123 protein-coding genes and 1 tRNA gene (2 of these 124 cut by a window edge) are annotated in these 110,409 nt (G+C 69.2%); 106 read left to right on the top strand and 18 right to left on the bottom strand.

Annotation, left to right across the window (positions count from 1 at the left end; translation table 11 throughout):
- The 3 genes in view from ACIGJI_RS10760 to ACIGJI_RS10770 are tightly spaced (at most 60 nt apart) and all read left to right on the top strand, a layout consistent with a single transcriptional unit that may run on beyond the window.
- A protein-coding gene (locus ACIGJI_RS10760; RefSeq protein ID WP_363446714.1) for an FAD-dependent oxidoreductase crosses the window boundary here: on the top strand, positions 1–335 show its 3' end. It extends 1,039 nt beyond the left edge of the window; 335 of the gene's 1,374 nt are visible here — the last part of the coding sequence; its start codon lies off the left edge, out of view; the stop codon is at positions 333–335.
- Positions 336–395: 60 nt separating this feature from the next.
- Entirely contained in the window at positions 396–1,427 is a 1,032-nt protein-coding gene (locus ACIGJI_RS10765; RefSeq protein ID WP_363446716.1) for a hypothetical protein, read from the top strand.
- 36 nt (positions 1,428–1,463) lie between these two features.
- Entirely contained in the window at positions 1,464–2,474 is a 1,011-nt protein-coding gene (locus tag ACIGJI_RS10770; protein WP_363446718.1) for an alpha/beta hydrolase, read from the top strand.
- Here the strand turns inward: ACIGJI_RS10770 and ACIGJI_RS10775 are convergent.
- The 4 genes from ACIGJI_RS10775 to ACIGJI_RS10790 all read right to left on the bottom strand — a co-directional run bounded on the left by ACIGJI_RS10775 (position 2,465) and on the right by ACIGJI_RS10790 (position 5,490).
- Positions 2,465–3,097, bottom strand: coding sequence for a GntR family transcriptional regulator (locus ACIGJI_RS10775; RefSeq protein ID WP_363446720.1), 633 nt, complete (start codon positions 3,095–3,097; stop codon positions 2,465–2,467). The two genes, ACIGJI_RS10770 and ACIGJI_RS10775, sit on opposite strands and share 10 nt — an antisense overlap.
- 414 nt (positions 3,098–3,511) lie before the next feature.
- The gene (locus ACIGJI_RS10780) at positions 3,512–4,000 is read right to left on the bottom strand and encodes a YajQ family cyclic di-GMP-binding protein (protein ID WP_187662263.1); all 489 of its coding nucleotides are present in this window, start codon (positions 3,998–4,000) and stop codon (positions 3,512–3,514) included.
- 31 nt (positions 4,001–4,031) lie between these two features.
- Entirely contained in the window at positions 4,032–4,868 is an 837-nt protein-coding gene (locus ACIGJI_RS10785; protein ID WP_187662262.1) for an esterase family protein, read from the bottom strand.
- A gap of 199 nt (positions 4,869–5,067) precedes the next feature.
- Entirely contained in the window at positions 5,068–5,490 is a 423-nt protein-coding gene (locus ACIGJI_RS10790; RefSeq protein WP_280564581.1) for a hypothetical protein, read from the bottom strand.
- 234 nt (positions 5,491–5,724) lie between these two features.
- Between ACIGJI_RS10790 and ACIGJI_RS10795 the strand changes: the two genes are divergently transcribed.
- The 44 genes from ACIGJI_RS10795 (at position 5,725) to rplQ (ending at position 35,575) form a co-directional block, all read left to right on the top strand.
- Positions 5,725–6,936, top strand: a complete 1,212-nt coding sequence (locus ACIGJI_RS10795; protein ID WP_363446723.1) for an extracellular solute-binding protein — start codon at positions 5,725–5,727, stop codon at positions 6,934–6,936.
- A 72-nt stretch (positions 6,937–7,008) separates the two neighbouring features.
- Entirely contained in the window at positions 7,009–8,613 is a 1,605-nt protein-coding gene (gene malF, locus ACIGJI_RS10800; protein ID WP_187662259.1) for a maltose ABC transporter permease MalF, read from the top strand.
- A gap of 2 nt (positions 8,614–8,615) precedes the next feature.
- Complete coding sequence (locus tag ACIGJI_RS10805; protein ID WP_187662258.1) at positions 8,616–9,524, top strand: sugar ABC transporter permease; 909 nt, start codon at positions 8,616–8,618, stop codon at positions 9,522–9,524.
- A 48-nt stretch (positions 9,525–9,572) separates the two neighbouring features.
- On the top strand, positions 9,573–9,899 hold the full coding sequence (locus tag ACIGJI_RS10810) for a PadR family transcriptional regulator (protein ID WP_187662257.1): 327 nt from the start codon (positions 9,573–9,575) through the stop codon (positions 9,897–9,899).
- 2 nt (positions 9,900–9,901) lie between these two features.
- The gene (locus ACIGJI_RS10815; RefSeq protein ID WP_187662256.1) at positions 9,902–10,552 is read left to right on the top strand and encodes an HAAS signaling domain-containing protein; all 651 of its coding nucleotides are present in this window, start codon (positions 9,902–9,904) and stop codon (positions 10,550–10,552) included.
- A gap of 64 nt (positions 10,553–10,616) precedes the next feature.
- Positions 10,617–10,769 carry a hypothetical protein gene (locus tag ACIGJI_RS10820; protein ID WP_177173821.1) on the top strand — a complete coding sequence of 51 codons (153 nt, stop codon included), beginning with the start codon at positions 10,617–10,619 and terminating at the stop codon, positions 10,767–10,769.
- Between the two features lie 113 nt (positions 10,770–10,882).
- Positions 10,883–11,998, top strand: coding sequence for an ABC transporter (locus tag ACIGJI_RS10825; RefSeq protein WP_363446727.1), 1,116 nt, complete (start codon positions 10,883–10,885; stop codon positions 11,996–11,998).
- A gap of 71 nt (positions 11,999–12,069) precedes the next feature.
- The gene (locus ACIGJI_RS10830; protein WP_232089088.1) at positions 12,070–12,498 is read left to right on the top strand and encodes a hypothetical protein; all 429 of its coding nucleotides are present in this window, start codon (positions 12,070–12,072) and stop codon (positions 12,496–12,498) included.
- Between the two features lie 49 nt (positions 12,499–12,547).
- Positions 12,548–13,195, top strand: a complete 648-nt coding sequence (locus ACIGJI_RS10835; RefSeq protein ID WP_062765222.1) for a hypothetical protein — start codon at positions 12,548–12,550, stop codon at positions 13,193–13,195.
- A gap of 227 nt (positions 13,196–13,422) precedes the next feature.
- Positions 13,423–13,791, top strand: coding sequence for a 30S ribosomal protein S12 (gene rpsL, locus ACIGJI_RS10840; protein WP_018187369.1), 369 nt, complete (start codon positions 13,423–13,425; stop codon positions 13,789–13,791).
- Positions 13,792–13,796: 5 nt separating this feature from the next.
- Positions 13,797–14,267 carry a 30S ribosomal protein S7 gene (gene rpsG, locus ACIGJI_RS10845; RefSeq protein ID WP_017201608.1) on the top strand — a complete coding sequence of 157 codons (471 nt, stop codon included), beginning with the start codon at positions 13,797–13,799 and terminating at the stop codon, positions 14,265–14,267.
- Positions 14,268–14,363: 96 nt separating this feature from the next.
- On the top strand, positions 14,364–16,478 hold the full coding sequence (fusA, locus tag ACIGJI_RS10850; RefSeq protein WP_025102411.1) for an elongation factor G: 2,115 nt from the start codon (positions 14,364–14,366) through the stop codon (positions 16,476–16,478).
- 164 nt (positions 16,479–16,642) lie between these two features.
- A complete protein-coding gene (gene tuf / locus ACIGJI_RS10855) occupies positions 16,643–17,836 on the top strand; it encodes an elongation factor Tu (RefSeq protein ID WP_025102410.1) in 1,194 nt (397 codons plus the stop codon).
- A gap of 148 nt (positions 17,837–17,984) precedes the next feature.
- The gene (locus ACIGJI_RS10860; RefSeq protein WP_062632875.1) at positions 17,985–18,197 is read left to right on the top strand and encodes a hypothetical protein; all 213 of its coding nucleotides are present in this window, start codon (positions 17,985–17,987) and stop codon (positions 18,195–18,197) included.
- Positions 18,198–19,058: 861 nt separating this feature from the next.
- Positions 19,059–19,367 (top strand): 30S ribosomal protein S10, encoded by a 309-nt coding sequence (gene rpsJ / locus ACIGJI_RS10865; protein WP_017201594.1) that lies wholly within the window; start codon positions 19,059–19,061, stop codon positions 19,365–19,367.
- 8 nt (positions 19,368–19,375) lie between these two features.
- On the top strand, positions 19,376–20,035 hold the full coding sequence (gene rplC / locus ACIGJI_RS10870; protein WP_025102408.1) for a 50S ribosomal protein L3: 660 nt from the start codon (positions 19,376–19,378) through the stop codon (positions 20,033–20,035).
- 2 nt (positions 20,036–20,037) lie between these two features.
- The gene (gene rplD, locus ACIGJI_RS10875) at positions 20,038–20,700 is read left to right on the top strand and encodes a 50S ribosomal protein L4 (protein ID WP_187662253.1); all 663 of its coding nucleotides are present in this window, start codon (positions 20,038–20,040) and stop codon (positions 20,698–20,700) included.
- Entirely contained in the window at positions 20,697–21,020 is a 324-nt protein-coding gene (gene rplW / locus ACIGJI_RS10880; RefSeq protein ID WP_025102406.1) for a 50S ribosomal protein L23, read from the top strand. The genes rplD and rplW overlap by 4 nt, the downstream gene beginning before the upstream one ends.
- 21 nt (positions 21,021–21,041) lie before the next feature.
- Positions 21,042–21,881: a 50S ribosomal protein L2 gene (gene rplB, locus ACIGJI_RS10885; protein WP_025102405.1), complete on the top strand. Its 840-nt coding sequence runs from the start codon at positions 21,042–21,044 to the stop codon at positions 21,879–21,881.
- Positions 21,882–21,893: 12 nt separating this feature from the next.
- Positions 21,894–22,175 (top strand): 30S ribosomal protein S19, encoded by a 282-nt coding sequence (gene rpsS / locus ACIGJI_RS10890; protein WP_017201589.1) that lies wholly within the window; start codon positions 21,894–21,896, stop codon positions 22,173–22,175.
- A gap of 25 nt (positions 22,176–22,200) precedes the next feature.
- Positions 22,201–22,599: a 50S ribosomal protein L22 gene (gene rplV / locus ACIGJI_RS10895; protein ID WP_060927232.1), complete on the top strand. Its 399-nt coding sequence runs from the start codon at positions 22,201–22,203 to the stop codon at positions 22,597–22,599.
- The gene (gene rpsC, locus ACIGJI_RS10900; RefSeq protein WP_025102403.1) at positions 22,599–23,351 is read left to right on the top strand and encodes a 30S ribosomal protein S3; all 753 of its coding nucleotides are present in this window, start codon (positions 22,599–22,601) and stop codon (positions 23,349–23,351) included. The genes rplV and rpsC overlap by 1 nt, the downstream gene beginning before the upstream one ends.
- Entirely contained in the window at positions 23,351–23,770 is a 420-nt protein-coding gene (gene rplP, locus ACIGJI_RS10905; RefSeq protein ID WP_187662252.1) for a 50S ribosomal protein L16, read from the top strand. Before rpsC ends, rplP begins: the two co-directional genes overlap by 1 nt.
- The gene (gene rpmC, locus ACIGJI_RS10910; RefSeq protein ID WP_025102401.1) at positions 23,770–24,087 is read left to right on the top strand and encodes a 50S ribosomal protein L29; all 318 of its coding nucleotides are present in this window, start codon (positions 23,770–23,772) and stop codon (positions 24,085–24,087) included. Before rplP ends, rpmC begins: the two co-directional genes overlap by 1 nt.
- Complete coding sequence (gene rpsQ, locus ACIGJI_RS10915) at positions 24,087–24,404, top strand: 30S ribosomal protein S17 (protein ID WP_025102400.1); 318 nt, start codon at positions 24,087–24,089, stop codon at positions 24,402–24,404. The genes rpmC and rpsQ overlap by 1 nt, the downstream gene beginning before the upstream one ends.
- Complete coding sequence (rplN, locus tag ACIGJI_RS10920; protein ID WP_025102399.1) at positions 24,401–24,769, top strand: 50S ribosomal protein L14; 369 nt, start codon at positions 24,401–24,403, stop codon at positions 24,767–24,769. Before rpsQ ends, rplN begins: the two co-directional genes overlap by 4 nt.
- A gap of 2 nt (positions 24,770–24,771) precedes the next feature.
- On the top strand, positions 24,772–25,131 hold the full coding sequence (gene rplX, locus ACIGJI_RS10925) for a 50S ribosomal protein L24 (protein WP_187662251.1): 360 nt from the start codon (positions 24,772–24,774) through the stop codon (positions 25,129–25,131).
- Entirely contained in the window at positions 25,131–25,721 is a 591-nt protein-coding gene (gene rplE, locus ACIGJI_RS10930) for a 50S ribosomal protein L5 (protein ID WP_187662250.1), read from the top strand. Before rplX ends, rplE begins: the two co-directional genes overlap by 1 nt.
- 133 nt (positions 25,722–25,854) lie before the next feature.
- On the top strand, positions 25,855–26,253 hold the full coding sequence (gene rpsH, locus ACIGJI_RS10935) for a 30S ribosomal protein S8 (RefSeq protein ID WP_025102396.1): 399 nt from the start codon (positions 25,855–25,857) through the stop codon (positions 26,251–26,253).
- Between the two features lie 6 nt (positions 26,254–26,259).
- Positions 26,260–26,796, top strand: a complete 537-nt coding sequence (rplF, locus tag ACIGJI_RS10940) for a 50S ribosomal protein L6 (protein WP_187662249.1) — start codon at positions 26,260–26,262, stop codon at positions 26,794–26,796.
- 2 nt (positions 26,797–26,798) lie between these two features.
- Complete coding sequence (gene rplR, locus ACIGJI_RS10945; RefSeq protein WP_187662248.1) at positions 26,799–27,158, top strand: 50S ribosomal protein L18; 360 nt, start codon at positions 26,799–26,801, stop codon at positions 27,156–27,158.
- Positions 27,159–27,178: 20 nt separating this feature from the next.
- A complete protein-coding gene (gene rpsE, locus ACIGJI_RS10950) occupies positions 27,179–27,853 on the top strand; it encodes a 30S ribosomal protein S5 (protein ID WP_269474805.1) in 675 nt (224 codons plus the stop codon).
- Positions 27,853–28,038 carry a 50S ribosomal protein L30 gene (rpmD, locus tag ACIGJI_RS10955; protein WP_017201575.1) on the top strand — a complete coding sequence of 62 codons (186 nt, stop codon included), beginning with the start codon at positions 27,853–27,855 and terminating at the stop codon, positions 28,036–28,038. Before rpsE ends, rpmD begins: the two co-directional genes overlap by 1 nt.
- Entirely contained in the window at positions 28,038–28,655 is a 618-nt protein-coding gene (gene rplO, locus ACIGJI_RS10960) for a 50S ribosomal protein L15 (RefSeq protein ID WP_259954467.1), read from the top strand. Before rpmD ends, rplO begins: the two co-directional genes overlap by 1 nt.
- Positions 28,656–28,808: 153 nt before the next feature.
- Entirely contained in the window at positions 28,809–30,131 is a 1,323-nt protein-coding gene (secY, locus tag ACIGJI_RS10965; protein WP_187662246.1) for a preprotein translocase subunit SecY, read from the top strand.
- Positions 30,128–30,751, top strand: coding sequence for an adenylate kinase (locus ACIGJI_RS10970; RefSeq protein WP_363446731.1), 624 nt, complete (start codon positions 30,128–30,130; stop codon positions 30,749–30,751). Before secY ends, ACIGJI_RS10970 begins: the two co-directional genes overlap by 4 nt.
- A gap of 1 nt (position 30,752) precedes the next feature.
- Entirely contained in the window at positions 30,753–31,604 is an 852-nt protein-coding gene (gene map / locus ACIGJI_RS10975) for a type I methionyl aminopeptidase (RefSeq protein ID WP_187662244.1), read from the top strand.
- Complete coding sequence (locus ACIGJI_RS10980) at positions 31,604–32,275, top strand: thioredoxin domain-containing protein (protein WP_187662243.1); 672 nt, start codon at positions 31,604–31,606, stop codon at positions 32,273–32,275. The genes map and ACIGJI_RS10980 overlap by 1 nt, the downstream gene beginning before the upstream one ends.
- Before the next feature lie 173 nt (positions 32,276–32,448).
- Positions 32,449–32,670 carry a translation initiation factor IF-1 gene (gene infA, locus ACIGJI_RS10985; RefSeq protein ID WP_017201569.1) on the top strand — a complete coding sequence of 74 codons (222 nt, stop codon included), beginning with the start codon at positions 32,449–32,451 and terminating at the stop codon, positions 32,668–32,670.
- A 64-nt stretch (positions 32,671–32,734) separates the two neighbouring features.
- Positions 32,735–32,851, top strand: a complete 117-nt coding sequence (gene rpmJ, locus ACIGJI_RS10990) for a 50S ribosomal protein L36 (RefSeq protein WP_005050492.1) — start codon at positions 32,735–32,737, stop codon at positions 32,849–32,851.
- 193 nt (positions 32,852–33,044) lie between these two features.
- Positions 33,045–33,419, top strand: a complete 375-nt coding sequence (rpsM, locus tag ACIGJI_RS10995) for a 30S ribosomal protein S13 (RefSeq protein ID WP_187662242.1) — start codon at positions 33,045–33,047, stop codon at positions 33,417–33,419.
- 30 nt (positions 33,420–33,449) lie between these two features.
- Positions 33,450–33,848: a 30S ribosomal protein S11 gene (gene rpsK / locus ACIGJI_RS11000; RefSeq protein WP_017829189.1), complete on the top strand. Its 399-nt coding sequence runs from the start codon at positions 33,450–33,452 to the stop codon at positions 33,846–33,848.
- Positions 33,849–33,978: 130 nt separating this feature from the next.
- On the top strand, positions 33,979–34,968 hold the full coding sequence (locus tag ACIGJI_RS11005) for a DNA-directed RNA polymerase subunit alpha (RefSeq protein WP_025102386.1): 990 nt from the start codon (positions 33,979–33,981) through the stop codon (positions 34,966–34,968).
- A 34-nt stretch (positions 34,969–35,002) separates the two neighbouring features.
- Positions 35,003–35,575, top strand: coding sequence for a 50S ribosomal protein L17 (gene rplQ / locus ACIGJI_RS11010; RefSeq protein ID WP_187662241.1), 573 nt, complete (start codon positions 35,003–35,005; stop codon positions 35,573–35,575).
- A 55-nt stretch (positions 35,576–35,630) separates the two neighbouring features.
- Here rplQ and ACIGJI_RS11015 read toward each other — a convergent pair whose 3' ends face one another.
- Positions 35,631–36,851: a PAS domain-containing protein gene (locus ACIGJI_RS11015; RefSeq protein ID WP_366244072.1), complete on the bottom strand. Its 1,221-nt coding sequence runs from the start codon at positions 36,849–36,851 to the stop codon at positions 35,631–35,633.
- Between the two features lie 160 nt (positions 36,852–37,011).
- Between ACIGJI_RS11015 and ACIGJI_RS11020 the strand changes: the two genes are divergently transcribed.
- From ACIGJI_RS11020 to ACIGJI_RS11105, 18 genes are all read left to right on the top strand, one after another.
- Positions 37,012–38,031 carry a tripartite tricarboxylate transporter substrate-binding protein gene (locus tag ACIGJI_RS11020; RefSeq protein WP_363446733.1) on the top strand — a complete coding sequence of 340 codons (1,020 nt, stop codon included), beginning with the start codon at positions 37,012–37,014 and terminating at the stop codon, positions 38,029–38,031.
- 1 nt (position 38,032) lies between these two features.
- Positions 38,033–38,593, top strand: coding sequence for a tripartite tricarboxylate transporter TctB family protein (locus ACIGJI_RS11025; RefSeq protein WP_280564622.1), 561 nt, complete (start codon positions 38,033–38,035; stop codon positions 38,591–38,593).
- Positions 38,593–40,140, top strand: a complete 1,548-nt coding sequence (locus ACIGJI_RS11030; protein ID WP_259954434.1) for a tripartite tricarboxylate transporter permease — start codon at positions 38,593–38,595, stop codon at positions 40,138–40,140. Before ACIGJI_RS11025 ends, ACIGJI_RS11030 begins: the two co-directional genes overlap by 1 nt.
- Before the next feature lie 46 nt (positions 40,141–40,186).
- The gene (locus ACIGJI_RS11035; protein ID WP_259954433.1) at positions 40,187–40,984 is read left to right on the top strand and encodes a sulfite exporter TauE/SafE family protein; all 798 of its coding nucleotides are present in this window, start codon (positions 40,187–40,189) and stop codon (positions 40,982–40,984) included.
- A gap of 190 nt (positions 40,985–41,174) precedes the next feature.
- Positions 41,175–42,179 (top strand): SIS domain-containing protein, encoded by a 1,005-nt coding sequence (locus ACIGJI_RS11040; RefSeq protein WP_280564626.1) that lies wholly within the window; start codon positions 41,175–41,177, stop codon positions 42,177–42,179.
- A gap of 19 nt (positions 42,180–42,198) precedes the next feature.
- On the top strand, positions 42,199–43,482 hold the full coding sequence (locus ACIGJI_RS11045; protein ID WP_187662234.1) for an extracellular solute-binding protein: 1,284 nt from the start codon (positions 42,199–42,201) through the stop codon (positions 43,480–43,482).
- 64 nt (positions 43,483–43,546) lie between these two features.
- Positions 43,547–44,428 carry a carbohydrate ABC transporter permease gene (locus ACIGJI_RS11050; protein ID WP_259954431.1) on the top strand — a complete coding sequence of 294 codons (882 nt, stop codon included), beginning with the start codon at positions 43,547–43,549 and terminating at the stop codon, positions 44,426–44,428.
- A 1-nt stretch (position 44,429) separates the two neighbouring features.
- The gene (locus tag ACIGJI_RS11055) at positions 44,430–45,272 is read left to right on the top strand and encodes a carbohydrate ABC transporter permease (protein ID WP_187662232.1); all 843 of its coding nucleotides are present in this window, start codon (positions 44,430–44,432) and stop codon (positions 45,270–45,272) included.
- Positions 45,269–46,183: a PfkB family carbohydrate kinase gene (locus tag ACIGJI_RS11060; RefSeq protein ID WP_363446736.1), complete on the top strand. Its 915-nt coding sequence runs from the start codon at positions 45,269–45,271 to the stop codon at positions 46,181–46,183. The genes ACIGJI_RS11055 and ACIGJI_RS11060 overlap by 4 nt, the downstream gene beginning before the upstream one ends.
- A gap of 14 nt (positions 46,184–46,197) precedes the next feature.
- Positions 46,198–46,935, top strand: a complete 738-nt coding sequence (locus ACIGJI_RS11065; RefSeq protein WP_025102374.1) for a GntR family transcriptional regulator — start codon at positions 46,198–46,200, stop codon at positions 46,933–46,935.
- Between the two features lie 91 nt (positions 46,936–47,026).
- Positions 47,027–47,482, top strand: a complete 456-nt coding sequence (locus tag ACIGJI_RS11070) for a MaoC family dehydratase N-terminal domain-containing protein (RefSeq protein WP_187662230.1) — start codon at positions 47,027–47,029, stop codon at positions 47,480–47,482.
- Entirely contained in the window at positions 47,479–47,883 is a 405-nt protein-coding gene (locus ACIGJI_RS11075) for a MaoC/PaaZ C-terminal domain-containing protein (RefSeq protein WP_363446738.1), read from the top strand. The genes ACIGJI_RS11070 and ACIGJI_RS11075 overlap by 4 nt, the downstream gene beginning before the upstream one ends.
- On the top strand, positions 47,880–49,010 hold the full coding sequence (locus ACIGJI_RS11080) for a UDP-N-acetylmuramate dehydrogenase (RefSeq protein ID WP_366244066.1): 1,131 nt from the start codon (positions 47,880–47,882) through the stop codon (positions 49,008–49,010). The genes ACIGJI_RS11075 and ACIGJI_RS11080 overlap by 4 nt, the downstream gene beginning before the upstream one ends.
- The gene (locus ACIGJI_RS11085; RefSeq protein ID WP_363446742.1) at positions 49,007–49,717 is read left to right on the top strand and encodes a FadR/GntR family transcriptional regulator; all 711 of its coding nucleotides are present in this window, start codon (positions 49,007–49,009) and stop codon (positions 49,715–49,717) included. Before ACIGJI_RS11080 ends, ACIGJI_RS11085 begins: the two co-directional genes overlap by 4 nt.
- Positions 49,718–49,853: 136 nt before the next feature.
- The gene (locus ACIGJI_RS11090; protein ID WP_366244064.1) at positions 49,854–51,281 is read left to right on the top strand and encodes a four-carbon acid sugar kinase family protein; all 1,428 of its coding nucleotides are present in this window, start codon (positions 49,854–49,856) and stop codon (positions 51,279–51,281) included.
- Positions 51,278–52,168, top strand: a complete 891-nt coding sequence (locus ACIGJI_RS11095; protein WP_268776667.1) for an NAD(P)-dependent oxidoreductase — start codon at positions 51,278–51,280, stop codon at positions 52,166–52,168. The genes ACIGJI_RS11090 and ACIGJI_RS11095 overlap by 4 nt, the downstream gene beginning before the upstream one ends.
- A gap of 39 nt (positions 52,169–52,207) precedes the next feature.
- A complete protein-coding gene (locus ACIGJI_RS11100; RefSeq protein ID WP_363446747.1) occupies positions 52,208–53,629 on the top strand; it encodes a GntP family transporter in 1,422 nt (473 codons plus the stop codon).
- A 95-nt stretch (positions 53,630–53,724) separates the two neighbouring features.
- Positions 53,725–54,126 (top strand): VOC family protein, encoded by a 402-nt coding sequence (locus ACIGJI_RS11105; protein WP_363446749.1) that lies wholly within the window; start codon positions 53,725–53,727, stop codon positions 54,124–54,126.
- Between the two features lie 83 nt (positions 54,127–54,209).
- Here the strand turns inward: ACIGJI_RS11105 and ACIGJI_RS11110 are convergent, their stop codons facing one another.
- Together ACIGJI_RS11110 and ald are read right to left on the bottom strand one after the other, a co-directional pair.
- Positions 54,210–55,439, bottom strand: coding sequence for a pyridoxal phosphate-dependent aminotransferase (locus ACIGJI_RS11110; protein WP_259954421.1), 1,230 nt, complete (start codon positions 55,437–55,439; stop codon positions 54,210–54,212).
- Positions 55,440–55,520: 81 nt separating this feature from the next.
- The gene (gene ald, locus ACIGJI_RS11115; protein WP_363446753.1) at positions 55,521–56,615 is read right to left on the bottom strand and encodes an alanine dehydrogenase; all 1,095 of its coding nucleotides are present in this window, start codon (positions 56,613–56,615) and stop codon (positions 55,521–55,523) included.
- A gap of 106 nt (positions 56,616–56,721) precedes the next feature.
- Here ald and ACIGJI_RS11120 point away from each other — a divergent pair, with 106 nt between their 5' ends.
- A complete protein-coding gene (locus tag ACIGJI_RS11120; protein WP_363446755.1) occupies positions 56,722–57,240 on the top strand; it encodes an Lrp/AsnC family transcriptional regulator in 519 nt (172 codons plus the stop codon).
- Between the two features lie 16 nt (positions 57,241–57,256).
- Here ACIGJI_RS11120 and ACIGJI_RS11125 read toward each other — a convergent pair whose 3' ends face one another.
- The 3 genes from ACIGJI_RS11125 to aceA form a co-directional block, all read right to left on the bottom strand.
- On the bottom strand, positions 57,257–57,688 hold the full coding sequence (locus tag ACIGJI_RS11125) for a hypothetical protein (RefSeq protein ID WP_187662220.1): 432 nt from the start codon (positions 57,686–57,688) through the stop codon (positions 57,257–57,259).
- An 89-nt stretch (positions 57,689–57,777) separates the two neighbouring features.
- On the bottom strand, positions 57,778–59,412 hold the full coding sequence (aceB, locus tag ACIGJI_RS11130) for a malate synthase A (RefSeq protein WP_187662219.1): 1,635 nt from the start codon (positions 59,410–59,412) through the stop codon (positions 57,778–57,780).
- 124 nt (positions 59,413–59,536) lie between these two features.
- Entirely contained in the window at positions 59,537–60,862 is a 1,326-nt protein-coding gene (aceA, locus tag ACIGJI_RS11135; RefSeq protein ID WP_363446757.1) for an isocitrate lyase, read from the bottom strand.
- 246 nt (positions 60,863–61,108) lie between these two features.
- Here aceA and ACIGJI_RS11140 point away from each other — a divergent pair, with 246 nt between their 5' ends.
- The 7 genes from ACIGJI_RS11140 (at position 61,109) to ACIGJI_RS11170 (ending at position 69,033) form a co-directional block, all read left to right on the top strand.
- Positions 61,109–62,554, top strand: coding sequence for a helix-turn-helix domain-containing protein (locus ACIGJI_RS11140; protein ID WP_363446759.1), 1,446 nt, complete (start codon positions 61,109–61,111; stop codon positions 62,552–62,554).
- 22 nt (positions 62,555–62,576) lie between these two features.
- Positions 62,577–63,704, top strand: coding sequence for a DUF6226 family protein (locus tag ACIGJI_RS11145; RefSeq protein WP_363446761.1), 1,128 nt, complete (start codon positions 62,577–62,579; stop codon positions 63,702–63,704).
- Between the two features lie 223 nt (positions 63,705–63,927).
- The gene (locus ACIGJI_RS11150; RefSeq protein WP_363446763.1) at positions 63,928–65,031 is read left to right on the top strand and encodes an ABC transporter substrate-binding protein; all 1,104 of its coding nucleotides are present in this window, start codon (positions 63,928–63,930) and stop codon (positions 65,029–65,031) included.
- Positions 65,031–65,828 (top strand): ABC transporter ATP-binding protein, encoded by a 798-nt coding sequence (locus tag ACIGJI_RS11155; RefSeq protein ID WP_187662214.1) that lies wholly within the window; start codon positions 65,031–65,033, stop codon positions 65,826–65,828. Before ACIGJI_RS11150 ends, ACIGJI_RS11155 begins: the two co-directional genes overlap by 1 nt.
- A complete protein-coding gene (locus ACIGJI_RS11160) occupies positions 65,821–66,669 on the top strand; it encodes an ABC transporter permease (protein ID WP_187662213.1) in 849 nt (282 codons plus the stop codon). Before ACIGJI_RS11155 ends, ACIGJI_RS11160 begins: the two co-directional genes overlap by 8 nt.
- Positions 66,670–66,776: 107 nt before the next feature.
- Positions 66,777–68,156: an NtaA/DmoA family FMN-dependent monooxygenase gene (locus tag ACIGJI_RS11165; RefSeq protein ID WP_363446766.1), complete on the top strand. Its 1,380-nt coding sequence runs from the start codon at positions 66,777–66,779 to the stop codon at positions 68,154–68,156.
- Positions 68,149–69,033, top strand: a complete 885-nt coding sequence (locus ACIGJI_RS11170; RefSeq protein ID WP_363446768.1) for a ribokinase — start codon at positions 68,149–68,151, stop codon at positions 69,031–69,033. The genes ACIGJI_RS11165 and ACIGJI_RS11170 overlap by 8 nt, the downstream gene beginning before the upstream one ends.
- Positions 69,034–69,055: 22 nt before the next feature.
- Here ACIGJI_RS11170 and ACIGJI_RS11175 read toward each other — a convergent pair whose 3' ends face one another.
- Positions 69,056–69,643, bottom strand: a complete 588-nt coding sequence (locus ACIGJI_RS11175; protein ID WP_187662210.1) for a PadR family transcriptional regulator — start codon at positions 69,641–69,643, stop codon at positions 69,056–69,058.
- 103 nt (positions 69,644–69,746) lie between these two features.
- On the opposite strand from ACIGJI_RS11175, the gene ACIGJI_RS11180 reads away from it, so the two are divergent.
- On the top strand, positions 69,747–70,256 hold the full coding sequence (locus ACIGJI_RS11180) for a flavin reductase family protein (RefSeq protein WP_187662209.1): 510 nt from the start codon (positions 69,747–69,749) through the stop codon (positions 70,254–70,256).
- A complete protein-coding gene (locus ACIGJI_RS11185; RefSeq protein ID WP_363446770.1) occupies positions 70,253–70,666 on the top strand; it encodes a riboflavin kinase in 414 nt (137 codons plus the stop codon). Before ACIGJI_RS11180 ends, ACIGJI_RS11185 begins: the two co-directional genes overlap by 4 nt.
- Here the strand turns inward: ACIGJI_RS11185 and ACIGJI_RS11190 are convergent, their stop codons facing one another.
- Positions 70,667–71,317, bottom strand: coding sequence for an amino acid deaminase (locus tag ACIGJI_RS11190; RefSeq protein ID WP_363446772.1), 651 nt, complete (start codon positions 71,315–71,317; stop codon positions 70,667–70,669).
- A 118-nt stretch (positions 71,318–71,435) separates the two neighbouring features.
- Here ACIGJI_RS11190 and ACIGJI_RS11195 point away from each other — a divergent pair, with 118 nt between their 5' ends.
- The 6 genes from ACIGJI_RS11195 to ACIGJI_RS11220 are packed head-to-tail and all read left to right on the top strand — an operon-like array spanning position 71,436 to position 76,420.
- A complete protein-coding gene (locus ACIGJI_RS11195; RefSeq protein WP_187662206.1) occupies positions 71,436–72,128 on the top strand; it encodes an HAD family hydrolase in 693 nt (230 codons plus the stop codon).
- 2 nt (positions 72,129–72,130) lie between these two features.
- The gene (gene phnD, locus ACIGJI_RS11200; RefSeq protein WP_268776681.1) at positions 72,131–73,120 is read left to right on the top strand and encodes a phosphate/phosphite/phosphonate ABC transporter substrate-binding protein; all 990 of its coding nucleotides are present in this window, start codon (positions 72,131–72,133) and stop codon (positions 73,118–73,120) included.
- A gap of 1 nt (position 73,121) precedes the next feature.
- Positions 73,122–73,946, top strand: coding sequence for a phosphonate ABC transporter ATP-binding protein (gene phnC / locus ACIGJI_RS11205; protein ID WP_363446774.1), 825 nt, complete (start codon positions 73,122–73,124; stop codon positions 73,944–73,946).
- A 26-nt stretch (positions 73,947–73,972) separates the two neighbouring features.
- Positions 73,973–74,767, top strand: coding sequence for a phosphonate ABC transporter, permease protein PhnE (gene phnE / locus ACIGJI_RS11210; protein WP_396667031.1), 795 nt, complete (start codon positions 73,973–73,975; stop codon positions 74,765–74,767).
- A complete protein-coding gene (phnE, locus tag ACIGJI_RS11215) occupies positions 74,764–75,579 on the top strand; it encodes a phosphonate ABC transporter, permease protein PhnE (protein WP_268776683.1) in 816 nt (271 codons plus the stop codon). Before phnE (ACIGJI_RS11210) ends, phnE (ACIGJI_RS11215) begins: the two co-directional genes overlap by 4 nt.
- Positions 75,566–76,420, top strand: a complete 855-nt coding sequence (locus ACIGJI_RS11220) for a MurR/RpiR family transcriptional regulator (RefSeq protein ID WP_363446779.1) — start codon at positions 75,566–75,568, stop codon at positions 76,418–76,420. Before phnE (ACIGJI_RS11215) ends, ACIGJI_RS11220 begins: the two co-directional genes overlap by 14 nt.
- 123 nt (positions 76,421–76,543) lie before the next feature.
- On the opposite strand, the gene ACIGJI_RS11225 is transcribed toward ACIGJI_RS11220, so the two are convergent.
- Complete coding sequence (locus tag ACIGJI_RS11225) at positions 76,544–78,052, bottom strand: PucR family transcriptional regulator ligand-binding domain-containing protein (RefSeq protein WP_363446781.1); 1,509 nt, start codon at positions 78,050–78,052, stop codon at positions 76,544–76,546.
- A gap of 93 nt (positions 78,053–78,145) precedes the next feature.
- Between ACIGJI_RS11225 and gabT the strand changes: the two genes are divergently transcribed.
- The 8 genes from gabT (at position 78,146) to poxB (ending at position 88,618) form a co-directional block, all read left to right on the top strand.
- On the top strand, positions 78,146–79,507 hold the full coding sequence (gene gabT / locus ACIGJI_RS11230) for a 4-aminobutyrate--2-oxoglutarate transaminase (protein WP_268776686.1): 1,362 nt from the start codon (positions 78,146–78,148) through the stop codon (positions 79,505–79,507).
- A 91-nt stretch (positions 79,508–79,598) separates the two neighbouring features.
- Positions 79,599–80,981 (top strand): NAD(P)/FAD-dependent oxidoreductase, encoded by a 1,383-nt coding sequence (locus tag ACIGJI_RS11235; protein ID WP_101848465.1) that lies wholly within the window; start codon positions 79,599–79,601, stop codon positions 80,979–80,981.
- On the top strand, positions 80,981–81,865 hold the full coding sequence (locus ACIGJI_RS11240; RefSeq protein WP_259951351.1) for a universal stress protein: 885 nt from the start codon (positions 80,981–80,983) through the stop codon (positions 81,863–81,865). Before ACIGJI_RS11235 ends, ACIGJI_RS11240 begins: the two co-directional genes overlap by 1 nt.
- Positions 81,865–83,421, top strand: a complete 1,557-nt coding sequence (locus tag ACIGJI_RS11245; RefSeq protein ID WP_025102346.1) for an APC family permease — start codon at positions 81,865–81,867, stop codon at positions 83,419–83,421. Before ACIGJI_RS11240 ends, ACIGJI_RS11245 begins: the two co-directional genes overlap by 1 nt.
- 14 nt (positions 83,422–83,435) lie before the next feature.
- The gene (locus tag ACIGJI_RS11250; RefSeq protein WP_187662198.1) at positions 83,436–84,902 is read left to right on the top strand and encodes an NAD-dependent succinate-semialdehyde dehydrogenase; all 1,467 of its coding nucleotides are present in this window, start codon (positions 83,436–83,438) and stop codon (positions 84,900–84,902) included.
- Between the two features lie 25 nt (positions 84,903–84,927).
- Complete coding sequence (locus tag ACIGJI_RS11255) at positions 84,928–86,292, top strand: NAD-dependent succinate-semialdehyde dehydrogenase (protein ID WP_363446784.1); 1,365 nt, start codon at positions 84,928–84,930, stop codon at positions 86,290–86,292.
- A 123-nt stretch (positions 86,293–86,415) separates the two neighbouring features.
- Positions 86,416–86,853: a pyridoxamine 5'-phosphate oxidase family protein gene (locus ACIGJI_RS11260; RefSeq protein WP_187662196.1), complete on the top strand. Its 438-nt coding sequence runs from the start codon at positions 86,416–86,418 to the stop codon at positions 86,851–86,853.
- 40 nt (positions 86,854–86,893) lie between these two features.
- Positions 86,894–88,618, top strand: a complete 1,725-nt coding sequence (gene poxB, locus ACIGJI_RS11265; protein ID WP_363446787.1) for a ubiquinone-dependent pyruvate dehydrogenase — start codon at positions 86,894–86,896, stop codon at positions 88,616–88,618.
- 63 nt (positions 88,619–88,681) lie between these two features.
- Here poxB and ACIGJI_RS11270 read toward each other — a convergent pair whose 3' ends face one another.
- Together ACIGJI_RS11270 and ACIGJI_RS11275 are read right to left on the bottom strand one after the other, a co-directional pair.
- Positions 88,682–91,474, bottom strand: coding sequence for a hypothetical protein (locus ACIGJI_RS11270; protein ID WP_363446789.1), 2,793 nt, complete (start codon positions 91,472–91,474; stop codon positions 88,682–88,684).
- Positions 91,475–91,502: 28 nt separating this feature from the next.
- Complete coding sequence (locus ACIGJI_RS11275) at positions 91,503–93,323, bottom strand: HSP90 family protein (RefSeq protein WP_268776692.1); 1,821 nt, start codon at positions 93,321–93,323, stop codon at positions 91,503–91,505.
- Between the two features lie 192 nt (positions 93,324–93,515).
- Here ACIGJI_RS11275 and ACIGJI_RS11280 point away from each other — a divergent pair.
- The 9 genes from ACIGJI_RS11280 to ACIGJI_RS11320 all read left to right on the top strand — a co-directional run bounded on the left by ACIGJI_RS11280 (position 93,516) and on the right by ACIGJI_RS11320 (position 99,277).
- Positions 93,516–93,588: transfer RNA gene (locus ACIGJI_RS11280), tRNA-Trp, on the top strand.
- A gap of 39 nt (positions 93,589–93,627) precedes the next feature.
- Positions 93,628–93,900: a preprotein translocase subunit SecE gene (secE, locus tag ACIGJI_RS11285; protein WP_025102339.1), complete on the top strand. Its 273-nt coding sequence runs from the start codon at positions 93,628–93,630 to the stop codon at positions 93,898–93,900.
- A gap of 42 nt (positions 93,901–93,942) precedes the next feature.
- A complete protein-coding gene (gene nusG, locus ACIGJI_RS11290) occupies positions 93,943–94,977 on the top strand; it encodes a transcription termination/antitermination protein NusG (protein WP_025102338.1) in 1,035 nt (344 codons plus the stop codon).
- A gap of 305 nt (positions 94,978–95,282) precedes the next feature.
- Positions 95,283–95,714, top strand: a complete 432-nt coding sequence (gene rplK, locus ACIGJI_RS11295; protein ID WP_025102337.1) for a 50S ribosomal protein L11 — start codon at positions 95,283–95,285, stop codon at positions 95,712–95,714.
- A gap of 11 nt (positions 95,715–95,725) precedes the next feature.
- Positions 95,726–96,415 carry a 50S ribosomal protein L1 gene (gene rplA / locus ACIGJI_RS11300; protein WP_025102336.1) on the top strand — a complete coding sequence of 230 codons (690 nt, stop codon included), beginning with the start codon at positions 95,726–95,728 and terminating at the stop codon, positions 96,413–96,415.
- Between the two features lie 190 nt (positions 96,416–96,605).
- Positions 96,606–97,421 carry an amino acid ABC transporter substrate-binding protein gene (locus ACIGJI_RS11305; RefSeq protein WP_187662192.1) on the top strand — a complete coding sequence of 272 codons (816 nt, stop codon included), beginning with the start codon at positions 96,606–96,608 and terminating at the stop codon, positions 97,419–97,421.
- A 3-nt stretch (positions 97,422–97,424) separates the two neighbouring features.
- Positions 97,425–98,090, top strand: coding sequence for an amino acid ABC transporter permease (locus tag ACIGJI_RS11310; protein ID WP_187662191.1), 666 nt, complete (start codon positions 97,425–97,427; stop codon positions 98,088–98,090).
- Complete coding sequence (locus tag ACIGJI_RS11315) at positions 98,077–98,880, top strand: amino acid ABC transporter ATP-binding protein (protein ID WP_269474804.1); 804 nt, start codon at positions 98,077–98,079, stop codon at positions 98,878–98,880. The genes ACIGJI_RS11310 and ACIGJI_RS11315 overlap by 14 nt, the downstream gene beginning before the upstream one ends.
- A 31-nt stretch (positions 98,881–98,911) precedes the next feature.
- Positions 98,912–99,277, top strand: coding sequence for a DUF1801 domain-containing protein (locus tag ACIGJI_RS11320; RefSeq protein ID WP_327036718.1), 366 nt, complete (start codon positions 98,912–98,914; stop codon positions 99,275–99,277).
- Positions 99,278–99,281: 4 nt separating this feature from the next.
- On the opposite strand, the gene ACIGJI_RS11325 is transcribed toward ACIGJI_RS11320, so the two are convergent.
- Positions 99,282–99,935, bottom strand: a complete 654-nt coding sequence (locus ACIGJI_RS11325; RefSeq protein WP_363446793.1) for a LysE/ArgO family amino acid transporter — start codon at positions 99,933–99,935, stop codon at positions 99,282–99,284.
- A 69-nt stretch (positions 99,936–100,004) separates the two neighbouring features.
- Here ACIGJI_RS11325 and ACIGJI_RS11330 point away from each other — a divergent pair, with 69 nt between their 5' ends.
- The gene (locus ACIGJI_RS11330; protein ID WP_363446795.1) at positions 100,005–100,886 is read left to right on the top strand and encodes a LysR family transcriptional regulator ArgP; all 882 of its coding nucleotides are present in this window, start codon (positions 100,005–100,007) and stop codon (positions 100,884–100,886) included.
- 34 nt (positions 100,887–100,920) lie between these two features.
- Here the strand turns inward: ACIGJI_RS11330 and ACIGJI_RS11335 are convergent, their stop codons facing one another.
- Complete coding sequence (locus ACIGJI_RS11335) at positions 100,921–101,601, bottom strand: YqaJ viral recombinase family protein (RefSeq protein WP_187662188.1); 681 nt, start codon at positions 101,599–101,601, stop codon at positions 100,921–100,923.
- A gap of 396 nt (positions 101,602–101,997) precedes the next feature.
- On the opposite strand from ACIGJI_RS11335, the gene rplJ reads away from it, so the two are divergent.
- Together rplJ and rplL are read left to right on the top strand one after the other, a co-directional pair.
- The gene (gene rplJ / locus ACIGJI_RS11340; RefSeq protein ID WP_025104226.1) at positions 101,998–102,486 is read left to right on the top strand and encodes a 50S ribosomal protein L10; all 489 of its coding nucleotides are present in this window, start codon (positions 101,998–102,000) and stop codon (positions 102,484–102,486) included.
- A gap of 48 nt (positions 102,487–102,534) precedes the next feature.
- The gene (gene rplL, locus ACIGJI_RS11345) at positions 102,535–102,918 is read left to right on the top strand and encodes a 50S ribosomal protein L7/L12 (RefSeq protein WP_025104227.1); all 384 of its coding nucleotides are present in this window, start codon (positions 102,535–102,537) and stop codon (positions 102,916–102,918) included.
- Positions 102,919–102,985: 67 nt separating this feature from the next.
- On the opposite strand, the gene ACIGJI_RS11350 is transcribed toward rplL, so the two are convergent.
- A complete protein-coding gene (locus ACIGJI_RS11350) occupies positions 102,986–103,990 on the bottom strand; it encodes a LacI family DNA-binding transcriptional regulator (RefSeq protein WP_259951361.1) in 1,005 nt (334 codons plus the stop codon).
- A gap of 283 nt (positions 103,991–104,273) precedes the next feature.
- Between ACIGJI_RS11350 and ACIGJI_RS11355 the strand changes: the two genes are divergently transcribed.
- The 5 genes from ACIGJI_RS11355 to ACIGJI_RS11375 form a co-directional block, all read left to right on the top strand.
- Complete coding sequence (locus ACIGJI_RS11355; protein WP_187662185.1) at positions 104,274–105,596, top strand: ABC transporter substrate-binding protein; 1,323 nt, start codon at positions 104,274–104,276, stop codon at positions 105,594–105,596.
- Positions 105,597–105,706: 110 nt separating this feature from the next.
- A complete protein-coding gene (locus tag ACIGJI_RS11360) occupies positions 105,707–107,044 on the top strand; it encodes a carbohydrate ABC transporter permease (protein WP_187662184.1) in 1,338 nt (445 codons plus the stop codon).
- Complete coding sequence (locus tag ACIGJI_RS11365) at positions 107,044–108,012, top strand: carbohydrate ABC transporter permease (RefSeq protein WP_187662183.1); 969 nt, start codon at positions 107,044–107,046, stop codon at positions 108,010–108,012. Before ACIGJI_RS11360 ends, ACIGJI_RS11365 begins: the two co-directional genes overlap by 1 nt.
- A 122-nt stretch (positions 108,013–108,134) precedes the next feature.
- A complete protein-coding gene (locus tag ACIGJI_RS11370) occupies positions 108,135–109,505 on the top strand; it encodes a cystathionine beta-synthase (RefSeq protein WP_363446798.1) in 1,371 nt (456 codons plus the stop codon).
- Between the two features lie 54 nt (positions 109,506–109,559).
- On the top strand, positions 109,560–110,409 hold the 5' portion of the coding sequence (locus tag ACIGJI_RS11375; RefSeq protein ID WP_363446801.1) for a cystathionine gamma-synthase. The gene runs 311 nt beyond the window's last position; 850 of the gene's 1,161 nt are visible here — the first part of the coding sequence; its start codon is at positions 109,560–109,562; its stop codon lies off the right edge, out of view.

Here is a 110,409-nt window from a genome sequence, read left to right on the forward strand (position 1 = left end):
AGGTGCTCGCGAAGGACTCCAACGATCGCGTGCCCGGCGTGTACGCGACCGGCTGGATCAAGCGCGGCCCGGTCGGCCTCATCGGCCACACGAAGTCCGACGCCATGGAGACCGTCCGTCACCTCATCAACGACCAGGGCTCGTGGTGGCACCCGGAGGACCCGTCCGAGGAGGCCATCCCGGCACTGCTCGCCGAGCGCGGCGTCGCCTGGACCGATCTGAACGGCTGGCACCGCCTCGACGAGCACGAGATCGGCCTCGGCGCGCCCCAGGAGCGGGCGCGTGTGAAGGTCGTCCCGCGCGACGAGATGGTGCGCGTCTCCCGCGGCGAGTGAGTCGTCTCGGCGCCGGGGCGTGCTCCCGGCGCCGGGTCCCCGCAGCCCTAGGCTGAGGCCATGCGACCTCGTGCACTCCTGGCCCTCGGCGCCGTGGCCGTGCTCCTGCTGTCCGGCTGTGCGCCCGAACCCGAGGTGAAGCCGACCGGGACGCCGTCGGCCGCGATCACGCCCGCCCCGACGGACGCGGCGGCGCAGGCGCCCACCCCGGCTTTCGATGTGGACTGCGCCGATGTCGAGGCGGCGATGTCGGCCGCCGGCGGCGATGTCGGCGGTGAGGTGGCCGAGGTGCTCGGCGTGTGGTCGTCGCCGAGCTGGTACCCCGGTCCGGCGCAGCACATGTTCCAGCGGGCGGGCGGGATCGCCTGCTCGGCGGGAACGGCGGAGCACAACTGGGAGGTCACGATCCTCCCCGGGGCCGAGGAAACGGTGGCGGGGGCGGAGTCGCGCGGCGGCTACTACGGTGAGGAATCCCGCTGCGAGACCGGCGGGTACTGCTTCTTCCAGCTCCTCGACGGCGAGGTGCTCGTGTCGGCGACCGTCGTGGACCCGGAGAAGGGGCCGGACGACACCGCGGCGTTCGAGGAGGCCCTGCGCGCGCTCGGCGCCGCGGCCATGGCGTCGCTGCGGGAGGTGGATGTGCCGGAGAGCCCGGTGGAGGGTGTGGACTGCACGCGGTTCCTCACCGCGACGGAGCTCGCGGAGCAGGTCGACGCCGAGGTGTACGTGGTCGACGCGTTCGGCGGGTGGTCCATCCCGGCCGAGGTCTACCAGGAGCGCAACGGTGCGCGGATCTGTTACTACGCCTCCGGGGACGACGAATACGCCGCGCAGGGGTACATCATGCTCACCACGCTGCCCGGTGGCGCGTGGGCGTTCGACGAGCTCGAGGGCGAGGAGGAGATCGAGGTCGAGGGAGCGGATGCCGCCCGCGCCGGCGTCGACGAACTCCGCCGTCCGGTGCTCGATCTTCGCGTGGGTGCGGACTGGCTGCGTCTCACGACCTTCGACGGGTCGGGGATCGACGACCTCGCGCCGATCGCGGCCACCATCGCGGACGACTTCGCCGTCGCCCGTCCCGGCGGCGAGTGACGCCGTGGGCTAGCCTGGGCGCGAGGGGGAGGACGCATGGCCGAGTGGGTTCCGGATGTTCTCGGCGATGAGTTCGCCCAGCTCACCCTCGACCTCGGCAGCGACGAGCAGGGTCCGGTGGTCGCCACCCTCGTGCGGGCTCTGCCGGCTCCGGTTCCGTGGTGGGAGCGCGCCCGGCGCCGTCGTCCGTTGCTCGAGGGCGTGGACGTGCTCTACATCCATGGGTGGTCGGACTACTTCTTCCAGAAGCGGTTGGCCCGATTCTGGACGGCTCGCGGTGCCCGCTTCTTCGCCCTCGACCTGCGCAAGTACGGGCGCAGCCTGCGCGAGGGCCAGACCCCGGGCTACATCACCGACCTGTCCACCTACGACGAGGACATCGCCGCGGCCCTGGACGCGATGGGGCGCGGCGAGGACGGCGAGGAGAGCGGGCGACGCCTGATCCTGTTCGGACACTCGACCGGCGGCCTGACGCTGAGCCTGTGGGCGTCGCGGCATCCCGGTGCGGCCGACGCCCTCATCCTGAACAGTCCCTGGCTCGAGTTCCAGTTCGCTCCCGTGCGGGCCGCGATCGCCCCGATGGTCGAGTTCCAGGCACGGATCCGGCCGCTCGACGTCGCGCCGCAGGTCGACCTCGGCTACTACACGCGGGCGCAGCAGGAGGTGGCCGACCCCGATGACCCGATGGAGGTCGACACCGCCTGGCGTCCCGTGCAGACGATGGCCGTGTACGCCGGGTGGCTCAACGCGATCCTCACCGGGCACAAGGCCGTCGCCGCGGGCCTCGACATCGCGGCGCCGGTCTGCGTCCTGCTGTCGAAGCGGTTCGTGCCGCCGACCCGATGGTCGGAGGAGCTGACCTCCGCCGACTCCGTGCTCGTCGTCGACGACATCGCCCGCGCCGCCCTGCGGCTGGGTTCCACGGTGACCGTCGAACGGATCGACGGCGCCCTGCACGACGTGTTCCTGTCCCGACATGAAGCCCGGGAGGACGCGTACCGCCGCCTGCACCGCTGGGTCGTCGGCTGGCGCGCCGCTCAGACGTAGTACATGGCGCGCGCGAGACGCTCCGCCTCATCGCCGTCGCCGGTGCGCACCGCGTCGGCGAACTCCGCATAGACCTGTCGCATCCGCTCGCGATCGCCGGGACGCACCACCCACCCGCGTAGGTTCCGGGTCACGGCGACGGCGACATCGTCGATGAGCATCCGGTGCTGGCGGTTTCCGCTGTGGTCGGCGAGGTAGGCGAAGACGGCCCACCGCGCCCGCGCCGTCGACGCCCCGTCGGTGAGCGATTCCTGCATCCGTGCGATGAGATCCTGCACGCGCTCGCGGTGGACGGCGCTCAGTCTCGGCACCGCCATCCGCGCCGTGATGCCGCCCTGGTAGCCGGCGAACTCCAGCGATTCGGCCACCACCTGCGGCGTGACCATCGTCACCTCTGTGTACCGGCTCGGGTACATCGTCACCAGTCCCAGTCGCTCCAAGCGCTGGAGCGCTTCGCGCACGGGCGTCCGCGAGACGTGGAGCTCGTCCGCCACGTCGACGTCCCGGATCCGGTCGCCTTCGGCGAACTCTCCCTCCGTGATCAGCCGCCCGATGTGGTGGAACACCTCATCCGCCAGCAGCTGCTTGTTCTCTCCGATGCTCTTCGACTCGATCTGCCCCATGGCCCAGCCCCCGGTCGTTCTTGGTCTGCCACCGGCGTCCACTCCCGGGCGGTGAGGGGAGCGACGGTCGCAGGATTGCCGTCATGCCTCCACGGGGGGCCGATCCGCGTGGGGGCGCGCAGCGGGCGGGGAGGCTTGTCATGAACCCGGGACCGGTCGACGTGCGACGCCGGCAGACCCCAGGCCGACGCGAGCTTCGGGGGCCCGCGCCGCTCCCTCCCCTGAGTCGGCGTGGCATCCTCGAAGCGCATCCACCGCGGCGATCGGGTGTCGGACGGGGATGGCGTCGGAGTCGTGACGAGTCACGACCGCTTCCAGTCTCGACGAAGAACACCGATATCCCGGTATGCGTTGACCGGGGAAAAGAAGGGGCTCGGGATGACTCCCGAGCCCCGATCGCCGACGCGTGTGACGTCAGCGGTAGTTGATGAACTGCAGATCGATGTCGAGGTCGCTGCCCTTGAGGAGCGCGATCACGGACTGAAGGTCGTCGCGGCTCTTGGACTGCACGCGCAGCTCGTCGCCCTGGATCTGGCTCTTCACGCCCTTGGGGCCCTCGTCGCGGATGATCTTGCCGATCTTCTTCGCGTTCTCGGACGAGATGCCGTCCTTCAGGCTCGACAGGATGCGGAACTCCTTGCCGCTGGCGAAGGGCTCGCCCGAGTCGAGGCTCTTCAGCGAGATGCCGCGCTTGATGAGCTTGGACTGGAAAACGTCGAGGACGGCGTTCGCGCGCTCCTCCGTGTTCGCGGTGATGAGGATCTGCTCGCCGCTCCAGGCGATCGAAGCGCCGGTCCCCTTGAAGTCGTAGCGCTGCTCCACCTCTTTGCGCGCCTGGTTCAGGGCGTTCTCGGCCTCCTGGCGATCCACTTTCGAGACGATGTCAAAGGAACTGTCAGCCATTGGGCCAGTCTATGACGGGTCGGCCCGCTGGTCAGGCCCATAGCCATCGCAAGGCATCGGGGAGCAGAACGCCGCCATGATTTGGGCTGTGGCCGCCATCGCCGACGACCAGGCGGAAGTCGTACCCCGCGCGGGCCAACGCCGCGCCGGTCTCAAGGCCCTCCGCGAACCAGTTGTCTGTCGTCGAGTTCCAGTTGAGGTCGCGATGAGCAGCGTGGAGAAAGACTCGTGTCGCGCGAGCCTCGAATTGGGTGAGCAAGTGCGGGTACGGGTTCCCGCCCGGCATCTGTGCGAAGCTCGGGTTGAACGCGATCACCCGGCCGATGGCGTCCGACCGAGTCCACGCCGCGGTCATCGCGGCATTGCCTCCGCTGCTTCCGCCGCATATTCCGCGTGCCATGGGGTCAGTCGAGATCACTGCGCGTGTCGCTACGAGTGGGAGTATCTCGTCGATCAGCATCGTCGCGTAGCGATCGTCGAACGCGTCGTACTCGACGTTGCGGTTCTTGATCGGCCCTCCTTCGGAGGCGACGACACCTGGGTCTACGAACACTCCGATCAGTTGGGGTATCGCTTTGGCCGCTGCGAGATTGTCCAAGACGATCGCGGCGCGAACGCTCAGCTCCGGGTCGAGATACCACCAGCCGTCGTTGAAGAACATGACGGCGCTCGCACGCGATGGGTCATGGCCGGCTGCGCGGTGGATCCAGATCTTCCGGGTGGTCCCCGGGAAGACGACGCTTTCATGGGTGATCTCTTCGACACGGCCAGCGGCCACGCCGGCGCGCAGCTCGGAGTCCGGCCCGTACTCGTAGGTCACATCGGTCTGGGAGGCGGGCAAGGCGGCGAAAGGGAGTTCGTAACCCATGCCCCGAACGTAGACCGTATCCGCGGGTGTGCGGAAAGTCCCGTGGGCGAGGCACGACTTCCTCCTTCTGCCCGGCGTCACCGCCGTCATCCGCGACGGCGAGCAGTTCCTGCTGGCCTGGCACGCGCACTCCGGCGCGTGGAGTCTGTTCGGGGCCGGCGCGCGCTGGCCCTCTGGCTCCCGCCCGGGCCGGGGCCCGCTAGCTTCCGGTCGTCGTGTAGACGTTGTCCGACACCCGAGTCATCCCGTCTGGAGCAGGCGCGTCGTCGGGGACCACGGTGAACGTGCCCGTGACGCCTCCGATCGAGAAAGGGGCCCCGTTCCCACCGCACCCGATCACCCACGTGTCAGCGTCGACGTAGGCGAGGAGACACGCTGCGGCATCGTCACGAGCGCGAGCGAGCCACAGGGACGTCCCGTCGCCTTCTCCGACGAACCGGGCTGTCGCCTGGTCCACGTCGTCCCACGCGTAGCCGGGCAGATCGGCAGGAACCTCGTCCCGTGCCTCGGCTTCGCGATCGAGCACGGAGTATGCGCCTCCCGCAGCCGTGCACCCGCTGAGTGCGACCGCGGACAGGATGACGGCGAGGGCGGCGGCAGACGGTCGAACGTGGAATCCCATCCGGCGATGCTCTCGCAGATGAGCCCCATGCGGAACCCTGCAGACTCTGCCGCGGAGCCTCGAGAGGTCTGACCTCCGGCCGATATGGAAGCGTTTTCATAACGCGTGCCTCGCGTCGGGCCGATCACAGGTTGATATCAGCGCGTTCGCGGATTGTGATCGCCTCTCGAAACGATGCATACTGTAAGCGCTTGCAGTCTTGCAGGCGCTCAGCACTGAGAGAGGCACACACCAATGAAGGTGAACAAGAGGGGCATGGTCGCCGCGGGCGCCATCGCCATCGTTTCGGCTCTGACGCTCGCCGGCTGCTCGACCGGCTCCGGCGGCGACGACTCTTCCTCCGGTGGAGACAGCGGCGGCACGCTGACCGTCTGGGTCGACGCCGAGCGGGTCGACGCGCTGCAGGGCGCGGCGGACGCGTACCAGGAGAAGACCGGTGTCACGGTCAAGCTGGTGGGGAAGTCCGTCGACGACATGAAGGACGACTTCATCCAGCAGGTCCCGACCGGCAAGGGCCCCGACGTGGTCATGGGCGCTCACGACTGGCTCGGCGAGCTCTCGACCAACGGTGTCGTCGCGCCGATCGAGCTCGGCGACAGCTCGGAGGACTACCTCCCCGTCGCCCTCCAGGCGGCGACCTACGAGGGCACCGTCTACATGCTTCCGTACGCCGTCGAGAACATCGCCGTGCTGCGCAACGCCGACCTCGTCCCCGAGGCCGCGACGAGCTTCGACGACATGGTCTCGAAGGGCACGTTCGTCGTGGAGCAGGGCGCCGAGGGCAACCCGTACCACCTGTACCCGTTCCAGACCGCCTTCGATGCACCGGTCTTCGGCACCGACGACAGCGGCAGCTACGACCCCACCGACCTGCAGCTCGGCAGCGAGGGCGGCTTCGCCTTCGCCGACTGGCTGGGTGCGCAGGGCGCCGCAGGCACGCTGAACACCGACATCGACGGCGAGATCGCCAAGCAGCAGTTCCTCGACGGCACCGCCGCCTTCTGGCTGACCGGTCCGTGGAACGTGGGCGCGGCCACCGATGCGGGCATCAACGTCGAGATCGACCCGATCCCGAGCCCGACGGGCGAGACGGCCTCGCCGTTCGCCGGCGTCAAGGGCTTCTTCGTGAGCGCCGAGTCGAAGAACAAGGTCGCCGCGAACGACTTCCTCGTCAACTACCTCGGCACGGAGGACGTGCAGCTGGAGCTGTTCACGGCCGGCAACGTCCTCCCGGCCCTGACAGCGGCCGCGGACACCGCGGCGTCCGACCCGATCATCGCCGGCTTCCAGGCCGTCGGTGCCGACGCGGTCCCCATGCCGGCGATCCCCGCCATGGGTGCGGTCTGGCAGTTCTGGGGTGTGGCCGAGGCCGCCATCATCAACGGCGAGGACCCGCAGGCGACGTGGCAGAAGCTCGTCGACGACGTGACCGCCGCGATCGAGTAACGGCCGACCAGATGACGACCCTGCCGGGGCGGGCCGCCCAGCCCGCCCCGGCAGGACCATGACGAGGACGACATGACAGACACCGAAGAGCGCACCGCGCCCCCCACGCCTCGGCAGCGCCAGGCGGCGAAGATCGCCGAGGCGGCCTCCCGACCGATCGGGTGGATGCTGCTCAAGATCCTGTTGCTGGCCATCGTGGACGCGATCGCCGTCTACGCCGTGTTCGTGCTGCTCGTGCAGCGGGAGTGGCTCGTGCTCGGCCTCGTCGTCGCGGTGACGGTCGTCGTCAACTACATCTACTTCTCCCGCAAGCGCATCGCGGCGAAGTACCTCACCCCCGGCATCATCTTCCTGGTCCTGTTCCAGGTCTTCACGCTCCTCTACACGGGCTACATCGGCTTCACGAACTACGGCACCGGCCACAACGGGAGCAAGGAGCAGGCGATCTCGTCGCTGCTCGCCTCCGCGCAGGAGCGCGTCGAGGACTCTCCGACGTATCCCGTCACCGTGGTGGAGCAGTTCGGAACCTACGGCCTCCTCGTCACGGATCCCGAGGACGGCGACGCCCTCCTCGGCACCGCGGAGCAGCCCCTCGCCGAGGTCGACGCGCAGTTCGAAGGTGGCAAGGCCGTCGCCGTCGACGGGTGGACCACGCTTCCGCTCGCCACCGTCTTCACGCTGTCGGAGGAGCTGGAGCAGCTCTCCGTCCCGTTCAGCGACGATCCCAATGAGGGCAGCCTCCGCGCCCCTGACGGGCAGAACGGCTACCTCTACGTCTCGACGCTGGCGTACGACGCCGATGCCGACACGATCACGGACACCGCGACCGGCACCGTCTACAGCGACACCGGCGACGGCGCGTTCACCGCCGAGGACGGCGAGCAGCTGCTGCCCGGCTGGCAGACGACGGTCGGCGTCGACAACTTCGTCCGCGCGGTGACCGACGAGTCCATCCGCGGCCCGCTCATCTCCGTCACCGTCTGGACCTTCGTCTTCGCGCTGGTGTCCGTCGCGACGACCTTCTTCCTCGGCCTGCTGCTCGCGCTGGTCTTCAACAACACCCGGATGCGCTTTCGCAACGGCTACCGCATCATCCTCATCCTTCCGTACGCCTTCCCCGCGTTCCTCTCCGCGCTCGTCTGGGCCGGGATGATGAACGAGAGCTTCGGGTTCATCAACCAGGTGCTGTTCGGCGGCGCGGCCATCCCGTGGCTCACCGACCCGGTGCTGGCGAAGGTGTCCGTGCTGCTGGTGAACCTCTGGCTCGGCTTCCCCTACATGTTCCTCGTCTGCATGGGGGCGCTGCAGGGCATCCCGGAGGACGTCAACGAGGCCGCCGTGATGGACGGCGCGAACCCGTGGCAGGTCTTCCGCCGGATCAAGCTGCCGCTGCTGCTCGTGACCGTCGCGCCGCTGCTGATCTCGTCGTTCGCGTTCAACTTCAACAACTTCAACCTGATCTACATGCTCACCAAGGGAGGCCCGCGCTTCAGCGATGTGTCGATCCCCGTGGGCCACACCGACATCCTGATCTCGATGGTCTACAAGGTGGCGTTCACCGGACAGACCCGCGATTACGGCCTCGCCTCCGCCTTCACGATCCTGATCTTCGTCGTGGTCGCGACGATCTCGATCATCAGCTTCCGCAAGACCAAGGCCCTCGAGGAGCTGAACTGACAATGAGCACCGTCCGCAGCACCGCCACAGCCCGCCGCACCGCCCCGCCGCGTCGCTCGTTCGGCGCCTGGTTCGCCGACACCGGATGGCGCCACCTCGTCGCCATCGTGGTGAGCGCCTTCGCCCTCTTCCCGCTCCTGTACGTCGTGTCGGCGTCGCTCAACCCGCAGGGCACGCTCACCGGGTCGAACCAGCTCTTCTCGGCCATCGGGATCGACAGCTACGTGCGTATCCTCAGCGACCCGCAGAACCCGTATGGAACGTGGTTCCTGAACACCCTGCTCATCGCGGTCGTGACGGGCGCGGTCACCGTCTTCATCGGAGCCTGTGCGGCATATGCGTTCTCCCGCATGCGCTTCGCCGGGCGCCGCGTGGGACTGGTCACCATCGTCGTGGTGCAGATGTTCCCGCAGCTGCTCGCGGTCGTCGCGATCTTCCTGCTGATGTCGACGCTGGGGGACTGGTTCCCGGCGATCGGCCTGAACACGCATACGGGGCTGATCCTGGTGTACCTCGGCGGCGCGCTGGGCGTGAACACGTACCTCATGTACGGGTTCTTCAACACGATCCCGAAGGAGATCGACGAGGCCGCCCGCATTGACGGCGCGGGGCACGCGCGGATCTTCTTCACGATCATCCTGCGCCTGGTCGCCCCGATCCTCGCGGTCGTCGGTCTGCTCTCCTTCATCGGCACGGTGAACGAGTACGTGATCGCCAGCGTCATGCTGGTCGACGTGGATCAGCAGACCCTCGTCGTCGGTCTGACCAAGCTGGTGGCGAACCCCCGCTACGCCGACTGGTCGGCCTTCTCCGCCGGTGCGGTCATGGCGGCGATACCGGTGATGGTGCTCTTCCTCTTCCTGCAGAAGTACATCGTGGGCGGTCTGACCGCGGGGGCGACCAAGGGCTGATCTCGCACCGTTCGGTGCTAGCGTGCGTCACATGCTACCTTGTGAGGCATGACAGCTGACGTCGGGGCGCAGATGCGCAAAGGAGTGGTCGAGTACTGCGTGCTCGGCTTGCTCTCGCGTGAGCCCATGTACGGCTGGCAGCTGTCGGAGGCACTCACCGGAGCCGGGCTGATCGCCAGCATCGGCACGCTCTACCCGTTGCTCGGGCGCTTGCGGGACAACGGCTGGGTGACGACGTTCGACCGGCCGTCCGGAAGCGGTCCGGCGCGCAAGTACTACCGGCTCACGGATGCCGGTATCGATCAGCTCGCGCGCTTCCGGGCGCAGTGGGCGCCGTTCGCCCGTGCCGTCACGGGCATGGTGGGGGAAGGATGACCATGACCGAGAAGACCGCAGCCGAGTTGCGTGACGACTACCTGGCCCGGCTCGACGAGGCGATGCGCGGACTTCCGCACGGTGTCGCATCCGACATCCGTGGCGGGATCGCGGAGGAGCTCGACGGGCTCGACGCGGCAGCGACCGCGGAGCGGATCGACCGCCTGGGAGATCCGAGGGGGATCGCCCGCGAGGCGGAGGACGAGGTGCCGACCGCGCCGCCCCTCGTGCTCCCCGCGCCCGCCCCCGCGCCCTCGGCTCCGCGCACGCCGACGACCGCGACGCGGGGTTTCGCGATCGCGGCGGCGCTCACCCTGAGCTTCGGCGGAATCGTGGTGCCGGTCGTCGGCTGGTTCGTGGGCGCGGTGCTCGTGAGCCTCAGCCCGCTGTGGCGCACGTGGGAGAAGGCCGTCGCGATCCTGGTGCCCTTCGTTGCCACCGGGCTGTCCTTCCTGATCGCCTCGACGATGACCGGATTCTCCACCGGATCGGCGTCCGGCAGCTCGAGCGACGGCGACGTGATGTCGGAGGTGGTGAACCCGCTCGTCCCCGCTTTCGGCGAATGGCACCTCCTCCTCCTGCTGGGCGGACTGCTGGTACCGATCTCGGGACTCTGGCTGCTGTGGCGGATGCGCGGCCGCGGCACCCGCTGAGCGACACCACCTCGACGCGGCGTTGCTCCGCACCCGCGCGGGGGCTGGGGCCTACGGTGGGACCATGGCGCGAGTGGGGGGACGAAACCTCGGGATGAGCTGGTTCGCCGGCATCGTGTGCGCAGGGATCGTCGCCGGACTCGTCTGGCTCTCACTGCCGATGGTGCCGATCCTCGCGCAGTTCGCCGGGGACGCCCTCCGCAACACCTTCCCGTGAATCGCGCAGAGCCGCGGAAGCACGCGTATGGCGACACGTCGGCACGCCTAAGGAAGCGTCGGGAGCCGCGGCGGTAATCTCGCACTGCACATCCCCGATGAGAGGCGCATCCCATGAGTGATCCCGAGGCTCGTCAGCCCGAGAAGTCGAACGACGTCGACGACGTCGTCGGCAGCGCGAACGCCGGTCTCGACGCCGCGGCGGCGGCCCGCGGAGATGTCCCCGGCCACGTCGACGACGCACGTGCGGATGACTCCCGCGCCGCAGACACCACCGCGGCCTCCTCCGAGCCTGCGGCCGACCAGGCCGCGACGCGTCAGGAGCCCGCCGTCGACCCCGATCTCGCCGCGTTCGAGGCCGCCGAGCGCGACCACCCCAGTACTTTCAGCTCCGCCGCCCCGGCGCCCTCGCGCACCGACGGCGACCGCTTCGACGCCGATGGCCGTGAGGCGGGCCTCCGCGACGCCGACCGCCGCGATGCGACCCCGGAGACCTCGCTGTACGCGACGCCGGAGACCTCGCTGTACTCCACGCCGAGCACTCCCGCGCACGAGGAGTCGGCCATGGCCGGCGCAGCCTACGCGTCGCACGCTGACGACACCGACACCAGGATCGTGCCGTCCGAGCCGCTCACGAACGGCGCGGCCGCCGCACCGCAGCAGCCGCAGCCGATCTTCGTGCAGGCACCGGAGCCGCCGCGCGAGCGCGGCAACCGGGGCACCGCCGGCGCGATCGGCCTGCTCGCCACCGTCGCCTTCGCGCTGCTCTACCTCGCCACCACGCTCGGCCTCGTCGCCCTCGCCGGCGACGTGAACGGGGAGAACATCGGCGAAGCGCTCGTCGCCCCGCTGCTCACCTGGGGGTTCTGGACCCCGGTGGTCGTGTTCTTCCTCGGCTTCTGGCTCCTCGGAGCCATCATCAACCGCGGCCGCTGGGGCCTGTGGGTGGTGTTCGGCATCGTCGTCGGGCTCATCGCCTACGCCGGGCACATCCTGGGTCAGCTCTTCGAGGCGCCCTTCTGGAAGCTCACCGCATCGCAGGGTCTCGAAGTCGCGGGGGAGCAGCTGTTGGCCCCGCTCGCCATCGCGGCCTTCGTCTTCGCCCGCGAGCTCACCATCTGGTTCGGCGCCTGGGTGGCCCGCAGCGGTGCCCGCAAGACCGAGCTGAACGAGGAGGCGCAGCGCGAGTACGAGCGCACCCTCGAGGCCGGTCCCACCCTGTCGAGGTAATCACGAACACCACCACACCGAACCCCCGCGGGCCCGAGTCCGCGGGGGTTTCGGCTGTCCTCGCGGCGGTGATGGCCACCATCGCCTTCTTCGCCCTCGCCGTCTTCGGTCTCGGTGCGCTGAGCGTCGCCACCGACCGGGACATCATCGGCGTTCCAGGTCTTGGCCAGGTGCCCGGAGTGTCGGGCATGGTCGCGGCCGTGGTGGTCTTCGCGCTCGTCCTCTGGGCGACGGTGCGACGAGGGCATGCCTCCTTCGGCTCTGCTCCGGTGATCGCCCTGCTCACGGCGCTGGTGCACCTGATCACCGTCTGGATCGCCGTGCTCGTCGCGACGAGCGATGTGGTCGTGGCCACGGCCGTCGCCGGCGACCTCGTCCGCGGTGGCGCGAGCATCGTGCTCCTCGCCGCGGCGGCGGTGGCGGCGTGGGGCGGCATCGCCCTCCGCCGGACGAGGTCGGCGCAGCCGCGATGGCCGTGGGAGCGCGACGAGGAGGGGTGACACCCCGCAAATCCGCACGGTGAGCGGCGACGCGCCGTACGCTGGTGGGGTGGAGCGCTCATTGGAGACGCAGGTCGACCAGGCCGTCGAGGCCTGGTTGCGCTGGGTGCCGCGCTGGGAGCCGGCGACGCACCGCGGCCGCACCGCGCCGTGCCGGCGCTGCCTCGGCTCGCCCATCCTCGCCGCCGCAGGCATCGCGGGCACCACGCCGCATGGCGTCCAGCACGGCCTGTCGACGCGCATCAAGACGATCGTGGACCACGCGGTCGCGGAGTACACCGCGCGCAACCTGCCGACCCTGCAGCGTGAACTCGATCAGCAGGCCGCGCGCAACCGGGCTCGCAGCTACCGGCCGACGGAGGACCTCGATCCCGAGTTCGAGGGCATGCCGCTGGATCCGGAGCCGGTGCCGGGCGCCCCCTTCCTCTTCACGATCGCCGGTCTCGCCGACGATTCGGCCGCCGAGTTGCCGCCCCTGCCCCCGCTGTCGGACGAGGCCAAGACCGCTCTGCGACAGGAAGTCGCCTTGGCGGACGAGTACGCGAACCTCGTCGGGCGCGAGATCTGCGGGATCCTGCTCCGACACCGGATCACGATCCAGGCGGCGGTGTCGCGACACGTCGAGCCGCAGATCGAAGCGCTCCTGGCCGAGCTCACGGAGTCGCTGGACTCGCCGTTCGACCCCGACATCCCCTGACTTCGGGCGGCGCCGCGGAGCGCGACCGTCATTTGACCGTCAGGTTACGCGGCATTACACTTGATCAGGTGTGTGCACGTCCTGACGTGCGCGCTGGGCGTCGGCACCTCGCCGGTCCGCCCCCACGGCATACCCACCACACCAAAAGCTCGTCGGTTCCGGCGTGCCGGTGGGTCATGATGTGAAACCCATCACGCTGTCACCGTGCAGCACTATGAGGAGAGAACGTGCCAACCATTCAGCAGTTGGTTCGCAAGGGTCGCTCGCCCAAGGTCACGAAGACCAAGGCACCCGCGCTCAAGGCGAACCCGCAGCAGGCCGGGGTCTGCACCCGCGTCTACACCACCACCCCGAAGAAGCCGAACTCGGCGATGCGCAAGGTCGCTCGTGTGAAGCTCCGCAACGGGACCGAGGTCACCGCGTACATCCCCGGTGAGGGCCACAACCTGCAGGAGCACTCCCTGGTGCTCGTCCGCGGCGGTCGTGTGAAGGACCTCCCCGGTGTGCGTTACAAGATCGTCCGTGGTGCCCTGGACACCCAGGCCGTCAAGAACCGTAAGCAGGCTCGTTCCCGCTACGGCGCGAAGAAGGGTTGAGTTAGATGCCTCGTAAGGGTCCCGCCCCCAAGCGCCCCGTCGTCAACGACCCGGTCTACGGCGCACCGATCGTCACCTCGCTGGTGAACAAGATCCTCGTCGACGGCAAGAAGTCGCTGGCCGAGTCGATCGTCTACGGCGCCCTCCGCGGCGTCGAGGCGAAGAACGGCCAGGACGCCGTCGCCACCCTGAAGAAGGCGCTCGACAACGTGCGCCCCACGCTCGAGGTCCGCAGCCGCCGTGTCGGTGGCTCGACCTACCAGGTTCCGGTCGAGGTCAAGCCGCACCGTGCGAACACCCTCGCGCTGCGCTGGCTCGTGAGCTACGCCAAGGGTCGTCGTGAGAAGACGATGACCGAGCGTCTCCAGAACGAGATCCTCGACGCGTCGAACGGCCTGGGTGCCGCGGTCAAGCGCCGTGAGGACACCCACAAGATGGCCGAGTCGAACCGCGCGTTCGCTCACTACCGCTGGTAACCCCTTCGACGGGCTCAGGGACCCTTCCGCGTTCCTGGGCCCGTCGCACCCCCTCTTCGCAGTACACCTGCTGCTCCAATAGATAAGGACACTCCTGTGGCACAAGACGTGCTCACGGACCTGAGCAAGGTCCGCAACATCGGCATCATGGCGCACATCGATGCCGGCAAGACCACGACGACCGAGCGCATCCTGTTCTACACGGGCGTCAACCACAAGCTCGGCGAGACGCACGACGGCGCGTCGACCACCGACTGGATGGAGCAGGAGAAGGAGCGCGGCATCACGATCACGTCTGCCGCCGTGACCTGCTTCTGGAACAAGAACCAGATCAACATCATCGACACCCCCGGTCACGTGGACTTCACGGTCGAGGTGGAGCGCTCGCTCCGCGTCCTCGACGGCGCGGTCGCCGTGTTCGACGGCAAGGAGGGCGTCGAGCCCCAGTCCGAGACCGTGTGGCGTCAGGCCGACAAGTACAACGTCCCCCGCATCTGCTTCGTCAACAAGATGGACAAGCTCGGCGCGGACTTCTACTTCACGGTCGACACGATCATCAACCGCCTCGGCGCGAAGCCGCTGGTGCTGCAGCTCCCGATCGGTGCCGAGAACGACTTCGTCGGCGTCATCGACCTCGTCGAGATGCGTGCTCTGGTCTGGCCCGGCGACGCCAAGGGTGACGTGACCATGGGCGCCTCCTACGAGGTGCAGGAGATCCCGGCCGACCTCAAGGACAAGGCCGAGGACTACCGCCAGCAGCTGCTGGAGACGGTCGCCGAGACCGACGAGGAGCTTCTCGAGAAGTTCTTCGGCGGCGAGGAGCTCACCGTCGCGGAGATCAAGGGCGCCATCCGCAAGATGGTCGTCGCCAGCGAGATCTACCCGGTCCTCTGCGGCTCCGCCTTCAAGAACCGCGGTGTGCAGCCGATGCTGGACGCCGTCGTCGACTACCTCCCGTCCCCGCTGGACGTGCCCGCCATCGAGGCGCACGACCCGAAGGACGAGGAGAAGATCATCGAGCGTCACCCCGACGCGAAGGACCCGTTCGCGGCCCTGGCCTTCAAGGTCGCCGTGCACCCGTTCTTCGGTCGTCTGACGTACGTGCGCGTCTACTCGGGCGAGCTCGAGTCGGGTGCCCAGGTCATCAACTCGACCAAGGGCAAGAAGGAGCGCATCGGGAAGATCTTCCAGATGCACGCCAACAAGGAGAACCCGGTCGACAAGCTGACCGCCGGCAACATCTACGCCGTCATCGGCCTGAAGGACACCACCACCGGTGACACCCTCGCCGACATCGCGCAGCCGGTCGTCCTCGAGTCGATGACGTTCCCGGAGCCGGTGATCGAGGTCGCCATCGAGCCGAAGACCAAGGCCGACCAGGAGAAGCTGGGTCTCGCGATCCAGAAGCTCGCTGAGGAGGACCCGACCTTCCGCACGGAGCTCAACCCCGAGACCGGTCAGACGACCATCAAGGGTATGGGCGAGCTGCACCTCGACATCCTCGTGGACCGCATGAAGCGCGAGTTCCGCGTCGAGGCGAACGTCGGCAAGCCGCAGGTCGCGTACCGCGAGACGATCCGCAAGGCCGTCGAGAAGCACGACTACACGCACAAGAAGCAGACCGGTGGATCGGGCCAGTTCGCCAAGATCCAGTTCAACATCGAGCCGCTCGAGCTCGACGGCGAGAAGACGTACGAGTTCGTGAACGCGGTCACCGGTGGCCGTATCCCGCGCGAGTACATCGGCTCGATCGACGCCGGTTTCCAGGACGCCATGAACGTCGGTGTCCTCGCGGGCTACCCGATGGTGGGCGTCAAGGCGACCATCGTCGACGGTGCGGCGCACGACGTCGACTCCTCGGAGATGGCGTTCAAGATCGCGGGCTCCATGGGCTTCAAGGAGGCCGCTCGCCGTGCCAACCCCGTGCTGCTCGAGCCGCTGATGGCCGTCGAGGTCCGTACTCCGGAGGAGTACATGGGCGACGTCATCGGCGACCTGAACTCGCGTCGTGGCCAGATCCAGTCGATGGAGGACGCCGCCGGCGTCAAGGTCGTGCGCGCCGCGGTGCCGCTGTCCGAGATGTTCGGCTACATCGGCGACCTGCGCTCGAAGACCTCGGGCCGTGCCGTCTACTCCATGGAGTTCGACAGCTACGCCGAGGTCCCGCGCGCGGTGGCCGACGAGATCGTCCAGAAGGCCAAGGGCGAGTAATTCTTCTGGGAGCCCTGGGTCGCTGAGCCTGTCGACGCACCCGGGGTTCCCAGGTCACCTACAACTTCACATTCCCTCTCTACTAAACTGAGAACCTAACCCGTAGAGAACCGGTCGCAAACCAGTGCCCGGCACCTCTACAACGACGTCCTGAGGAGGACCCAGTGGCTAAGGCCAAGTTCGAGCGGACCAAGCCGCACGTCAACATCGGAACGATCGGTCACGTCGACCACGGCAAGACCACGCTCTCCGCAGCGATCTCGAAGGTGCTTGCCGACAAGTACCCGTCCGACACGAACGTGCAGCGCGACTTCGCTTCCATCGACTCGGCGCCGGAAGAGCGCCAGCGCGGTATCACGATCAACATCTCGCACATCGAGTACGAGACCCCGAAGCGCCACTACGCACACGTTGACGCCCCCGGCCACGCCGACTACGTCAAGAACATGATCACGGGTGCGGCGCAGATGGACGGCGCGATCCTCGTCGTCGCGGCCACCGACGGCCCGATGGCGCAGACGCGCGAGCACGTTCTGCTCGCCAAGCAGGTCGGCGTCCCCTACCTGCTCGTCGCGCTGAACAAGTCCGACGCGGTCGACGACGAGGAGATCCTGGAGCTCGTCGAGCTCGAGGTCCGCGAGCTGCTCTCGAGCCAGGGCTTCGACGGCGACAACGCTCCCGTCGTCCGTGTCTCCGCTCTCAAGGCCCTCGAGGGCGACGAGAAGTGGGTCGACGCGATCCTCGAGCTCATGCAGGCTGTCGACGACAGCGTTCCGGACCCGGAGCGTGACCGCGACAAGCCGTTCCTCATGCCCGTCGAGGACGTCTTCACGATCACCGGTCGTGGCACCGTCGTCACGGGTCGCGCCGAGCGTGGCACCCTGGCCATCAACTCCGAGGTCGAGATCGTGGGTCTGCGCCCGACGCAGAAGACGACCGTCACCGGTATCGAGATGTTCCACAAGCAGCTCGACGAGGCATGGGCCGGCGAGAACTGTGGTCTGCTCCTCCGCGGCACCAAGCGCGAGGACGTGGAGCGCGGTCAGGTCATCGTGAAGCCGGGTTCGGTCACGCCGCACACCAACTTCGAGGGCACGGCCTACATCCTGTCCAAGGACGAGGGTGGCCGCCACAACCCCTTCTACACGAACTACCGTCCGCAGTTCTACTTCCGCACCACGGACGTCACCGGCGTCATCTCGCTGCCCGAGGGCACCGAGATGGTCATGCCCGGCGACACCACCGACATGACGGTCGAGCTGATCCAGCCGATCGCCATGGAGGAGGGCCTCGGCTTCGCCATCCGTGAGGGTGGTCGTACGGTCGGCGCCGGTACGGTGACGAAGATCATCAAGTAAGCATCCGCTTCCTCGCAGAGGGGTCGAGCCTTCGGGCTCGGCCCCTCTGTCGTTTTCCGCATCGAGGGTTCCGTCGCTCGGCTCTGCCCTGCACAATGAGGTGGTCCGGCGGGATCGCCGGACGCACACACCTCCGAAGGGGATTCACATGGGTATCGAGGACGCCGTCAACAAGGGCAAGGACCTGTACGAGCAGAACAAGGACAAGCTCGCCGAAGCGGTCAAGAGCGAGCAGGCCGAGGACATCAGCGACAAGGTCCTCGACGGCGTCGCCGACTTCGCGAAGAAGATCGCACCCGGCGCCGCCGACAAGATCGACGAGATCCGCGAGAGCGCTGACAAGAGCATCGGCAACGAGTAGAGCCGGACGTCTCCGCGAAGAGCGGCGGTCCCCGCACCCGGGACCGCCGCTCTTCCGCGTCGGGGAGAAGCGCGGCGCCCTCGGATGTGGCGGATTCTCCGAGGGATCGAGTAGGATCGTCTCGACCGCCTGGGGATCTTGCGGTCGGGGCGCCGAAGGGGTTCGGCTCCCGAATCACGCGGGTCATCCGCGTTCACACTGGGGAAAGCGATCTTGGGGATCATCGTGCGACGCGCGCACTCCGTGCGCCTGAGCGTCTCCCCGCCTGCGCGGCGGGTCTTCCGCCGTGCCCTCGGTCGAGGCGTCCGGCGTCCCTTCACGCCGGATTCCTCGCGTTCGGTGTGCCCCCTCGCACCGGACGCCCTCCCCAAGCGGGGCGAGGCATGGGGATGCCTCGCCCCGCGCTCCTCTGCGCGCTGAGCTCCCGCGGCGACGAGGTTCGCTGGGAGTCCGGTGAGCGCGACACGCCCGGGTTTGCAGAAGTGAAATCCGCCGTGGCAGAATAGACAGGTTCGATATTCCGTCGCCGCTGTGCGTGCGCCGGATCACTGCCAGGGCAGTGCATAGACGGCGCCTCCTCCGGGAGGCTGCAGGGTTCTAGGCCGCGGGTAGCAGAACACAATCCCGACACCTTCATCATCGAGGGCACTGCCGTGCGCGGCGGGGGTCGGGCATCCGTTCACCTTCGGGTGGGCGGCTGACAGCAGAACAGTGGTGCAGCCTCTTCGACAGGCTCCCGGGCCGCGAGGTCGAGGAGTCCGAGAAGACGAGTGCCGAGGCGCGAACAGCGCCGACGTGCGTCCAATGCCCCAGGGCCACCCGGTCCAGGACGGTAAGACGCTGAAAGAGAGAGAGCAGACAATGGCGGGACAGAAGATCCGCATTCGCCTGAAGTCGTATGACCACGAGGTCATCGACACGTCCGCACGCAAGATCGTCGACACCGTGACCCGTGCGGGCGCGACCGTCGTCGGCCCCGTGCCCCTTCCGACCGAGAAGAACGTCGTGTGCGTCATCCGGTCGCCCCACAAGTACAAGGACAGCCGCGAGCACTTCGAGATGCGCACCCACAAGCGTCTGATCGACATCGTCGACCCGACGCCGAAGGCCGTCGACTCGCTGATGCGTCTCGACCTGCCGGCTGACGTCAACATCGAGATCAAGCTCTGAGGTCCGCCATGGTTGACATCAACTCCAAGGTTTCCAAGGGCATGCTCGGCACCAAGCTCGGCATGACCCAGGTCTGGAACGAGAACGGCAAGCTCGTTCCCGTCACCGTCATCGAGCTCGCCCCGAACGTGGTCACCCAGATCCGTACCCCCGAGAAGGACGGCTACAACGCCGTGCAGATCGCGTACGGCCAGATCGACCCCCGCAAGGTGAACAAGCCCCTCTCGGCTCACTTCGAGGCTGCCGGCGTCACGCCGCGTCGCCACGTGACCGAGGTCCGCACGGCCGACGCCGCCGACTACACCCTGGGCCAGGAGCTCACGGTGGACGGCACGTTCGAGGCCGGCCAGCTCGTCGACGTCGTCGGCACGAGCAAGGGCAAGGGCACCGCCGGTGTCATGAAGCGCCACAACTTCAAGGGCGTCTCGGCATCGCACGGTGCACACCGCAACCACCGCAAGCCCGGCTCCATCGGCGCATCGTCGACCCCGAGCCGCGTCTTCAAGGGCATGCGCATGGCCGGCCGTATGGGTGGCGAGCGCGTGACCGTCCTCAACCTCACGGTGCACGCCATCGACATCGAGAAGGGACTCATGCTCGTCAAGGGCGCCGTCCCCGGTGCTCGCGGCCGCATCGTCTACGTCCGCAACGCAGTGAAGGGTGCCTGATCATGGCTGACTCCACTCTCGCGCTCGACGTCCTCAAGGCAGACGGCAAGAAGGCAGGCTCCGTCGAGCTTCCCGCCGCTCTGTTCGACGTCAAGACGAACATCCCGCTCATCCACCAGGTCGTCGTCGCGCAGCTCGCGGCGGCTCGCCAGGGCACGCACTCGACCAAGCGTCGTGGTGAGGTCTCCGGTGCCGGCCGCAAGCCCTTCAAGCAGAAGGGCACGGGTAACGCCCGTCAGGGCTCGATCCGCGCGCCGCACATGACCGGCGGTGGCATCGTGCACGGCCCGAAGCCGCGCGACTACTCGCAGCGCACCCCCAAGAAGATGATCGCGGCCGCCCTGCTGGGCGCGCTCAGCGACCGCTTCCGCGGCGACCGCCTGCACGCGATCGACACGTTCGGCACCGACGGCGCGCCGTCGACCAAGGCTGCTGCGGGCTTCCTCGCCCAGGTCGCCACGTCGAAGAACGTCCTCGTGGTCATCGAGCGCGGCGACGAGCTCGCGCTCAAGAGCCTGCGCAACCTCGGCAACGTGCACCTGCTGTCGTACGACCAGCTCAACGCCTACGACGTGCTCGTCTCCGACGACATCGTCTTCACCCAGGCCGCGCTCGAGGGCTTCATCGCCTCCAAGTCCGGCGCCAACCAGGAGGTCTCCGCATGAGCGAGCAGGCATCTGTTCTCCAGACGGCCCTGAACAAGGACCCGCGCGACATCATCCTGAAGCCGGTCGTGTCCGAGAAGAGCTACGGCCTGATCGACGAGGGCAAGTACACCTTCCTCGTCGACCCGCGCGCTTCGAAGACCGAGATCAAGCTCGCCATCGAGAAGATCTTCGGCGTCAAGGTCGCGTCCGTCAACACGATCAACCGCGTCGGCAAGGCCCGTCGCACCCGCTTCGGCACCGGTAAGCGCAAGGACACCAAGCGCGCCATCGTGAGCCTGAAGTCGGGCACCATCGACATCTTCACGGCAATCGGCTGATCCGGGGGATAAAGGACAATCATGGCTATTCGCAAGTACAAGCCCACGACCCCGGGCCGTCGCGGCTCGTCGGTGGCTGACTTCGCCGAGATCACCCGATCGACGCCGGAGAAGTCGCTGCTGCGCCCGATCTCGAAGACCGGTGGTCGCAACAACCAGGGCCGCATCACGACCCGTCACATCGGTGGTGGCCACAAGCGCCAGTACCGCGTCATCGACTTCCGTCGCAATGACAAGGACGGCGTGAACGCCAAGGTCGCTCACATCGAGTACGACCCCAACCGCACCGCGCGCATCGCGCTGCTGCACTACTTCGACGGCGAGAAGCGCTACATCCTCGCGCCGGCGAAGCTGAAGCAGGGCGACATCGTCGAGTCGGGCCCCGCGGCGGACATCAAGCCGGGAAACAACCTCCCGCTGAAGAACATCCCCACGGGTACCGTCATCCACGCCATCGAGCTCCGCCCCGGCGGCGGCGCGAAGATGGCGCGCTCGGCCGGTGCATCGGTCCGCCTCGTCGCCAAGGACGGCCCCTACGCCCAGCTGCGTCTGCCCTCCGGAGAGATCCGCAACGTCGATGCGCGCTGCCGCGCGACCATCGGCGAGGTCGGCAACGCCGAGCAGTCGAACATCAACTGGGGCAAGGCCGGCCGCATGCGCTGGAAGGGCGTCCGCCCGACCGTCCGCGGTGTCGCGATGAACCCGGTCGACCACCCGCACGGTGGTGGTGAGGGCAAGACGTCCGGTGGACGTCACCCCGTCTCCCCGTGGGGTCAGGCCGAGGGCCGCACCCGCCACGCCAACAAGGAAAGCGACAAGTACATCGTGCGTCGTCGCAACGCCGGCAAGAAGCGCAAGTAGGAGTAAGAGAAGATGCCTCGCAGTCTCAAGAAGGGCCCCTTCGTCGACGAGCACCTGCTTCGCAAGGTGGTCGTGCAGAACGAAGCCGGCACGAAGAACGTCATCAAGACCTGGTCCCGCCGGTCCATGATCATCCCGGCCATGCTGGGTCACACGATCGCGGTCCACGACGGTCGCAAGCACATCCCCGTGTTTGTCTCCGAGACCATGGTCGGTCACAAGCTGGGCGAGTTCGCGCCCACCCGCACCTTCCGCGGCCACGAGAAGGACGACAAGAAGGGCCGCCGCCGCTGACGCGGTGGCGATAGAGGAGAGAGAAATGGTGGAGTCCATCGCACGCGTGCGACACATCCGCGTGACCCCTCAGAAGGCTCGTCGTGTCGTCGCGCTCATCAAGGGCAAGCAGGCCCAGGAGGCTCTGGCGATCCTGAAGTTCGCTCAGCAGTCCGCCAGTGAGCCGATCTACAAGCTTGTCGCGTCGGCCATGGCCAACGCGCAGGTCAAGGCGGATCGTGACGGCGAGTACCTCGACGAGCAGGACCTGTACGTGGCTAACGCCTACGTCGACGAGGGCACGACGCTCAAGCGTTTCCAGCCCCGTGCACAGGGTCGCGCTTTCCAGATCAAGAAGCGCACGAGCCACATCACGGTCGTGCTCTCGACGCCGGAGGCGGCTCCTGCCGCGGCCGGCGACAGCAACAAGAAGGCGAGCAAGTAATGGGACAGAAGGTCAACCCGTACGGCTTCCGCCTCGGCATCACCACGGACCACGTGTCGCGCTGGTTCTCCGACTCGACGAAGCCGGGTCAGCGTTACGCCGACTACGTGGCCGAGGACATCAAGATCCGTCGCCTGCTGCAGACGCAGCTCGACCGTGCCGGCGTCTCGAACATCGAGATCGAGCGCACCCGTGACCGCGTCCGCGTCGACATCCACACCGCCCGTCCGGGCATCGTGATCGGTCGTCGTGGTGCCGAGGCCGAGCGCATCCGCGGCGACCTCGAGAAGCTCACGGGCAAGCAGATCCAGCTGAACATCCTCGAGGTCAAGAACCCCGAGGCCGACGCTCAGCTGGTCGCCCAGGGCATCGCCGAGCAGCTCTCGGCTCGTGTGGCGTTCCGCCGCGCGATGCGCAAGGGTCTGCAGGGCGCGCAGCGCGCCGGCGCCAAGGGCATCCGCATCCAGGTCTCGGGCCGTCTCGGCGGCGCCGAGATGAGCCGGTCGGAGTTCTACCGCGAGGGTCGTGTGCCGCTGCACACGCTGCGCGCGAACATCGACTACGGCTTCTACGAGGCCAAGACCACCTTCGGCCGCATCGGCGTGAAGGTGTGGATCTACAAGGGCGACCTCACCGCCAAGGAGCTCGCGCGCGAGCAGGCCAACGCGCCGAAGTCGCGCCGTGACGACCGTGGTGACCGCCGCCGTGCCCCGCGCAACGAGGCACCTGTTGCAGAAGGAGCGTCGGCATAATGCTCATCCCCCGTAAGGTCAAGTACCGCAAGCAGCACCACCCGGGGCGCTCGGGTCAGGCCACCGGCGGCACGAAGGTCTCCTTCGGCGAGTACGGTATCCAGGCCCTCACCCCCGCGTACGTGACGAACCGTCAGATCGAGTCCGCTCGTATCGCGATGACCCGTCACATCAAGCGTGGCGGCAAGGTGTGGATCAACATCTACCCGGACCGTCCGCTCACGAAGAAGCCTGCCGAGACCCGCATGGGTTCCGGTAAGGGTTCCCCCGAGTGGTGGGTCGCCAACGTCAAGCCGGGCCGCGTCCTCTTCGAGGTCGCGGGTGTCGACGAGCAGCTCGCTCGCGAGGCACTGACCCGTGCAATCCACAAGCTGCCGCTCAAGGCACGCATCATCAAGCGCGAGGAGGGCGACGCGTAATGGCGATCGGCACCAAGGAGCTCGCTCCGGCAGAGCTCGACACGTTCGAAGACCAGCGCCTCGTTGAGGAGCTGCGCAAGGCCAAGGAGGAGCTGTTCAACCTCCGTTTCCAGTCGGCCACCGGCCAGCTGGAGAGCCACGGCCGCATCCGCGCCGTCAAGCGCGACATCGCGCGCCTCTACACGGTGATCCGCGAGCGCGAGCTGGGCATCCGTGCGACGCCCGCTCCGGTCGAGGCTCCCGCGAAGAAGGCGACCAAGTCGAAGGCGAAGAAGGCGGACGCCGCCGAGGACGCCCCGAAGGAAGAGGCTGAGTGATGGCCACCAAGAAGGAAGCCGCCGTCGAGGCTGAGCACGCCGCTCACGACGTGCGCGACGCCGACGCCCGCGGGTACCGCAAGGCCCGTCGTGGCTATGTCGTCAGCGACAAGATGGACAAGACGATCGTCGTCGAGGTCGAGGACCGCGTGAAGCACCCGCTTTACGGCAAGGTCATCCGCCGCACGTCGAAGGTCAAGGCGCACGATGAGGCGAACTCCGCCGGCATCGGCGACCTGGTCCTGATCAACGAGACCCGCCCGCTGAGCGCCACCAAGCGCTGGCGTCTGGTGGAGATTCTGGAGAAGGCCAAGTGATTCAGCAGGAGTCCCGTCTCAAGGTCGCCGACAACACCGGCGCCAAGGAGCTGCTCACGATCCGCGTCCTCGGTGGCTCGCGCCGCCGGTACGCCGGTCTGGGCGACACCATCGTCGCGACCGTCAAGGACGCGATCCCCGGTGGCAACGTCAAGAAGGGCGACGTCGTCAAGGCGGTCATCGTCCGCACCAAGAAGGAGACCCGTCGTCCCGACGGCTCCTACATCAAGTTCGACGAGAACGCCGCCGTCATCCTGAAGAACGACGGGGAGCCCCGCGGCACCCGTATCTTCGGGCCGGTCGGCCGTGAGCTTCGCGACAAGAAGTTCATGAAGATCGTCTCGCTGGCACCGGAGGTCATCTGATCATGGCGAAGATCAAGAAGGGCGACCTGGTTCAGGTCATCTCGGGCGCCAAGCCCGAGCGTGGTGGCGACCGCGGCAAGCAGGGCAAGGTCCTCGACGTCCTCGTCGGGCAGAACCGTGTCGTCGTCGAAGGCGTCAACTACGTCACCAAGCACACGCGCGTCGGTCAGACGCAGCGTGGCACCAAGACGGGTGGCCTCGAGACCGTCGAGGCGCCCATCCACATCTCGAACGTCGCACTCGTCGACCCCTCGACCAAGAAGCCGACCAAGGTCGGCCACCGGGTCGAGGAGCAGACCAAGGACGGCGTGAAGCGCACCGTCCGCGTGCGCTTCGCGAAGAAGAGCGGTAAGGACCTCTGATGGCAACGACCGACGCTGCGGTGGCTGGCAAGATCCAGCCCCGCCTGAAGGCGAAGTACAACGCCGAGATCAAGAAGGCTCTGCAGGACGAGTTCGGCTACGAGAACGTCATGCAGATCCCCGGCCTGGTCAAGGTCGTCGTGAACACCGGTGTCGGCGAGGCTGCTCGCGACAGCAAGGTGATCGATGGGGCGGTCGACGACCTCACCAAGATCACCGGCCAGAAGCCGATCGTCACCAAGGCCCGCAAGTCCATCGCGCAGTTCAAGCTGCGTGAGGGCCAGGCCATCGGCGCGCACGTCACCCTCCGTGGCGACCGTGCGTGGGAGTTCGTGGACCGCCTGGTGTCGCTCGCGCTGCCCCGCATCCGCGACTTCCGCGGTCTGTCGGGCAAGCAGTTCGACGGCAACGGCAACTACACCTTCGGTCTCCAGGAGCAGAGCGTGTTCCACGAGATCGATCAGGACAAGATTGACCGCGTCCGTGGTTTTGACATCACCGTCGTGACCTCGGCGAAGACGGACGACGAGGGACGCGCGCTGCTGCGTCACCTCGGCTTCCCGTTCCGCGCGGACGACGCCCAGGCGTGACCCTTCGACGGGCTCAGTGGTCTCCGTGTCACTGAGCCCGTCGATGTGCACGTACAATTGAAGATTGCGTGCTCATCGCAGGCCGTCTGTCGTGTAACGGCAGCCGGAACCTCATGATCGAAAGTAGACAACAATGACAATGACAGACCCGGTCGCAGACATGCTGACCCGTCTGCGCAACGCGAACTCGGCGCACCACGACACCGTGACGCTGCCGTCGAGCAAGCTCAAGACGCACATCGCAGAGATCCTCCAGCAGGAGGGCTACATCGCCGGTTGGGAGACCTCCGACGCTCGCGTGGGCAAGAACCTCACGCTGACGCTGAAGTACGGTCCGAACCGCGAGCGCTCGATCGCGGGCATCAAGCGCGTGTCGAAGCCCGGCCTGCGCGTGTACGCGAAGTCGACCGAGATCCCCACGGTCCTCGGCGGCCTCGGCGTGGCCATCCTGTCCACCTCCTCCGGTCTCCTCACGGACCGCCAGGCTGAGCAGAAGGGCGTGGGCGGAGAAGTTCTCGCCTACGTGTGGTAATCCGAAATGTCGCGTATTGGACGACTTCCCATCGACGTTCCCGCGGGCGTGACCGTTTCGGTCGACGGCCGCGAGGTCGCGGTGAAGGGCCCCAAGGGTGAGCTCACCCTCACGGTGGCCAGCCCCATCGAGGTGTCGGTCGAGGAGAACCAGGTTCTCGTCACCCGCCCCGACGACGAGCGCGAGTCCCGGTCTCTCCACGGCCTGACCCGCACGCTCATCAACAACAACATCATCGGCGTGACCCAGGGCTACACCAAGGGTCTCGAGGTCGTCGGCACCGGTTACCGCGTGCAGCAGAAGGGGAACTCGGTCGAGTTCGCCCTCGGCTTCTCGCACCCGGTCCTGATCGACCCGCCCGCCGGCATCACGCTCACGGTCGAGGGCACGAACAAGCTCACCGTCAGCGGGATCGACAAGCAGGCCGTCGGTGAGGCGGCTGCGAACATCCGCAAGATCCGCAAGCCCGAACCGTACAAGGGCAAGGGTGTGCGCTACGCCGGCGAGAACGTGCGTCGCAAGGCCGGAAAGAGTGGTAAGTAACCATGGCTCTCAAGTCAAAGTCTGACGCCCGCGCGCGTCGTCACGCCCGTCTTCGCAAGAAGATCGTGGGCACCGAGGTGCGTCCGCGCCTCGTCGTCAACCGTTCGGCGCGTCACGTCTTCGTGCAGCTCGTCGACGACAGCAAGGGCCACACGGTCGCCTCGGCCTCGACGCTCGAGACCGACCTGCGTTCGCTGGATGGCGACAAGACCGCCAAGGCTCGCAAGGTCGGCGAGCTCCTCGCCGAGCGCGCGAAGGCCGCAGGCGTTTCCGAGGCAGTGTTCGACCGTGGCGGCAACCGCTACGCGGGTCGTGTCGCCGCCATCGCCGACGGCGCCCGTGAAGGGGGTCTGGCACTGTGAGTGACAACAAGGAGAACGAAGTGACCGAAGCGGCTGCTGCCACTTCCGAGACGGCCGCCGGCACCACGCAGGCTGAGCCCTCTCGCGACCAGCGGGACGGCCGCCGCGGCGGACGTGACCGTAACCAGGGCGGCCGCGACCGCAACTCGCGCGACCGCGGCGACAACCAGTTCCTGGAGCGCGTCGTCACCATCAACCGCGTCTCGAAGGTCGTGAAGGGTGGTCGTCGCTTCAGCTTCACCGCTCTCGTGGTCGTCGGTGACGGCAACGGTCTGGTGGGCGTCGGCTACGGCAAGGCCCGTGAGGTCCCCCTGGCGATCTCGAAGGGTGTCGAAGAGGCCAAGCGCAACTTCTTCCGCGTCCCGCGCGTCGGCAGCACCATCCCGCACCCCGTGCAGGGTGAGTCGGCCGCCGGTGTGGTGCTCCTGCGCCCCGCCGCCGCCGGTACCGGTGTCATCGCCGGTGGTCCGGTCCGCGCCGTGCTCGAGTGCGCCGGCATCCACGACGTGCTGTCCAAGTCGCTCGGCTCGTCGAACACGATCAACATCGTGCACGCGACGGTCACCGCCCTGAAGGAGCTCGAGGAGCCCCGCGCCGTCGCCGCACGCCGTGGTCTCGAGTTCGACCAGGTCGCCCCGGCCCGGCTCGTCCGCGCCGAGGCCGAGGCCATCGCCGCACAGAAGGTAGGTGCCTGATGGCCGCGCGACTCAAGGTCACGCAGATCAAGTCCAAGGTGAGCGAGAAGCAGAACCAGCGCGACACGCTGCGCAGCCTCGGTCTCAAGCGGATCGGTGACACCACCGTCCGCCCCGACGACGCGCAGACGCGCGGCTACGTCAAGACCGTCGCCCACCTCGTCAAGGTTGAGGAGATCGACTAATGGCTGAGAAGAACGAGGCCGTCGAGGCCGAGAAGGCCACCAAGAAGGCGGCGGCTCCCAAGGCCGACGCTGCCAAGAAGCCCGCCGCGAAGAAGGCACCGGCCAAGACCAGTGCCGCCGACGCCAAGGCTGACGGCTCCGCGAAGGCTGCGCCGAAGAAGGACGCCCCGGCGTCCCGCCCCGGTGTGCTGAAGGTCCACCACCTGCGTCCCGTCCCCGGGTCCAACACCGCGAAGACCCGTGTCGGTCGCGGTGAGGGCTCGAAGGGCAAGACGGCCGGTCGCGGCACGAAGGGCACCAAGGCCCGCAACACCGTGCGCGTCGGCTTCGAGGGTGGCCAGATGCCGCTGCACATGCGCACGCCGAAGCTGCGTGGCTTCAAGAACCCGTTCCGCGTCGAGTACCAGGTCGTGAACCTGGAGAAGCTCGCGGAGCTCTACCCCCAGGGTGGCGACGTCACCGTCAGCGACCTGGTCGCCAAGGGTGCGGTTCGCAAGAACGAGAAGGTCAAGGTTCTCGGCAACGGCGACATCGCCGTGAAGCTCACCGTCGCGGTCGACAAGGTCTCGGGTTCTGCCGAGCAGAAGATCGTGGCTGCGGGCGGATCCGTCAAGTAACCACTGCGGAAGAGGGGTCGGAGATTCTCCGGCCCCTCTTCTGGTTCGGCGGGGGAGAAGCCGACCGCACGCATTCCCCCGGCCTCGGAGTGGGTTACCCTGGTGTTTCAGCCGCCCCTCGGGGGTTCGGCCACCTTTTCAGGAGGAACGTTCTTGTTTAGCGCCATCGCGCGGATCTTCCGCACGCCCGACCTGCGTCGGAAGATCGGTTTCACTCTCGCGATCATCGCGATCTACCGCCTCGGCTCGAACGTCCCCGCGCCGTTCGTCAACTTCCCGAACGTCGAGCAGTGTCTCGCGGCCAACGCCGGCACCGAGGGTCTGCTCGGACTCGTCAACCTCTTCTCCGGAGGCGCGCTGCTGCAGCTGTCGATCTTCGCGCTCGGCGTCATGCCGTACATCACCGCGACGATCATCACCCAGCTCCTGCGCGTCGTCATCCCGCACTTCGAGGCGCTGCACAAGGAAGGCCAGGCCGGGCAGGCCAAGCTGACCCAGTACACGCGGTACCTCACGATCGCCCTCGCGCTCCTGCAGTCCACGACGCTCGTCACCGTGGCCCGCACCGGCCAGCTCTTCGGTACGACCGACATCGGCGCGTGTACCCAGCTCCTCACGAACGACGTCTGGTGGGCGCAGGTGCTCATCATCATGGCGATGACGGCCGGTACCGGTCTGATCATGTGGTTCGCCGAACTCGTCACCGAGCGCGGCATCGGCAACGGCATGTCGCTGCTGATCTTCACCTCGATCGCCGCGACGTTCCCCGGCGCGATGTCGATCATCTGGCAGACCCGGGGCTTCGAGGTCTTCCTCCTCGTGCTGCTCGTCGGCATCATCGTGATGGGACTCGTGGTGTTCGTCGAGCAGTCGCAGCGGCGCATCCCCGTGCAGTACGCGAAGCGCATGGTGGGCCGTCGCACCTACGGCGGCACGAACACGTACATCCCGATCAAGGTGAACATGGCCGGTGTGATCCCCGTCATCTTCGCCTCGTCGCTGCTGTACATCCCCGCGCTCATCGCCCAGTTCAACACCCCGCAGGACGGCTCCACCCCGCCCGCGTGGGTCAGCTGGGTCAGCGCGAACTTCACCACCGGCAACAGCCCGATCTACATGGCGGCATACTTCCTGCTGATCATCGGGTTCACCTACTTCTACGTCGCGATCACGTTCAACCCGGTCGAGGTCGCCGACAACATGAAGAAGTACGGCGGCTTCATCCCCGGGATCCGGGCCGGCCGTCCGACCGCGGAGTACCTGGACTACGTGCTCACCCGCATCACGCTCCCCGGTTCCCTCTACCTGGGCCTGATCGCCCTGATCCCGCTCATCGCGCTCGCGACGGTCGGTGCCAACCAGAACTTCCCGTTCGGTGGCGCGTCGATCCTCATCATCGTCGGCGTGGGTCTCGAGACGGTCAAGCAGATCGACGCCCAGCTGCAGCAGCGACACTACGAAGGACTTCTCCGATGACGGTTCGACAGGCTCAACGACCCACTGCCCGTTTGCTCATCGTCGGCCCCCAGGGTTCCGGCAAGGGCACCCAGGGTGTGCGCATCGCCGAGTCCTACGGCATCCCCGTCGTCTCGACCGGCGACATCTTCCGCGCGAACATCAAGGAGGGGACGCCGCTCGGCCAGCAGGTCACCGCGATCCTCGACAAGGGCGACCTGGTGCCGGACGAGCTGACCAGCGAGATCGTGCGCGACCGGCTGAGCCAGGAGGACGCGGAGAACGGCTTCCTCCTCGACGGCTACCCCCGCAACACCGCGCAGGTGGCGCACCTCGATGCGTTCCTCGAAGGACGCGGCGAGGCGCTGGACGCGGTGATCCTCCTCGACGTCCCGCGGGAGGAGAGCATCGCCCGCCTCGCCCGTCGCGCTGCGGAGCAGGGGCGTTCCGACGACACCGACGAGGCCATCGCGCACCGACTCGACATCTACGAGAAGGAGACGGCGCCGATCATCGAGGTCTACAGCAGCCGCGGCATCGTCGACCGCATCGACGGTGTGGGCTCGCTCGAGGAGATCACGGAGCGCATCGCCGCCGCTCTGACCGCTCGCGGGCTGCGTTCCCCCGCCTCCGCCGCCTGAGATGTTCCGCCGCTCGATCTACAAGACCCCGGCTCAGCTACGAGCCATGGTCGAACCCGGCCTCATCACCGCCGAGGCCCTGGACGCCGTCCGCGCCCTCATCAAGCCGGGGGTGAAGACGATCGAGCTCGACGCCGCCGCGAACCGCGCCATCCTGCAGCGGGGTGCGGAGTCGAACTTCCAGCTCGTCAAGGGCTATCACCACACGATCTGCGTCTCGGTCAACGAGCAGGTCGTGCACGGCATCCCGGGGGAGCGGGTCCTCCAGCCCGGCGACATCGTCTCGGTCGACTGCGGAGCCCAGTTCGAGGGCTGGAACGGCGACAGCGCGATCACCGTCGTCGTCCCGGACCCCGAACACCCTGAGCTCGTGGCCCGCCGTGAGGAGCTCTCGCGTGTGACGGAGGGGTCGATGTGGGCGGGGATCGCCGCGATGGCCTCGGCGTCCTCGATCGACGAGATCGGCGCCGCGATCCAGGACTACATCGAGGCGCAGGGGCCGTCCGCCGTGAGCGGCGAGCCCTACGGCATCCTCCGCGAGTACGTCGGTCACGGCATCGGTCGGAAGATGCACGAGGCCCCCAGCGTCTTCAACTACCGGACACCGGACCGCGGCGCGGACGTGAAGCCCGGACTCGTGCTCGCCATCGAGCCGATGGTCACCGCCGGGGGTGAGGCGACGTTCGTGGAGGACGACGACTGGACGGTCACCACGGTCGACGGCACCGACGGCTCACATTGGGAACATAGCGTCGCCCTGCATGATGGGGGCATCTGGGTGCTCACCGCGCCCGATGGTGGAAGAGCCGGACTCGCCCCGTTCGGGGTCGAGCCTCGAGAGATCGGAAAGTAATGGCAGCGGCGAAGAGCAACACCAACTGGTTCGCGATCGGCGTCTCCATCGCCGTCGTCGTGGTCCTGGTGGCCCTCGGCGGACTCGTGGTGTTCCTCAACAACCAGGCGACGTCTCCCGGCGCCACCCCGTCCGCCAGCGACAACTTCGACGCCGAGGCCGGCTCCGTCTCCATGGGCGACGGCGACACGACCGTGTCGGTCTTCCTCGACTTCCAGTGCCCGGTCTGCAAGTCCTTCGAGGACCAGTTCGGTGCGGCGCTCGAGGCGAAGGCCCAGAGCGGGGAGATCACGCTCGAGCAGCACCCCATCGCGATCCTCGACCGCTTCTCGCAGGGCACCGAGTTCTCCTCCCGTTCGGCCGGCGCGGCGTTCTGCGTCGCCGAGTCGGACTCCGACCTGTACTTCGACTACGCCAAGGTCCTGTTCGAGAACCAGCCGGCGGAGAACACCCCCGGCCTGACGAACGAACAGCTCGCCGAGTTCGCCACCCAGGTCGGCGCGGGCGACGACGTCGTGTCCTGCATCACGGACGAGACGTACCGCAAGTTCGGCGCCGCACAGGCCAAGAGCAACGACATCCAGGGCACGCCGACCGTCGAGATCGACGGAGAGCGCCTCGACCTGCAGAACCAGGAAGACATGAAGCGGTTCACCGACCTGCTCGGCTGACACCCGCCCATCCGCTCGACGCCCCGTCCGGCCAAGTTGCCGGATGGGGCGTCGTCGGATAACATAGATCTTTGGTGCCTTGTGCCATGCGTTCGGCGTGTCCGATCCGGCCCGGTACCGCACACCACCCACCCACCGCAGATCGACCGATCTGCAGAAGCGTCAGCGAGGCTATGGCTAAGAAAGACGGTGTCATCGAGATCGAGGGCGTGATCTCCGAGGCTCTCCCCAACGCGATGTTCCGCGTTGAGCTCAGCAACGGACACAAGGTCCTGGCAACGATCTCCGGAAAGATGCGGCAGAACTACATCCGCATCATCCCCGAGGACCGTGTGGTCGTGGAGCTCAGCCCCTACGACCTGACCCGCGGCCGCATCGTCTACCGCTACCGCTGATCGGTCGAGAAGTAACACCCCAGGCTTCGCGCCTGCCCGGTGAAGACAGCGAACAGGAAACATCATGAAGGTCAACCCCAGCGTCAAGCCGATCTGCGACCACTGCAAGGTGATCCGCCGCCACGGCCGCGTCATGGTGATCTGCAAGAGCAACCCGCGTCACAAGCAGCGCCAGGGCTGAGCGCCCCCGCTGCGTGAGCGCCGCTCTCGCAATCTCATAACTCAATACGAAACGGCAGGATCAGACGCTTCGATCCTTCGACAGGCTCAGGAACCCAGGTTCCCGCCTGTCGGACGACGCGGAGCTGACACCTCGGGGCGGAGGCCCGGGCACCGATCCTGCTCCACACCTCCACAACACCCAGGAGAACCGCATGGCACGTCTTGCCGGCGTTGACATCCCGCGCGACAAGCGCGTGGTGATCGCCCTTACCTACATCTACGGCGTCGGCCGTACCCGCTCCGTCGAGATCCTCAAGGCGACCGACATCGACGAGAGTATCCGCGTGAAGGACCTCAGCGACGACCAGCTCGTCGCCCTCCGCGACTACATCGAAGGCAACTACAAGGTGGAGGGTGACCTGCGCCGCGAGGTCGCCGCAGACATCCGCCGCAAGGTCGAGATCGGCTCCTACGAGGGCATCCGCCACCGTCGTGGTCTCCCGGTCCGCGGTCAGCGCACCAAGACCAACGCCCGTACCCGCAAGGGCCCGAAGCGCACCGTCGCCGGCAAGAAGAAGGCCCGCTAAGCAGCGGCCAGGGACTAGGAGAACACTTTCATGGCTGCACCCAAGGCCGCCGCGCGCAAGCCGCGCCGCAAGGAAAAGAAGAACATCGCGCTGGGCCAGGCCCACATCAAGTCGACGTTCAACAACACCATCGTTTCGATCACCGACCCGTCCGGCGCCGTCATCGCCTGGGCCTCGTCGGGTGGCGTGGGCTTCAAGGGCTCCCGCAAGTCGACCCCGTACGCCGCCGGCATGGCAGCGGAGTCCGCTGCCCGCCAGGCTGCAGAGCACGGCGTGAAGAAGGTCGACGTCCTCGTGAAGGGTCCGGGCTCCGGCCGCGAGACCGCGATCCGCTCGCTGCAGGCCGCCGGCCTCGAGGTGGGTTCGATCCAGGACGTCACCCCGCAGGCGCACAACGGCTGCCGTCCGCCGAAGCGCCGCCGCGTCTGATGCGTGTGCCGAGCCGCTCGTCCTTCGGGTCGAGCGGCTCGGCGCCCCGCGTGGGGCATCGACTTCCACAACTCAAGACCTCACCCCACCACATGTCATATAGCGGGCATGTGATCGAAAGGAACACAGAGTGCTTATTGCACAGCGTCCCACACTGACCGAGGAAAAGATCGTCGAGAACCGGAGCCGGTTCATCATCGAGCCTCTGGAGCCCGGCTTCGGCTACACGATCGGCAACGCGCTGCGCCGCAGCCTGCTGTCGTCGATCCCCGGTGCCGCTGTCACCAGCGTCCGCATCGACGGTGTGCTGCACGAGTTCAGCACGATCCCCGGCGTGAAGGAGGATGTCACCGAGATCATCCTCAACATCAAGCAGCTGGTCGTCTCCAGCGAGCGCGACGAGCCCATCACCGCGTACCTCCGCAAGACCGGTGCCGGTGAAGTGACCGCCGCCGACATCTCGGCTCCGGCCGGTGTCGAGGTGCACAACCCCGAGCTCGTCATCGCGACGCTCAACGACACCGCCAAGTTCGAGCTCGAGCTCACCATCGAGCGCGGCCGTGGCTACGTCTCCGCGACGCAGAACCGCAACGAGTACGCCGAGGCCGGTCAGATCCCGATCGACTCGATCTACTCGCCCGTGCTCAAGGTCAGCTACCGCGTCGACGCCACCCGTGCCGGTGAGCGCACCGACTTCGACAAGCTCATCCTCGACGTCGAGACCAAGTCGGCGATCAGCCCGCGCGACGCCGTCGCCTCGGCTGCCAAGACGCTCACCGAGCTGTTCGGTCTCGCCCGCGAGCTGAACGTCGAGGCCGAGGGCATCGAGATCGGCCCGGCGCCGGTGGAGGCTGTGAACTCCAGCGAGCTGTCGATGCCGATCGAGGACCTCGACCTGTCGGTCCGCTCGTACAACTGCCTGAAGCGTGAGGGCATCAACACCGTTTCTGAGCTCGTCGCCCTGTCGGAGACGCAGCTCATGAACATCCGCAATTTCGGCCAGAAGTCGGTCGACGAGGTGCGCGACAAGCTCATCTCGCTCGGTCTGTCGCTCAAGGATTCGGTGCCCGGTTTCGACGGCGCCCACTTCTACGGCGGCAGCGAAGACGAGTCCTTCTGATACCCGACCCTTTCTGACCAGGAGTTAGACGATTATGCCCAAGCCCACCAAGGGTCCCCGCCTCGGAGGCGGCCCCGCCCACGAGCGCCTGCTGCTTGCCAACCTCGCCGCTGCGCTGTACACCCACAAGTCGATCAAGACGACCGAGACGAAGGCCAAGCGCCTGCGTCCGCTCGCCGAGCGCCTCATCACCTTCGCCAAGCGCGGCGACCTGCACGCCCGCCGTCGCGTGCTGTCGGTCATCGGTGACAAGGAAGTCGTGCACGTCCTGTTCAACGAGATCGCTCCGCTCGTCGCGGACCGCGAGGGTGGCTACACGCGCATCACCAAGGTCGGCAACCGCAAGGGCGACAACGCTCCCATGGCCGTGATCGAGCTCGTCCTCGAGCCCGTCACCCCGAAGGCGAAGTCGACCAAGAAGGCCGCCGCGGCTCCGAAGGACGAGAAGCCCGCCGCCGAGGAGGCTCCCGCCGAGGAGACCGTCGAGGCTCCCGCGGACGAGACCCCTGCCGACGACACGGCTGCCGAGGCCGGCGCCGAGTCGCAGGCCGAGGGCGAGGCCGCTGAGGCCGCCGCCGAGGACGCTGTCGAGAAGAAGTCCGAGTAAGGACCTCTCTCCCCACGAAGCCCGCCGCCCCTTCCGGGGTGGCGGGCTTCGTCGTTCATCGAGGGGCGGTGATCCGGTAGCGTGCCCCCGGCCGTCCCTTCGTGGAGTAGTCCAGCGAGCGCACCGCCTGTCCGGTCGCCGCGAGGTGCTCCAGGTAGCGGCGGGCACTGACGCGGGAGATGGCCAGGTCGTCGCCGATCTCGGTCGCCGAGGCGTCGGGCCGGGCCGCGAGGGCCGCTGAGACCCGCTCCAGCGTCTCCGCGCTCAGACCCTTCGGGAGGTCGTAGCGCTCCCGGAAGGCGATGATGGCGTCGGCCGCCTCGACCCGGCGAACGACGTCGTGCAGCTCGGTGTGGTCGCGGAGCAGGAGCGTCGCCCCCACATCGGCGGAGCCGTTCCCGGACGCCGTGCTCCGGGCGACGAGCACATGCGAGCCGACGATCACGGGGCGTCCCGCGGCCTCGCCCTCGCGGAGCACCGTGGCGAGCTCGGTGCCGAGGACCTCGTCCGCGGCAGCGCCGTCGAGGTCGGCGGCATCGCGACCGAGGAATCGTGCGGCCGCGTCGTTGACCAGGGTGATCCGCCCGGCCCCGTCCACCGTCACGACGCCTTCGCTCAGCCCGTGCAGGGTCGTCTCCTGGTTCTTGACGAGCGCCGCGATCTGGTGCGGCTCGAGACGGTAGATGCGGCGACGGATGAACGACGTCACCCACGCGGCGCCGAAGACCCCGAGCACCGCCGCAGCGAGCATGGCGGAGATGAGTCCCACGAGGTTGCTGGTGAACTCCTCGTTCAGCTCCGACTCCAGGATGCCGACCGAGGCCGTGCCGATCACCGCGCCGTCCTCGTCGCGGATGGGCACCTTCACCCGCCACGACGTCCCGAGCGTGCCGGTCTGCGTGCCCACGAAGATCTCCCCGCCCAGCGGGATCGACGGGTCGGTGGACACCCGCTCCCCGATGCGGTCGGTGTTCGGATGCGAGTATCGGATGCCCTCGTCGTTGGCGACCACCACGTAGGCGAGGTCGGAGGCCTCGCGGATGACCTCGGCGACCGGCTGGATGGCGGCGGCCGGATCCTCGTCGTCGAAGGCGTCGAGGACGACGGGGAGCGCGGCGACGGACTGGGCGACCGCCTGCATGCGGTCCTTGTAGGCCTCGCGGAGCGCGTTCTCCTGGAACGCTCCGGCGGCGATGCCGGTGCCGAGGGTCACCAGGAACACGATCAGCGCCTGCAGCGCGAGCAGCTGCACGCGGAGCGTCATCTTCGAGGCCACGGTCCCATTCTCCCGGCTGGGTTCCCGGGCCGCGAGCCGCCGGCAGAGGTGTTCGCGACCAATAGTTACGGAACGCGACCAATGGTTTCCGAAGGTTGAGCGTGCGCATCTGCGCCTCGACAGTGGACGGATTGCATCCGAACGCTCAAGGAGGAGCGCCATGAATCATGCCCGCATCGGGACTCTCGCCGCGGCCGTCGCCGCGACCGCCCTCGTCCTCACCTCGTGCTCGGCGACCGACGGCGGAGCCGCCGGCTCGGACGGCGGCGATGAGGCGGTCGCCATCACCGACGTGAACATCGTCGTCCCCGCCGACCCGGGCGGAGGGTGGGACCAGACGGGCCGGGCCCTGTCGCAGCTGCTCACGCAGGAGGACATCGTCGGCTCGGCGCCCGTCACCAACGTCGGCGGCGCGGGCGGCACGGTCGGCCTCGCACAGCTCGCCAACGAGAAGGACCCGGCCACGCTCATGGTCATGGGCCTCGTGATGGTGGGAGCGGTGGAGACCAACGCCTCCGCCGTGCGCATCGAGGACATGACACCGATCGCCCGGCTCACGGATGAACCGCTCGTCGTGGTCGTGCCCGCCGACTCGGAGTACGACACTCTGGAAGACCTCGTCGAGGATGTCGTGGACAAGGGCCAGGAGGTCACGATCACCGGCGGTTCCGCGGGAGGAGCCGATCACATCCTCGCCGGGCTGCTGCTCGAGGAGGCAGGGCTCGACGGCGCGGAGATCGCCGAGAAGCTGAACTACACGCCCAACTCGGGCGGCGGCGAGGCGACGTCGCTGATCCTCGGCGGCAAGGTCTCGGCGGGCATCTCCGGTGTCGGCGAGTTCCTGCAGCACATCGAGGCCGGGACCATGAAGGCCCTCGCCGTCTCGTCGGAGGAGCCGGTCACACAGCTGCCGGACGTCGACACGATCACCGACTCCGGATACGACGTCGTGCTCACCAACTGGCGCGGTGTGATCGCCCCGGGCGGGATCAGCGACGCCGAGCGCGCGGAGCTCGAGCGCCTCGTCACCGAGCTGGAGGCGTCCGACGCGTGGAAGGACGAGCTGGAGACGCGGGGGTGGGCGGACGCGTTCCTCACGGGCGCGGAGTTCGACGAGTTCCTGGACGGCAACATCGCCGAGGTCACCACGACGCTGCAGAACATCGGGCTGGTCGGCTGAGATGACGACCGGGTCTTCCGGACCCGGCGAGGAGGTGCGGACCGACGCCCGTCGGTCCGCACGCCTCGTCGCGTCCCTCCCGCGGGGGGAGCTCGTCTTCGCCCTGCTCATGGTGGCCCTCGGCGTGTTCGCGTTCGCCGGGGTCTTCACCATCCATGTGCCCGCAGGCGGCCAGGTGGGGCCCACGGTCTTCCCGCTGTTCGTCTCCGTGCTGCTGCTCGGTTCGTCGCTCGCCGTCGTCGTGAGCATCTTCCGCGGACACCGCGGTGTGCCGGAGGATGGAGAGGACGTCGATCAGAGCCTCCCGACCGACTGGCTGACGCTCGTGAAGATCGTGGCGCTGGTGGTCGCGCACCTGCTCCTCATCGAACCGCTCGGCTGGGCACCCGCCGCGGCCCTGCTGTTCGGCGGCGTCGCCTGGGCGCTCGGCGCGCGGCGCTGGTGGATGGCGCTCCTCATCGGCGCGATCATCGCGCTGGTCGTGCAGGTCGTGTTCGGCGGTCTGCTCGGGCTGTCGCTCCCGTGGGGACCGGCGCTCGGCTGGCTGGGAAGGATGTTCTGATGGACAGCTGGAGTCTGCTCCTCGAGGGGTTCGCGACCGCGCTGCAGCCCCAATACCTCGTCTTCGCCTTCTTCGGCGTGCTGATCGGCACCGCCGTGGGCGTCCTCCCGGGCATCGGGCCGGCGATGACCGTCGCCCTGCTCCTGCCGCTCACCTACACGCTGGAACCGGCCGCCGCCCTGATCACCTTCGCCGGGATCTACTACGGCGGAATGTACGGCGGGTCGACCACGAGCATCCTCCTGAACACGCCGGGGGAGTCGTCGTCGATCGTGACGGCGATCGAGGGCAACAAGATGGCCAAGCTCGGTCGCGGTGCGGCAGCCCTCGCCACCGCCGCGCTCGGGTCGTTCGTCGCGGGCACCCTGGCGACCGTCGGCCTGACGCTGCTCGCCCCGGTACTCGCGCAGTTCGCCGTGAACCTCGGGCCGGCCGACTACGTCGCCCTCATCGTCGTGGCCTTCGTCACGGTCGGTGCGCTCATGGGGTCCTCCGTGTCGCGTGGCCTGCTGTCGCTCGGCGTCGGTCTGTTCCTCGGCCTGGTCGGCACCGATTGGCTCTCGGGGCAGCAGCGCTACACGCTCGGCCTGCTCCCGTTGGCGGACGGCATCGACGTGGTGCTCGTGGCGGTCGGGCTCTTCGCCGTCGGCGAGACGCTCTACGTCGCGGCCCGGCTGCGTCACGGCGCGATCGACGTGATCCCCGTCTCCCGTGGGTGGCGCAGCTGGATGACGAAGGACGACTGGCGTCGGTCGTGGAAGCCCTGGCTCCGCGGCACCGCCATCGGCTTCCCGATCGGCACGATCCCGGCCGGCGGGGCCGACGTGGCGACCTTCCTGTCCTACGCCGCCGAGCGCAAGCTCTCGCGCCGCAAGGACGAGTTCGGCCGCGGGGCCATCGAGGGTGTCGCGGGCCCGGAGTCGGCGAACAACGCGGCTGCCGCGGGCGTGCTCGTGCCGCTGCTGACGCTGGGCCTGCCGACGACGGCGACGGCGGCGATCATCCTCACCGCGTTCCAGACCTACGGCCTGCAGCCCGGGCCGCAGCTGTTCACCGGACAGGCGGACCTCGTCTGGGCGCTGGTGGCGAGCCTCTACATCGGCAACGTGATCCTGCTCGTGCTGAATCTGCCCCTGGTGGGCATGTGGGTGAAGCTCCTGCAGATCCCGCGGCCGTACCTGTACGCCGGCATCCTCCTGTTCGCCGCCTTCGGGGCGTACGCGCTGAACTTCGCGGTCGTGGACATCCTCATCCTGCTCATCATCGGCGTCCTGGGCTACTTCCTGCGGCGGTACGGATTCCCGGTGGCGCCGCTGGTGGTGGGCATGATCCTGGGGCCGATGGGGGAGGAGCAGCTCCGTCGTGCGCTGCAGCTCAGCCAGGGCGACCTGACGACGCTCATCGCGCAGCCGTTCTCCGCGGTCGCCTACGTCATCCTCGCGCTGCTCATCGCCGGCGGGCTGTGGCTGCGGCGCCGGCAGCGACGCTACGAGCAGGCGCTCACGGAGTCCATCGCGGTGCCCGTCACAGCGGACTCGGAGGTCTGACCCGGCACGATTCGAGCGGGGGAGAGGCCGGGAGTAGGCTGATCCGGTGAACGATGCGACGGTCCTGAAACGCGGGCCTCGCGCCTACGCGGCATTCATCGGCATCGGCCTCCTCGCGGGCCTCCTCTCCGGTCTCTTCGGCGTCGGCGGCGGCACGGTCATCGTCCCGCTGCTGGTGCTCCTGCTCGCGTTCGACCAGCGGCTGGCAGCCGGAACCTCGCTGGCGGCGATCGTCCCGACGGCGACCGTCGGCGTCATCTCCTACGCCGCATCGGGCTCCGTCGCCTGGATCCCGGCGCTGATCCTCGCCGCCGGGGCCGTGGTCGGCGCGCAGATCGGCACCCGCCTGCTCCCGCGGATCTCGCAGACCGCCCTCCGCTGGGGCTTCGTCGGCTTCCTCGTCGTCGTGATCGTGAGCCTCTTCCTCGTGATCCCGTCGCGCGACGCCGTCTTCGAGCTCACCTGGCTGACCGGGATCGCCCTGGTGGTCGTCGGAATCGGCACCGGCGTCCTGGCCGGCCTCATCGGCGTCGGCGGCGGCGTCATCGTCGTCCCGGTGCTCATGCTCGCGTTCGGGACGAGCGACCTCGTCGCGAAGGGCACCTCGCTGCTCATGATGATCCCGACGGCTCTCTCCGGCACAGTCGGCAACCTCCGCAACCGCAACGTCGACCTCCTGGCCGCACTGCTCATCGGCGTCTCGGCGTGCACCACCACGGCCCTCGGCGCGTGGCTGGCGACCATCGTCGACCCGACCGTCGGGAACCTCCTCTTCGCCGCGTATCTCATGGTGATCGCCGTGCAGATGGCCCTCAAGGCCGTCCGCGGCCGCCGGCGCGGCTGATCCCGCGGCCGCCGGACACCCGGTGTGCGCCGCCGGAAGAAGCGCGCGAGGCCCGCTCTTTCGGTGACTCCGGCGAACGATTTTCGCCGTACCTCTTTACAGGCGTCTTCGTGCTCGCTATCGTCAGTCATCACATGACGTTATATAACGAGTCATGATGTTTGATCGAAGGTCATCAGAAGGGACCATCTTGTCTGCCACCGCTCTGTTCGTCGACTCCGCCGCTATCGAGAACCAGCTCGCTGCGGCCCGCCAGGCGATCGCGACCCGGGACACCATCTCGCGCGTCGTGCTCACCGCCTGCGGCGGCTCCTTTGCCGTCATGCAGCCCATCGAGTACCTGTTCGGCACCAAGGCGGTGTCGCTCGAGGCGACCGCGCTCAATGCGGCCGAGTTCACCAGCCGCGCCTCGTCGCGCGTCGACGCCGACACCCTCGTCCTGCTCTGCTCGCACTCCGGAACCACGCCGGAGACGGTGGCCGCGGCGAAGCACGCACGCGAGCGCGGTGCGCTCACGGTCGCCTTCACGTTCGACCCGACGTCGCCGCTCGCCGAGGCATCGGAGCACGTGGTGGCGTATCAGCACGGCGAGGGGAAGAGCGAGGCCCACGTCGGTCCCGCGCTGCTGCTGCGCCTGGCGGCCGGCATCCTGGACGACCGCGAACAGGCCGGCATCGCCGGCGCAGTCGACGAGGCCGTCGCCCAGCTGCCGGCCCTCGTGCCGGCAGCGCGCGAAGCGCACTCCGCTGCCGCCGATGCCTGGGGGTACCGCCACCGTCGCGCGCCCCTGATCTACACGATGGCGGCAGGCTCCAACTACGGCTCCGCCTACTCGTTCGCCATCTGCCTGCTGCAGGAGATGCAGTGGGTGCACTCCGCCGCCATCCATGCCGGCGAGTACTTCCACGGCCCCTTCGAGATCACCGAGGAGGACGTGCCGTTCATCGCCCTCCTCGGACTCGACGAGACGCGGGCCGTCGAGCAGCGCGCGGTGGACTTCGTCACGAAGCACTCGGATCGGGTGCTCGTCCTCGACGCCCAGGAGTTCGGCCTGGACGTCGTCGCTCCGGAGGTGCGCGGCGTCTTCGCCCACCTCCTCTTCAACGTCGTGCTCCGCGCGTACGCGGATGCACTCGCCGACCACCGAGGACACCCCCTCAGCGTGCGCCGCTACATGTGGCGCATGGAGTACTAGGAACGAAAGGATCGCAACGATGCGAACATCAGCCCGGATCGGCCTGGCGGCTGCGGCCGCCGCAGCCCTCGTCCTACCCCTGGCCTCGTGCGCCGGAGGCGAGAGCGAGGCGTCGGACGGCCAGGTGGAGATCAGCTTCTTCCACCGCTGGCCCAACGAGCCGAAGAACTCGTACTACAACGACATGGTGGCGGAGTTCGAGAAGGAGAACCCCGACATCAAGGTCTCCGTCGAGAGCGTGCTCAACGACGCCTACAAGGACAAGGTGAAGGTCGTCGCGGGCTCCGCCAATGCTCCTGACGTCCTGTTCACCTGGAGCGGTTCGTTCGTGGACGAGCTCGTCTCCAATGACGCCCTGCTCGACCTCGGGCCGTGGCTCGAGGAGGACGCGGACTTCCGGGACAGCTTCTACCCGAGTCAGCTGGAGGCCTTCGAGGTCGACGGCACCTCCTACGGCCTGCCGGTGGGGATGCAGTCGAAGCTGTTCTTCTACAACAGGGACGTCTTCGAGGAGCTGGGACTCGAGGCGCCGGCGACGTGGGACGAGTTCATCGACGTCCTGGAGACGATCCAGGACGCCGGTATGACCCCGATCGAGTACGGTGCGCAGGAGCAGTGGACGATCGCGCACTACGTCGGCACGCTGAATCAGCGTGTCGTCGATCCGGAGGTGTTCGCAGCGGATCAGGATCCGGCGACCGGCGAGTTCACGGACGAGGGATATGTCCGGGCACTGGAGCGCTTCCAGGAACTCGCCGAGTACATGAACGACGACCTCACGGCCGTCGGGCATGAGATCGCGCGCAACGCCTGGATCGCGGGGGAGGCGCCGATCATGTACATGCAGAGCGCCGAGGTGGGGTACTTCGGCGACGCGCAGTTCGAGTACGGCACGTTCAACTTCCCCGCCGTCACGGGTGGCAAGGGCGATCCGGCGGAACTGACCGGAGCGCCGGAGGGCTTCGCGATCTCGAAGACCACGGAGCATCCCGAGGAGGCCCAGCGGTTCCTCGAGTTCCTGCTCAGCAAGCAGAGCGGTATCGCCTACGCGGAACGAGCGGGCGAGCTGAGCCCGGTCAAGGGGGCCGTGGAAGAGGCGGATGTGCCCGAGATCTCACGGGAGCTCGCCCAGGGGATCGTCGACGCCTCGGCGATGACGACCTGGCTCGACAACGCCTACGATCCGCAGATCGTGCAGGCGTATCTGTCCGAGACCCAGCTGATGCTCAGCGGCCAGCAGACCCCCGAGGGGGTCATGGCCGCCGTGCAGGAAGCGGCGAAGCGCGTGCGCGACGCCTCCTGATCCGCACCGGGGCTGCCGGCACCCGTGGCCGGCAGCCCCTCCCACCTTCGGAAGAGACACCGTGATGAGAACACGCTCCCGAGCCTGGTCGAACCTGCTCTACGTGCTTCCCGCGATCATCCTGATCGGGGTGTTCGTGTACTACCCGCTGGTCGCCAATGCGGCCTTCGGCTTCTTCTCCTTCAGCGCCGGCAGCGGGGAGATGCGCTTCGTCGGCCTCGACAACTTCGCGCGGCTCTTCGGCGATCCGATCATCGCGACGGCCCTGGGCAACAACATCCTGTACGCGGTCCTCTCGATCGTCTGCCAGGTGGGTGGCTCCCTCGTGATCGCCGCCTGGCTGACCCGGCTGCTCGGACCGCGCATGGGCGCGTTCCTGCGCAGCGTGTACTTCCTTCCCGCCGTGATCTCGATGACCGTGATCGCGCTGCTGTTCACGTTCGTGTACAACGCCCGCGGCGGACTCCTCAACGCTCTGCTGGAGGCGATCGGACTCGGCAGCCTGCAGACGGCGTGGCTGGCTGATGTCGACACGGCGATGGGAGCGGTCATCGGCGTCTCCCAGTGGCAGAGCATCGGCTACGTCTGCATGCTCTACGTCGTCGCACTGCAGCAGATCCCGGAGGAATACTACGAAGCCGCGTCGCTGGACGGCGCCGGACGGGTTCGCCAGTTCTTCAGCATCACCGTCCCGCAGGCCAAGGAGATGATCTTCGTCGCGATGATCCTCACCGTCTCCGGCGCTTTCACGGTGTTCAACGAGCCTTACATCCTGACCAAGGGCGGTCCCGGAAACACCACCCAGGTCCTCGCGACCTATATGTACAACCAGGGTTTCTTCCAGAACGAGATGGGCTACGCCTCAGCCATCGCGAGCCTGATCTTCGTGATCACCCTCGTGCTGTCCGTCGTGCAGATGGTCTCGTTCCGAAGCGGGAGGCAATGACATGAGCAGTACCCGGCTTCGTCCGGCGGAACGTGTCCGCCGTGCCCCGGTCCAGGTGATCCTGGCCGTCTACGCCGTCGTGATCGCCTACCCCCTGCTCTGGATGGTGATCTCCTCTTTCAAATCCTCGTCCGAGATCTTCGCCGATCCGTGGGGCCTGCCGTCGGTCTGGCTCGTCCAGAACTACGCCGCCGCCTGGGACCGCGGGATCTCCGACTACTTCGTCAACTCCGTCATCGTCACGATCATCTCCACCGTCGCGACCGTCGCGATCGCGGCCCTGTGCGCCTACGGCATGGTGAGGCTGTCGAGCCGGGTCGCGAACATCGTGCTGATCGTGGCGATGGGCGGGCTGGTGGTGGCGCCCCAGGTGAGCCTCATCCCGCTCTACCGGCTTCTCGACACGATGGGGCTGCTGAACACGTACTGGGCGATGATCCTCCCTTACGTGGCCTTCCGTCTGCCCATGGCGATCCTGCTGATCCGTTCGGTGTTCCTCGGCATCCCCCGTGAGCTCGAGGACGCGGCGACCATCGACGGCTGCCGCTCGTTCGGAGTCTTCCGGCACGTCTACCTGCCGTTGAGCGCGTCCGTGCTGACGACCGCTGCCGTCCTCACCGGTTACTTCGCCTGGAACGAGTTCCTGTTCGCGATCGTCTACATCGACGCCGATGCGCTGCGCACCATCCCCGCGGGACTGATGTCGTTCCGCGACTCGCTCTCCACCGAGTGGGGTGTGCTCCTGGCAGGATTGACCATCGCGGCCCTGCCCATCGTGGTCGTGTTCCTCGCGCTGCAGCGGTACTTCGTCGCCGGAGTCGCGGCGGGGAGTGTGAAGGGATGACGATGGATACGGGTCAGCTCAGGGACGCACTCGCCGCGGTGCCGCCCCCCTCTCTCGTCGGCGTCGGGGACAACGTGCTCGACTGCTATCTGCATGAGGACCTGGCCTATCCCGGGGGTAACGCACTGAACGTCGCCGCGTACAGCAGGCTCTTCTTCGGCGGCACCGCCGGATTCGTCGGGATCATGGGGGACGACCGCTTCGCAGAACACGTGCGGGGCGTCCTCGACGAGATCGGAGTGGACGGCGCCCGCGTCAGACGCGTGCGCGGCGCGAACGGCATGGCTTTCGTCGCGCTGGACGAGGACGGCGACCGGCGCTTCGTCGCCTCGAATCGCGGGGGAGTCCAGGCCGAGCTGAGGCTGCGGCTGAGCGAGGCCGATCATGAATACCTCTCCGGCTTCGACCGGGTGCACACCTCGGTCTATTCGTCGTTGGAGCCGGAGCTCCCGGCCATCGCGGAACGGGGGAGCCGCGTGTCGTACGACTATTCCGACGACGCGTCGCCGGACGTGATCCGGGCGACCGCTCCGCACGTCGACGTGGGGTTCTTCTCGGGAGGGGACCGCAGCGATTCCGAGATCGACGACCTCGGCCGCTTCGCCGTGGCCTGCGGCATGGGATCCGCCGTGGTGACGCGGGGTGCCCGCGGCTCCGTGGGCTTCGACGCCACTTCCGTGCGGCGCACCGGTATCCGGGAGGTCGACGCCGTCGATGCGCTCGGGGCCGGGGACGCCTTCCTCACCGGGTTCCTCGCGGCACGGGCGGGTGGGGCCGATCTCGCCGGATGCCTCGATGTGGCCGCCGTCAGCGGAGCGCTCGCCTGCACGTTGCGCGGGGCGTTCGGATACCCTGTGCATGCGGGGGACGACGCACGCGCGCAGATGCTGCGACGATACCCGGCGACGTAGAGGAGGGCTCCGACGTGACTCAGCTGTCGTCCGCCGTCGGCTCGACCCCGCTGCACGAGCAGGTGCGAAGCCTGCTGATGCGGGAGATCGACGCCGGGACCTATGCCGAAGGCGAACGGCTTCCGTCCGAACCCGAGTTGTGTGAGCGCTTCGGCGTCAGCCGCATCACCGTGCGGCGGGCGGTGGCCGATCTGGAAGGACTCGGCATCGTGCGCCGACAGCAGGGCCGCGGGACCTTCGTCGCTCCGCGACGCGAGGTGATCGGTGCCATGACCCTGGGTGGCTTCGCAGACACCGTGGTGGCGGACGGGGTCAAATCCCGACGGATCATGCGCGCCGAGACGACCCCCGCCGACGAGAAGCGCGCCCGGCGCCTCGGCGTCCCGGTCGGCGACCCGGTCTTCCGGTTGGTACGCGTCTTCGCTCTCGACGGCATCCCCCTCTCCATCGACGACAGCCGGTATTCACTGACGCGCTTCCCTGATTTCGACCGGCACATCGACCACGACACCTCCACATATCAGGTGCTTCGCGACGTGTACGGCGTGGAGTTCTCGGAGATGTACCGGGAGATCGACGTCGGCTTCACCACCGCCCAGACCGCGGAGTGGCTGGCCCGCCCGGAGCACGATCCGCTCATCGTCGTCCGCAAGCGCGCGCTGGACCGGGCCGGCGAGGTCGTTCACACCTCACGGGTGAAGGTCGTTCCGAGTCGGATGACGTTGAACATGGTGGTCCGCTCCCAGGGGTGAGGCCCGCCGGTCCCCGCGATGTGGCATATCATCCGGGTTTCGGACGGCCCGCGCACGGCGGGCCGTCGGCGGGCCTCGGTAGGATCGACGGGTGGCAGTGAACCAAGAACTCGTCGGCCGGGAGTTCCCGCCGACCGCCCCCTACCTCGTCGGGCGGGAGAAGGTGCGCGAGTTCGCGCGCGCCGTCTTCGCCGACGCCCCCCAGCACACCGACGTCGAGGCCGCCCGTGCGGCCGGCTTCGCCGACGTCGTCGCGCCGCCGACCTTCGCGATGGTCCTGCAGGACCTCACGCTCCAGCAGCTGCTGGCCGAGCCGGACTCCGGCATCGTGCTGGCGCGCACGATCCACGCGGAGCAGCGATTCCGCTACACCAGGCCGATCGTCGCGGGAGACGAGCTGACGGCGCAGCTGCGTGTCACCGGCATCCGCATGATGGGCGGGAACGCCATGATCACGAGCGAGGCCGAGATCACCGACGAAGCGGGCGCGCACGTGGTGACCGCCACCAGCGTCCTGCTCGTCGGCGCCGAGGAGGAGACCGCATGAGCGCGTTCACCGTGGGAGACGTGCTCGCCGAGCGCACCGTGCACCTGACGAGGGAGTCGCTCGTCCGCTACGCCGGAGCCTCCGGCGACTTCAACCCGATCCACTACCGCGACGACGTCGCCGCCGCGGTGGGCCTTCCCGGCGTGCTCGCGCACGGCATGCTGACCATGGGCATCGCCTCGTCGGTGGTCGTGGCCGCGCTCGACCCGCAGACCCGGATCCTCGATTACGGCGTGCGCTTCACGAAGCCGGTGGTGGTCGACCCCGAGACCGGCGCCGATGTGCACGTCGTCGCGACGGTCGGCGCCGTGGACGAGGAGTCCGCGCGCATCGACCTCAAGGTCACGACCGGCGACACCACCGTGCTCGTCAAGGCGCAGCTGCGCGTCGCCGCCCGATGAGCGAGGTCGAGCCGATCCGCCTGGCCGAGCTCACCACGCTCCGCACCGGCGCTGCGCCTGCGCACATGCGCGAGGCGACGACGACGGCGGAGCTCGTCTCGGTCCTCCGCGAGACCTGGGCGGAGGGCGACCCCTGGCTGGTGCTCGGAGGGGGCTCGAACCTCTTCGTCGGCGACGAGCCGTTCGAGGGCACCGTCATCCGCATCCGGACCCGGGGCATCGAGGAGCTTGCGTCGCCGCATCCCGGTCGCGTCCGTCTGCGTGTGCAGGCCGGACACGGCTGGGACGACCTGGTGTCGTACGCGGTCGAGCGCGGGTACGCCGGGCTGGAGGCGATGAGCGGCATCCCCGGCACGGTCGGCGCGTCACCCGTGCAGAACATCGGCGCCTACGGCCAGGAGATCCAGGAGACCCTCGTCGAGGTCGAGCTGATCGACGAGGGCTCCGACGAGATCTCCACCGTGCCGGCGACGGAGCTCGGGCTCGGATTCCGCACCTCGGTGCTCAAGCATCACCACGGCAGCGAGCCGCAGCGTCGTGCCGTGATCCTGTCCGTCACGGTCGATCTGCTGGTCGCCCGCGAGCGCGTGGTGCGCGGGGAGCAGCTGCGTCGCGCCCTCGGCCTGACCGACGACACCCCGGTGCCGCTGACCTGGGTGCGCGAGCGCATCCTCGCCACCCGCGCATCGAAGGGCATGCTGCTCGATGCGGACGACCCGGACACGCATGGCGTCGGCTCCTTCTTCCAGAACGCGATCGTCACGGCCGCTCAGGCCCGGTCCCTCCCGCCGGAGTGCCCGCGGTGGCCGGTGGCCCCCGACCTCGATGCGGTCACCGTCATCCCCCTCGCCTCGTACGACGGGCACGTGCCGCCGACGAAGACCGAGGCCCCCGACGTGAAGGTGAGCGCCGCCTGGCTCATCGAGCAGGCGGGCATCCGCAAGGGGTTCAAGCTGCCCCGCTCGCGGGCGTCCGTCTCGACCAAGCACGCCCTGGCGCTCACCAACCGGGGTGGTGCCACGGCGGCCGAGGTCGCCGAGCTCGCCCGTTTCATCCAGAACCGCGTGCACGCCGAGTTCGGCCTCGTGCTGCAGCCGGAGCCCGTGCTGGTGGGCGTCGACCTGTGACGAAGGTCGAGCGGGTGTCGCGGACGCAGGCGGTCGTGGACGGACTGCTCGACGCCATCATCGCGGGCCGGCTCGAGGCCGGGCAGCCGCTGCCTCCCGAGGGGGAGCTGGCGGAGCAGTTCGGGGTCTCCCGTCTCACGATGCGCGAGGGTGTCCGTCTCCTGCAGGCGCAGGGCGTGATCGTCGCCGTTCCGGGCACCCGGCACCGCATCGCGCCGACCGACGAGTGGACGGGCCTCGACGCGGTCGTCCGGCACGCCCAGAGCGCGGGCGCTCGTGAGCGCTCGTCGCTGGAGATGCTCGAGATGCGCATGATGTTCGAGACCGGAGCAGCGGAGTTCGCGGCGGGTCGGCGCACCGAGGAGCACCTCGCCGAGATGGCCGCACTCCTCGAGGAGATGCAGGCGGCCCACGAGCGGGCCGACGTGGATGCGTTCGTCGCGGCGGACCTCGCCTTCCACGACGTGATCATCCGCGCGGCGGAGAACCGCATCCTCGTCGCCTCGATGCGTCCCCTCACGACGATGCTCCAGGCGACCCGCAGTGAGACGAGCGCCATCCCGGAGATCCGCGAGAACGCGCTGGCCGAGCATGCGGCGGTGCTGGAGGCGATGCGAACCGGCTCCGACGCGGCCGCTCGTCAGGCCATGCGCAGTCACATGCGCCAGACCCGCGACGACCTGCTGCACTTCGTCCACGGTCGCTGATCCGCGCGCTCCCCGTCGGTTTGGAGCCGCGATGATCGTGAGGTACGCTCGTCGTTATCTGATATCGGATAACGATGCAGATTCCCCTGGTCCGTGGCCCCCACCACGGACCATCTCCCGGAACGAAGGAGTTCGTGTGCACATCGACGCCCTGCTGGCCCCCCTGCCTGCACCTGTCGCCGTCACCGCCGCCGACGTCCGTGCAGAGGTCGATCCCACGGATGTGCTGGTCGTCCTGGACGACGACCCCACCGGCACGCAGTCGGTCGCGAACCTCCCCGTCCTCACCCGGTGGGAGCGTGCCGACCTGGACGAGGCGCTCGCCACCGGCGCCGCCGCGGTATACGTGCTCACGAACACCCGGTCGCTCGACGAAGACGCCGCGGCCGCCCGCAACCGCGAGATCGTCGACGTGGCTCTCGCCGCCGCCGAGGCCCAGGGGCGGCGCGTCACGTTCGTCTCGCGCGGCGACTCGACGCTGCGCGGGCACTTCCCGCTCGAGACCGACGTCCTCTCCGCGGAGATCGGCTCCCGCTCCGGTCGTGCCCCCGCGCTGACCCTGCTCGTGCCCGCCTTCCCCGACGCCGGCCGGATCACGGTCGACTCCGTGCACTACTGGGTGACCGACGGCGAGGCGACTCCGGTCGGCGAGACCCCCTTCGCGGCCGATGCGACCTTCGGCTACACGTCGTCCGACCTGCGCGAATGGGTCGCCGAGAAGACGGGCGGACGCATCCCGGCGTCCGCGGTCGCGGGCCTCGACATCCGCACCATCCGCGCGGGCGTGGACGCCGTGGCCGGCTTCCTCGCAACCCTGACCGACGGCGCGGTCGTCGCGGTCGACGTGGTCGAGGAATCCGATATGCGCGTCGTCGCTCTGGCGCTGCACCGCCTGCGGGACCGCGACGTGCTCCTCCGGGTGGGCCCGCCCTACGTGCGTGCGCACATCGGGCAGGAGATCGCCGATCCGGTGCGCGCGGAGGACATCCCCTTCGCGCATGACCGCGGCGGCCTCGTGGTCGTCGGCAGCCACGTGCCGCTCACCACCGCCCAGCTCGAGGCCCTCACGGCAGCTCGACCGAACACCCGCACGATCGAGCTCGACGTGCGCGCCCTCATCGGCCCCGAGCGGGAGACCCACCTCGAGACGCAGGCGCACGCGGTCGCCGACGCCCTCGCCACGGGTACCGTGATCGTGCACACCACCCGCGAGCTCGTCACCGGCGCCGACGGTGACGAGAGCCTCGCGATCGCCCGCCGCATCTCCAGCGGAGTGGTCGACCTCGTGCGTCGAGTGCTCGCCATCGCGCCGCCCCGCTTCGTCATCGCGAAGGGCGGCATCACGTCGAGCGACGTCGCCAGTGAAGCGCTCGAGATCCGCCGGGCCACCGTGCTCGGCCCCATGCTGCCCGGCCTCGTGTCGCTGTGGCAGCCGGAGACCGGCCCCGCGGTCGGCATCCCGTACGTCGTGTTCGCCGGCAACGTCGGCGACGCGGACTCCCTCGTCACCGTCGTCGCCACTCTCGCAGGCGACGATGGAAACAACCCGGAAGGACACTCATGACATCCACCGTCGCTGTCATCGGACTCGGCGCCATGGGGCTGCCGATGGCCACCCGCCTCGCCGAGCGCTTCGCCGTGCGCGGCTTCGACATCGCCGCCGAACGCATCGCTCTCGCGGCGGAGGCGGGCGTGACGCCGGCATCGTCCGCAGCCGACGCCGTGGACGGTGCGGACGCGGTGCTCGTCGCCGTCCGGACCGGTGCGCAGCTCGAGGCGCTGCTCTTCGGTGAGGACGGGCTCGCCCCGCACCTCGCCGAGGGTGCGGTCGTGATCCTCACCAGCACGGTGGGGACGGACGGCATCGACGCGATCGCCACCCAGCTCGCCGCGCACGGTGCGCAGCTCGTGGACGCCCCGCTCTCCGGCGGTCCGGTCCGGGCGGGGGAGGGCGACCTCCTCATCGTCGTCGGCGCCACCCCGAGCGCTCTGGAGACGGCGCGCCCGGTGCTCGACCAGCTCGCCTCCACGCTGTCCATCGTCGGCGACAAGCCCGGCGACGGCCAGGCGCTGAAGACCGTCAACCAGCTCCTCTGCGGCGTGCACATCGCCGCGGCCGCGGAGGCGCTCGCCCTCGCGGACGCCCTCGGCCTGGACCGCGCCCGCACACTCGACGCGCTGACCGCCGGTGCCGCCAACTCCTTCATGCTCGGCAACCGCGGCCCGCGCGCCCTGCAGGCGTACGACGAGGACGGCGCGGAGGTGCTCAGCCGCCTCGACATCTTCGTCAAGGACCTCGGCATCGTCGGCGACGCCGCGCGCCGTGCGCACCTGTCCACGCCGGTCGCCGCCGCGGCCGAGCAGCTGTTCCTCCTCGGCGAAGCGCAGGGCCTCGGCGCCCTGGACGACTCCGCCGTCATCCGCGTCGTCGCACCCGAACGACTGTCCTGAGCGCGACGTCGCGCCCTCACTGAAAGAAGAGATCCAGAGATGCTTCCTCTTCCGATCCTCATCCTGATCGGCCTGGCGGGCCTCGGCCTGCTGCTCCTGCTCATCATCCGGTTCAAGATGCAGGCTTTCTACGCCCTCATCCTCGTATCGATCATCGTCGGCATCGCGGCAGGCCTGCCGCTGACCACGATCCCCGCCGACGGCGACACCCCCGAGCAGCTCGGTGTCATCCAGGCGATCATCGCCGGTGTCGGCGGCACGCTCGGCTCGGTGGCGGTGCTCGTCGCCCTCGGGTCGATGCTCGGCAAGATCATCGAGCTGTCCGGCGGTGCCGAGTCGCTCGCGGGGCGCTTCACCGGCTGGCTGGGCCCGAAGCGCGTCGGCATCGCGCTCGTCATCGCCGCTGGCATCCTGGCGATCCCGGTGTTCTTCGACGCCGGCTTCATCATCCTCATCCCCATCGTGTTCGCCTTCTCGAAGGTGGCCGGTCTCAACCCGATCAAGTTCGGTCTCCCGGTCGCCGGCATCATGCTCGCCGTGCACGTCGCGGTGCCCCCGCACCCGGGCATCGTCGGCGGGTCCGCGATCCTCGGCGCCGACATCGGCTGGGTGACGATCTTCGCGCTCGCGATCTCCGTGCCGCTCGCGGTCCTGTCCTACCTCGTGGCGAAGTGGATCAACACCCGTGAGTTCGCGATGCTCGCCGCCACCAAGGAGATGTACGACAACTTCGGCACGGAGAAGTCGACGCTCACCGGCGGACTCGGCGAGGGCGAGAAGGCGCCGGGCGCCGGCACGGTCCTCGGCCTCATCCTCCTGCCGCTCGTGCTCATCATGCTCGGCACCGCCGTGGCGCCGCTGTTCGAGGCGGGCACGTTCTGGAACGGATTCCTCAGCATGGTCGGCCAGCCGATCTTCGCGCTCATGGTCGCGATCGCCGCCGCGATGTACCTGCTCGGCGTGCGCCGCGGCTGGTCGGCTGCGCACCTCGGCGAGGTCATGGAGTCGGCGTTGCCGGCCGCTGCGGTCATCATCCTCGTCACCGGTGCCGGTGGCGCCTTCGGTCGCGTCCTCACCGAGACCGGGATCGGCGGCGCGGTCGCCGAGGTCCTCGCCTCCAGCGGGATGCCCCTGCTGCTCGCGGCCTTCCTCATCTCGCTCATCATGCGTGCGGCTCAGGGGTCGGCCACCGTCGCGATCGCGACGACCGCGGGCCTCCTCCTGCCCTCGGTCTCCGCGATGGGACTCGACACCGTGCACACCGCACTGCTCGCGGTCGCCATCGGCTACGGTGGCCTCGGCCTCAGCCACGTGAACGACTCCGGCTTCTGGGTGGTCACGCGGTACCTCGGTCTCTCGGTCAAGGACGGCCTGCGCACGTGGACGCCTCTGACGACGGTGCTCGGGGTCTCCGGATTCGTGCTGACCTGGGTGCTGTACGCGGTGATCCCGGTCTCCTGACCGCGCTCGCACGAACGGCCGTCACCTCCGGGTGGCGGCCGTCCGTCGTTCTCGGGCAGGTGGTGACCGGAGCCGCCGCGGACTACGCTCGCGGGATGAGCGGACTGATCCCGTACCTGCTGTTCCCCGGCAACGCCGCCGAAGCCCTCGGCCATTACCGCGATGTGTTCGGCGGTGAGCTCCAGTTGATGGACTACGCGAGCGCCGGCCGCCACGACGGCCCGGACGACGCGGTCGCGCACGGGCAGCTCGGCGGCCTGGTCGAGCTCGCCGGAGCGGACGCGGGAGCCGATGACGACGCCGTCCAGATGAGCGGGATGTTCCTCTCGCTCCTCGGCACAGCCGATCCCGGAACGCTGACCCGCTGGTATGACGAGCTTTCCGGCGGCGGCCGCGTCATCGATCCGCTGCAGCAGCGCCCGTGGGGAGATGTCGACGGTACGCTCGTCGACCGCTACGGCATCCGCTGGCTGATCGGCTTCCACCCCGAAGACTGACCCGAGACCCCGGGTTCACGCCGAGACCCCCTCCTACCTGCGCAGGTACGAAGGGGTCTCGGCGGTAAAGCGGGGTCTCGGGGTCAGGAGGAAGAGGAGGAGAACAGGCGCTGGAGGCGCTGGACGCCCTCGAGGAGCTGGTCGTCGCCGAGCGCGTACGACATGCGGATGTAGCCGGACGGACCGAACGCCTCTCCGGGGACGACGGCGACCTCGGCCTGGTCGAGGATGAGGTCGGCGAGCTCGAGGGACGTCGTCGGGGTCACGCCGCCCCACGTACGGCCGAGCAGGCCCTGCACATCGGGGTAGACGTAGAACGCGCCGAGCGGGTTCGGCACCACGAGTCCGTCGATCTTCGACAGCTCCGACACGATGAGCTGACGGCGGCGGTCGAAGGCCTCGCGCATCTTCTCGGCCTCGTCCTGCGGACCGTTGAGCGCCGCGATCGCCGCCTTCTGTGCGACGTTGTTGACGTTGCTCGTGAGGTGCGACTGCAGGTTGCCGGCAATCTTGATCGCGTCGGCCGGGCCCACCATCCAGCCCACGCGCCAGCCGGTCATGGCATAGGTCTTGGCCACGCCGTTGACGAGGATCGTCTGGTTCGCGGCCTCCGGCACGGCATCCACGATCGAGGTCGCCGTCACCGCGGTCCCTGAGCCCGTCGAAGGGTAGGTGAGGTTCTGGTAGATCTCGTCGCTGATGATCCAGATGCCGTGCTCCACGGCCCACTCGCCGATGGCCTTCGTCTCCTCGGCCGTGTACACGGAACCGGTGGGGTTCGACGGCGACACGAAGACGAGGACGGTGGTGCGGTCGGTGCGCGCGGCCTCGAGCTGCTCGACGGTGACCTTGTACTCTTGGTCGGCGCCCGCGAAGACCTCGACCGGGGTGCCGTCGGCGAGACGGATCGCCTCCGGGTAGGTCGTCCAGTACGGGGCCGGGAGCAACACCTCGTCGCCCGGGTTCACGACCGCCTGGAACGCCTGGTACACCGACTGCTTGCCGCCGTTGGTCACGATGACCTGTGCGGGGGAGACCTCGAGTCCGGAGTCGCGGAGCGTCTTTGCGGCGATCGCCTCGCGCAGCGCCGGGAGGCCGGGAGCAGGGGTGTAGCGATAGCTCGCCGGGTCGGCCAGGGCCTCAGCCGCCGCGTCCACGATGAACTGGGGGGTGGCGAAGTCGGGCTCGCCCGCGGCGTACGAGATGACGGGCTTGCCCTCGGCCTTGAGGGCCTTGGCCTTGGCGTCGACCTTGAGGGTCGCGGACTCGGCGATGGCGGACAGCTTGCGGGAGAGAGGAGCGCGTTCGGTCACGGTTACGAGCGTACTCGGGTCGATGCGGCGGATGAGGTGTGGGATGCCGCCAAGATCCGAGGTTCTTTCGGGTTCGACAGGTCAGTCGGTGGAGAGGCCGTGGGCCTGCGCGACGGCGTCCAGCGTGATGCGCCCGCCCTGCACGTTGAGCCCCTTCGCGAGGGCAGCGTCGTCGGAGGCCGCCCGCTCCCAGCCCTTGGCGGCGATGGCCGAGACGTAGGGGAGAGTGGCGTTCGTCAGCGACCGGGTCGCGGTCGTCGGCACGGCTCCCGGCATGTTCGCGACGCAGTAGTAGATCGAGTCGTGCACCGCGAAGGTCGGGTCGTCGTGCGTGGTCGGACGGGAGCCCTCGAAGCACCCGCCCTGGTCGATCGCGATGTCGACGAGCACGGACCCCGGCTTCATGGCGGCGACCATGTCGTCGGTCACCAGCTTGGGGGCCGCGGCACCGGGGATGAGGACCGAGCCGATGACGAGATCCGCCGACGTCAGCTCCTCGGCGATGTCGTAACGGCTCGATGCCCGGGTCTCCAGAGCGCCGCCGTAGCGGTGCTCGAGCTCGCGCAGCCGGGGGAGCGCCACGTCGACGACGGTGACCTTCGATCCGAGTCCGAGCGCGTTCGCGGCCGCGTGCTCTCCGGCGACGCCACCGCCGATGACCACGGTCTTGGCCCGGGGAGTGCCGGCGATGCCGCCCAGCAGCATGCCGCGGCCGCCCTGCGAGCGCAGCAGCGAGTGGGAGCCCATGATGACGGACAGGCGACCGGCGATCTCGCTCATCGGCACGAGCAGGGGCAGCGTGCGGTCGGGCAGCTGCACGGTCTCGTAGGCGACGGCGGTCGTGCCGGCCGCGACGAGGGCCTCGGTCAGCGGACGGTCCGCCGCGAGGTGGAGGTAGGTGAAGAGCGTGAGGTCGGGTCGGAGGAAGCCGTATTCCTCGGCGACGGGTTCCTTGACCTTGATGAGCAGGTCGGCCTCTCCCCAGGCGTCGGCGGCGGTGTCCACGATCTCCGCACCAGCCGCGCGGTACGCGTCGTCGTCGATGCTCGATCCGATGCCGGCACCCGACTGCACGAGCACGCGGTGTCCCTCCCGCACGAGCCGATCGGCGCCGGCCGGGGTGAGGGCGACGCGGTTCTCGTTGTTCTTGACTTCGGTCGGGACGCCGATCTTCATCGATCCTCCAGGTGTCGGGGCGCAGGGTGCAGACAAGGATCGCAGAAACGTCGCGAGATGGACAGAATCAGTGAAGAGTCTTCGGCGACGGGTCGGATCCTGAATAATGCTTCGTATGACCACCGCCTCCGCGTCGTCCGAGCCGAACAGCGTTCGGGCGCCCGCCCTCGACCCCATCGACGCGCGGATCGTGCAGCTCCTCACCGCCGACGGGAGGATGACGAACGCGCAGCTCGCCGGGCGACTGGGAGTCGCGCCGTCGACCGCGCACGCGCGGCTGCGCGGGCTGATCGAGCGCGGGGTCATCACCGGCTTCCATGCGAGCGTCGACGAACGCGAGCTCGGCGCCGGACTCCAGGCGATCATCGGCGTCAGCCTGCGTCCGGCCGCCCGACGGGAGAGCATCGTCGAGTTCGCCGATCGGGTGCGCGCGCTGCCGCAGGTGATCCAGGTGTTCTTCCTCGGCGGTGACGACGACTTCCTCCTGCACATCGCCGTCGCCGACTCCTCGGAGATGCGCGAGTTCGTGCTCGAGCACCTGTCCGCGCAGAGCAGCGTGGCGTCGACCCGCACGAGCATCGTGTTCGATTACCACCGCAACTCGGTCGCCGCGTCGTTCCACTGAGTCGGCGGGCGGCGACTCAGGTCTCGAACGAGGAGGGGACTGCGCAGTAGTCGGCGAAACGCCGGGTGGGATGGGCCGGATCGGTCACGTCGACCAGGGCGTTCGCCGCGGTGTGCGGGGGCTCGTCTCCCGCGAGCTGCCAGAGGACGTAGTTCCACATCCCGCGCGTACTCGGAGCCACGATCGGGCCCGGGCCGGACACGAGGAGCACAGCTCCGCTGTCCGTGGCGCGGAAGGGGCCCACCACGTCGGCGCGGAGGGCGGCTTCGTCCCCGTCAGCGGTGTGCGCACGCTCGACGGTCTGGCCCGCCGTGGTCAGGGCTGTCGCGAGGTCGTCCGCGGCTGCGCGGGAGCGCTCGGCATCCGCGCCGGCGACCGCGAGCAGTCGTCGTCCGCGCGGATAGAGGTGCAGGAACTCCTCGGCGATGCTGCTCCATACGTCGCTCATGGCTCCAGGCTACGCCCGGCAGGGAGGGGGCGGGCCGGGCACGACGCGGCGATGCCGCAGACCCCACGGCCTGCGGCATCCTCGCGTCGTCAGTCCTCGTCGACCAGGAACCGGCTGTAGGCGCCCAGGGTGAGGAAGGTGGGGAACTCCTCGCGGAGCGCGACCTCGCGGAAGATCTCGGCGGCGTCGTCGAAGCGGTCGCCCTCGCGCCTGTCGACCTCGCTGAGCACCTCCGCGATCAGCCCCTCGACGTACTCGACCGTGATGGCCGTGCCGTCCTGCGTGGTGCGGTCCTGATGGATCCACTGCCACACCTGCGAGCGGCTGATCTCCGCGGTCGCGGCGTCCTCCATGAGGTTGTCGATGGCCACGGCGCCGAGTCCGCGCAGCCACGCCTCCAGGTAGCGGATGGCGACGGACACGTTGTCCCGCACGCCCTGCGCGGTGATCGGACGACCGATGTGCAGGTCGAGCAGGTCGCGCGCCTCCACGTGCACGTCGTCGCGCTGACGGTCGACCTGGTTCGGGCGGTCGCCGAGCACGGCGTCGAACTCGGCCTGAGCCGTCGGGATCAGGTCGGGGTGGGCGACCCAGGTGCCGTCGAAGCCGTCGCCGGCCTCGCGCTTCTTGTCAGCCGACACCTTCTCGACCGCGCGTGCCGTCACCTCGGGGTCGCGGCGGTTCGGGATGAACGCGCTCATGCCGCCGATCGCGAAGGCTCCGCGCTTGTGGCAGGTCTGCACGAGGAGCTCGGTGTACGCCCGCATGAAGGGCACCGTCATCGTGACCTCGCTGCGGTCGGGGAGCACGAAGCGGGCGCCGCGGCCGCGGTAGTTCTTGATGATGGAGAAGATGTAGTCCCAGCGTCCGGCGTTGAGGCCCGCGCAGTGATCGCGCAGCTCGTAGAGGATCTCATCCATCTCGAACGCGGCCGGCAGGGTCTCGATCAGCACGGTCGCGCGGATGGTGCCGTGCGGGATGCCGATGTACTCCTCGCTGAAGGAGAACACGTCGTCCCACAGCTTGGCCTCTTCGCTGGACTCGAGCTTGGCGATGTAGAAGTACGGTCCGCGGCCGGCCTCGATCAGCGCCTGCGCGTTGTGCAGGAAGTAGAGACCGAAGTCGACCAGGGAGCCGGATGCCGACGTGGGCCGGCCGGCGCGGTCGATGAAGGTGAGGTGCTTCTCCGGCAGATGCCAGCCACGGGGGCGCATCACGATCGTGGGGGTGCGCTCGGCGGTGACCCGGTACTCCTTGCCCTCGGGGGAGGTGAAGGAGAGCTCGCCGCGGATCGCGTCGCGGAGGGACAGCTGCCCCTCGATGACGTTCTTCCAGGTGGGGCTCGTGGCGTCCTCCTGATCGGCGAGCCACACCCGCGCCCCGGAGTTCAGGGCGTTGACGGTCATCTTCGGATCGGTGGGCCCGGTGATCTCGACGCGGCGGTCCTCGAGTCCCGGTCCGGCGCCGGCGACCCGCCAGGTGGTGTCCTGGCGGATGTGCGCGGTGTCCTCTCGGAACTGCGGGTCGTGTCCGTTGCCGATCTCAAAGCGACGGCGCATCCGGTCGGCCAGCCGGTCGTGGCGGCGGGAGGCGAACCGGTGGTGGAGTTCGGTGAGGAAGGCGATCGCCTCCGGGGTCAGGATCTCGTCGTAGCGGTCGCGCATGGGCCCGGCGATCTCGATCGCGGGGCCCTGTCGGGTGGTCTGCATCGGTGCGGTGGTCATGATGGTGTCCTTTGCCTTATGCCGAGCCCCCGGGTTGTCGTCGAGACCCCGGGCTCCCGGCGTGTGCGGGGCGGGGTCTCGACGAGAACCTGGGGTCTCGGGGGAGTTGGGGGAGAAAACGGGGTCAGTGGAACTGGGCGGTCTCGGTGGAGCCGGCGAGGGCGAGGGTCGCGCTGTCGGGGTTGAGCGCGGTGGAGATGACGTCGAAGTAGCCGGTGCCCGCCTCGCGCTGGTGCTTGGTGGCGGTGTACCCGTCGGCTTCGGCGGCGAACTCGGCTTCCTGCAGCTCGACGTAGGCGCTCATGGCGCGCTCGGCATAACCGCGGGCGAGGTCGAACATGGAGTGGTTCAGGGCGTGGAACCCGGCCAGGGTGATGAACTGGAACTTGTAGCCCAGGTCTGCCAGCTCCTGCTGGAACGTCGCGATCTCGGCGTCCGACAGGTGGCGCTTCCAGTTGAAGCTCGGGGAGCAGTTGTAGGCCAGGAGCTTACCGGGGAACCGCGCGTGGATGGCCGCGGCGAACTCCCGCGCCAGCTCGATGTCCGGCTCCCCGGTCTCGACCCAGAGCAGGTCGGCGTACGGGGCGAAGGCGAGGCCGCGGCTGATGACCGACTCGATGCCGGGGCGGACCCGGTAGAAGCCCTCGGACGTGCGCTCGCCTGTGGTGAACTCCCGGTCGCGCTCGTCGACGTCGCTCGTGAGCAGATCGGCGGCGAGGGCGTCGGTGCGGGCGATGATGACGGTCGGAACACCGGCGACGTCCGCCGCGAGACGGGCCGCGTTGAGAGTGCGGATGTGCTGCTGCGTGGGCACGAGCACCTTGCCGCCGAGGTGGCCGCACTTCTTCTCGCTCGCGAGCTGGTCCTCCCAGTGGATGCCGGCGGCACCGGACTGGATGAGCGACTGCGCGAGTTCGTACGCGTTCAGCGGTCCGCCGAAGCCGGCCTCGGCGTCGGCGACGATCGGCGCGAGCCAGTCCTGCGTGATCTCACCCTCGGCGTGCTCGAGCTGGTCCTGCCGGAGCAGGGCGTTGTTGATGCGACGCACGACCGCCGGGACCGAGTTCGCCGGATAGAGCGACTGGTCGGGGTAGGTCTGTCCGGCGAGGTTGCCGTCGGCGGCGACCTGCCATCCGGAGAGGTAGATGGCCTTCAGGCCGGCGCGCACCTGCTGCACGGCTTGGCCGCCGGTGTAGGCGCCGAGCGCCCGGATGTAGTCCTCCGTGTGCAGGAGGTTCCAGAGGTTCTCCGCACCGCGGTGGGCGAGGGTGGCGTCCTCGCGGACCGAGCCGCGGATGCGGACGACGTCTTCGGCGGAGTACGTGCGCTCGACACCGTCCCAGCGCGGGTCGGTGTCCCAGATCTCCTGGAGCTCCGCCGCCGTCTGGACCTGATCGCCGGCGCGCAGGCCGGCGGGGCGCGGGGTGGGGGTCGCTGCGGTGTTCGTCATGGTGTCTCCTCGGATGGGAATCGGCGTCGGTGCCGATGGCGTGCCTCCACTCTGTGTGAAGTTCTGCGCCTCTCCGGTGCCGAATCGAGGAGAAGTTTGCGTGAATTTCTGTTTTCGTGACAGACTCGGCCCGCACGCACCGCTCACGCGGCCTCGCGGGATCAGGAAAGACCCCGGCCCGGCCTCGCGAGGAGCGTTCCCGATCCCGCACCGACGCGGACGGCGGTGCGGCTGAGAGGAGCCGACATGGACGACACCACGGAAGAGACCGACGCCCTCACTGTCGGGCGGCGCATCCGCCAGCTGCGCACCGCGCGGGGCCTGACGCTCGAAGAGCTCGCGGCCGCGGTCGAGCGGGCGCCGAGCCAGATGTCGATGATCGAGACGGGCAAGCGCGAGCCCAAGCTCACGCAGCTCCAGGCGATCGCCCGCGCGCTCGGGGTGACCATCGATGCGCTGCTCACGGGGGAGCCGCTCGACGAGCGCAGCGCGATCGAGATCGCCCTGGAGCGCGCGATGAAGGGGCAGACGTTCCAGGCGCTGGGCATCGCGCCGTTCCGCATCGCCAAGAGTGTGCCGACGGAGGCGCTGAAGGCGCTGCTGGCGCTGCAGGGGGAGATCGACCGACTCAAGGACGAGCGCGCCGCGACCCCGGAGGAGGCCCGGCGCGCCAACGTCGAACTGCGGCATCTGATGCGCCGGCAGGACAACCACTTCGCCGAGCTGGAGGCGAAGGCGGCCGCGATCCTCGCGGCCGTCGGCCATCCCGGGGGACCGCTGACCCAGCGCACCGCCTCGGAGATCGCGGCCCATCTCGGCTTCACCCTCCACTACGCCCCCGACCTGCCGCAGACGACCCGCAGCGTCGCCGACCTCGCCAACGGCCGGCTGTACCTGTCGAGCAGCGTCCCGGCGAAGGGAGACGCACGCACCGCGGTGCTGCAGGCGCTGTCGAGCCGCATCCTGGGGCACTCCGAGCCGCGCAGCTACGCCGAGTTCCTCCGGCAGCGGGTGGAGACGAACTACCTCACCGGTGCCCTGCTCATCCCGGAGGCGCACGTCGTCCCCGCGTTGCAGGATGCCAAGCAGCGGAGGGCGATCTCCATCGAAGACCTCCGTGACGCGTACTCGGTGTCGTATGAGACGGCGGCGCACCGGTTCACGAACCTCGCGACGCGGCACCTCGACATCCCCGTGCACTTCCTCAAGGTGCATGAGTCGGGCACCATCACCAAGGCGTATGAAAATGACGACGTGAACTTCCCGACCGACCGGCTCGGCGCCATCGAGGGGCAGATGTGCTGCCGCCGGTGGACCTCCCGGGTGGTGTTCGACGAGGACGACCGGTTCAACCCGTACTACCAGTACACCGACACCGGGAACGGTACCTACTGGTGCACCGCCCGTGTGGAGGCATCGAGCGAGGGTCTGCACTCGGTGAGCGTCGGGGTGCGGTTCGATGACACGAAGTGGTTCGTCGGCAGGGACACCCCGCACCGCGGTGTGTCGAAGCACTCGGTCGAGGTGTGCTGCCGTCGGGCTCCCGCCGAGCTGGAGGAGCGGTGGCGCGAGAACTCCTGGCCCAACGTGAAGACCCCGCGCACGCTGCTGGCGACGCTGCCCACCGGTGCCTTCCCCGGCGTGGACACCACCGATGTGTACGAGTTCCTGGAGTCCCACGCGCCCCGGTGATCCCGCTCGGTACGCTCGGTCGATGAGCAGTGCCGTCTTCCCCGGCCCCTTCGGCCCGATGCCCGAGGCGGGTGCCGCCGCGATCCCGTGGATGCCATCGCCGGCGGAGGCCCCGCGGCCGGTCCGCTTCGTCGACGGTTTCGAGCCGTTCGCCGACTTCCTGCGGGGCCTCGGGATCGACCCCGCGCTGCTGGCCGACGACCTCGCGGCGACGTGGGATGTGGTGGCAGCGCGTCCGGAGATCCTCGACCGCCCGGACCTCGCGGCGGCCGCCGCGCGCTTCGTCGGCAACGTCATCGCGGTCGTGCACCCGGCCGCGACCTGGCGGATGACGAGCGAGCCGGAGATCGGGACGAACACCCTCTCCATCCCGGTCGCGGGTCTCGTGCAGGGGATGGTGCAGCAGCCCGACCAGCGGGATGCGTTCCTGCAGATGCTCGCGTCGTGGGAGCAGGACGACATCGATGACGAGGAGATGAGAGCGCTGTCCGCGGAGGATTCCGCTCCCGCGGTCGTCGTCGTCCCGGCGCGCGCGTATGTCCGGCCCGCTCTCCCGCCCCTGACCTTCCACGACGACCGCGGCGAGGTCATCCGTTACGGACGCCGCTGGCCCGATGGCATCGCGCCGGAGGAGTCGTACTCTCGGGAGAGCCACCCGGAGCGCTTCGCACCGCTGCTTCTCGTGGTCGACGCGCTCGTCGAGCACCTCTCCCGCGAGTACGAGGTCGAGGCGCGGCGAGAGTCGGGGGAGGACGAAACGGAGCGCGTCGTGCTCGAACCGGCGCGCGGTGCGCGAGTCGTCATCACGCCGACCGTTCCCTCCGTCAGCGTCGAGGCGGGCGCCCACTTCCACGCGATCGTGCCGTCGTGCATCTGCGATGCCTGCGACGAGACCGCCGAGACGGCGGCGGACGAGCTGGAGCGGATCCTGCTGTCGGTCGCCGCCGGTGGCTTCCGGGAGAAGTATCCCGTCGGCCGCCGCGCGTGGCTGTACACCGAGATCCGGTCGCCGGACGGCGACCGGCGGGAGAGCAGCTCAGGCCCCGCTCCGGAGATGCCCGCGGAGGCGCGAGAGCGCACGGCCGCCCTGCTTCGCGGGCTCGGCGACGGCTGGTGGCCCGCCTGGCCGCTCCGCTCGACCCCGGTCTGAATCCGCCCGTCCCGTCCCGTTCCGTCCTGGACACTGTTCCTTCTCGTTCTCTCCCCGGGCCACGGATGCACGACCGTGTTGCGCGCGCACGAGCCGAGGCCCGGGGGAGTCGTGCATCCGTCACCGGATCGTGCGGATGGAGTTAGTTTGATCTTGCTTAGTCAAGATTGACTATGTTACTTTCATCGAGCCATCAATGACGAACGGCCGAGAAGGGACCCTCATGGCTACTTCCTCTGCGGAAACCCGATTCCGCACCACTGCCACCCTGACGTGCGTTCTCGCCGCCACGCTGACGCTCGGAGCATGCTCCTCGCCGGCGCCCGGCGGCGATACCGCCCCCACGAGCGCGGGCGGCAGCGACGCCTGCCAGCGCAACCAGGATGCCGGCACCATCACCTACATCTCCGGCTACGGCTACTCCGCCAGCGCCGGGCAGCTCGACGTGTTCCTGGCGAAGGAGCTGGGCTACTTCGACGACCTCTGCCTCGACGTGGAGATCAACGCGTCCGGTGCGAACGGGCAGCAGCTCGTCGCCTCCGGGCAGGCGCAGTTCACCGCGCTCGGCTCCGCCTCCGATGTGATGCTCGCCGCGGCGAACAGCAAGAACCTCACCGCGGTAGCGACCTACGGCACGACCCCGCCGTTCTCGATCTTCGGCAACGAGAAGCTCGCCGACCTCACCGACCTCGAAGGCGGCTCGCTGGGGTACTTCATCAACCTCACGCCCATCGCCTCGGCCATGCTCGATGAGGCCGGGGTCGACGTCTCGAAGGTCGAGATGGTGAAGATGACCAACTACGACCCGACCGTCGTCGTGCGCGAGCAGGTCGACGCGATCGTCGGCTACGCCTCCAACCAGCCGCAGACCCTCAAGGCACAGGACCTCCCGTTCAGCGAGTTCCTGCCCTCCGACCTGGGCGTCGAGGGCACGTACAACGTCATGGAGGTGAACTCGCGCTTCCTCGACGAGCACCGTGAGGTCGCCGCCGACTTCATGCGCGCGAGCCTCAAGGCCCTGCAGTTCTGCCTCGACGAGGCGGACGAATGCATCGACATGCTGGCGGCCCTCGCGGAGGAGAACGGCCAGGGTGCGGCGTTCCCGCGCGATCAGCTCGCCCGTACGTGGGAGGTCGAGTCGGCCTGGGTGCGCGAGAGCGCGGGCGGCAACCCCGGCGTGCAGACCGAGGACATGTGGCAGCCCGAGTACGAGATCGTGCAGGAGTACGGCGACGTCAAGGACCTCCCCGCCATCGCCGACATGATGGACCCGGATCTCGTGGCCGACCTGTACGACGGCGACACCCTCGTCTGGGCGGAGAAGTGATGACCGCGGCACACGGCGCGGGCGTCGAGGTCAGGAACGTCTCGAAGTCCTTCGGCGTCGACGGAGCCCAGGTGACGGTGCTCGACGATGTGAGCCTCACGATCGGCATGGGCGAGTTCGTGTCGGTCATCGGTCCCAGCGGATGCGGCAAGTCCACGCTGCTCAAGGTGGTCGCCGGACTCCTCGATGCCGACTCCGGCACCGTCACGATCGACGGCGAGAGCGTCACGGCGGCCTCCCGCGACAAGAAGATCGGTCTCGTCCCGCAGTCCCCGGCGCTCCTGCCGTGGAAGACGGTGCGCGAGAACGTCGAGCTCCCCGTGCGGATCAACCGCGGGGCCAACGGCGACCGCGCCCTCCGCGACCCCGCCGAGCTGCTGTCGACCTTCGGGCTCGGCCATGCGCTGAAGAAGTACCCGGGGCAGCTCTCCGGCGGTATGCAGCAGCGCGCCGCCATCGCCAGGGCCTTCGTGTTCGACCCGGCGATCATGCTGATGGACGAGCCGTTCTCCGCCCTCGACGAGATGAACCGCGACCTGCAGCGCATCGCCCTGCTGGACTTCTGGCAGTCGAACCGCAAGGCCGTGATGTTCGTCACGCACTCGGTGCCGGAGGCGATCATGCTCTCCGACCGGATCGTGGTGATGGCGGCCCACCCTGGCCGCATCGCCGAGGTGATCGATGTGAACCTTCCGCGGCCCCGGACCGAGGAGGCGTATGCGACGGACGAGTTCCGCGACCTGGAGGCAGTCGTGCGCGGTGCGCTGCGCGCGCAGACGGAGAAGGCCCATGTCTGAGCTGACGATGAGAGACACCACCGCCACCCTCGCCACGGCGCGGCTGAAGGCGCAGCCCCGCCGCGGCATCCCCGGCTGGCTCCGCTGGGGCTCGTGGGGACCGACCCTGATCACGTTCGTGATCGCGGCTCTGCTCTGGCAGATCGTGGCGTGGACCAACCCGTACGTCCTGCCGACGCTGGAGGCCATCGGCGCCAGCCTCGTCGAGGACGCGGGCATGTACTGGTCGAACTTCCTCGTGACGCTGCTCGAGGTCGTCGTCGGGGCCTCCGCCGGCATACTGGCGGGCTTCCTGCTGGCCGTCGTGATGGCCGAGTTCCAGATCATCGAGCGGGCCGTCATGCCGCTGGTCATCATCGTGATGGTGACGCCGATCGTCGCGATCGCCCCGGCGCTGGTCGTCGCCTTCGGGTTCGGCATGGTGCCGAAGTTCATCGTCACCGGCCTCGTGGTCTTCTTCCCCATGCTCGTGAACTCGCTCGCCGGCCTCCGCGACGTGGACCAGAAGGCGTTCGACGTGTTCACGACGCTGCACGCCTCGCGGTGGGAGATCTTCCGCGAGCTGCGGTTCCCCGGCAGCATGCCGTACGTGTTCGCCGGTCTGCGGATCGCACTGCCCCTCGCCGTCGTCGGCGCCGCCGTGGCCGAGTTCGTCGCGGCCGGTCAGCAGGCCGGTCTCGGCTCCCTCGTCACCACCTCGGCGGCACAGGCGAACCTGCCCGTGACCTGGGCGAGCATCGCTCTGCTCTGCCTGCTCGGGGTGCTCCTCATCGTGCTCCTCGCGGTCGTGCGCCGGCGCGTCCTGTGGTGGAGCGACGGCGAGGTCACCGCGAAGGGCTGACCGCACGACCCCCGGTCCCGGGGGCGCGACCCCGCGCCCCCGGGTTCCCCCGGCGTGCCCGGAAACTCCGAACGACTCCATCCCCCACTCCCAGGAAGGCATCCGCCATGACCGTTCAGCACCCCGTGAAGACCCTGCGGCTCGGACTCTTCGAGAACGCCCAGGCGAACGACTCCGGCACCGCGACCTGGCGCCACCCCGACAATCGGCGCTACCTGTTCGACAAGCTCGACTACTGGCGCGACACCGCGCGCCTGGTCGAGAACGCGGGCTTCGACTTCCTCTTCCTCGCCGACGCGTGGGGCTGGGCCGACGTCGCCGGTGAGCGGCCGGACATCTGCTCCGTCGAGGGCCTGGATCTGCCGCGCCTCGATCCGGCGATCATCCTCGCCGCCCTCATCCCGGAGACCACCCGCCTGGGCCTGGTCGCCACCGGATCGACCCTGCTCGAGCCGCCGTACTCCTTCGCCCGCCGCCTGGCCACGCTCGACATCCTGTCCGGGGGCCGGATCGGCTGGAACGTCGTCACCACCGGCACCGCCGACACCGCGGTGCAGGGCTTCGGCGTGCCGATGGTGGGACACGACGAGCGCTATCTGATGGCGGACGACTTCATGCAGGTCGTCTACAAGCTGTGGGAGGGGGCCTGGGAGGAAGGGGCGCTGGAGCGCGACAAGTCCGGTCGCTTCGCCGACCCGGCCAAGGTCCACCGCATCGCGCACGACGGGCCCTACTTCCGCTCGCACGGCTACGGCAACACGCAGCGCTCGCCGCAGGGCACGCCGGTGCTGTTCCAGGCCGGGGCGTCGCCCGCCGGTCGCGAGTTCGGCGGCAAGCACGGCGAGGCGATCTTCGTCGGGAGCGGCTCGGTCGAGCAGCTCCGCACGCATTCCTCGGCGATCCGCGAGGAGGCGGTGAAGAACGGCCGTGCGGCGCACGAGGTGAAGATCATGTCGGCGTTCGCCGCGGTCGTCGGCAGCACCGAGGAGGAGGCCCGCCGCACCTACGCGGAGGTCGCCGATGCGCAGAATCCCGAGGTCACCGTCGCCTCCTACGCCTGGTTCACCGGTCTCGACCTGTCGTCGTACGACCCGAGCACGCCGATGTCCGAGCTCCGCACCGAACTCTCGCAGACGCAGGTCGCGCGCTTCGCCGACAAGACGGTGGGCGATGTCCTGGGCGACTGGCACGCGCACGGCGTGGGCGCCCGCCCGATCGTGGGCACGCCGGAGCAGGTGGCGGACCGGATGATGGAGCTCGCCGACGGCGCCGACCTCGACGGCTTCCTCTTCGCTCCGGTGATCCCGCCGGCCTCGACCGCCGACTTCATCGAGCACGTCTTGCCGATCCTCAAGGAGCGCGGGGCGATCGCCGACCCCGCAGCCGAGCCGGAGTCGCTGCGGGAACGGCTGATGGGCACCCCGACGCCCGCGCTCGCCGACTCCCACATCGGGTCGTCGTTCCGGCGGACGATGGCCCGTGTCTGACAGCCTCGCCGGCGTCGCCGTCGTGGGGAGCGCGAACCTCGACCTCGTGGTCGAGGTGTCGCGTCCTCCCCGCGTCGGTGAGACGCTGCTCGGCCGGGCCGGAGGCCGCTTCCCCGGTGGCAAGGGTCTGAACCAGGCTGTCGCCGCGGCCCGCGCGGGAGCCGTGACCACGTTCTGCGGCGTCGTCGGAGCGGACGAGGCCGGCGCCGTTCTGGAGGCGGCGCTGACGGAGGCGGGAGTGGACGCCGCGCTCCGCCGCTCCGCGTCCGCGCCGACCGGGGTCGCGCACGTGCTGGCCTTCGACGACGGCGACAACAGCATCCTCGTGGCGGCGGGGGCGAACGGCGAGCTCACTCCGGAAGACGCCGTGGCCGGGACCGTCGGGGCGGCCGTGATGCTCACTCAGCTCGAGGTGCCCTTCGCCGCGGTCGCCGCCGCCCTGGCCGCCGCACATGCCTCCGGGACCCTCACGATCCTCAACGCCGCCCCCGCGCACCCCGCCGCCGTCGACCTGCTGCCGGGAGTGGACGTGCTGGTCGTGAACGAGACGGAGTGCGCGGAACTCGGCGGCGTCGAGCGGCTCCTCGGCGCCGGCGCCGGGGCGGTCGTGCTCACGGAGGGGGCCGCCGGTGTGACGCTGCATCGGCCAGGGCGCCCCGGCGTGCACGTGCCGGCCTTCCGCATCGACGCCGTCGACACGACGGGAGCCGGGGATGCCTTCTGCGGCGCCCTCGCTGCGGGGCTCGCCCAGGGTCACGACATCGAGCACGCTCTCGTCCGTGCCTGTGCCGCGGGGGCGATCGTCGCCCGTCACCGTGGGGCGACCACTCCGGCGCTGTCCGTCACCGCTCTGGAGGCTCTGGTAGCGCGGCGCTGAGTCCGCGCTGGGCGCGGCGGTATCAGCGCGTAGGGGTGGTCTCCGCCGTCTCGCCGGCGAATGTGTACGCTCCGGCACGCAGCCGCTCCAGCAGCGTCAGGAGCCACTCCTTCTCGGCGGTGAGTCGGGCGGTGGAGAGGTCGAAGATCTCGCGCACGTACTCCGGGGTTGTCTCCGAGCGCAGGGTGTCCTGCACGTCGAAGCCGTTCTGCGTGATGATCGCGTCGCTCTTGATGAGCCGGTGCTCGAGGCCGGCGATGACCTCCTGCCGGCTGAGGACGAACATGAACGAGGCCACGGTCATGATCGCCTGGGTGTCGAAGGCCGCGACGTTCCAGAGGTTCTCGCGCAGCATGCGCTGCAGCTCCACCTCGCCGGCCGGGGTGATGCGGTAGGTGGTGCGCGCGGGGCGCTTGCCCTCCGTCTCGGTGCCGCTCTCCGCCACGTAGCCGTCGACTTCGAGCGCGCGGAGGGCGTTGTAGATCGAACCGGGCTGGATGTGCGCCCACTCGTCGACGTGCCAGGTCATGAGCTCGCGGCGCAGGAAGTAGCCGTGCACCGGTTGGAACTGCTTGACGGCACCGAGGACGACGAGGCGGGTGGTCGACATGCGCTTCATGCTAACGGCTCAGTGCGGTGGAACCTGTTGTTTGCATGGTCAAAAATGCATATAATTCAAACTAGTCAAAGTTGACTACCGAAAGGACTTCGTGATGACCACTGCCGTGACCGACGCCCTGCCGCGGGACCGCGCTCTCCGTCGCGCCTTCTCCGTCTACCCGACCGGTGTGGTCGCGCTGGCCGCGCACGTCGAGGACCGCGCCGTCGGTATGGCGGTCAACTCCTTCACCTCGATCTCGTTGGAGCCCGCCCTCGTCGCCGTCAGCGCCGCGCGCACCTCGAAGACGTGGCCCGTGCTGCGCGCCGTCCCCGAACTGGGGATGAGTGTCCTCGCGGCGCACCATGAGCCGCTCAGCCGCTCCCTGTCCGCGCGCGAAGGCGACCGGTTCGGCGGCCACGCGTGGCATCGCTCGGAGGGTGGGGCCGTGCTGATCGACGACGCCGCGCTCTGGCTCACGTGCCGGCTGCACAGCACGTTCGACGGTGGCGACCACGAGATCGCGCTCTACGAGATCCAGGATGTGACGCTCTTCGACGGCGTCGAGCCGCTCGTGTTCCACCAGAGCCGTTACCGCGCCATCTCGCCCGCCGGAGACGTGTGAGCGGACCGGCGCCCCGGGTGCTCTCCGGCCTGGTCGTCCCCGGCGACGGTCGCGGTCGGCTGCTCGGCTTCCCGACCGCGAATCTCGCCCTGTCCGAGCGGCTGCTGCCCGACGATGGGATCTATGCGGCGTGGGCGCTGTTGCCCGGCGACGACCGGCGGTGGGAGGCGACGGCGAGCATCGGCGTCAATCCGACGTTCTGCGGCGACCGGGCGCGGCGTCTCGAGGTGCACCTCCACGACATCGACCGCGACCTCTACGGGCAGCTGCTGTCGGTCGAGCTTGTCGCGCAGCTCCGGCCGACGCTCCGTTTCGATGGGGTCGAGGAGCTCGTCGCCCGGACCGCCGCGGATGTCGCGGCCTCGCGGCGGCTTCTCGCCGGGGAGCGGCGCACGTTCGCGAGGCGCTGACTACGCCGCGTTCCAGCGGAGTCGCGGCAGCGTGGGGAACTCGGTGAGGATCGCCGCCGCGTCGGTCACGGGGAAGAGCGTGACCGGGAGCGGGGGGAGCCCCGGCGATGGTGCGACCGCGTAGGCCAGGGCCGCCGGCCCCTCCGACGCGCTCAGAGAGACCCGACTCTCGCGGTCGGCGACGGCGACCGTGGATCCGTGCAGGCCTGCGGACAGGGCGGCGGCCGCGGCGGTCGCTCGGGTCAGGAGTGTCGGACCGGGGAGCCAGGGGAGGAAGGCGTCCTCGGGGAGTCCGCAGGCGACAGGCAGCGCCGGGGTCAGCCAGCGGTCGCTCTTGAGGCCGTAGGGGGTGGGCTCCCGCGAGAGCAGGTAGCCGTAGCAGTGCAGGAGCCCGGCGTTACCGACCGGCCAGGTCGCCGGCAGGCCCGCGCGCCGGTGGAGTTCGTCGAACAGGGCGGGCGCGATGACGCCCGTGCCGGTGTTCTCGTCGACGGCGGTCGACCGGCCCCACGCGGCGAAGCGCCTCGCATCGCGATCAGCCCGGAGTGAGGCATCGAGCCAGGGCAACGCGTCGATCGCGCTCTGCGCGGCGACCGAGGTGCTGGTCGTGGCGCCGTCGGCGGCGTGCATGAGGGCAGCGAGTTCGGACACGGCGTTCACCATACGGGAACGACGTGGACGGAGTGTTCACGCGGCGTTCATGCGCTGTGGGCGTTCCGTCCATGTCGTTTGCCCATGCTGGACGGAGCGTCCGCACGGAAGGAACCCCGTGACCACCATCCTCCTCTTCGACTTCGACGGCACGATCGCGCTCGGCGACGGCCCTGTCCTCGCCTACGCCCGACATGTGGCCACCGCGCTGGGCGCGTCGGAGCGGTTCGTCGACGACGTCCGCGTCGCGCTCGCCGTCGCGGGCCCCGACGCCGTCGACGGGTACGACGTCGTCCGCCGCGCGGCGGACAGCTTCGGCGCCGACGGTGCCGTGCTCAGCGCGGCCTACCTGGCGAGCCGCGCCCAGCTCGCCACGGCTGCGGCTCCGGTCACGGTCCCGAGCGGCCTGGTCGAGTTCCTTCGGACCGCCGGCCCCGTAGCGGAGCGCGTGCTGGTGACCAACGCCCCCGCCCTGCGTCTTCCGGAGGCTCTGGAGCACCTCGGGCTCGCGGGACTGTTCGACCGCATCGTGACCGATGCCCGCAAGCCCGCCGGGATGGAGAAGGTCCTCGATGCGCTGCCGCCCGATGCCCGCATCCTGAGCATCGGCGACATGTGGCGAAACGATCTCGCTCCCGCACACGCCCGCGGCCACGCCACCGCGCTGATCGGGGGCTTCGCCGACCCGGCAGCGACCCCGACCTTCCGCGCGGCCGACTTCGCCACTCTCGCACCGCAGCTCGAGGCTTGGCTGCGGGCCACCGACTCCTCCGTTCCGTCCACTTCACACACCCTCACCACCGAAGGATGATCATGCGTACCTCCCCCTTCCGCCGCCCGGTTCTCGGTCTCGCCGCCGCCGGTGCCCTGCTGACCGTCGCGCTCGCCGGGTGCTCCGGCACCGCTGCCGGGTCCGACCCGTCCGCCGCCCCCGCCGAGGATCCGGACTCCCTCGTCCTCGCCCTCGTCCCGTCGCAGGACCAGGACGGCCTCGTGGAGACAGCCGCCCCGCTGACCGACTACCTCACGGAAGAGCTCGGGATCGAGGTGACCGGTGTCGTCTCGAAGGACTACCAGGCCGCGGTCGAGGCGATGGGCGCGGGGCAGGCGCAGATCGGCTTCCTGCCGTCGCTGCAGCTCTGGCAGGCGAACGACATGTACGACGCGTCCGTCGTGTTGCAGACCGAGCGCAACGGCAACATCACCTACCCGGCGCAGTTCATGACGAACAACCCCGACAAGTACTGCGAGGACGAGCCGGTCGCGCGTGACGGGATGCTCTTCTGCAACGGCGCCGACGCCATGACCGGACCCGCCGGTCTCGACAGCATCGACAAGGTGGAGGGCGCGAAGGTCGCCGTCCTCGGCCCGGGGTCCCCCGCCGGTTACATCTACCCGATCCTCGCGCTCCAGGAGGCGGGCCTGGACACGGACGCGGACATCGAGCAGATCCCGGTGACTGCGAACGACGCGTCCGTGCTGGCCGTCTACAACGGCGACGCGGAGGTGGGCTTCAGCTTCTGGGACGCCCGCACGATCGTGCAGAAGGACACCCCGGACGTGGGGGAGAAGGTCGTCGTCTTCGCCATGACCGAGGAGATCCCGAACGACGGCGTCGCTCTGTCTGCCGACCTGTCCCCGGAGCTGCAGGAGCGCATCACGACCGCGCTCGAGGAGTTCTCGAACACGGAGGAGGGCTCGACGATCCTGGAGAGCATCTACTCGATCACCAAGCTCGCACCGGCCGACCCCGCGTCGCTCGACGTCGTCGCCCGGGCCGCCGAGGCCCTGGGGCTGCAGTAAATTGTCCGCTCCGCATCACCCGGTGGACGCCGCGGCTCCGGCCGCGGCGTCCACGCCGTGGAACATCCGTCTCGACGATGTGACGGTGCGCTATCCGAACGGCACGATCGGGTTGAACCGCGTCTCACTGGACATCGCCGCGGGCGAGATGGTCGCCGTCGTCGGGCTCTCCGGCTCGGGGAAGTCGACTCTCATCCGCACGATCAACGGCCTGGTGCCGGTCACGTCCGGCACCCTCGACGTCGGCGGGCATCGCGTCAGCGGCGCCTCCCCGCGCACGCTGCGCCGGCTCCGGGGGGACATCGGCATGGTCTTCCAGGGCTTCAACCTCGCCGGTCGCGCCAGCGTGCTGCACAACGTGCTCGTCGGGCGTCTCGCCCACACGCCGCTGTGGCGCACACTCCTCGGTGCCTATCCTGAGGTTGACCGGCAGCGCGCGTACCACGCGCTCGACCGGGTCGGGATCCTGCCCAAGCTGCACGCGCGGGCCTCCGATCTCTCGGGCGGCCAGCAGCAGCGCGTCGCGATCGCCCGCGCTCTGGCGCAGGAGCCTCGCGTCGTCCTGGCGGACGAGCCGGTGGCGAGCCTCGACCCGCCCACGGCGCACGGCGTGATGAACGACCTGCGGCGCATCAACCGCGACCTCGGCATCACGGTGCTCGTCAACCTCCACCTGCTCGACCTCGCCCGTGAATACGGCGCCCGGATGATCGGCATGCGCGCGGGCGAGATCGTCTACGACGGCCCCGCCGCCGGTGCCTCGGACGCGGACTTCGAGGGCATCTACGGCCGGTCGCTCACCTCGGACGATCGGCTGGACGCGTGACCCCCGTCATCGACCAGGACACCGCGGTGGCACCGCTCGACGTGCCCGCGCGCCCACCCGGTGCCTGGAAGGGAGCCGCTGTCCTGGCGGGTGTGGTCGCCGTGACGGTCGTGATGTGTCTGCCCGGTGTCGGCATCGGAGTCGACCTCGACGCGATCGCGCGCAACTGGCAGAACGGCGCCGACAAGGTGCTGAAGCTGCTGGTGCCCGACTGGTCGTTCTTCCCGCGCACGGTCCCGCCGCTGATCGAGACCTTGCAGATGGCGGTCATCGCCACCGCCCTGGGCGCCGCCGTGTCCTTGCCCCTGAGCTTCTGGGCGGCGCGGGCGACGAACCCGAACACGGGCGCGAGACTGGTCGTGCGCGGGGTCCTCAACATCGTGCGCAGTGTTCCCGACCTGCTGTACGCCGCCATCCTCGTGGCGATGGTGGGCGTCGGCGCCCTTCCCGGGATCCTGGCGCTGGTCCTGTTCAACATCGGCATCATCGTCAAGCTCGTCTCCGAGGCCATCGACACGAACGACCGCGGGCCCCTCGAGGCCGGCCGGGCCGTGGGCGCGACGCAGATGCAGATCAACCGGACGCTCGCCCTTCCGGACGCCTGGCCCGCCTTCGCGAACCAGACCCTCTACGTCTTCGAGCTCAACGTGCGCGCATCGACCGTGCTCGGACTCGTCGGCGCGGGCGGGATGGGGCTGCTCATCGACGCCGTCCGCACGTTCTACCGCTACGACCAGCTCTCGCTCATCATCCTCGAGATCCTCATCGTGGTGATCGTGATCGACGTGGTCTCCGACGCCGTCCGACGGAGGCTCGTATGACCGCGCCCCTCACCGCCGTCCCCGCCCGGCCTCGGCGCCCCTGGCTCCTCGTCGGATGGGGCCTCGTGACCGCCGTGATCGTGCTGGCCTTCTGGTCGATCGACATCTCCTGGGCGCGCCTCGCCGATCTCCCGGCGGAGATCGTCCGCTACACCGTGCTCATGTTCGGCGACCCGAACTGGGAGAAGCTCCCCGAGGCCCTGTGGCAGACCTGGCGGAGCATCGAGATGGCCTGGGTCGGCACGGTGCTCGGCATCCTCCTCGCGACACCCCTGAGCCTGCTGGCCGCTCGCGGCTTCGGACCGGTCTGGCTGCGCAATCTGCTTCGCGGGCTGTTCTCGCTCATCCGCGCGGTCCCGGAGATCATCATCGCGATCGTGATCCTCTCGGTGACAGGGCTCACGCCCTTCACGGGAGCCCTGGCGCTCGCACTCAACGGCATCGGCACCCTCGGCAAATGGGGCTATGAGGCCGTCGAAGCCGTGCCCCGTGGCCCCATCGAGGCGGCACACGCGGCCGGCGGCAGCACTCTCCAGGTGCTGCGATGGGGAGTGTGGCCACAGGCGGAACCGGCGTTCTGGTCGTTCTGGCTCTACCGCTTCGAGATCAACGTGCGCTCGTCGGCCGTCCTCGGCCTCATCGGCGTCGGCGGCATCGGTGACATGCTCACCTCCTACACCCAGTACCGTGAGTGGTCGACGGTGGGTGTCCTGCTCATCGTGGTTGTCGCGGTGACGATGCTGATCGACGCGGTATCCGGCGCGATCCGCCGCCGGATCATGGAGGGAGCCCGAGCCCGTGTTCGCCCCTAGTGCTCCGCCGACCGTGCGCATCGCCGCGGTCCGCAACACCTTGCAGCCCGCGGAGCGGCGGGTGGCCGAGCTCATCCTGGACTCCGCCGACGCCGTCGTGGAGTGGACAGCGCAGGAGCTCGCCGACCGGGCGGGTGTCGGCCGCGCCACCGTCGTCCGCGCGTGCCAGGGCTTCGGCTACCGCGGCTACCCGCAGCTCCGGGTCGCGCTGGCCGCCGAGCTCGGCGGGGGGAGCGGTGACGCTGCGGTCGATCACGGGCCGGGTGTGCTGGGGCGGATGCGCGGTGAGATCGACCGTGTCGCGGCGTCCCTCCCCGTGCTGGCGAGTCTCCTGGACCCGGCGACCGTCGACGCGGCAGTCGCCGCGACCGCTTCCGCGCGACGTGTGCTGGTCCTGGCGAACGGTCTCTCGTCGCCGATCGCGAGCGATCTGGCGATGCGGCTCACGGCGGCAGGGCGACCGGCGGAGTTCATCGCCGACGCCATCGCCCAGCAGATCGCGGCCCGGCATCTCACGGAGCAGGACGTGTGCGTCATCGTCAGCGGGTCCGGAGCCAATGAGGCGAGCCTGCGTGTCGCGACCGCCGCCGCCCGCGGCGGTGCGACGGTGATCGCACTCACCTCGTTCGCGTCCTCCGCGCTGACCGACGCGGCCTCCCTGTCGCTCGTCATCACCCCGGCCGGGGTGAGCTTCCGCGAAGAGCTGCAGCACGCCTCCCGCGTCGCCTTCCTCGTGTTCGCCGAGGTCTTCGCGGCCGCGGTCACCTCCGCGCGCGGCGACGCCGCCGTCCAGGCTCGGGCACACGCTCTCGAAGTGGTCTCCGACAACCTCGACGGCTGAGGGACCGCGGTTCCGGCTGCACGACCTCGGTCCGCGGGCATGACCTGGCGGGCCGATCCGTCGTGCAGGTGTCGCGCGGTCGTGCAGGTGACGCGGGGGGAGGCGGGGACGGAAGGGGCCGGGTCAGTCGCGGGCTGTCTGCAGGAGGGCCCACACCTCGGCCCGGGCGGGGAAGGTCGTGAGGTCGACCCCGAGGAGGGCGCCGGCATGGGAGACCCGGGAGCGGAGGGTGTGCCGATGGATGCCGAGGGCGGCCGCGGCCTGCTCGGCCCGCGTGTCGTGGTCGAGCCAGGTACGCAGCGCGTGCTCGAGCGCGGTGCCGTGGGCGGCGTCGTGTTCCCGGAGCGGAGCGAGCCGCGACTCCGCGACGAGCCGGGCCTCATCCGTCGCCAGCGCCGTGAGCAGGCTGGATCCGACCGTGTCGGCGTACCGGACGGCGCCGCTCGCGCCCGGCTGTCGGAGAGCGATGAGCGCCTGGGCGTGCGCGCGGGAGAAGGCGTCGTACCCCTCCGGGGCCGAGACGCCGACGCGGGCGCTGAAGCGCGAGGCCGCGTCGTCGAGAAGAGCCTCGTCGGCCGCGGACACGCAGATGACCACGCCGTCCTCGGAGTCCGCGAGGAAGGCGGGCGTCCCGTGCTCGACCCGGCGGCGCTCCCACCAGTCGAGAAGAGGCTCAGCCGGGGCATCCCCGGTCACCGCCACCACCACGGGGGCGGGCGGAAGGCTGCCGAGGACACGGCGCGCGAGGCCGGGGTCGTCGCCCAGGAGCGAGCGCAGCAGCTGCGTGTGCAGCCGGCGTCGGCCGCGGGCGAGCTGCTCGCTCTGCTCACGCGCCAGTCCCGCCATCGCGATGACCGAGGTGACGACGGCCCTGGCCTCCTGGTCGAGGGCGTCGGCCGCCACGGCGAGGACGCCGCGCAGGTGCCCGCCCCGCCCCACCGTGAAGAGCATGAAGGTGTGCGCATCGAGGGTGAGGGACTGCCCCGCCTCGAGTCCGCGGTCGAGGATCTCCTGGACCCGCGTCCCGAGCCCTTCCCGGACGGTCGCCGAGAGGGCGTCGCGGGGGTGGGCGACGATCAGGTCGCCCGCCGCGTCGAACATGCCCGCCCAGGCGCCGAGTCGACGGCCGAGTTCGGTGATGATCGCCTCGAGCCCGCGCGGCCGGAGGGCGGCGAGGGCGAGGGCGCGCTGGGTGTCCAGCGCCCAGGTGCGCCGGGCGTAGGCCTGCGCCGCGATCGCCTCGGAGTGCGCGCGGGCCACGGCGATGAACGGCGTGCGGTACGGCACCTCGAACAGGGGGATGCCCTGGTCGGCGCACGCCGCGATCAACTCTTCCGGTGTTCCCGAGCGATGCACGTCGGTCCCGAATCCGAGCCCCAGCACGCCGCGCTCGGCGAGCCGGACGACGTAGGGGGCGATGGCCTCCGCGTCGTCGAACTGCGTGCCGGTGGTGAGGAGGACGAGGTCTTCCGCGAGGAAGGGCGTCGGGTCCGCGAGGTCGGAGCTGTGGACCCAGCGCAGCGGCCGGTCGAGCGCGCCGTCCGGCAGATCCGCTGCGGTGGAGACGAGGCGCAGGTCGAGATCCCGGCGGCGCAGCAGGGCGGACAGCGTGGAGGGATCGGCGGGGGCCATACGATCTCCGGTTGTACGAGACGGCGAAATCAGTTCTCCGATTGTACGACCCGGCGAATGCGGGCGTCTCCGCTGCCGCCGTACGCTCGCGACATGGCTCTCCTCGACACCGCAGCACCCGCAGTCCCCCTCGGCGGCCCCGACCTCCCGCAGGAGCGTCGCCTCGTCACGGAACTCCCCGGCCCGCGGTCGGCCGAGGTCCTCGCCCGCAAGGCGGACGCGGTCGCCGCCGGTGTCGGTCACACGGTGCCGGTCGCCGCCGTCGCAGCCGGGGGAGGAGTGGTCGTCGACGCCGACGGCAACTCGCTCATCGACCTCGGCTCCGGCATCGCCGTGACCACGGTCGGCAACGCGCACCCGAAGGTGGCCGCCGCCGTGGCCGCGCAGGCGGCGCAGTTCACGCACACCTGCTTCATGATCTCGCCGTACGAGTCGTACGTCGGCGTCGCCGAGGCGCTCAACCGCGTCACCCCCGGCGACTTCGCCAAGAAGAGCGCCCTGTTCAACTCCGGCGCCGAGGCTGTCGAGAACGCGATCAAGATCGCCCGCAAGCACACCGGTCGTCAGGCCGTCGTCGCGTTCGACCACGGCTACCACGGCCGCACGAACCTCACCATGGCGCTGACCGCGAAGTCGATGCCGTACAAGAGCGGCTTCGGTCCGTTCGCCCCCGAGGTGTACCGCGCGCCGATGTCGTACCCGTTCCGCGACGGGCTCGAGGGCGGCGAGGCCGCGGCCCGCGTGATCCTCCAGCTCGAGAAGCAGATCGGCGCCGACAACCTCGCCGCCGTCATCATCGAGCCGATCCAGGGCGAGGGGGGCTTCATCGTCCCCGCCGACGGCTTCCTCCCCGCGATCGTCGACTGGTGCCGCGCGAACGGCGTCGTCTTCATCGCCGACGAGGTGCAGACCGGGTTCGCCCGCACCGGACACATGTTCGCCAGCGAGATCTTCGGCATCGAGCCCGACCTCATCACCACCGCCAAGGGCATCGCGGGCGGGCTGCCGCTCGCCGCCGTGACCGGCCGCGCCGAGATCATGGACGCGTCGCACTCCGGCGGCCTCGGCGGCACCTACGGCGGCAACCCCATCGCGTGCGCCGCGGCGCTCGCGGCCATCGACGTGTTCGAGAACGACGGCGTCATCGAGCGTGCCCGCGAGATCGGCGAGATCCTCCTCGGCCGGCTCACCGCCCTCCAGGCCGAGGACGCCCGCATCGGCGACGTCCGCGGTCACGGCGCGATGGTCGCCGCCGAGTTCGTCGACCCGGAGACCAACGCTCCGGACGCCGCGCTCACGGCTGCTGTGGCCAAGGCGTGCATCGCCCAGGGCGTCATCGTCCTCACCTGCGGCACGTACGGCAACGTCATCCGCTTCCTCCCGCCGCTGTCCATCGGCGACGAGCTGCTGAACGAGGGCCTCGACGTCGTGGCCGAGGCGCTCGCCGGCGCCTGACACCCTGTCCGGTCGCGTCCCCGGATCGGGGGATTTCGGGACGCGACCGGTACTTCATCCCCCGCATCCCCCGACGACGAAGGAGTTGCAGATGGCTGAGATCACCCGCGACGTGCTGATCGTGGGCGCCGGAGCCGCAGGGCTCACGGCGGCCAACGACCTGCGGAAGGCCGGGCTGTCGGTCGCCGTGCTGGAGGCCCGCGACCGCGTGGGTGGCCGCCTGTGGACCGACGTGATCGACGGCGCCATGCTGGAGATCGGCGGCCAGTGGGTCTCGCCCGACCAGGACGCGCTCAAGGACACGATCGAGGAGCTGGGGCTCGAGACCTACAGCCGGTACCGCGAGGGCGACAGCGTCTACGTCGGCCCCGACGGGCAGGCCCACCGCTTCACGGGCGAGATGTTCCCGGTGTCGGCGGAGACCGAGGCCGTGATCGCGCGCATCACCGGCATCCTCGACGCCCTCGTCGCCGAGATCGACCCGGACAAGCCGTGGGAGCACCCGAACGCGGCCGAGTGGGACTCGATCTCCTGGGACGCCTGGCTGCGCTCGCAGACCGACGACGACGAAGCCGTGCGCAACCTCGCCTTCGCCACCGGCTCGGCGATGCTGACCAAGCCGACCCACGCCTTCTCGCTGCTGCAGTCGCTGCTCATGGCGGCCTCGGCCGGCTCGTACTCGAACCTCGTCGACGCCGACTTCATCCTCGACAAGCGCGTCGTGGGAGGGCTCCAGCAGGTGCCGCTGCGCCTCGCCGAGCGCCTGGGCGAGGACGTGCTGCTGAACCAGCCCGTCCGCAGCCTGGAGTGGTCGGATGACGGGGTCGTGGCGACCACCGACGACCTCACGGTGCGGGCGCGGTACGCGATCCTCGCGCACGCCCCCATCCTCTACAACCGCATCTCCTTCGTCCCGCCGCTGCCGCGTCGCCAGCACCAGCTGCACCAGCACCTCTCGATGGGCTTCGTCATCAAGGTGCACGCCGTCTACGACCGCCCGTTCTGGCGCGAGCAGGGCCTGAGCGGCACGGCGTTCAGCCCGTACGAGCTCTCGCACGAGGCCTACGACAACAGCAACCACGGCGACGAGCGCGGCACGCTGGTCGGCTTCGTGTCCGATGCGAACGCCGACGGCGTGTTCGAGCTGTCCGCCGAGGAGCGCAAGGAGCGCATCCTCGAGTCGCTGTCGCACTACTACGGTCCCGAGGCGAAGAACCCGGTCGTGTACTACGAGAGCGACTGGGGCAGCGAGGAGTGGACGCGTGGCGCCTACGCCGCGAGCTTCGACCTGGGCGGCCTGCACCGCTACGGCGCCGACCTGCGCACGCCCGTCGGACCGATCCACTTCGCCTGCAGCGACATGGCAGGAGCGGGTTACCAGCACGTCGACGGGGCGATCCGCATGGGCCACTTCGTCGCGGCGAACATCGTCGACGCCCGCCGCGAGGCCGGCGCTCCCGAGAGCATCGGCTGATGACCGGCTCGGTCGTCGTCGGCTACACGGCGACGGATGCGGGGGCGGACGCGGCGGCGCTGGGCGCACGTCTGGCGCGCAGCATCGGTGCGACCCTCCACCTCGTGATCGTGCTGCCGACCGAGGGCACCCGGAGCGCCGCCGTGCCACCGGAGCGCGCCTACGAGGACGTCATCCGGAAGCAGGCGCGGAGCTGGCTGCAGGACGCGGTCGTGCGTCTCCCGCAGGAGCTGGTGCGCAGCGGCCATGTGCGCTTCTCCGAGTCGTTCGCCGAGGGCCTCATCGCCGCCGGTGAGGAGTTCGCCGCCAGCGTCATCGTGATCGGCACGGCCGGCGGCGGCCTCTTCGGCCGACATCGCCTGGGCAGCGTCGCATCGGAGCTGCTGCACTCCTCGCCGATCCCGGTGGCCCTCGCACCCTCCGGGCTCGCCCAGCAGGACGACCACGTGCTTCCGCGCGTCACGGTCGCCGTCGGCACGCGTCCCGGCGCGGAGGGCGTGCTCGACCAGGCCGTCGCCCTCGCCGGCGCGGCCGAGGTGAGCCTCCGGCTGGTGTCGCTCGTGCCGTTCGACGTGCCGCCGGGACTCGACACCGGCGCGATCCGCCTCGCCGGCAGCGAGCACGCGCACCAGGTGCTGGCCGTGGCGGCCGAGCGCCTGCCGGACGGCCTCGGCGCCGTCGTCGAGGAGGCGCCGGGCGAGACGGTGGAGGACGCCGTCGCCGGACTCTCCTGGCTCCCCGGGGAGGTCGTGCTCGTCGGCTCCAGCCGTCTGGCGCAGCCACGCCGTCTCTTCCTGGGCTCCACGGCGGCGAAGATGCTGCACGAGCTGCCCGTCCCCATGATCGTCGTCCCGCGCACCCGCATCGAAGCAGGAGACCGCTGATGAGCAGCACCAACCGGGCGACGGAGCCCGCATCCGGCGTCACGACCGGAATCTCGACGAAGGGCCTGAGCGCCGGCACCGTCGGCCTGATCGGCGCCGTCGTGATCGGCATCTCGTGCATCGCCCCCGCCTACACGTTCACGGCCGCCGTCGGCCCCACCGCGTCCGAGGTGGGCGCGCAGATCCCGGCGATCATCCTCGTCGGCTTCATCCCGATGCTCCTCGTGGCCTTCGGCTATCGCGAGCTCAACAACCGCATGCCCGACTCCGGCACCTCCTTCACCTGGGCCGCCAGGGCGTTCGGGCCGTGGGTGGGCTGGATGGCCGGCTGGGGCCTCGTGGTCGCCACGATCCTCGTGCTGTCCAACCTCGCCGGGGTCGCGGTCGACTTCCTGTTCCTGCTGCTGTCGCAGATCACGGGCAACGCCGAGATCGCCGATCTCGCCGGCGTCACCTGGATCAACATCGGCGTGTGCCTGCTCTTCATGCTGGGCGCGACGTGGGTGTCGTACCGGGACATGCAGACCACGCAGAAGCTGCAGTACTGGCTGGTCGGATTCCAGATCCTCGTGCTCGTGTTCTTCGCGGTCGCCGCGATCGTGCAGGCCGTGGGCGGCAACGGCTTCGACTACCAGCCGTTCGACCTCAACTGGTTCAACCCGTTCGCGATCTCGTCGTTCAGCGCGGTCGCCGCCGGTCTGTCGCTGTCGATCTTCATCTTCTGGGGCTGGGACGTCACCCTCACCATGAACGAGGAGACGAAGGACCCGGAGAAGACCCCGGGTCGCGCGGCCACCGTCACGGTGCTCACGATCGTCTCGCTCTACCTGCTCCTCGCCGTCGCGATGATCATGTTCGCGGGCGTCGGTACGGGGGAGCTCGGCCTCGGCAACGGCGACATCCAGGAGAACGTGTTCTTCCACCTCTCCGGGCCGATCCTCGGGCCGCTCGCGTTCCTCGTGTCGCTCGCGGTGCTCACGAGCTCGGCGTCGTCGCTGCAGTCGACGTTCGTCGGCCCGGCACGCACCCTGCTCGCGATGGGTCACTACGGCGCGCTGCCGAAGTCGTTCGCGAAGGTGAGCCCCCGGTTCTTCACCCCGGGCTACGCCACCATCGTGTCGGCCATCGTGGCCTCCGCGTTCTACGCCGTGATGCGCGTGGTCAGCGAGGACACCCTGTGGGACACGATCCTCACGCTCGGCATGATGATCTGCTTCTACTACGGGATCACGGCGTTCGCCTGCGTCTGGTATTTCCGCAAGCAGTGGTTCGACTCGGCGCGGAACGTCTTCTTCACCTTCCTGTTCCCGCTGGTGGGCGGCATCATCCTGGCGATCCTGTTCTTCACCACGCTGATCGACTCCATGGACCCGGCCTACGGCTCCGGGTCGGAGATCGGCGGCATCGGGATCGTCTTCATCCTCGGCATCCTCATCATCGTCGTCGGGATCGCCGTGATGATCTGGAACGCCATCCGCCGCCCCGCCTTCTTCCGCGGTGAGACGCTGGGTATGGACGCTCCGCCCAGCCGCCGTCGTCGTCCCACGTCCGTCTGAAAGAGAGAGAATCCATGAGCACTCAGAACGAGCAGGCGCTGCTCGACAGCATCCCCACCGGCCTCTTCATCGGCGGGGAGTGGATCGAGGGGGAGACCGGCGCGACCTTCGACGTCAAGGACCCCTCGACCAACCAGGTGATCCGCACGATCGCCGACGCCACCCCCGCTGACGGCATCCGGGCGCTCGACGCCGCCGTCGCCGCACAGGACGAGTGGGCCGCGACCGCGCCGCGCGTGCGCGGGGAGATCCTCCGCCGGGCGTTCGACCTCGTGCAGGAGCGCAAGGAGGACCTCGCGCTGCTGATGACGCTCGAGATGGGCAAGCCCCTCGCCGAGGCCCGCGGCGAGGTCGCCTACGGCGGCGAGTTCCTCCGCTGGTTCAGCGAGGAGGCCGTGCGCATCAGCGGCCGCTACGGCCTGAACCCCGAGGGAACCGGTCACATGATCGTGTCGCAGCGCCCCGTGGGACCGTCGTTCTTCGTCACGCCGTGGAACTTCCCGTTCGCTATGGCCACGCGCAAGATCGCCCCGGCCCTCGCCGCCGGCTGCACCGTGGTGATCAAGCCCCCGGCACTCACGCCGCTCACGACCATCTTCTTCACGACGCTGCTCGAAGAGGCCGGTCTGCCCAAGGGTGTCGTCAACGTGGTGCAGACCTCGAAGTCGAGTGCCCTGTCGGCGCCGATCATCGCGGACCCGCGCCTGCGCAAGCTCTCCTTCACCGGATCGACCGAGGTCGGCCGCAAGCTCATCGCGCAGGCCGCCGAGGGCGTGCTCCGGGTGTCGATGGAGCTCGGCGGCAACGCCCCGTTCGTCGTGTTCGACGACGCGGACCTGGACAAGGCCGTGGAGGGCGCGCTGGCCGCGAAGTTCCGCAACATCGGTCAGGCCTGCACGGCGGCGAACCGCTTCATCGTGCACAAGGACGTCGCGGGCGAGTTCGCCAAGCGCGTCACCGAGCGCGTCAACGGCATGAAGATCGGTCGCGGCACGGAGGACGGCGTGGCGATCGGCCCGCTCATCGACGAGGACGCCGTGGCCAAGGCCGGCGAGCTCGTCGACGACGCCGTCGAGCGCGGCGCGACCCTGCTCGCGGGCGGCAAGGCGCTCGAGGGCACCGGCACGTTCTACGAGCCCACGGTCCTCACCGACGTCGTCCCCGGTTCCGCGATCCTCCGCGAGGAGATCTTCGGCCCGGTGCTCGCGATCGCGACCTTCGAGACGGAGGACGAGGCCGTGCGTCTCGCCAACGACACCGAGTACGGCCTGGTCTCCTACGTGTTCACCGAGAACCTGCAGCGCGGTCAGCGGATGATCGACGCGCTGGAGACGGGCATGATGGGTCTCAACGTGGGTGTCGTCTCGAATGCGGCGGCTCCCTTCGGCGGCGTCAAGCAGTCCGGCGTCGGCCGCGAGGGCGGCTTCGAGGGCATCCACGAATACCTGTCCACCAAGTACACGCTGATCCCGGTCTCCTGACCGGCACGGCAAGAGGAGGAGAGACATGACCGACTACGCCGTCGTCAACCCCGCCACCGGCGAGACCCTGGCGTCGTACGACACGTTCACCGACGCGCAGATCGAGGAGGCCGTCGCCGCCGCGGACGAGGCCCACCGCGAGTGGTCGCGCTCCACCACGGTCGCCGACCGTGCCGCGCTGCTGCGCCGTGCGGCCGAGCTGCACCGCGAACGCCGCGAGGAGCTGGCCGACATCTTCGTGCGCGAGATGGGCAAGCCCCGGGATGCCGCACTCGGCGAGGTCGACTTCGCCGCCGACATCGCCGAGTACTACGCGGACCAGGCCGAGGACATCATGGCCGACCAGCCCATCAAGATCCTCGGGGAGGGGTCGGCGATCATCCGCCGCTCCTCGCTGGGACCGCTCGTGGGCATCATGCCGTGGAACTTCCCGGCCTACCAGATCGTGCGCTTCGCGGCGCCGAACCTGATCGTCGGCAACACGATCCTGCTGAAGCCCGCGCCGCAGTGCCCGGAGTCGTCGAGCGCGATCGAGGCGATCTACCACGACGCCGGCTTCCCGAAGGGCGCGTACCAGAACGTGCTCGCGACGAACGACCAGATCGCGGCCATGATCGCGGACCGGCGGGTGCAGGGGGTGTCGCTGACCGGCTCCGAGCGCGCCGGCGCCGCGGTCGCCGAGGTGGCGGGGCGCAACCTCAAGAAGGTCGCGCTGGAGCTGGGCGGGTCCGACCCGTTCATCGTGCTCTCCACCGACGACCTCGACACCACCGTGCAGGCGGGTGTCGACGCGCGGCTCGACAACAACGGTCAGGCATGCAACGGCGCCAAGCGCTTCATCATCGTCGACGACCTCTACGACGCGTTCGTGGAGAAGTTCACGGCGGCGATGGCGGCCGTCGAGGCGACCGACCCCACGCTCGACGACACGGTCCTCGGCCCGGTCTCGTCGGAGGCGGCGGCGGAGAACCTGCAGAAGCAGATCGACACGGCCGTGGCCCAGGGCGCGACGCTGCTCACGGGCGGTACGCGCGACGGGGCGTTCTTCGCGCCGACCGTGCTCGCCGACGTGACCCCGGAGATGGACGTCTACCGCGAGGAGCTGTTCGGTCCCGCGGCGGTCGTGTACCGCGTCGCGGACGAGGACGCGGCGGTCGCGCTGGCCAACGACACCACGTTCGGCCTCGGCTCCTACGTCTTCACGACGGACGAGGCGCAGGCGGAGCGGGTGGCCGACAGGATCGAGGCGGGCATGGTCTACGTGAACCTCGTGCTCGCCGACAGCCCGGAGCTCCCGTTCGGCGGCATCAAGCGCAGCGGCACGGCACGCGAGCTGGGCCACCTCGCCGCCGACGAGTTCGTCAACAAGAAGCTGATCCGCATCGGCTGATCGTCGACCCACCCCCTTGCGGCCGAGCGGCCCCCTTGCGTGCGTACGCAAGGGGGCCGCTCGCACGAGAGGGGCCGGGTCGACGGGGGTGCGCGTCGAGGACGGACGAGGCACAATGGCGGCATGAGCGCGCACACGGATCCGGTCCAGACCCTCACCGCGGAGCAGAGCTGGGAGCACCTGCGCAGCCAGGAGCTCGGGCGGCTCGTGACCCGGGTCGGCGACACCATCGACATCTTCCCCGTGAACTATGCCGTGGACGGCGAAGGCCTGCTGTTCCGCACCGCCCCCGGGAGCAAGCTGTTCGAGCTGACGGTCACCGCCGACGTGCTCTTCGAGGTCGACGACCACACGGACACCGCGGCCTGGAGTGTCATCGTGCGCGGACGTGCGGAGGCTCTGGAGACCGACGCCGACATCGAGCGGGCGGAGGCGGCGGGTCTGCGCCCGTGGATCCCGACCGACAAGCGCGTGTACGTGCGCATCGCGCCGACATCGGTCTCCGGCCGTGCGTTCCGGCGCGATCCGGAGCCCGACCGGGACGGGCCGCAGGAGTACTGAGCCCGGCCCGGGGAGGCCTCGGCGGGCGTAGGGTCGGGGTATGGCCAACGTCGCTGAGAACATCGTCAAGACTCTGAACGCCAACGGAGTCGACCGGGTCTACGGCATCCCGGGCGACTCCCTGAACGGACTCACGGACGCCCTCCGCAAGGACGGCCGGATCCGCTGGGTGCACGTGCGCCACGAGGAGTCCGCCGCCTTCGCCGCCGCGGCCGACGCCGGCACCACCGGGGACCTCGCCGTCGTGGCGGGTTCATGCGGCCCCGGCAACCTGCACCTCATCAACGGCCTGTACGACGCGCAGCGCTCCCGGGTGCCGGTGCTGGCCATCGCCGCCCACATCCCCACCGTCGAGATCGGCACCGGATACTTCCAGGAGACGCATCCGCAGGAGCTGTTCCGCGAGTGCAGCGTGTACGTCGAATACGTCGCGGACCCGTCGCAGATGCCGCGGCTGATGGAGATCGCCATGCGCGCGGCCATCGAGCAGCGCGGCGTCGCGGTCCTCGTGATCCCCGGTGATGTGGCGCTGTCCGAGATCGCGGACGACCGCGCCGTGGTGATCGAGCGCACCCGCCCGCTGATCCAGCCCAGCGGTCCGGAGCTGGAGAAGGCCGCGACCATGCTGAACGCGGCCAAGAAGGTCACCATCCTCGCCGGGGCCGGCGTGGAGGGCGCGCACGACGAGGTGATCGCGCTCGCCGACGCACTCGGTGCCCCCATCGTCCACGCGCTGCGCGGCAAGGAGTTCATCGAGTACGACAACCCGTTCGACGTCGGCATGACGGGGCTGCTCGGATTCGCGTCGGGCTTTCGGGCGATGGAGGCGGCGGACACGCTCCTCGTCCTCGGCAGCGACTTCCCGTACGAGCAGTTCTACCCGGAGCACGCGACCACCATCCAGGTCGACATCCGCGGCTCGCAGCTCGGCAAGCGGCACCCGCTCGACCTCGGGCTCGTCGGCGACGTGAAGGCGACCGCCGAGGCCCTGCTGCCCCGTCTCGCCCGGAAGGACGACCGCGGCCACCTCGACGACGCCGTGGCCCACTACCGGAAGACGCGGAAGAAGCTCGACGAGCTCGCGGTGCCGGCGAAGGGCGCACGCCCCATCCACCCGCAGTACCTGGCACGCCTCCTGGACGAGTACGCCGCCGACGACGCGATCTTCACTGCCGACGTGGGCTCGCCAACGGTCTGGGCCGCGCGCTACCTGTCCATGACCGAGGGACGCCGGCTGATCGGGTCGTTCACGCACGGCTCGATGGCGAACGCCCTGATGCACGGCATCGGCGCGCAGGTCGCCCATCCGGATCGTCAGGTCGTGGCGCTCGCCGGCGACGGCGGCCTCGCGATGATGCTCGGCGAGCTGCTCACGCTCACCCAGAACGGTCTCCCGGTCAAGACGATCGTGGTGAACAATTCATCGCTGAACTTCGTGGAGCTGGAGATGAAGGCCGCCGGCTTCGTCACCTACGGCACGGGGCTCGACAACCCGAGCTTCGCGGCGATCGCCGAGGCCATGGGCATCTTCGCCCGTCGGGTGGAGCGCAGCGAGGATCTGCCGGACGCCGTCCGGGAGGTCCTCGCGCACGACGGTCCCGCGCTGCTCGACGTCGTGACCGAGCGCCAGGAGCTGTCCATGCCGCCGGCGATCGAGGCCGCGCAGGTCAGGGGCTTCGCGCTCTACGCGATCCGCACGGTCATGTCGGGCCGCGGGGACGAGCTGCTCGACCTCGCACGGGCGAACTGGCGTCAGCTGTTCTGACGCGGCTCACCACCGCGACGACGCCGGCTCGGGACCCCCTGTGGATCCCGAGCCGGCGGCGTGTCAGCTCTCGACGAGGGCCCTGACCTCTGCGGCCTCGGCGTGCCGTCCCAGTGCCTCCAGCACATCGCCGAGCTCCAGTGCCGCGACCTGACGCAGCGGCGGGAAGCTCTCGGCATGGTCCAGGGCGCTCCGGTAGGCGGGTACGGCGTCGGCCGGACGGTCGTTCCCCGCGAGGACGCGCCCCGCGAACAGTTCCGAGCTCCCGGCGGCGCCCTGATCCCCGAGCGCGGCGAAACCATCGGCGGCAGTGAGGGCGGCGGCGACGGACTCGTCGATCCGGCCGAGCTGGGCCAGGGCGCGGCCGCGGGAGTCGGTCACGTCGGCGAGCAGCCAGCCGGCTTCATGCTCCTGGGCGAGCGCGGCGACCTCGTCGAAGAGGGGGAAGGCGCGCTCGTCGCCGCGACCGCCGTAGGCCTGGCCGAGGCTGTGCAGCACCTCGGACAGTGCGCCGACGGCCTCGGGGGCGCGACGAGCGATCTCCGCTGCGCCCTCCAGCAGCCGCACGGCGTCGTCGTGCTCCTCGAAGCGGGCGAGGATCTTCGCCTGCTCCGTCATGGCCATGGCCTGGTCCGCGTGCGCCTCCGCCTGTCCGAACAACTCGGCGGCGTAGCCGTGTGCTCCGACCGCCTGGCCGAACTCTCCGGACTCGGCGAGAGACCGGGCGAGGAGAGAGGCCGTCATGGCACGGGAGCCGGCGGGCGTCTCGGCGTCCTCCTCGCGCTGGAGCACGTCGCCGAAGAGCTCCGCGGCCTCCTCGGCGTCTCCCGCGCGGAGCATCGCCCTGGCCAACCGGAAGTCCACGCCGGTGCGATCGCCGTCATCCTGCAGCCGAGCAGCCAGACGGTAGCGGGCGACGGCCTTCTCGGGCTCCTCTGCGTCCTCCCAGAGCGCGCCCGCGAGCACATGGGCGTCGGCGAGAGCCCGCGTGGCGCCGAGCTCGGCGAGCAGCCGGCACACCTCGTCGGCGTCCGTCGCCCCATCCTGGTACGCGCCCGTGCCGCCCCGCACGCGGGCCCGAGTCTGCAGCGCGTGGGCCCGATGACCGGCGGACAGGTCGTCCTGGGCGAGGAAGCGGTCGAGGAGCGTGCGGCCGGCGTCGAGGTCGCCCTTGCTCAGCACGGCGCCGATCGCCACGAGGGTGGTCGTGTTGGACAGCCTGGTGTCCTCCGCCTCCGCGAACGAGCGGGCCGCGAGCTCGGCGAGGTCGAGGGCCGCGTCCGGCTCCTCGGCCCTGAGGTGCAGCGACGCGCGGCTGATGGCCAGGTCGCCGCGCGACCAGGCCGGCAGACGGTCGGCCGCGGCCAACTCCTCTTCGAGCGCCGCCATGGTCTCGTCGGTGTGCAGCCCGAAGGTCGCGAGCTTCAGACGCTCCTCGAGGTCGGCCTGCGCGTCGTTCCCTGCGGCCCGCAGGGCGGCGATCCGCTCGGGGAGGAGGCGCTCGGCCTCGTCCACGCGATCGAGCGCGACGAGGATGCCGAGGTGCATCGACAGGAGCTGCGCGCGCTGGGCGGCGTCGTCGACCTCCAGGGCGTGCGGGAGCGCGGCGAGGGTCTCCTGCTCGGCGCCGAACTGCGCGAGCTGCATCGCCCGCTCGTACCAGGCCTCCGGATCCGCCGGAGTGGCGGCCGGGGTCGGCGCGACGAACGCATCGGAGCGGATCGGGACGTCGTAGCGCTCGTCGGCGAGAGCGCGCATCCGGGCGAGGCTGCGGGCGTGGCCGTCGGTGCCGTCCCGCTCGTCGAAGTCCGCGCCGATGCGCTCCGCCGTCGACCAGGCGGTCGCTGCCAGGTCGGCGGCGCTCCACGGGCCGTCGTGGGCCCCGAGCAGCGGCACGAGTGCAGGGGCGTCGGCACCGCGGACCGGGGTGTCGCCGTGGCCGGCGGCGGTGACGCGGTCGAGAGCGACCGCGAACGCCGTGAGGGCGGCGAAGTGCGCGTCGACGTTGAGGCCGTCGTGGGCGAGCCACGCGACGTGCTTCTCGATCAGGGCCAGCGCCCGCGCCTCGTTGCCGGTGATCGCGGCGAACACGATGTTGTTCGCCACGATGCGCAGGTTGTCGGGGTTGTCCTTGGCCAGTCGGTAGCTGCGCAGGTGCGCGGTCTTCGCATCTTCCGTGCGTCCGGCGCGGAGGTACGGGAGGAGGACGCGGGAGAGCGCGTGCTCCGGCTCCTCGCCGCAGGAGAAACCGCCCTCGATCATCTCCTCGACGAGCCGGATGGCGTCGGCGTCGCGATCGGTCTCCGCGAAGAATCCCGCGAACTGGCTGCGGCTGCACGCGTCGCAGTGGCTGTGCTCGTCGCGCGGCGTTGCCTCGAGCTGCACGCGGAGGGCTTCGGCGGCGTCGAACCGGCCGGCGTCCCAGGCGTCGTCGAAGCGGGCGGTCAGCACGCCGCTGAGGCCGAGTCCTGCGGCACGGTAGTGCGACTCCATGTCGTCGAGCACCGCGGCGATCTGCTCCTGCGAGAAGGCGGGGGAGGAGCGCAGCGAAGACGCCATCCACTTGAACTGCCACATCAGGTCGGCGCCGCCGTTGTCGAGGTCGGCGGGGAACCGCTGCGGGTCGGCGTCGTGATGCGCGAGGCACCAGGCGAAGGAGTTCAGCATGACGTCGGTGGCGCCGACCATGTTCGCCGACGCGGTCTGCCGCATCCGGGCCTCGTATTCCAGCCGTTCGTCGCCGATCTCGATGGCCAGCGCGACCGCCTCCGCCACGAGGGCCTGCTCCGCCGGGCCCCACGGGGTGCGATCGATCTCCTCGATGAGCTGCTGGAAGCGCTTCTTCGGACGTGCCATGGAGGGCCCTTCGGGTAGTCGGGGGGTGTCAGCGCGCGTCGAAGGGGAGAGTGTCCCCCTCGATACCGGCGGAGAGTGAGACGAGGTCGGAGAGGGCGCTGGTCATGAGCGCCCGATCGGCGTCCGAGAGGGGGTGGTGCCCCGCGAGAAGCGCCTGGATGTAGAGCAGCTGGACGGTGCGTGCGAAGACGGCGTCGTCCTCGACGCGGACGAGGGCCCGGACGACGCGGTTCGACCAGTTCAGGCACAGTCGCGCCGTGAGGTCGTCGTCCCGCGACGAGGAGAGCGTCTGGTCGATGCGGTCGAGCACCCCGCCCCAGAGCGTGCTCGCGATGCCCTTGGTGCGCCCGCGGTCGATCGTCCGCAGCACCTCGGGGTCCGCCACGTACAGTCCGGTCAGCTCCGGGCGGTCGATCGCCCGGACGACCACGGCGCAGTCCGAGGACTGCAGGACGGCGCCGGCGCGGGACTCCAGCGCCATCGCGATGTCCCGGTCGTCCAGCGGCGGCGGGTCGAGGCGATCGAGCTCCCCGGTCACGTCGACCTTCTCGACCGTGACCTGCGGGTAGAGGTCGGGGAGCAGCCGGATCAGGTCGGCGTCGTAGAGGTAGCCGCCGTTGACGAGGACCTCGTCGGACGGCGAGATCCCGGCCACCTGGCGGAACTCGTCGACCGTCTGGGCGTAGCGCACGTGCGGGTACCGCTCCACGAGCTCGCCGATCCGCAGCGTGCCGTGCGTGGTCTCCACCGTGAGCCAGCGGGTGATGAAGCGCGCGAGCTCCTCGTCGTGTCGCACCAGGGACTTGAGGCCGACCTCGTGCACGGCGACGAACTGGGCGAGGCGATGCGGTTCACGCAGTCCGAGTTCGAGCACCCAGCGGCGGATCCCGGCGCCGAGCTGTTCGCGGACGTGCTCCAGCGCCGTGTCCTCGACGAGGGATTCGCGGCTCGCGGTCGGTGCGAGGCCGGTGGAGTCGATGACGGCGCGCACGAAGAACGCCCAGTCGGGCAGCACGTCGTCGACGCGTTCCGACAGCAGCATGCGGCCCAGATACATGCGGGTCGCCTGCCGGGCGCCGGGCGGAGGAGCGAAGGGCAGGACGTATGCCAGGCCCTGCGTCCCGGTCGCCGGCTCGGTCAGCGGGATCACGTCCAGCGGCGCCGCACCGAGCAGGTCGCGGCCGTACTGCACGGCCGCTTCGACGTCGGCGGCGGGGTCGAGGAAGGGCGCCTCGCGGGTCACGTCGATGTCCCCGCCGGTCGCATCGATGGTCACCCGCACGGGCAGGAACTCCCCGAACGTGGTCGCGAGCTCGTGCACGGCGGCCGGTCGCAGCAGCTCGTCGGCGTCGAAGCGCGGCACGAGGTGCACGCTGGTGCCGATCGGCAGGTCGTCATCGATCTCCGCGACCCGGAAGGTGCCGTCGGCGCTGCCCGTCCACTCCACCGCGGAGCCGCCTCTGGCGCTGCGGGAGCGGATGACGATGGTGTCGGCGACCATGAAGCAGCTCAGCAGCCCGATGCCGAACTGGCCGAGGAAGTCGCTCCGGGGGAGGTCGAAGATGTCCCGCTTGGAGCTGCGCCCGACGGTCGCGAGGAGATCGGCGACCTCGGCCGCGGTCAGCCCCACCCCGTCATCGCGGAGCACGAACTCGCCCGTCTGTGCGGTGAGCGGCGTGATGCGGATGCGGCCTCCGCCCCCGTCGACCTCGCGGCGCGCCGCGATCGCGTCCCGCGCGTTCTGGAGCAGTTCCCGCAGATAGACCCGGGGACTGGAGTAGATGTGCCTGCTGAGCAGGTCGACGACTCCGCGCAGATCCACCTGGAACTGCTGCACATCCCCACTCACATGCGTCCCTTCCTGCTTCGTCCGCCCGCCGAGCCTAGCAACAACGCGGGTTCCGCTTCCTGTTCGGCACCACGGGATCGATGCCGTATGCTTGGTGAGCAGTTGTTCTCTGCATTCTTTCGCCGTGCCTGGCGTCTTCGACATCGGCCGGTGGCAGGGTGGGGAGGGCATCCCCGAGATCTCCGGGTCTCTAGGGCGGTAGCTCAATTGGCAGAGCAGCGGTCTCCAAAACCGCAGGTTGCAGGTTCGATTCCTGTCCGCCCTGCGCGTCAGCGCACGCTGACACACGAAAGGTACATTCAGGATGGATCAGGACGAACCGCGCGGCGACGTCGTCGCGGCCGGCGCCACGCGCCAGAAGAAGGGCAACCCCTTCTCCCGGTTCTTCGGGGGCATCGCCCTGTTCATCCGCCAGGTCATCGCCGAACTGCGCAAGGTCGTCACCCCGACCCGCAAGGAGCTTTTCAAGTTCACGGGTGTGGTGCTCGTCTTCGTCCTGATCGTCATGGGCATCGTCTACGGTCTCGACTACGTCTTCGGGCTCCTGACGCACTACGTGTTCGGAATCCCTGGCTGATGACCCCCGCGGCATCGGCCGCAGCTATGGAGAAGAAGCAACGTGTCTGAACGATATTCCGACGACGCCGACTGGGCGACCGCCGCAGAGCAGTCCAGCGAGGAGGACGAGGCCCAGGAGGGCAACGTGCTCGCCGCCGAGGAGCTCTCGGTCACCTCTGCCGAGCACGTCGCGGTCCACGTCGAGGACGAGGACGGCGAGCAGGAGACGGAAGACATCGACATCGACATCGACGACCCGGAGGCGGACGCCATCGTGAACGACGCTCTGAACCTGGACGAAGCCGCGGAGTCCGAAGCCGCCGCCGAGGTCCTCAACGATTCCGTGGCCGAAGAGGTCGCGGAGCAGGAGGCCGAGGCCGCCGACGAGGTCACTCCCTACGAGGGGCCCGACGTGAACGGCGAGGACGACCGTCCGGCCGCCGAGTCCGACGAGGACGAGTCGGCTTCCGAGGAAGACCCGTACGAGGCCTTCCGCATGGACCTGCGCATGCTCCCCGGCAAGTGGTACGTCATCCACTCGTACGCCGGCTTCGAGCGCAAGGTCAAGGCGAACATCGAGCAGCGCAAGTCGACGCTCGAGGTCGAGGACGAGATCTACCAGGTCGAGGTCCCGATGGAGGACGTCGTCGAGATCAAGAACGGCCAGCGCAAGATGGTCACCCGCGTGCGCATCCCCGGCTACGTGCTGGTGCGCATGGAGCTCACGGAGGACACCTGGTCGGTCGTGCGGCACACCCCCGGCGTCACCGGCTTCGTGGGCAACGCCCACAACCCGACGCCGCTGCGCTTCGAAGAGGCCTTCAACATGCTGAAGTCCCTCGTCGAGGTCAAGGACGTCCCGACCGCCAAGAACATCGCGGCCAAGGGCGGCGTCGCCGTCGCCCGTCCGCTTCCCGCCGAGGTCGACTTCGAGGTCGGCGAGACCATCACGATCAAGGAGGGCTCGTTCGCGGGTCTTCCCGGTTCGATCAGCGAGATCAAGCCGGAGAGCGGCAAGCTCACGGTCCTCGTCTCGCTCTTCGAGCGCGAGACCCCGGTCGAGCTGTCGTTCGACCAGGTCACCAAGATGATCTGACCGCGGGTCACTGAGCCCGCCGAAGTGCACGAGAACGGCCGTCCCTTCCGGGGCGGCCGTCTTCTCTTCCCCGACCCACCCCGTTCCGTGCCTCCCGGCCCTTTGCGGACGCACGCACGGGGCCGGCTCGCACTCGAGGGGCCGGCTCGCGAGTGGGGGAGTGATCAGGTAGACTTACGTGGTTTGTGCGATAGCCCGCTGGGGTCCCTGAGCTTGTCGAAGGGCGCGCAGACGACCACGGGCCGGAGAGGCCGGAGCCGTGGGAGAAGCGGATGCTCGCATCCGCCTCGAGGAAAGGAAAGAGAATGGCACCGAAGAAGAAGGTGACCGGCCTGATCAAGCTTCAGATCAACGCCGGTGCCGCCAACCCGGCGCCGCCGATCGGCCCCGCGCTCGGTCAGCATGGCGTCAACATCATGGAGTTCTGCAAGGCGTACAACGCCGCGACCGAGTCGCAGCGTGGCAACGTCATCCCCGTCGAGATCACCGTCTACGAGGACCGCAGCTTCACCTTCGTCCTGAAGACCCCGCCCGCGGCGGAGCTCATCAAGAAGGCCGCCGGCGTGCAGAAGGCTTCGGCCACCCCGCACACCGTCAAGGTCGGCAAGATCACCAAGGACCAGGTCCGTCAGATCGCCGAGCAGAAGCAGGCCGACCTGAACGCGAACGACATCGAGGCCGCCTCGAAGATCATCGCCGGCACCGCCCGTTCCATGGGCATCACGGTCGAGGGCTGAGGAGAATAATCATGGCTACCAAGTCCAAGGCTTACAAGGCTGCCGCCGAGAAGATCGAGGCAGACCGTTTCTACACGCCGTCCGAGGCCGTCGCGCTCGCGAAGGAGACCGGTTCGGCGAAGTTCGACTCGACCGTCGAGGTCGCGCTGAAGCTCGCCGTCGACCCGCGCAAGGCGGACCAGATGGTGCGCGGCACCGTCATCCTCCCCCACGGCACCGGCAAGACCGCCCGCGTCATCGTGTTCGCCACCGGCCCCGCGGCCGAGGCGGCGATCGCTGCCGGCGCCGATGAGGTCGGCGGCGCCGAGCTCATCCAGAAGGTCGCCGACGGCTGGACCAACTTCGACTCCGCGGTCTCGACCCCGGAGCTCATGGGCCAGGTCGGCCGTCTCGGCAAGGTGCTCGGTCCCCGTGGTCTGATGCCGAACCCGAAGACCGGCACCGTGACCCCGAACCCGGCCAAGGCCGTCGAGGAGATCAAGGGCGGAAAGATCGAGTTCCGCGTCGACAAGCACGCCAACGTGCACTTCGTCATCGGCAAGGCCTCGTTCTCGGCCGAGCAGCTGAACGAGAACATCGACGCCGCTCTCGAGGAGATCGTCCGCCTCAAGCCGTCCAGCGCCAAGGGCCGTTACATCCAGAAGGGTGCGGTGTCGACCACGTTCGGCCCCGGCATCCCGCTGGACGTCAACGCCATCTGACGCGTCGACGGGTTCGCACCTGTCGCACCGAACGCCCCCGGGTCCGCCCGGGGGCGTTCCGCGTTCCCGGGCCGCCCGCGACATCCGGCGTCATCCGATGCGGGGAACGCCCGGAGCGACGCGTACTGTGGGGGAGTTCCCGCGGTCGTCGCGTAAACTCGCACCCGCGCTTCTCACCCCAGGAGGGTCCATGTCCCGTCGTCTCATCGCCGTCACCGCACTCGTCGTCGCCGCCGCCGCCCTGACCGCGTGCAGCGGTTCGAGCACGCCCGCGAGCACGGACGGCGAGAGCGCCGCGGGCTCCGACTTCGGCCTGGTGAAGGACGGCACGCTGACGGTCGCGACCGAGGGCACCTACCGGCCGTTCAGCTTCCACGGCGACGGCGGCTCCGGCGACCTCACCGGCTACGACGTCGAGATCATCCAGGCCGTCGCCGACGAGCTCGGTCTGAAGGTCGAGTTCCAGGAGACCCAGTGGGACGCGATCTTCGCGGGTCTCGACGCGGGCCGCTTCGACGTGATCGCGAACCAGGTGTCGATCAACGACGAACGCGAGGCCAAGTACCTCTTCAGCACCCCGTACACGGTGTCGCCCGGCGTGATCGTGGTCAAGGAGGACGACGACTCCATCTCGTCGTTCGACGACCTCGAGGGCAAGACGACGGCGCAGTCCCTCACGAGCAACTGGTACGAGCTGGCCACCGAGTCCGGCGCCAAGGTCGAGGGCGTCGAGGGCTGGGCGCAGGCCGTGGAGCTCCTCCGCCAGGGCCGGGTGGACGCCACCGTCAACGACAAGCTGACCTTCCTCGACTACGAGACGACCAACAGCCCGACCGGCCTGAAGATCGCCGCGGAGACCGACGACGCCGGCGAGCAGGCCTTTGTGTTCACGAAGGACAAGGAGGCGCTCGTCGATGCGGTCGACGAGGCGCTCGACACGCTCCGTGCCGACGGCACACTGGCCGAGATCAGCGAGAAGTACTTCGGCGAGGACGTCTCGCAGTAGGCGATGCAGAATCCCTGGGAGCTCTTCTTCTCCTCGCTCGGGCCGATCGCCTGGGCGGGGCTGACGGCGACGATCCCGCTCGCCCTGGTGTCGTTCGTCCTGGGGCTCGTGATCGCGATCGGCATGGCGCTGATGCGGATCTCGGTGCACCCGGTGGTGTCCGGCATCGCGCGGTTCTACATCTCGGTGATCCGCGGCACGCCGATGCTCGTGCAGCTCTTCGTGATCTTCTACGGCCTGCCGTCCGTCGGGGTGACCCTCGATCCGTGGCCGAGCGCCATCATCGCGCTCTCGCTCAACGTCGGCGGCTACGGCGCCGAGGTCGTGCGGGCGGCGATCCTCTCGGTGCCGAAGGGGCAGTGGGAGGCCGCGTACACGGTCGGCATGAACCGCACCCGCACGCTGACCCGCATCATCCTGCCGCAGGCCGCCCGGGTCTCGGTGCCGCCGTTGTCCAACACGTTCATCTCGCTCGTGAAGGACACCTCCCTCACCTCGCTGATCCTCGTGACGGAGCTGTTCAAGGTGGCGCAGCAGATCGCCTCCACCACGCTCGAGTTCATGGTGCTGTACCTGGCCGCGGCGCTGGTCTACTGGGTGATCTGCCTGGTGCTCTCCTTCGGGCAGAGCGCCCTGGAGAGGAGGCTCGACAGTCGTGTCGCGCACTGACCCCACGGCCGAACCGCTGCTCACCGCACGCGGGCTGCACAAGAGTTTCGGCACCACCGAGGTGCTCCGCGGCTTCGACCTCACATTGCATCGGGGCGAGGTCGTGGTGCTCATTGGGCCCAGCGGCTCGGGCAAGACGACCGTCCTGCGCGCCCTGAACGGGTTGGAGACGCCGGACGCGGGGACCATCGTGATGGCCGGGGGACCGGAGATCGACTTCGCACCGGAGGTGCGCCCGAAACCGCGCGTGGAGAAGCAGCAGCGGCTGGCGCTGCGTGACCGGTCGGCGATGGTGTTCCAGCACCACAACCTGTTCCCGCACCTGACCGTGCTGGAGAACGTCATCGAAGGGCCGTGGCGGGTGCAGGGCCGTCCGAAGACCGAGGTCGTCGCCGAGGCCCAGGCGCTGCTCGCCCGGGTCGGCCTCGCCGACAAGGCGGACGCGCGGCCGCATCAGCTCTCCGGAGGGCAGCAGCAGCGGGTCGGCATCGTGCGGGCGCTGGCCCTGCAACCGGACCTGCTGCTGTTCGACGAGCCGACGAGCGCCCTCGATCCGGAGCTGGTCGGCGAGGTGCTGCTCGTCATCAAGGAGCTCGCCGATGAGGGATGGACGATGGCCGTCGTCACCCACGAGCTGAGCTTCGCCCGCGAGGCCGCAGATCACGTGCTCTTCCTGGACGGCGGCGTCGTCGTGGAGCAGGGGCCGCCTGCTCAGCTGTTCAGCGCCCCGCAGCATGAGCGCACGCAACGGTTCCTCACGCGCATCCTCCGTCCGCTCGACGGCGCCTGAGCCCTCGACCCCGAGGGCGATCGGTGGCAGGATGCGGTGCGTGGGCACCATCGACGACTACCTGACCGACCTTGACGCGGCGGACCGCGCAGTGATCGATCGCGTGTACGCGATCGCCACGGAGGAGGTGCCGGATGCGGAGCAGGGCAAGGGGTATGGGATGCCGGCGCTCGTGCTCGCCGGAAAGCCTCTGCTCTCGGTGATGCGTGCGAAGAAGCACATCGGCGTCTACCCGTTCAGCCCCGAGGCGGTCGCTGCCGTGGCGGGCCTCCTCGACGGTCATCCCGATATCAGCGTCGACAAGGGGACGATCCGGTTCCAGCCGGAGCACCCGCTGCCGGAGGACGCGGTCCGGGCCCTCGTCCGGGCGCGGGTGGCGCAGATCGACGCGGCGTGAGTGGCTAGGCGTCCAGCACCGGGAGCACCAGGCTCACCGCCAACGTGATCATCACGACCGCGATCACCGCGTCGAGGAGACGCCAGGAGCGCGGGGTGCGCAGCCACCGTCCGAGGTAGCGGGCACCGAAGCCGAGGGCGGTGAACCAGAGGAGGCTCGCGATGACCGCCCCTGCCGCGAACAGCCATCGCTCGTCGCCGTGCGTCGCGGCGATCGAGCCGAGCATCAGCACCGTGTCGAGGTACACGTGCGGGTTCAGCCAGGTCAACGCCAGTGTCGTGAGGATCACCGGGGCGAGGCGGGTGCGGGTGAGGGCCCCGGTGCCACCGGACGCCTCGAGGACCGGAGCGTCGCCCCCGTCGACCACCAGCTCCTCGCCGCCACGCCAGGCCCGTCGCGCCGCGAGCAGCCCGTAGCCGAGGAGGAACAGCGCCCCTGCCCAGCGGGCAACGACGACGAGCCAGGGAGCGGCGGACAGCACGAAGCCGAGCCCGGCGACGCCGACGAGGATCAGCGCGGCGTCGGAGAGGGCGCAGACGATCACGACGGCGAGGACGTGCTCGCGCCGGATGCCCTGTCGCAGCACGAACACGTTCTGCGCGCCGATCGCGACGATGAGCGACAGGCCGAGGCCGAGGCCGGCGAGAACGGTGAGCATGCATCAAGCCTAGGGATGCTGGCCATGAGGTGCAGCGAAGATTCCTTTCTCACCATTAGCATCGCTGATGTGAGGATCGACCCGGAGCTCGCCGCCACGCTCGCCGCCGTCGCGGACGAGGGAACCCTCGACGCCGCCTCCCGCCGCCTGCGCGTCACCCCGTCCGCCGTCAGCCAGCGGCTCAAGGCGCTCGAGGAGCAACTCGGGCGGATCCTCCTCGTGCGCAGCAAGCCGGTCCGCCTCACCGAGGCCGGGGAGTCCGTCGTGCGCCTCGCGCGGCAGATCGCGCTCCTGGAGCAGGATGCGCTCGCCGGGGTCGGCATCGAGGAGGGCGGTGGGGGACACCGCATCACGCCTCTCGCCGTCAACGCGGATTCCCTGGCGACCTGGTTCCTCCCGCCGATGGCGCGCCTCTCGGCCGCGCACGACATCGACCTGGACCTGCACCGCGACGATCAGAACTTCACCGCCCGACTGCTCGAATCGGGGACCGTCATGGCCGCGGTGACGAGCGAGGCCACGGCGGTCGCGGGGTGCACGGTCACGCCCCTCGGCGTGCTCGAGTACCGCGCCATGGCCGAGCCTGCCTATGCCCGTCGATGGTTCCCTGACGGCGTGACGCCCGCCGCGCTGGCGCACGCGCCGTTCGTCGACTTCGACCGCCGGGACACCCTGCAGCACGAGTGGCTGGCGGCACGGGGAGTGCCGGCGGCGGGCGTTCCGCGACACTACGTCCCGGCGTCGCACGACTACGCGCTCGCGGTCGGCCTCGGCCTCAGCTGGGGGATGGTGCCGCGACTGCAGGAGGTCCCCGGGCTCGTCGCGCTCGGCGGTCCGACCCTGCGCGTCGCCCTGTACTGGCAGCAGTGGAACCTGCGCTCCGCGCTGCTGGACACGATCGCGTCCGAGGTCGCGGGAGAAGCACGTCGCGTACTCGCTCGCGACCCCTGACGGGGCGGGTCGTCCCGAGGCCCTCGGCGTTCGCTCAGTCGGCGAGGGCGAGGGCGCGGAAGGCGTCGCGCTCGCGGAGCTGCTCGCGGCGACTGTCGACCGGGGCGACGGAGCGCGTCGGCACCGCGCGTCCCGTCGTGCGACGGTACAGCTCGTCGATGAGGTCGGTCGCGAGACCGACGAGTTTGGCGATCTCGCGGTCGTCCCGGTCGATCCACACGCAGCGGGGCTCGTCGTGGATGGGGGAGAAGTCGACGTGCTCCTCCCAGACGAACAGGGTGCGCTCGGCGCCCAGCACGTGCTGCTGCCACCAGACCTGGCGCAGGTACGTGCGCGGGATGCCGCGGAAGGCCTTGTTGGTGGTCTTGATCTCCGCGAGGCTGACGCGACCGTCCGCGTCCACCGAGATGCCATCGGGGGTGGCCAGGTGGCGGTGCTCGACCTCGGCGCGGAACAACGCGGAGGAGGGGAAGATGCCGTGCGTCGCGGCGACCCAGGCGGCGATCTCGGGCTCGCGGCGTCGACCGTGGTCCGTGTAGGCGTTGCCGCCGAACCGCGGCCCCCCGCCGAGCTTGGCGTCGGCGGCACGGGCGATCGAGCGTTCGCTGGTGAGTCCGGCGACGTCGGTGGCCGTGATGCCCCGGGACCGTGCCCTCATCCACGCCACGCGGTCGCGCGAGTCCGCGACGATGCGAGCTTGGAGTTCCGGGGTCACCAGAAGACTCTAACTCTCCCCCACCCCCGTTCCCGCCGTACACGCCGCCCCTCCCGCCCTCCCGCCGAGCCACCCCCTTGCGTGCGTCCCGGCCCGTTGCGTGCAGGCGTAAGGGGCCGGTGTGCACCGAAAGGGGTGGGGCGGCGGAGGAGGGGGGGACGGAGGAGGGGGATTTGGGGGGAGAGGGAGCGTGGGGTACAGTGGTTACAACCGAAGACCGCTGGTCATCGTGTGCGCATGAGCGCACAGGATCGAAGCTCTGCATCGCAGGGGCCCGCGCAGGTGTCACGAACTTCCGAGCTCCGTGCGCTTGCGCCGGAGCTCTTCTCTTTTGCAGGGGGTCGGAGGCCGGCGCCCCACCACCGTGCGGCGCCTCGTACACACCAAGGAGTGACCATGGCGCAGAAGGATGCATCGGTCAACGAGCTCACGAAGTCATTCGAGAACTCGAACGCCGTCCTGCTGACCGAGTACCGCGGTCTGACGGTTGCCCAGCTCAAGCAGCTGCGCAACAGCATCCGTCAGGACGCTGAGTACGCCGTGGTGAAGAACACGCTGACCAAGATCGCCGCCAACAAGGCCGGCATCTCCGCGCTGGACGACGACCTCAAGGGGCCGTCGGCTGTCGCGTTCGTGCACGGTGACTTCGTCGCCACCGCCAAGGCTCTGCGTGACTTCGCCAAGGCCAACCCGCTTCTCGTGATCAAGTCGGGCATCTTCGAGGGCAAGGCCCTCACCGCCGACGAGGTCAACACGTACGCCTCGCTCGAGAGCCGCGAGGTTCTGCTGGCGAAGGCCGCGGGCATGATGAAGGCGACGATGGGCAAGGCTGCGGCCACCATCGACGCGCTTCGCGAAAAGCTGGAGACCGCCGAGGCCGCGTAAGCGACCGGCGATCTCGTCTACAAACCCCATCTATCTAGGAGATACATCATGGCGAAGCTTTCCACCGAGGAGCTGCTCGAGCAGTTCGCCGGCCTGACCCTCATCGAGCTCAACGAGTTCGTGAAGGCGTTCGAGGAGAAGTTCGAGGTCACCGCTGCTGCCCCCGTCGCCGTCGCCGGTGCCGCTGGCGGCGCAGGCGAGGCCGCGGCCGAGGAGGAGAAGGACTCCTTCGACGTCATCCTCGAGGCTGCCGGCGACAAGAAGATCCAGGTCATCAAGGCTGTCCGCGAGCTCACCTCGCTCGGCCTCGGCGAGGCCAAGGCCGTCGTCGACGGTGCTCCGAAGGCCGTCCTCGAGGGCGCCAACAAGGAGACGGCCGAGAAGGCCAAGGCTGCTCTGGAAGAGGCCGGCGCGACCGTCACCCTCAAGTAATTCCAGCGCACCAGCGCTTCTGCGAAGGCCCCGGGTTCCGCCCGGGGCCTTCGTGCGTCCGCGGGGGTCAGCGCGGCGCCGCGGTCGAGCTGCGGACGACGAGCGCCGAGGCGGCTTCGACGCGCTCGACCGGAGCATCCGGCTCGCTCATCCGCCGCATCAGCAGGCGCACGGCTTCCCGTCCCTGATCCCGCGGCGACTGCCCGATGGTGGTGAGCGCGAACATCTCCGCATGCTCGTGGTCGTCGATCCCGACGACGCTGAGCTCGGTCGGCACCGCGATGCCCAGGCGGCGAGCCGCGATCACGGCGCCGATGGCCGCCTCGTCGCACACGCCGACGATGGCGGTCGGACGGTGCCGCCGGTCGCCGAGGAGTCCCGCCGCCGCCGCGTAGCCGCCCGGCATCGTGGGAGCCGAACCGGCGACCCGCGCCCGCGGCGTGAGTCCCGCCGCGTGCAGCGCCTCCCGGTAGCCGGCCAGGCGGCGGGCGTCGCCGTAGCTGAGGTCGGTGTCGTCCGTGGCACCGCCCACGAACGCGATGTCGGTGTGCCCGAGGTCGATGAGGTGTTCGGTGGCGATCCGGGCGGCGGCCGCGTCGTCGATCGACACGGCGCTCGCTCCCGCGCTGTAGGGGCCCACGCTCACGAGCGGTCGCCCCGTATGGTGCAGCCGTTCCAGCTCGCGGGCGCTGGGCTGGATGCCGACGGCGATGATGCCGTCGAACCTCCGGCCGGGCAGCACGCTCTCGAACAGCCGCTCCCTGGTCTCCGAGCGCTCGGGGACGCCGTAGAGCGAGAGGTCGTAGTCGAGCGCGAGCAGCGATTCCTGCACGCCCGCCAGCAGCTCGGCGAAGAACCACCGATCGACCGGCGGCATCACCAGGCCGATGGTGCCGGTACGCCCCGTGGCCAGGCTCGTGGCGGAGGAGTGCGCGACGTACGCGAGGTCCTGCGCCGCCTCCTCCACCCGCTGCCTGGTCTCCTCCGAGACATAGCCGCGGCCGCTGAGCGCACGGCTCGCCGTCGCTTTGGACACACCGGCGCGCATCGCGACGTCGGCGATCGTGCTCATCGTGTCCTCCTCGACCCGGTTCCACGACGGCGAGCGATCGGGCACTCGCCGGGAGCCATCGTAGCCGTTCCACACCGGGGGAGGAACCGGTTACAGGCGCGCCGGACTGGGAGCGCTCCCACCTTGTCATCCACTCGGATGTCAAAGGGTTGTGATCTTGTAACCTTCCCCAGTTGTACGGCGCGAAGGAACCCGAGTAGGTTGGCCTGGAATCGGTTCCCCAATGGTTGCGGCGATTGCTCTCCTTGGGCGGACTGAAGATCCACCTGAAGAGGAGAAGTACATGGCTTTGTCACAGCGATACCGCCTGCTCGCCCCCATCGCACTCGTCGGCGTCGCGTCTCTCGCGCTCGCCGGCTGCGCCGAGGGCGGGGGCGACGAGGGCGGAGAGACCAAGGACACCGTCCGGATCTCCGGCGGCATCACGGGCGTCGAGGCCGACGACCTGAACGCGTCCTTCGAGCAGTTCACGAAGGACACCGGTATCAAGGTCGAGTACACCGGCGACAAGGGCTTCGAGGGCAACATCGTCACCAAGGTGACGGGTGGAGACGCCCCGGACATCGCGATCGTCCCGCAGCCCGGTCTGCTCAAGACCCTCGTCGACACGGGCAAGGTCATGCCGGCCCCCGAGGCCGTCGAGTCCGCCGTCGACGAGAACTGGTCCGAGGACTGGAAGAAGTACGGCACGTTCGACGACACCTTCTACGCGGCGCCGATGCTGGCGAACCTCAAGGGCTACGTCTGGTACTCGCCGAAGCAGTTCGCCGAGTGGGGCGTCGAGGTCCCGGAGACCTGGGACGACATGATCGCCCTCACCGACACGATCGTCGAGAAGACCGGCGGTCCGGCCTGGTGCGCGGGCTTCTCCTCCGAGGCGGCATCCGGCTGGCCGGGAACGGACTGGATCGAGGACCTCGTCCTGCGCCAGTCGGGCCCCGAGGTCTACGACGACTGGGTGGCCGGCGACGTGAAGTTCACCGACCCCGAGATCAAGCAGGCCTTCGACGCCGTGGGTGAGATCCTGCTCAACCCGGAGTACGTCAACGCCGGCTACGGCGACGTCAAGAGCATCAACTCGACCGCCTTCGGTGACGTCGCCAACGCGGTGGCCAAGGGCGACTGCGCACTGACCCACCAGGCCTCGTTCCTGTCGGCGAACTTCCTCGACACGGAGACCGCGGACGGCAACGTCCCCGAGGTCGCACCGGACGGCGACGTCTACGCGTTCATCATGCCGGGCGAGACCGCGGGCGAGCTCCAGGTCGAGGGCGGCGGCGAGTTCGTCGCGGCGTTCTCGGACGACGAGGCCACCCAGAAGGTGCTCGAGTTCATGGCATCGCCCGAGTTCGCCGACGCGCGTGTCGAGCTCGGCGGCGTCATCTCCGCCAACAAGAACGCCGACCCGAGCCTCGCTTCGAGCGAGTTCCTCCAGGAGGCGATGACCATCATGCAGGACGACGCGACGACCTTCCGGTTCGACGCTTCCGACCTGATGCCGTCGACCGTCGGCTCGGGCTCGTTCTGGAAGGGGATGGTCGACTGGATCGACGGCAAGGACACCGAGACGGTGCTCTCCGACATCCAGGCCGGCTACGAGAACTGATCGCCTCGACGCGATCTTCGTAGGCAGAGCGGGGCCGGGCTGCACAGCCCGGCCCCGCTCCACCGATCCGTACTGCGCGGGAACCCAGCATGATCCAGAAGGGGACGTTCATGTCGCACGCGACCATCGAGAAACCCGTCGAGGCTGACGCGCCGCCGACGACGCATGGCACCGACGAGAAGGGGAGGAAGGCCACGCGGACGGTCCTCGCGATCGGCTTCGTGGTCGTCGCCGCCCTCGCTCTCCTCCTCGTCTTCACCGCCCCGACCGAGGAGTCCTCGCGGATAACGATCGGGTTCTCGCTCAACAGCTTCTTCCTGTGGCTGGGCGGTCTGAATCCGTTGGTGCAGATCCCCGCCGTGCTGCTCGTGTTCGGCGTGGTCGTGGCGATCATCCTCGTGCTGATCGAGTTCGCGCCCCGCCCCGGTCGCGGCTACTCGATCATGCGGCTGGTCGCGTGCCTCGTCATCCCGGTGCTCGCCCTGCTGCTGCTTCGTCCCTACGCGAACGCCGTGGTGTACGTCGTCGCGATCGCACTGCTCGTCGGTGCGCTCCTCTTCTTCGCCGACTTCCGCGCCCGACAGGGAGCCGGTTACCTGTTCCAGCTCGTGCTGTTCATGGCTCCCGCGGCGATCATGCTGCTGCTGGGCCTCATCTACCCGGCGATCTCGACGATCTTCAAGTCCTTCTTCGACAAGTCGGGGAACCAGTTCGTCGGACTCGAGAACTACATCTGGGTCTTCACCAACCCGGTCGGCACGTCGTCGGTGATCAACACCATCATCTGGGCGCTGCTCGCTCCGGTGATCTCGGTGGTCATCGGTCTCGCGTACGCCGTCTTCATCGACCGTGCGCGCGGTGAGAAGTTCCTGAAGGTGCTCGTGTTCATGCCGGTGGCGATCTCGTTCGTCGGCGCGGGCATCATCTGGAAGTTCATGTACGACGCCCGCCAGGGCGACCAGATCGGTCTCCTCAACGCCATCGTCACCGCTTTCGGCGGCGACCCGGTGCAGTGGCTGGCCATCAAGCCCATCCTCAACACGCTCATGCTGCTCATCGTGTTCATCTGGACCCAGACCGGCTTCGCGATGGTCATCCTCTCCGCCGCGATCAAGGCCGTGCCGATCGAGCAGATGGAGGCGGCCGAGCTCGACGGCACGAACGCCTGGCAGCGCTTCCGCAACGTGACGGTGCCCGGCATCCGGTCCTCGCTGATCGTCGTCCTCACGACCATCACGATCGCCTCGCTGAAGGTGTACGACATCGTCGCCGTGATGACCGGCGGTCGTGACGAGACCAGCGTCCTCGGTTTCGAGATGGTCAACCAGCAGCAGCGGTTCCAGAGCTACGGGCACTCGTCGGCGCTCGCCGTCGTGCTGTTCCTGTTCGTGTTGCCGCTGATCGTCTACAACGCCCGATCGATGGCCAAGCAGAGGGAGATCCGCTGATGAGTGCAACCCAGGCCACCGTCGTGGACAACCGCACCAAGCGCCAGGTGGCGCGCGACACGCGTCGTAACGAGGCGACCGCCCACAAGAAGCTGACCTCGAAGGGGGCGACGATCGCGGCCGCGGTCATCGCGCTCTTCTGGACGATCCCGACCTTCGGCCTCTTCGTGACGTCGTTCCGCCCGGGCGCCGACACGCAGAACAGCGGCTGGTGGACGGTCTTCTCCAACCCGGAGTTCACGTTCGACAACTACGTGCAGGCGTGGAACTCGGGCGGGACCTCGACGACCCTCGCGACCGCGTTCATCAACTCGCTGGCCATCACGATCCCGGCCACCGTGTTCCCGATCGTGATGGCGGCGCTGGCCGCGTACGCGTTCGCATGGATCGACTTCAAGGGTCGGAACATGCTCTTCATCTTCGTGTTCGCGCTGCAGATCGTGCCGCTCCAGATGGCCCTCGTGCCGCTGCTGAGCCTGTTCTCGGACGGGCTGACGATCAACGACGTGCCGATCTTCCCCGGGTTCGGGCTGAACGAGGTGCAGTACAGCTTCGCCCGCGTCTGGATCGCGCACGCGATCTTCGCGCTCCCGCTGGCGACGTTCATGCTCCACAACTTCATCTCCGAGATCCCGGGCGAGATCATCGAGGCGGCCCGCGTCGACGGTGCCGGACACGGACAGGTGTTCTTCCGGATCATCCTGCCGCTGGCGGCTCCGGCGATCGCGTCCTTCGCGATCTTCCAGTTCCTCTGGGTGTGGAACGACCTGCTGGTCGCGACGATCTTCGCCTCGCCCGGCGCCCTGCCGATCACCCAGGCGCTGAACTCGCTCTCCGGGACCTGGGGGAACAAGTGGTTCCTGCAGTCCGCGGGAACGTTCATCTCGATCATCGTCCCGCTGATCGTGTTCTTCGCCCTGCAGCGCTTCTTCGTCCGCGGCCTGCTGGCCGGCGCGACGAAGGGCTGACCCTTCGACGGGCTCAGGGCCCTTCGACGGGCTCAGGGACCCAGGTTCTGGGTCGCTGAGCCTGTCGAAGCGGCGGTGAAACACAGCCCCGCCGGCGGGAGCCCGCGCCGTACCCTGAACAGATGAAGTACGCAGACTCGATCGTCGACCTCGTCGGCGACACGCCCCTGGTGAAGCTCCAGCACGTCACCGAGGGCATCGCGTGCACGGTGCTCGTGAAGCTCGAGTACCTGAACCCGGGCGGGTCGGCGAAGGATCGGATCGCGGCCCGGATCATCGACGCCGCCGAGGCCGCGGGGGACCTGCAGCCCGGCGGGACGATCGTCGAGCCCACGAGCGGCAACACCGGCGTCGGGCTCGCCCTCGTCGCCCAGCAGCGCGGCTACCGCTGCGTCTTCGTGCTCCCGGACAAGGTGGGCGAGGACAAGATCGACGTGCTCCGCGCGTACGGCGCGGAGGTCGTCGTGACCCCGACCTCGGTCCCGGCTGACAGCCCGGAGTCGTACTACAGCGTGAGTGACCGGCTGGCACGGGAGATCCCCGGGGCGTTCAAGCCGAACCAGTACGAAAACCCGAACGGGCCGCGCAGCCACTACGAGACGACGGGACCGGAGATCTGGCGGGACACCGACGGCCGGGTCACCCATTTCGTCGCCGGCGTGGGGACGGGCGGCACGATCACCGGCACCGGCCGCTATCTGCGCGAGGTGTCAGACGACGCGGTGCGCATCATCGGCGTCGACCCCGAGGGCAGCGTCTACAGCGGCGGCACCGGTCGGCCCTACCTCGTCGAGGGCGTGGGCGAGGACATCTGGCCGGGGGCGTACGACCCCGCGGTCCCGCACGAGATCGTCGCGGTCGGCGACGCGGAGTCCTTCGCGATGACGTGGCGCCTCGCCCGCGAGGAGGGCATCCTCGTCGGCGGGTCCAGCGGCATGGCCGTGGTCGGCGCGCTGCGGGTGGCGAAGGACCTCCCGGCGGACGCGGTCATGGTCGTGCTCCTCCCGGACGGCGGGCGCGGCTACCTGGGCAAGATCTTCAACGACGGGTGGATGCGTTCCTACGGTTTCAGCGAGGTGGAGGAGGGGGAGACGGTCGCCGACGTGCTCGCGGCCCGGTCCTCCCGCCACGGCCTTCCCGACCTCGTGCACGCACACCCCACCGACACGGTGCTCGAGGCGATCGGCATGATGACGGAGTACGAGGTGTCGCAGCTCGTCGTCCTCAGCGCCGAGCCGCCGGTGATGATGGGCGAGGTCGTCGGCACCGTCGACGAGAAGGGCCTGCTCGACCTGCTCTTCCGTGGCGACGCCGAGCCGAGCGACGCCGTCGGCGCGCACGTGGGGGAGCGGCTGCCGCTGATCGGCATCCATGCGCCGGTCGCGCAGGCACGGGCCGCGCTCGCCGACGCCGACGCCCTCCTCGTCACCGAGGACGGCAAGCCCCACACGGTGCTGACCCGGCAGGATCTGCTCGGCTACCTCTCGCGGTGACGCGGGACGTAACAGGCCGGGACCCGTCGGAGGACCCGGACGTAGGCTGAGAGCATGTCCGACCACGCCCACGCCTTCGCCACACGAGCCATCCACGCCGGACAGGCGCCCGACCCGATCACCGGGGCGATCATCCCGCCGATCTATCAGGCGTCGACGCACGTGCAGGACGGCATCGGAGGGTTCCGCGAGGGCTACGAGTACAACCGCGCGGGCAACCCGACGCGCTCCTCCTTGGAAACGCAGCTCGCCGCTCTCGAGGGCGGGGTCGGGGCCCTGTCGTTCGCCTCGGGGCTCGCGGCGGAGGACGGTCTGCTCCGCGGCATCCTCAAGCCCGGCGACCACGTCCTCCTCGGCAACGACGTCTACGGCGGCACCTACCGTCTGCTCACGAAGGTGCTCGCGCCGTGGGGGATCGACACGACCACGGTCGAGCTCTCCGACGTCGACGTGATCCGGGCGGCCATCCGTTCCGAGACCCGCATCGTGTGGCTGGAGACGCCGAGCAACCCTCTGCTGAAGGTCATCGACATCGCACTCATCGCCGAGGTGGCGCACGCGGCCGGGGTGCTCGTCGTGGTCGACAACACGTTCGCCTCGCCGGCTCTGCAGCAGCCGCTCGCGCTCGGCGCGGACCTCGTCGTGCACTCGACGACGAAGTACCTCGGCGGGCACTCCGACGTGCTCGGCGGCGCCGTCGTCTTCGGCGACGACCGCTTCGTCGAGGCCGTGAAGTTCCAGCAGTTCGCGGTGGGCGCGGTCTCGGCGCCGCTGGATGCCTGGCTGACGACCCGGGGCATCAAGACCCTCGCCGTGCGGATGCGGCAGCACTCCGAGAACGCCCAGGCGATCGCCGAGTGGGCGCAGGCGCGGCCGGAGTTCGCGCAGGTCTTCTACCCGGGCC

The sequence above is a fragment of the Microbacterium sp. NPDC064978 genome (assembly GCF_044543605.1).
Lineage (GTDB): Bacteria > Actinomycetota > Actinomycetes > Actinomycetales > Microbacteriaceae > Microbacterium > Microbacterium meiriae.

Coding starts and splice junctions, on each gene's coding strand:
- ACIGJI_RS10765 (WP_363446716.1), top strand. CDS start 396: ATGCGACCTCGTGCACTCCTGGCCCTCGGCGCCGTGGCCGTGCTCCTG.
- ACIGJI_RS10770 (WP_363446718.1), top strand. CDS start 1,464: ATGGCCGAGTGGGTTCCGGATGTTCTCGGCGATGAGTTCGCCCAGCTC.
- ACIGJI_RS10775 (WP_363446720.1), bottom strand. CDS start 3,097: ATGGGGCAGATCGAGTCGAAGAGCATCGGAGAGAACAAGCAGCTGCTG.
- ACIGJI_RS10780 (WP_187662263.1), bottom strand. CDS start 4,000: ATGGCTGACAGTTCCTTTGACATCGTCTCGAAAGTGGATCGCCAGGAG.
- ACIGJI_RS10785 (WP_187662262.1), bottom strand. CDS start 4,868: ATGGGTTACGAACTCCCTTTCGCCGCCTTGCCCGCCTCCCAGACCGAT.
- ACIGJI_RS10790 (WP_280564581.1), bottom strand. CDS start 5,490: ATGGGATTCCACGTTCGACCGTCTGCCGCCGCCCTCGCCGTCATCCTG.
- ACIGJI_RS10795 (WP_363446723.1), top strand. CDS start 5,725: ATGAAGGTGAACAAGAGGGGCATGGTCGCCGCGGGCGCCATCGCCATC.
- malF (WP_187662259.1), top strand. CDS start 7,009: ATGACAGACACCGAAGAGCGCACCGCGCCCCCCACGCCTCGGCAGCGC.
- ACIGJI_RS10805 (WP_187662258.1), top strand. CDS start 8,616: ATGAGCACCGTCCGCAGCACCGCCACAGCCCGCCGCACCGCCCCGCCG.
- ACIGJI_RS10810 (WP_187662257.1), top strand. CDS start 9,573: ATGACAGCTGACGTCGGGGCGCAGATGCGCAAAGGAGTGGTCGAGTAC.
- ACIGJI_RS10815 (WP_187662256.1), top strand. CDS start 9,902: ATGACCGAGAAGACCGCAGCCGAGTTGCGTGACGACTACCTGGCCCGG.
- ACIGJI_RS10820 (WP_177173821.1), top strand. CDS start 10,617: ATGGCGCGAGTGGGGGGACGAAACCTCGGGATGAGCTGGTTCGCCGGC.
- ACIGJI_RS10825 (WP_363446727.1), top strand. CDS start 10,883: ATGAGTGATCCCGAGGCTCGTCAGCCCGAGAAGTCGAACGACGTCGAC.
- ACIGJI_RS10830 (WP_232089088.1), top strand. CDS start 12,070: ATGGCCACCATCGCCTTCTTCGCCCTCGCCGTCTTCGGTCTCGGTGCG.
- rpsG (WP_017201608.1), top strand. CDS start 13,797: ATGCCTCGTAAGGGTCCCGCCCCCAAGCGCCCCGTCGTCAACGACCCG.
- ACIGJI_RS10860 (WP_062632875.1), top strand. CDS start 17,985: ATGGGTATCGAGGACGCCGTCAACAAGGGCAAGGACCTGTACGAGCAG.
- rpsJ (WP_017201594.1), top strand. CDS start 19,059: ATGGCGGGACAGAAGATCCGCATTCGCCTGAAGTCGTATGACCACGAG.
- rplC (WP_025102408.1), top strand. CDS start 19,376: ATGGTTGACATCAACTCCAAGGTTTCCAAGGGCATGCTCGGCACCAAG.
- rplD (WP_187662253.1), top strand. CDS start 20,038: ATGGCTGACTCCACTCTCGCGCTCGACGTCCTCAAGGCAGACGGCAAG.
- rplW (WP_025102406.1), top strand. CDS start 20,697: ATGAGCGAGCAGGCATCTGTTCTCCAGACGGCCCTGAACAAGGACCCG.
- rplB (WP_025102405.1), top strand. CDS start 21,042: ATGGCTATTCGCAAGTACAAGCCCACGACCCCGGGCCGTCGCGGCTCG.
- rpsS (WP_017201589.1), top strand. CDS start 21,894: ATGCCTCGCAGTCTCAAGAAGGGCCCCTTCGTCGACGAGCACCTGCTT.
- rplV (WP_060927232.1), top strand. CDS start 22,201: ATGGTGGAGTCCATCGCACGCGTGCGACACATCCGCGTGACCCCTCAG.
- rpsC (WP_025102403.1), top strand. CDS start 22,599: ATGGGACAGAAGGTCAACCCGTACGGCTTCCGCCTCGGCATCACCACG.
- rplP (WP_187662252.1), top strand. CDS start 23,351: ATGCTCATCCCCCGTAAGGTCAAGTACCGCAAGCAGCACCACCCGGGG.
- rpmC (WP_025102401.1), top strand. CDS start 23,770: ATGGCGATCGGCACCAAGGAGCTCGCTCCGGCAGAGCTCGACACGTTC.
- rpsQ (WP_025102400.1), top strand. CDS start 24,087: ATGGCCACCAAGAAGGAAGCCGCCGTCGAGGCTGAGCACGCCGCTCAC.
- rplX (WP_187662251.1), top strand. CDS start 24,772: ATGGCGAAGATCAAGAAGGGCGACCTGGTTCAGGTCATCTCGGGCGCC.
- rplE (WP_187662250.1), top strand. CDS start 25,131: ATGGCAACGACCGACGCTGCGGTGGCTGGCAAGATCCAGCCCCGCCTG.
- rpsH (WP_025102396.1), top strand. CDS start 25,855: ATGACAATGACAGACCCGGTCGCAGACATGCTGACCCGTCTGCGCAAC.
- rplF (WP_187662249.1), top strand. CDS start 26,260: ATGTCGCGTATTGGACGACTTCCCATCGACGTTCCCGCGGGCGTGACC.
- rplR (WP_187662248.1), top strand. CDS start 26,799: ATGGCTCTCAAGTCAAAGTCTGACGCCCGCGCGCGTCGTCACGCCCGT.
- rpmD (WP_017201575.1), top strand. CDS start 27,853: ATGGCCGCGCGACTCAAGGTCACGCAGATCAAGTCCAAGGTGAGCGAG.
- rplO (WP_259954467.1), top strand. CDS start 28,038: ATGGCTGAGAAGAACGAGGCCGTCGAGGCCGAGAAGGCCACCAAGAAG.
- ACIGJI_RS10970 (WP_363446731.1), top strand. CDS start 30,128: ATGACGGTTCGACAGGCTCAACGACCCACTGCCCGTTTGCTCATCGTC.
- map (WP_187662244.1), top strand. CDS start 30,753: ATGTTCCGCCGCTCGATCTACAAGACCCCGGCTCAGCTACGAGCCATG.
- ACIGJI_RS10980 (WP_187662243.1), top strand. CDS start 31,604: ATGGCAGCGGCGAAGAGCAACACCAACTGGTTCGCGATCGGCGTCTCC.
- infA (WP_017201569.1), top strand. CDS start 32,449: ATGGCTAAGAAAGACGGTGTCATCGAGATCGAGGGCGTGATCTCCGAG.
- rpmJ (WP_005050492.1), top strand. CDS start 32,735: ATGAAGGTCAACCCCAGCGTCAAGCCGATCTGCGACCACTGCAAGGTG.
- rpsM (WP_187662242.1), top strand. CDS start 33,045: ATGGCACGTCTTGCCGGCGTTGACATCCCGCGCGACAAGCGCGTGGTG.
- rpsK (WP_017829189.1), top strand. CDS start 33,450: ATGGCTGCACCCAAGGCCGCCGCGCGCAAGCCGCGCCGCAAGGAAAAG.
- rplQ (WP_187662241.1), top strand. CDS start 35,003: ATGCCCAAGCCCACCAAGGGTCCCCGCCTCGGAGGCGGCCCCGCCCAC.
- ACIGJI_RS11020 (WP_363446733.1), top strand. CDS start 37,012: ATGAATCATGCCCGCATCGGGACTCTCGCCGCGGCCGTCGCCGCGACC.
- ACIGJI_RS11025 (WP_280564622.1), top strand. CDS start 38,033: ATGACGACCGGGTCTTCCGGACCCGGCGAGGAGGTGCGGACCGACGCC.
- ACIGJI_RS11030 (WP_259954434.1), top strand. CDS start 38,593: ATGGACAGCTGGAGTCTGCTCCTCGAGGGGTTCGCGACCGCGCTGCAG.
- ACIGJI_RS11045 (WP_187662234.1), top strand. CDS start 42,199: ATGCGAACATCAGCCCGGATCGGCCTGGCGGCTGCGGCCGCCGCAGCC.
- ACIGJI_RS11050 (WP_259954431.1), top strand. CDS start 43,547: ATGAGAACACGCTCCCGAGCCTGGTCGAACCTGCTCTACGTGCTTCCC.
- ACIGJI_RS11055 (WP_187662232.1), top strand. CDS start 44,430: ATGAGCAGTACCCGGCTTCGTCCGGCGGAACGTGTCCGCCGTGCCCCG.
- ACIGJI_RS11060 (WP_363446736.1), top strand. CDS start 45,269: ATGACGATGGATACGGGTCAGCTCAGGGACGCACTCGCCGCGGTGCCG.
- ACIGJI_RS11075 (WP_363446738.1), top strand. CDS start 47,479: ATGAGCGCGTTCACCGTGGGAGACGTGCTCGCCGAGCGCACCGTGCAC.
- ACIGJI_RS11080 (WP_366244066.1), top strand. CDS start 47,880: ATGAGCGAGGTCGAGCCGATCCGCCTGGCCGAGCTCACCACGCTCCGC.
- ACIGJI_RS11095 (WP_268776667.1), top strand. CDS start 51,278: ATGACATCCACCGTCGCTGTCATCGGACTCGGCGCCATGGGGCTGCCG.
- ACIGJI_RS11100 (WP_363446747.1), top strand. CDS start 52,208: ATGCTTCCTCTTCCGATCCTCATCCTGATCGGCCTGGCGGGCCTCGGC.
- ACIGJI_RS11105 (WP_363446749.1), top strand. CDS start 53,725: ATGAGCGGACTGATCCCGTACCTGCTGTTCCCCGGCAACGCCGCCGAA.
- ald (WP_363446753.1), bottom strand. CDS start 56,615: ATGAAGATCGGCGTCCCGACCGAAGTCAAGAACAACGAGAACCGCGTC.
- ACIGJI_RS11120 (WP_363446755.1), top strand. CDS start 56,722: ATGCTTCGTATGACCACCGCCTCCGCGTCGTCCGAGCCGAACAGCGTT.
- ACIGJI_RS11125 (WP_187662220.1), bottom strand. CDS start 57,688: ATGAGCGACGTATGGAGCAGCATCGCCGAGGAGTTCCTGCACCTCTAT.
- aceB (WP_187662219.1), bottom strand. CDS start 59,412: ATGACCACCGCACCGATGCAGACCACCCGACAGGGCCCCGCGATCGAG.
- aceA (WP_363446757.1), bottom strand. CDS start 60,862: ATGACGAACACCGCAGCGACCCCCACCCCGCGCCCCGCCGGCCTGCGC.
- ACIGJI_RS11140 (WP_363446759.1), top strand. CDS start 61,109: ATGGACGACACCACGGAAGAGACCGACGCCCTCACTGTCGGGCGGCGC.
- ACIGJI_RS11145 (WP_363446761.1), top strand. CDS start 62,577: ATGAGCAGTGCCGTCTTCCCCGGCCCCTTCGGCCCGATGCCCGAGGCG.
- ACIGJI_RS11150 (WP_363446763.1), top strand. CDS start 63,928: ATGGCTACTTCCTCTGCGGAAACCCGATTCCGCACCACTGCCACCCTG.
- ACIGJI_RS11155 (WP_187662214.1), top strand. CDS start 65,031: ATGACCGCGGCACACGGCGCGGGCGTCGAGGTCAGGAACGTCTCGAAG.
- ACIGJI_RS11160 (WP_187662213.1), top strand. CDS start 65,821: ATGTCTGAGCTGACGATGAGAGACACCACCGCCACCCTCGCCACGGCG.
- ACIGJI_RS11165 (WP_363446766.1), top strand. CDS start 66,777: ATGACCGTTCAGCACCCCGTGAAGACCCTGCGGCTCGGACTCTTCGAG.
- ACIGJI_RS11175 (WP_187662210.1), bottom strand. CDS start 69,643: ATGTCGACCACCCGCCTCGTCGTCCTCGGTGCCGTCAAGCAGTTCCAA.
- ACIGJI_RS11180 (WP_187662209.1), top strand. CDS start 69,747: ATGACCACTGCCGTGACCGACGCCCTGCCGCGGGACCGCGCTCTCCGT.
- phnD (WP_268776681.1), top strand. CDS start 72,131: ATGCGTACCTCCCCCTTCCGCCGCCCGGTTCTCGGTCTCGCCGCCGCC.
- phnE (WP_268776683.1), top strand. CDS start 74,764: ATGACCGCGCCCCTCACCGCCGTCCCCGCCCGGCCTCGGCGCCCCTGG.
- ACIGJI_RS11225 (WP_363446781.1), bottom strand. CDS start 78,052: ATGGCCCCCGCCGATCCCTCCACGCTGTCCGCCCTGCTGCGCCGCCGG.
- gabT (WP_268776686.1), top strand. CDS start 78,146: ATGGCTCTCCTCGACACCGCAGCACCCGCAGTCCCCCTCGGCGGCCCC.
- ACIGJI_RS11235 (WP_101848465.1), top strand. CDS start 79,599: ATGGCTGAGATCACCCGCGACGTGCTGATCGTGGGCGCCGGAGCCGCA.
- ACIGJI_RS11240 (WP_259951351.1), top strand. CDS start 80,981: ATGACCGGCTCGGTCGTCGTCGGCTACACGGCGACGGATGCGGGGGCG.
- ACIGJI_RS11245 (WP_025102346.1), top strand. CDS start 81,865: ATGAGCAGCACCAACCGGGCGACGGAGCCCGCATCCGGCGTCACGACC.
- ACIGJI_RS11250 (WP_187662198.1), top strand. CDS start 83,436: ATGAGCACTCAGAACGAGCAGGCGCTGCTCGACAGCATCCCCACCGGC.
- ACIGJI_RS11255 (WP_363446784.1), top strand. CDS start 84,928: ATGACCGACTACGCCGTCGTCAACCCCGCCACCGGCGAGACCCTGGCG.
- ACIGJI_RS11260 (WP_187662196.1), top strand. CDS start 86,416: ATGAGCGCGCACACGGATCCGGTCCAGACCCTCACCGCGGAGCAGAGC.
- poxB (WP_363446787.1), top strand. CDS start 86,894: ATGGCCAACGTCGCTGAGAACATCGTCAAGACTCTGAACGCCAACGGA.
- ACIGJI_RS11270 (WP_363446789.1), bottom strand. CDS start 91,474: ATGGCACGTCCGAAGAAGCGCTTCCAGCAGCTCATCGAGGAGATCGAT.
- secE (WP_025102339.1), top strand. CDS start 93,628: ATGGATCAGGACGAACCGCGCGGCGACGTCGTCGCGGCCGGCGCCACG.
- rplK (WP_025102337.1), top strand. CDS start 95,283: ATGGCACCGAAGAAGAAGGTGACCGGCCTGATCAAGCTTCAGATCAAC.
- rplA (WP_025102336.1), top strand. CDS start 95,726: ATGGCTACCAAGTCCAAGGCTTACAAGGCTGCCGCCGAGAAGATCGAG.
- ACIGJI_RS11305 (WP_187662192.1), top strand. CDS start 96,606: ATGTCCCGTCGTCTCATCGCCGTCACCGCACTCGTCGTCGCCGCCGCC.
- ACIGJI_RS11310 (WP_187662191.1), top strand. CDS start 97,425: ATGCAGAATCCCTGGGAGCTCTTCTTCTCCTCGCTCGGGCCGATCGCC.
- ACIGJI_RS11320 (WP_327036718.1), top strand. CDS start 98,912: ATGCGGTGCGTGGGCACCATCGACGACTACCTGACCGACCTTGACGCG.
- ACIGJI_RS11325 (WP_363446793.1), bottom strand. CDS start 99,935: ATGCTCACCGTTCTCGCCGGCCTCGGCCTCGGCCTGTCGCTCATCGTC.
- rplJ (WP_025104226.1), top strand. CDS start 101,998: ATGGCGCAGAAGGATGCATCGGTCAACGAGCTCACGAAGTCATTCGAG.
- rplL (WP_025104227.1), top strand. CDS start 102,535: ATGGCGAAGCTTTCCACCGAGGAGCTGCTCGAGCAGTTCGCCGGCCTG.
- ACIGJI_RS11350 (WP_259951361.1), bottom strand. CDS start 103,990: ATGAGCACGATCGCCGACGTCGCGATGCGCGCCGGTGTGTCCAAAGCG.
- ACIGJI_RS11355 (WP_187662185.1), top strand. CDS start 104,274: ATGGCTTTGTCACAGCGATACCGCCTGCTCGCCCCCATCGCACTCGTC.
- ACIGJI_RS11360 (WP_187662184.1), top strand. CDS start 105,707: ATGTCGCACGCGACCATCGAGAAACCCGTCGAGGCTGACGCGCCGCCG.
- ACIGJI_RS11365 (WP_187662183.1), top strand. CDS start 107,044: ATGAGTGCAACCCAGGCCACCGTCGTGGACAACCGCACCAAGCGCCAG.
- ACIGJI_RS11370 (WP_363446798.1), top strand. CDS start 108,135: ATGAAGTACGCAGACTCGATCGTCGACCTCGTCGGCGACACGCCCCTG.